General features: G+C 51.8%; 94 protein-coding genes, 5 tRNA genes, 1 other RNA gene, 1 riboswitch and 1 other annotated feature (1 of these 102 running past the window's edge). Of the genes, 94 read left to right on the top strand and 6 right to left on the bottom strand.

Annotation, left to right across the window (positions count from 1 at the left end; translation table 11 throughout):
* The 27 genes from ACI4OH_RS04380 to rpsI all read left to right on the top strand — a co-directional run.
* Positions 1 to 306: the final stretch of a peptidoglycan D,D-transpeptidase FtsI family protein gene (locus ACI4OH_RS04380; RefSeq protein ID WP_435721266.1), read on the top strand. Its footprint begins 1,089 nt before the window's first position; only the last 306 of its 1,395 coding nucleotides appear in the window; its start codon lies off the left edge, out of view; it ends in the stop codon at positions 304 to 306.
* Between the two features lie 38 nt (positions 307 to 344).
* Positions 345 to 2,123, top strand: a complete 1,779-nt coding sequence (pknB, locus tag ACI4OH_RS04375; protein WP_432646723.1) for a Stk1 family PASTA domain-containing Ser/Thr kinase — start codon at positions 345 to 347, stop codon at positions 2,121 to 2,123.
* Positions 2,124 to 2,174: 51 nt separating this feature from the next.
* Positions 2,175 to 3,071, top strand: a complete 897-nt coding sequence (rsgA, locus tag ACI4OH_RS04370; RefSeq protein ID WP_439784240.1) for a ribosome small subunit-dependent GTPase A — start codon at positions 2,175 to 2,177, stop codon at positions 3,069 to 3,071.
* Positions 3,068 to 3,712 (top strand): ribulose-phosphate 3-epimerase, encoded by a 645-nt coding sequence (rpe, locus tag ACI4OH_RS04365; RefSeq protein WP_432646721.1) that lies wholly within the window; start codon positions 3,068 to 3,070, stop codon positions 3,710 to 3,712. Before rsgA ends, rpe begins: the two co-directional genes overlap by 4 nt.
* 86 nt (positions 3,713 to 3,798) lie before the next feature.
* The gene (gene queC / locus ACI4OH_RS04360) at positions 3,799 to 4,482 is read left to right on the top strand and encodes a 7-cyano-7-deazaguanine synthase QueC (protein WP_432646720.1); all 684 of its coding nucleotides are present in this window, start codon (positions 3,799 to 3,801) and stop codon (positions 4,480 to 4,482) included.
* Complete coding sequence (gene folE2, locus ACI4OH_RS04355) at positions 4,482 to 5,267, top strand: GTP cyclohydrolase FolE2 (RefSeq protein ID WP_432646719.1); 786 nt, start codon at positions 4,482 to 4,484, stop codon at positions 5,265 to 5,267. The genes queC and folE2 overlap by 1 nt, the downstream gene beginning before the upstream one ends.
* Before the next feature lie 38 nt (positions 5,268 to 5,305).
* Complete coding sequence (locus tag ACI4OH_RS04350) at positions 5,306 to 6,292, top strand: lysylphosphatidylglycerol synthase transmembrane domain-containing protein (protein WP_432646718.1); 987 nt, start codon at positions 5,306 to 5,308, stop codon at positions 6,290 to 6,292.
* Between the two features lie 12 nt (positions 6,293 to 6,304).
* The gene (gene cbiD / locus ACI4OH_RS04345) at positions 6,305 to 7,411 is read left to right on the top strand and encodes a cobalt-precorrin-5B (C(1))-methyltransferase CbiD (RefSeq protein ID WP_432646717.1); all 1,107 of its coding nucleotides are present in this window, start codon (positions 6,305 to 6,307) and stop codon (positions 7,409 to 7,411) included.
* 19 nt (positions 7,412 to 7,430) lie between these two features.
* Positions 7,431 to 8,090: a precorrin-6y C5,15-methyltransferase (decarboxylating) subunit CbiE gene (gene cbiE / locus ACI4OH_RS04340; protein ID WP_432646716.1), complete on the top strand. Its 660-nt coding sequence runs from the start codon at positions 7,431 to 7,433 to the stop codon at positions 8,088 to 8,090.
* 14 nt (positions 8,091 to 8,104) lie between these two features.
* On the top strand, positions 8,105 to 8,683 hold the full coding sequence (gene cbiT / locus ACI4OH_RS04335) for a precorrin-6Y C5,15-methyltransferase (decarboxylating) subunit CbiT (protein ID WP_432646715.1): 579 nt from the start codon (positions 8,105 to 8,107) through the stop codon (positions 8,681 to 8,683).
* A gap of 4 nt (positions 8,684 to 8,687) precedes the next feature.
* Positions 8,688 to 9,443, top strand: coding sequence for a precorrin-4 C(11)-methyltransferase (cobM, locus tag ACI4OH_RS04330; RefSeq protein WP_432646714.1), 756 nt, complete (start codon positions 8,688 to 8,690; stop codon positions 9,441 to 9,443).
* Entirely contained in the window at positions 9,440 to 10,510 is a 1,071-nt protein-coding gene (locus ACI4OH_RS04325) for a cobalt-precorrin 5A hydrolase (RefSeq protein ID WP_432646713.1), read from the top strand. The genes cobM and ACI4OH_RS04325 overlap by 4 nt, the downstream gene beginning before the upstream one ends.
* Complete coding sequence (cobJ, locus tag ACI4OH_RS04320; protein ID WP_435721267.1) at positions 10,483 to 11,247, top strand: precorrin-3B C(17)-methyltransferase; 765 nt, start codon at positions 10,483 to 10,485, stop codon at positions 11,245 to 11,247. Before ACI4OH_RS04325 ends, cobJ begins: the two co-directional genes overlap by 28 nt.
* A complete protein-coding gene (gene cobK / locus ACI4OH_RS04315; protein ID WP_432646711.1) occupies positions 11,244 to 12,008 on the top strand; it encodes a precorrin-6A reductase in 765 nt (254 codons plus the stop codon). The genes cobJ and cobK overlap by 4 nt, the downstream gene beginning before the upstream one ends.
* Positions 12,008 to 12,643, top strand: a complete 636-nt coding sequence (locus tag ACI4OH_RS04310) for a precorrin-8X methylmutase (protein ID WP_432646710.1) — start codon at positions 12,008 to 12,010, stop codon at positions 12,641 to 12,643. The genes cobK and ACI4OH_RS04310 overlap by 1 nt, the downstream gene beginning before the upstream one ends.
* 160 nt (positions 12,644 to 12,803) lie before the next feature.
* Positions 12,804 to 13,424 (top strand): IS607 family transposase, encoded by a 621-nt coding sequence (locus tag ACI4OH_RS04305; RefSeq protein ID WP_439784239.1) that lies wholly within the window; start codon positions 12,804 to 12,806, stop codon positions 13,422 to 13,424.
* Positions 13,411 to 14,703 carry an RNA-guided endonuclease InsQ/TnpB family protein gene (locus ACI4OH_RS04300; protein WP_439784238.1) on the top strand — a complete coding sequence of 431 codons (1,293 nt, stop codon included), beginning with the start codon at positions 13,411 to 13,413 and terminating at the stop codon, positions 14,701 to 14,703. Before ACI4OH_RS04305 ends, ACI4OH_RS04300 begins: the two co-directional genes overlap by 14 nt.
* 218 nt (positions 14,704 to 14,921) lie before the next feature.
* Positions 14,922 to 16,283: a cobyrinic acid a,c-diamide synthase CobB gene (locus ACI4OH_RS04295; RefSeq protein WP_439784237.1), complete on the top strand. Its 1,362-nt coding sequence runs from the start codon at positions 14,922 to 14,924 to the stop codon at positions 16,281 to 16,283.
* Positions 16,271 to 16,816 (top strand): bifunctional adenosylcobinamide kinase/adenosylcobinamide-phosphate guanylyltransferase, encoded by a 546-nt coding sequence (gene cobU / locus ACI4OH_RS04290; RefSeq protein ID WP_439784236.1) that lies wholly within the window; start codon positions 16,271 to 16,273, stop codon positions 16,814 to 16,816. The genes ACI4OH_RS04295 and cobU overlap by 13 nt, the downstream gene beginning before the upstream one ends.
* Before the next feature lie 67 nt (positions 16,817 to 16,883).
* Positions 16,884 to 18,419, top strand: a complete 1,536-nt coding sequence (locus ACI4OH_RS04285; protein WP_439784247.1) for a cobyric acid synthase — start codon at positions 16,884 to 16,886, stop codon at positions 18,417 to 18,419.
* Positions 18,416 to 19,366, top strand: coding sequence for an adenosylcobinamide-phosphate synthase CbiB (gene cbiB, locus ACI4OH_RS04280; RefSeq protein WP_439784235.1), 951 nt, complete (start codon positions 18,416 to 18,418; stop codon positions 19,364 to 19,366). The genes ACI4OH_RS04285 and cbiB overlap by 4 nt, the downstream gene beginning before the upstream one ends.
* Positions 19,367 to 19,381: 15 nt before the next feature.
* On the top strand, positions 19,382 to 20,158 hold the full coding sequence (gene cobS / locus ACI4OH_RS04275) for an adenosylcobinamide-GDP ribazoletransferase (RefSeq protein WP_432648009.1): 777 nt from the start codon (positions 19,382 to 19,384) through the stop codon (positions 20,156 to 20,158).
* 5 nt (positions 20,159 to 20,163) lie between these two features.
* On the top strand, positions 20,164 to 21,075 hold the full coding sequence (locus ACI4OH_RS04270; protein ID WP_439784234.1) for a GHMP family kinase ATP-binding protein: 912 nt from the start codon (positions 20,164 to 20,166) through the stop codon (positions 21,073 to 21,075).
* Positions 21,035 to 22,132, top strand: coding sequence for a threonine-phosphate decarboxylase CobD (gene cobD, locus ACI4OH_RS04265; RefSeq protein ID WP_432648011.1), 1,098 nt, complete (start codon positions 21,035 to 21,037; stop codon positions 22,130 to 22,132). The genes ACI4OH_RS04270 and cobD overlap by 41 nt, the downstream gene beginning before the upstream one ends.
* Positions 22,133 to 22,157: 25 nt before the next feature.
* Positions 22,158 to 22,769, top strand: coding sequence for a histidine phosphatase family protein (locus ACI4OH_RS04260; protein WP_432648012.1), 612 nt, complete (start codon positions 22,158 to 22,160; stop codon positions 22,767 to 22,769).
* Between the two features lie 188 nt (positions 22,770 to 22,957).
* On the top strand, positions 22,958 to 23,398 hold the full coding sequence (gene rplM, locus ACI4OH_RS04255) for a 50S ribosomal protein L13 (RefSeq protein ID WP_432648013.1): 441 nt from the start codon (positions 22,958 to 22,960) through the stop codon (positions 23,396 to 23,398).
* Between the two features lie 24 nt (positions 23,399 to 23,422).
* Complete coding sequence (gene rpsI, locus ACI4OH_RS04250; protein WP_005838873.1) at positions 23,423 to 23,815, top strand: 30S ribosomal protein S9; 393 nt, start codon at positions 23,423 to 23,425, stop codon at positions 23,813 to 23,815.
* A gap of 115 nt (positions 23,816 to 23,930) precedes the next feature.
* On the opposite strand, the gene ACI4OH_RS04245 is transcribed toward rpsI, so the two are convergent.
* Entirely contained in the window at positions 23,931 to 24,137 is a 207-nt protein-coding gene (locus ACI4OH_RS04245) for a hypothetical protein (RefSeq protein ID WP_036377341.1), read from the bottom strand.
* Positions 24,138 to 24,356: 219 nt separating this feature from the next.
* On the opposite strand from ACI4OH_RS04245, the gene ACI4OH_RS04240 reads away from it, so the two are divergent.
* The 13 genes from ACI4OH_RS04240 (at position 24,357) to clpB (ending at position 37,896) form a co-directional block, all read left to right on the top strand.
* Positions 24,357 to 25,091, top strand: coding sequence for a Tat pathway signal sequence domain protein (locus ACI4OH_RS04240; RefSeq protein WP_435721272.1), 735 nt, complete (start codon positions 24,357 to 24,359; stop codon positions 25,089 to 25,091).
* An 82-nt stretch (positions 25,092 to 25,173) separates the two neighbouring features.
* Positions 25,174 to 25,441 (top strand) — a binding site (T-box leader).
* A gap of 72 nt (positions 25,442 to 25,513) precedes the next feature.
* Positions 25,514 to 26,146: a phosphoribosylanthranilate isomerase gene (locus ACI4OH_RS04235; RefSeq protein WP_432647040.1), complete on the top strand. Its 633-nt coding sequence runs from the start codon at positions 25,514 to 25,516 to the stop codon at positions 26,144 to 26,146.
* Positions 26,147 to 26,148: 2 nt separating this feature from the next.
* Positions 26,149 to 26,955 carry an indole-3-glycerol phosphate synthase TrpC gene (trpC, locus tag ACI4OH_RS04230; protein ID WP_432647041.1) on the top strand — a complete coding sequence of 269 codons (807 nt, stop codon included), beginning with the start codon at positions 26,149 to 26,151 and terminating at the stop codon, positions 26,953 to 26,955.
* Positions 26,956 to 26,991: 36 nt separating this feature from the next.
* Positions 26,992 to 28,179, top strand: a complete 1,188-nt coding sequence (gene trpB / locus ACI4OH_RS04225; protein ID WP_295715072.1) for a tryptophan synthase subunit beta — start codon at positions 26,992 to 26,994, stop codon at positions 28,177 to 28,179.
* Entirely contained in the window at positions 28,179 to 28,982 is an 804-nt protein-coding gene (gene trpA, locus ACI4OH_RS04220; protein WP_432647042.1) for a tryptophan synthase subunit alpha, read from the top strand. Before trpB ends, trpA begins: the two co-directional genes overlap by 1 nt.
* A gap of 35 nt (positions 28,983 to 29,017) precedes the next feature.
* Entirely contained in the window at positions 29,018 to 30,517 is a 1,500-nt protein-coding gene (gene trpE, locus ACI4OH_RS04215) for an anthranilate synthase component I (protein ID WP_432647043.1), read from the top strand.
* Positions 30,498 to 31,067, top strand: a complete 570-nt coding sequence (locus ACI4OH_RS04210; protein ID WP_439784233.1) for an anthranilate synthase component II — start codon at positions 30,498 to 30,500, stop codon at positions 31,065 to 31,067. The genes trpE and ACI4OH_RS04210 overlap by 20 nt, the downstream gene beginning before the upstream one ends.
* A 154-nt stretch (positions 31,068 to 31,221) precedes the next feature.
* A complete protein-coding gene (locus ACI4OH_RS04205) occupies positions 31,222 to 32,340 on the top strand; it encodes a hypothetical protein (RefSeq protein WP_435721276.1) in 1,119 nt (372 codons plus the stop codon).
* A 12-nt stretch (positions 32,341 to 32,352) separates the two neighbouring features.
* A riboswitch (TPP riboswitch) is annotated at positions 32,353 to 32,449 on the top strand.
* A gap of 75 nt (positions 32,450 to 32,524) precedes the next feature.
* A complete protein-coding gene (gene thiM, locus ACI4OH_RS04200) occupies positions 32,525 to 33,391 on the top strand; it encodes a hydroxyethylthiazole kinase (protein WP_439784232.1) in 867 nt (288 codons plus the stop codon).
* Positions 33,392 to 33,428: 37 nt separating this feature from the next.
* Positions 33,429 to 33,752, top strand: a complete 324-nt coding sequence (locus ACI4OH_RS04195) for an MTH1187 family thiamine-binding protein (RefSeq protein ID WP_432647047.1) — start codon at positions 33,429 to 33,431, stop codon at positions 33,750 to 33,752.
* Entirely contained in the window at positions 33,749 to 34,453 is a 705-nt protein-coding gene (locus ACI4OH_RS04190; RefSeq protein ID WP_435721278.1) for a thiamine phosphate synthase, read from the top strand. The genes ACI4OH_RS04195 and ACI4OH_RS04190 overlap by 4 nt, the downstream gene beginning before the upstream one ends.
* Positions 34,454 to 34,546: 93 nt before the next feature.
* Complete coding sequence (locus ACI4OH_RS04185) at positions 34,547 to 35,113, top strand: UbiX family flavin prenyltransferase (protein ID WP_432647049.1); 567 nt, start codon at positions 34,547 to 34,549, stop codon at positions 35,111 to 35,113.
* 182 nt (positions 35,114 to 35,295) lie between these two features.
* Positions 35,296 to 37,896, top strand: coding sequence for an ATP-dependent chaperone ClpB (gene clpB / locus ACI4OH_RS04180; protein WP_432647050.1), 2,601 nt, complete (start codon positions 35,296 to 35,298; stop codon positions 37,894 to 37,896).
* Between the two features lie 120 nt (positions 37,897 to 38,016).
* Here the strand turns inward: clpB and ACI4OH_RS04175 are convergent, their stop codons facing one another.
* A complete protein-coding gene (locus ACI4OH_RS04175; protein WP_435721279.1) occupies positions 38,017 to 38,862 on the bottom strand; it encodes a polysaccharide deacetylase family protein in 846 nt (281 codons plus the stop codon).
* A 235-nt stretch (positions 38,863 to 39,097) separates the two neighbouring features.
* On the opposite strand from ACI4OH_RS04175, the gene map reads away from it, so the two are divergent.
* The 17 genes from map (at position 39,098) to ACI4OH_RS04090 (ending at position 55,991) form a co-directional block, all read left to right on the top strand.
* Complete coding sequence (map, locus tag ACI4OH_RS04170) at positions 39,098 to 39,970, top strand: type I methionyl aminopeptidase (protein ID WP_295635516.1); 873 nt, start codon at positions 39,098 to 39,100, stop codon at positions 39,968 to 39,970.
* Positions 39,971 to 40,005: 35 nt separating this feature from the next.
* Entirely contained in the window at positions 40,006 to 41,331 is a 1,326-nt protein-coding gene (locus tag ACI4OH_RS04165) for a DEAD/DEAH box helicase (protein ID WP_439784231.1), read from the top strand.
* A 233-nt stretch (positions 41,332 to 41,564) separates the two neighbouring features.
* The gene (gene pfp / locus ACI4OH_RS04160; RefSeq protein ID WP_432647053.1) at positions 41,565 to 42,872 is read left to right on the top strand and encodes a diphosphate--fructose-6-phosphate 1-phosphotransferase; all 1,308 of its coding nucleotides are present in this window, start codon (positions 41,565 to 41,567) and stop codon (positions 42,870 to 42,872) included.
* A gap of 219 nt (positions 42,873 to 43,091) precedes the next feature.
* Positions 43,092 to 43,167: transfer RNA gene (locus ACI4OH_RS04155), tRNA-Met, on the top strand.
* Between the two features lie 47 nt (positions 43,168 to 43,214).
* Positions 43,215 to 43,290, top strand: a tRNA-Met gene (locus tag ACI4OH_RS04150).
* 10 nt (positions 43,291 to 43,300) lie between these two features.
* Positions 43,301 to 43,376, top strand: a tRNA-Thr gene (locus ACI4OH_RS04145).
* Between the two features lie 9 nt (positions 43,377 to 43,385).
* Positions 43,386 to 43,462: transfer RNA gene (locus ACI4OH_RS04140), tRNA-Met, on the top strand.
* Between the two features lie 182 nt (positions 43,463 to 43,644).
* On the top strand, positions 43,645 to 43,794 hold the full coding sequence (gene rpmG, locus ACI4OH_RS04135; protein ID WP_075431109.1) for a 50S ribosomal protein L33: 150 nt from the start codon (positions 43,645 to 43,647) through the stop codon (positions 43,792 to 43,794).
* Between the two features lie 32 nt (positions 43,795 to 43,826).
* Entirely contained in the window at positions 43,827 to 44,006 is a 180-nt protein-coding gene (gene secE / locus ACI4OH_RS04130; protein ID WP_432646933.1) for a preprotein translocase subunit SecE, read from the top strand.
* A gap of 16 nt (positions 44,007 to 44,022) precedes the next feature.
* The gene (nusG, locus tag ACI4OH_RS04125) at positions 44,023 to 44,577 is read left to right on the top strand and encodes a transcription termination/antitermination protein NusG (protein WP_432646932.1); all 555 of its coding nucleotides are present in this window, start codon (positions 44,023 to 44,025) and stop codon (positions 44,575 to 44,577) included.
* Positions 44,578 to 44,618: 41 nt separating this feature from the next.
* Entirely contained in the window at positions 44,619 to 45,044 is a 426-nt protein-coding gene (gene rplK, locus ACI4OH_RS04120; RefSeq protein ID WP_005839123.1) for a 50S ribosomal protein L11, read from the top strand.
* Positions 45,045 to 45,115: 71 nt separating this feature from the next.
* Positions 45,116 to 45,796 (top strand): 50S ribosomal protein L1, encoded by a 681-nt coding sequence (gene rplA / locus ACI4OH_RS04115; protein WP_295716132.1) that lies wholly within the window; start codon positions 45,116 to 45,118, stop codon positions 45,794 to 45,796.
* 201 nt (positions 45,797 to 45,997) lie between these two features.
* A complete protein-coding gene (gene rplJ, locus ACI4OH_RS04110; protein ID WP_295634379.1) occupies positions 45,998 to 46,537 on the top strand; it encodes a 50S ribosomal protein L10 in 540 nt (179 codons plus the stop codon).
* Positions 46,538 to 46,630: 93 nt separating this feature from the next.
* Positions 46,631 to 46,999, top strand: coding sequence for a 50S ribosomal protein L7/L12 (gene rplL, locus ACI4OH_RS04105; protein WP_432646931.1), 369 nt, complete (start codon positions 46,631 to 46,633; stop codon positions 46,997 to 46,999).
* Positions 47,000 to 47,268: 269 nt separating this feature from the next.
* The gene (rpoB, locus tag ACI4OH_RS04100; protein WP_439784246.1) at positions 47,269 to 50,991 is read left to right on the top strand and encodes a DNA-directed RNA polymerase subunit beta; all 3,723 of its coding nucleotides are present in this window, start codon (positions 47,269 to 47,271) and stop codon (positions 50,989 to 50,991) included.
* Positions 50,992 to 51,009: 18 nt separating this feature from the next.
* Complete coding sequence (rpoC, locus tag ACI4OH_RS04095) at positions 51,010 to 55,029, top strand: DNA-directed RNA polymerase subunit beta' (RefSeq protein WP_439784230.1); 4,020 nt, start codon at positions 51,010 to 51,012, stop codon at positions 55,027 to 55,029.
* A gap of 116 nt (positions 55,030 to 55,145) precedes the next feature.
* Complete coding sequence (locus ACI4OH_RS04090) at positions 55,146 to 55,991, top strand: P-loop NTPase (RefSeq protein ID WP_435721283.1); 846 nt, start codon at positions 55,146 to 55,148, stop codon at positions 55,989 to 55,991.
* Here ACI4OH_RS04090 and ACI4OH_RS04085 read toward each other — a convergent pair.
* Positions 55,952 to 56,824 carry a helix-turn-helix domain-containing protein gene (locus ACI4OH_RS04085; RefSeq protein ID WP_435721284.1) on the bottom strand — a complete coding sequence of 291 codons (873 nt, stop codon included), beginning with the start codon at positions 56,822 to 56,824 and terminating at the stop codon, positions 55,952 to 55,954. The two genes, ACI4OH_RS04090 and ACI4OH_RS04085, sit on opposite strands and share 40 nt — an antisense overlap.
* Before the next feature lie 172 nt (positions 56,825 to 56,996).
* Here ACI4OH_RS04085 and ACI4OH_RS04080 point away from each other — a divergent pair, with 172 nt between their 5' ends.
* The 9 genes from ACI4OH_RS04080 to ACI4OH_RS04040 all read left to right on the top strand — a co-directional run bounded on the left by ACI4OH_RS04080 (position 56,997) and on the right by ACI4OH_RS04040 (position 71,002).
* Positions 56,997 to 57,287 (top strand): diaminopimelate epimerase, encoded by a 291-nt coding sequence (locus ACI4OH_RS04080; protein WP_302609953.1) that lies wholly within the window; start codon positions 56,997 to 56,999, stop codon positions 57,285 to 57,287.
* Positions 57,288 to 57,463: 176 nt separating this feature from the next.
* The gene (gene htpG / locus ACI4OH_RS04075; RefSeq protein WP_295716142.1) at positions 57,464 to 59,422 is read left to right on the top strand and encodes a molecular chaperone HtpG; all 1,959 of its coding nucleotides are present in this window, start codon (positions 57,464 to 57,466) and stop codon (positions 59,420 to 59,422) included.
* Between the two features lie 317 nt (positions 59,423 to 59,739).
* Positions 59,740 to 60,345: a cytidylate kinase-like family protein gene (locus tag ACI4OH_RS04070; RefSeq protein ID WP_439784229.1), complete on the top strand. Its 606-nt coding sequence runs from the start codon at positions 59,740 to 59,742 to the stop codon at positions 60,343 to 60,345.
* Positions 60,346 to 60,384: 39 nt separating this feature from the next.
* Positions 60,385 to 61,797, top strand: a complete 1,413-nt coding sequence (locus ACI4OH_RS04065) for a glycoside-pentoside-hexuronide (GPH):cation symporter (RefSeq protein WP_439784228.1) — start codon at positions 60,385 to 60,387, stop codon at positions 61,795 to 61,797.
* Positions 61,798 to 61,989: 192 nt separating this feature from the next.
* Positions 61,990 to 65,142, top strand: a complete 3,153-nt coding sequence (gene lacZ / locus ACI4OH_RS04060) for a beta-galactosidase, LacZ type (RefSeq protein ID WP_439784227.1) — start codon at positions 61,990 to 61,992, stop codon at positions 65,140 to 65,142.
* Between the two features lie 20 nt (positions 65,143 to 65,162).
* Positions 65,163 to 67,412: an alpha-galactosidase gene (locus ACI4OH_RS04055; RefSeq protein ID WP_439784226.1), complete on the top strand. Its 2,250-nt coding sequence runs from the start codon at positions 65,163 to 65,165 to the stop codon at positions 67,410 to 67,412.
* Positions 67,413 to 67,570: 158 nt separating this feature from the next.
* Positions 67,571 to 68,446: a UTP--glucose-1-phosphate uridylyltransferase GalU gene (galU, locus tag ACI4OH_RS04050; protein WP_439784225.1), complete on the top strand. Its 876-nt coding sequence runs from the start codon at positions 67,571 to 67,573 to the stop codon at positions 68,444 to 68,446.
* A gap of 10 nt (positions 68,447 to 68,456) precedes the next feature.
* Entirely contained in the window at positions 68,457 to 69,695 is a 1,239-nt protein-coding gene (locus ACI4OH_RS04045; protein WP_439784224.1) for a DUF445 family protein, read from the top strand.
* Entirely contained in the window at positions 69,692 to 71,002 is a 1,311-nt protein-coding gene (locus ACI4OH_RS04040; RefSeq protein WP_439784223.1) for a DUF445 domain-containing protein, read from the top strand. Before ACI4OH_RS04045 ends, ACI4OH_RS04040 begins: the two co-directional genes overlap by 4 nt.
* Positions 71,003 to 71,100: 98 nt before the next feature.
* Here ACI4OH_RS04040 and mutY read toward each other — a convergent pair whose 3' ends face one another.
* Positions 71,101 to 72,198: an A/G-specific adenine glycosylase gene (mutY, locus tag ACI4OH_RS04035; RefSeq protein ID WP_439784222.1), complete on the bottom strand. Its 1,098-nt coding sequence runs from the start codon at positions 72,196 to 72,198 to the stop codon at positions 71,101 to 71,103.
* A gap of 415 nt (positions 72,199 to 72,613) precedes the next feature.
* On the opposite strand from mutY, the gene ilvN reads away from it, so the two are divergent.
* The 16 genes from ilvN (at position 72,614) to rfbB (ending at position 95,146) form a co-directional block, all read left to right on the top strand.
* Positions 72,614 to 73,144 carry an acetolactate synthase small subunit gene (gene ilvN / locus ACI4OH_RS04030; protein ID WP_439784221.1) on the top strand — a complete coding sequence of 177 codons (531 nt, stop codon included), beginning with the start codon at positions 72,614 to 72,616 and terminating at the stop codon, positions 73,142 to 73,144.
* Complete coding sequence (gene ilvC, locus ACI4OH_RS04025) at positions 73,125 to 74,141, top strand: ketol-acid reductoisomerase (RefSeq protein ID WP_295634082.1); 1,017 nt, start codon at positions 73,125 to 73,127, stop codon at positions 74,139 to 74,141. The genes ilvN and ilvC overlap by 20 nt, the downstream gene beginning before the upstream one ends.
* 122 nt (positions 74,142 to 74,263) lie before the next feature.
* A complete protein-coding gene (gene leuC, locus ACI4OH_RS04020; RefSeq protein ID WP_432648467.1) occupies positions 74,264 to 75,526 on the top strand; it encodes a 3-isopropylmalate dehydratase large subunit in 1,263 nt (420 codons plus the stop codon).
* Position 75,527: 1 nt separating this feature from the next.
* Complete coding sequence (locus tag ACI4OH_RS04015) at positions 75,528 to 76,019, top strand: 3-isopropylmalate dehydratase small subunit (RefSeq protein WP_295634077.1); 492 nt, start codon at positions 75,528 to 75,530, stop codon at positions 76,017 to 76,019.
* A gap of 123 nt (positions 76,020 to 76,142) precedes the next feature.
* On the top strand, positions 76,143 to 77,210 hold the full coding sequence (gene leuB / locus ACI4OH_RS04010; RefSeq protein WP_302489215.1) for a 3-isopropylmalate dehydrogenase: 1,068 nt from the start codon (positions 76,143 to 76,145) through the stop codon (positions 77,208 to 77,210).
* Positions 77,211 to 77,258: 48 nt separating this feature from the next.
* A complete protein-coding gene (gene ilvB, locus ACI4OH_RS04005) occupies positions 77,259 to 78,923 on the top strand; it encodes a biosynthetic-type acetolactate synthase large subunit (protein WP_295634070.1) in 1,665 nt (554 codons plus the stop codon).
* Positions 78,924 to 79,062: 139 nt separating this feature from the next.
* Positions 79,063 to 79,326 carry a type II toxin-antitoxin system RelB/DinJ family antitoxin gene (locus ACI4OH_RS04000; RefSeq protein ID WP_435721292.1) on the top strand — a complete coding sequence of 88 codons (264 nt, stop codon included), beginning with the start codon at positions 79,063 to 79,065 and terminating at the stop codon, positions 79,324 to 79,326.
* Positions 79,323 to 79,604, top strand: a complete 282-nt coding sequence (locus ACI4OH_RS03995; RefSeq protein ID WP_435721293.1) for a type II toxin-antitoxin system YafQ family toxin — start codon at positions 79,323 to 79,325, stop codon at positions 79,602 to 79,604. Before ACI4OH_RS04000 ends, ACI4OH_RS03995 begins: the two co-directional genes overlap by 4 nt.
* Before the next feature lie 490 nt (positions 79,605 to 80,094).
* Positions 80,095 to 82,203, top strand: a complete 2,109-nt coding sequence (locus tag ACI4OH_RS03990; RefSeq protein WP_435721294.1) for a hypothetical protein — start codon at positions 80,095 to 80,097, stop codon at positions 82,201 to 82,203.
* A 3-nt stretch (positions 82,204 to 82,206) separates the two neighbouring features.
* Positions 82,207 to 84,618 carry a phosphoadenosine phosphosulfate reductase domain-containing protein gene (locus tag ACI4OH_RS03985; RefSeq protein ID WP_435721295.1) on the top strand — a complete coding sequence of 804 codons (2,412 nt, stop codon included), beginning with the start codon at positions 82,207 to 82,209 and terminating at the stop codon, positions 84,616 to 84,618.
* Positions 84,619 to 84,632: 14 nt separating this feature from the next.
* Positions 84,633 to 88,856, top strand: coding sequence for a hypothetical protein (locus tag ACI4OH_RS03980; RefSeq protein ID WP_435721296.1), 4,224 nt, complete (start codon positions 84,633 to 84,635; stop codon positions 88,854 to 88,856).
* A 10-nt stretch (positions 88,857 to 88,866) separates the two neighbouring features.
* On the top strand, positions 88,867 to 91,167 hold the full coding sequence (gene pglZ / locus ACI4OH_RS03975) for a BREX-4 system phosphatase PglZ (RefSeq protein WP_435721297.1): 2,301 nt from the start codon (positions 88,867 to 88,869) through the stop codon (positions 91,165 to 91,167).
* Positions 91,168 to 91,178: 11 nt separating this feature from the next.
* The gene (gene brxL, locus ACI4OH_RS03970; protein ID WP_435721298.1) at positions 91,179 to 92,621 is read left to right on the top strand and encodes a BREX system Lon protease-like protein BrxL; all 1,443 of its coding nucleotides are present in this window, start codon (positions 91,179 to 91,181) and stop codon (positions 92,619 to 92,621) included.
* 3 nt (positions 92,622 to 92,624) lie between these two features.
* Entirely contained in the window at positions 92,625 to 92,822 is a 198-nt protein-coding gene (locus ACI4OH_RS03965) for a hypothetical protein (protein WP_435721299.1), read from the top strand.
* A 14-nt stretch (positions 92,823 to 92,836) separates the two neighbouring features.
* Complete coding sequence (locus ACI4OH_RS03960) at positions 92,837 to 93,952, top strand: cysteine desulfurase family protein (RefSeq protein WP_435721300.1); 1,116 nt, start codon at positions 92,837 to 92,839, stop codon at positions 93,950 to 93,952.
* Between the two features lie 150 nt (positions 93,953 to 94,102).
* Complete coding sequence (rfbB, locus tag ACI4OH_RS03955) at positions 94,103 to 95,146, top strand: dTDP-glucose 4,6-dehydratase (protein ID WP_295632835.1); 1,044 nt, start codon at positions 94,103 to 94,105, stop codon at positions 95,144 to 95,146.
* 66 nt (positions 95,147 to 95,212) lie between these two features.
* Here rfbB and ACI4OH_RS03950 read toward each other — a convergent pair whose 3' ends face one another.
* On the bottom strand, positions 95,213 to 95,500 hold the full coding sequence (locus ACI4OH_RS03950; RefSeq protein WP_295714963.1) for a hypothetical protein: 288 nt from the start codon (positions 95,498 to 95,500) through the stop codon (positions 95,213 to 95,215).
* 149 nt (positions 95,501 to 95,649) lie between these two features.
* Here ACI4OH_RS03950 and ACI4OH_RS03945 point away from each other — a divergent pair.
* The 12 genes from ACI4OH_RS03945 to ACI4OH_RS03890 all read left to right on the top strand — a co-directional run bounded on the left by ACI4OH_RS03945 (position 95,650) and on the right by ACI4OH_RS03890 (position 114,720).
* Positions 95,650 to 95,725: transfer RNA gene (locus ACI4OH_RS03945), tRNA-Ala, on the top strand.
* An 80-nt stretch (positions 95,726 to 95,805) separates the two neighbouring features.
* Positions 95,806 to 96,963, top strand: a complete 1,158-nt coding sequence (locus tag ACI4OH_RS03940) for an exonuclease SbcCD subunit D (protein WP_439784220.1) — start codon at positions 95,806 to 95,808, stop codon at positions 96,961 to 96,963.
* A complete protein-coding gene (locus tag ACI4OH_RS03935; RefSeq protein ID WP_439784219.1) occupies positions 96,960 to 100,031 on the top strand; it encodes an AAA family ATPase in 3,072 nt (1,023 codons plus the stop codon). The genes ACI4OH_RS03940 and ACI4OH_RS03935 overlap by 4 nt, the downstream gene beginning before the upstream one ends.
* Positions 100,032 to 100,073: 42 nt before the next feature.
* Positions 100,074 to 103,715, top strand: coding sequence for a helicase-exonuclease AddAB subunit AddB (addB, locus tag ACI4OH_RS03930; protein ID WP_439784218.1), 3,642 nt, complete (start codon positions 100,074 to 100,076; stop codon positions 103,713 to 103,715).
* The gene (gene addA / locus ACI4OH_RS03925; RefSeq protein ID WP_439784217.1) at positions 103,681 to 107,589 is read left to right on the top strand and encodes a helicase-exonuclease AddAB subunit AddA; all 3,909 of its coding nucleotides are present in this window, start codon (positions 103,681 to 103,683) and stop codon (positions 107,587 to 107,589) included. The genes addB and addA overlap by 35 nt, the downstream gene beginning before the upstream one ends.
* A gap of 103 nt (positions 107,590 to 107,692) precedes the next feature.
* Positions 107,693 to 108,029: a transfer-messenger RNA gene (gene ssrA / locus ACI4OH_RS03920) on the top strand.
* 177 nt (positions 108,030 to 108,206) lie between these two features.
* Positions 108,207 to 109,220 (top strand): cobalt transporter CbiM, encoded by a 1,014-nt coding sequence (gene cbiM / locus ACI4OH_RS03915; protein ID WP_435721307.1) that lies wholly within the window; start codon positions 108,207 to 108,209, stop codon positions 109,218 to 109,220.
* Positions 109,221 to 109,389: 169 nt separating this feature from the next.
* Positions 109,390 to 110,097, top strand: a complete 708-nt coding sequence (locus ACI4OH_RS03910; RefSeq protein WP_435721308.1) for an energy-coupling factor transporter transmembrane component T — start codon at positions 109,390 to 109,392, stop codon at positions 110,095 to 110,097.
* Positions 110,094 to 110,762, top strand: a complete 669-nt coding sequence (locus ACI4OH_RS03905) for an energy-coupling factor ABC transporter ATP-binding protein (RefSeq protein WP_435721309.1) — start codon at positions 110,094 to 110,096, stop codon at positions 110,760 to 110,762. Before ACI4OH_RS03910 ends, ACI4OH_RS03905 begins: the two co-directional genes overlap by 4 nt.
* Positions 110,763 to 110,903: 141 nt before the next feature.
* Positions 110,904 to 111,941, top strand: a complete 1,038-nt coding sequence (locus tag ACI4OH_RS03900) for a threonine aldolase family protein (protein WP_435721310.1) — start codon at positions 110,904 to 110,906, stop codon at positions 111,939 to 111,941.
* A 564-nt stretch (positions 111,942 to 112,505) separates the two neighbouring features.
* On the top strand, positions 112,506 to 113,873 hold the full coding sequence (locus ACI4OH_RS03895) for an MATE family efflux transporter (protein ID WP_435721311.1): 1,368 nt from the start codon (positions 112,506 to 112,508) through the stop codon (positions 113,871 to 113,873).
* Complete coding sequence (locus ACI4OH_RS03890; protein WP_435721312.1) at positions 113,863 to 114,720, top strand: MerR family transcriptional regulator; 858 nt, start codon at positions 113,863 to 113,865, stop codon at positions 114,718 to 114,720. Before ACI4OH_RS03895 ends, ACI4OH_RS03890 begins: the two co-directional genes overlap by 11 nt.
* On the opposite strand, the gene ACI4OH_RS03885 is transcribed toward ACI4OH_RS03890, so the two are convergent.
* Positions 114,687 to 115,073: a hypothetical protein gene (locus ACI4OH_RS03885; protein WP_435721313.1), complete on the bottom strand. Its 387-nt coding sequence runs from the start codon at positions 115,071 to 115,073 to the stop codon at positions 114,687 to 114,689. The two genes, ACI4OH_RS03890 and ACI4OH_RS03885, sit on opposite strands and share 34 nt — an antisense overlap.
* Between the last annotated feature and the right edge of the window lie 270 nt (positions 115,074 to 115,343).

Raw genomic sequence — 115,343 nt, 5'->3', positions numbered from 1 at the left:
GTGCACGAAGCGCAGCCAGCAAAATGGCTGACTGCGACGACGCCGGAGATGGCGGCAGTCATTGACAGCCTCATGGAAGATGTCGTGACAAAGGGCACTGGTACCGCTGCCAAGGTCAATGGTATCCGGGTGACGGGCAAGACCGGCACGGCAGAGAATGCTGCGGGCAAAGACCACGCGTGGTTCATTGGCTCGGCAGAGCTCTCAAAACGCAAGATTGTCTTTGCCATCATTGTGGAAAATGGCGGCGGCGGCGGTACAGAAGCTGCTCCGATTGCGAAAAATATCATTGAGAGTTTGATGTGATTGATTGGAATGGATAGTAGATAGTAGGGGGAACAGATATGATGCATCGTATCTTAGATCAGCGCTATGAATTGGAAGAGCTGATTGGCGGGGGCGGCATGGCCGATGTCTACAAGGCAAAGGACCGTCTGCTCAATCGGCCGGTGGCCGTCAAAATCCTGCATGAGCAGTTCAAGCAGGATAAAGAATTTATCGATAAGTTCCAGCGTGAAGCGCAGGCCGCAGCACGTCTTTCACATCCAAACATCGTCAATATTTATGATGTCGGTGTAGCAGATGGCGACCATTATATCGTCATGGAATATGTTCCAGGACGTACGCTTAAGGACCGCATTCGCCAGGAAGGCCATCTTTCCGTCAGCGAAGCTTTGCGCGTGGCACGTGAAATTGCAGAGGCTCTTGCGCATGCACATGCCAATAACCTCGTGCACTGCGATATCAAGCCGCACAACATCCTCATGATGGCAGACGGCCATGCCAAAGTTGCTGATTTTGGCATCGCAAGAGCCGTTACAGAGTCCACTATGACTTATAGCGGCAATGTCGTTGGCTCTGTTCATTATTTTTCGCCTGAGCAGGCAAAGGGCACTTTGATTACACCGAAGTCCGATGTTTATTCCCTGGGCGTTGTCCTTTATGAGATGCTCACGGGCAAACTGCCTTTTACGGGCGATAATCCTGTGAGCATCGCTGTCAAGCATCTGCAGGAAGAGCCTGTGCCGGTGCGCCAGCTCGATCCGTCGATTCCGCCTGTGGTAGAGGCGATTGTCTCAAAAGCCATGAGCAAGGACCCGGAGATGCGTCCGACGAGTGCCGAACTTGTGGAGGATATCCGTCAGGCAGAACGCATGCTGATGACGGGCAGCGCGGCTCCTGCCAATACCATGGGACCGCAGGACCCGGATGCGACGCAGGTCCTGCCGCGCGTTCAGCCGCATCAGCCCATTCCGCCGCGCCATCCTGTGCAGGAGAATGATTATGAAGATGGGGAACCAAAGAAGGAAAAATCCATCTTCAAGTCGAAAAAGTTTATAATAGGACTGCTGGTCGTTCTTTTTGCCGGCTTTTTTGTCGGGGCTTTCATGAGCTATGGCAAATTCTGGAGTACAGCAGAGGTCACGGTACCGGATGTCACGGGCAAGCAGATGACGCTGGCGCGTCAGATTCTCGAAGATAAGAAGCTGCGTGTCAACGTGGCTGAAACGTACAATGCTGATGTGCCGGCCGGACAAGTCGTTTCACAAAATCCGACGGCGGGCTCTAAAGTCAAGGAACAGCGCCTGGTTACAATCTATGTCAGCAAGGGCGGCGAAGAAATCGAGATGCCGGACCTTACGGGCATGTCAAAGGGAGATGCTGAGGCTCAGCTCAAAAAGATGGGCTTGAAACTGGGATCTGTCTATGAAAAATACTCCAATGAGGAAGCCGGCACAGTCATTCAGCAGGATCCAAAGGCTGGCACGAAAATCAGCCGCGGCCAGACCGTAGATATTACGGTAAGCAAGGGCAAGCAGAGTCATAAAGTCAGCGTGCCGGATGTGACGGGAAGTTCCCTGCAGGCCGCAAAAGCCACCCTGCAGAGCCGCGGACTTAAGGTCGGCAGTGTCTCGAAGCAGGAAAGCCGTCAGTCTGCCGGTACGGTCATCAGCCAGTCGCCGGCCAGCGGTGAAGTAGAAGAAGGAACCACCGTCAACCTGGTCATCGCAGAGCCGGCTAAGCAGCAGGTGCAGAAGCCGGATGCCAAGGAACCGGATAAGAATGCCGGCACGGCAGCAAAAACTCCATCGAAACAGACGGATACCAGTAAAGAGCGGTAAAGATTTGTATCACGCTGAGCTATGAGCGTGGTGGTAAAAACAGGAGGGGAAATGGTAGAAGGCCGCCTTATCAAGGCATACAACAGTTTTTTCTATGTCATGACAGCAAATGGGCTCATCAGCTGCAAGCTGCGGGGCAAATTCAAAAAATCGCGCCGCAGTACGGGCGTCGTGCCCGGAGACCGTGTAGCGATAGAGATACTGCCGGAGGGAACGGGGGTTATTGAAGAGATTCTGCCGCGTGAAAATCTTCTGCGGCGTCCCGCTGTTGCCAACCTTACTCAGGTGGTGCTGACTTTTGCCGCTGCACAGCCGGACCTTCATCCGCTGCTGCTGAACCGCTTTCTCGTGCTGGCCGAGTGGTCCGGCATTCCCAAGATCCTGATTTGTATCAACAAGATGGATTTGCAGGAGGGCCCATGGGAAACGTTCCTGTCGTCCTACGAGAAAATCGGTTATCCGGTTCTCCGTGTTTCGGCACGGACCGGTGAGGGGATTGCAGCGCTGCGGGAGCATTTGCGCGGCGAGATTTCTGTTTTTGCCGGTCCTTCAGGCGTCGGCAAGTCCTCCCTGCTCAATCAGGTGGATCCGTCTTTATCGCTTACGACGGGACATGTCAGCGAAAAAATTAAGCGCGGCCGCCATACAACGCGTGTGGCGGAGCTGCTTCCATATGCAGATGGCTATATCGTGGATACGCCGGGGTTCAGTGCAATGGAAATGACCGAGCTCGATGTAACGGAGCTGCCCTCGTACTTCCCCGAGTTCCGGCCGTATGCCGGTCAGTGCCGCTTTTTACCCTGCAGCCACAGCCATGAACCGGACTGCGCCGTCAAGCAGGCCGTAGAAGAAGGAAAAATAGATCGGGAACGCTACGATGCGTACCTGCAGATTCTCGAAGAAATCAAAGAAGCGCAAATGCTTGCCAGAAAGAAGGAATATAAATGATTAAGATTGCACCGTCCATCCTGTCCGCAGATTTTGCCCATTTGGCCGATGAGCTTAAGCGTGTTACGGACGCAGGCGCGGATTATATCCATATCGATGTCATGGATGGCACTTTTGTGCCGAATATCACCTTGGGCTCTCCTGTTGTCAAGAGTCTGCGCAAGACATCGGATGCCGTCTTTGATGTGCATCTCATGGTCGAGCATCCGGAAACGCAGATTGAGACCTTTGCTGAGGCTGGTGCGGATATCATCACCTTTCATGTGGAAGCGGCTAAACACAGCCACCGCATCGTACAGCAGATTAAGGCTGCCGGCTGTAAGGCAGGCATTGCCGTGAATCCGGGCACGAGCCTGGCTATGATTGAGGAACTCCTGCAGGACCTCGACATGGTTCTCATCATGACGGTCAATCCGGGCTATGGCGGACAGAAGTTCATCGCATCGCAGCTCGATAAGATTCATATGCTGCGCCATACGATTCAGGATATGGGCTTTGAATGCGATATTGAAGTCGATGGCGGCATTAACAAGGAGACGAGCAAACTCGTCCGTCAGGCCGGTGCCAATGTCCTCGTAGCAGGGTCCGCTGTTTACGGCGCATCGGATATCGCAGCTGCCATTCAGGCAATCCGCGGCTGAATGAGACCGCGGCCCGTCATGTGAGATTTATCAGGAAAATGAAATGCCGGAGACGATGGTCTCCGGTTTTTGAGGAGTAAGAAATCATGGAAAAAGCAGTCGTATTACTTTCAGGCGGTCTTGACAGCTGCACGTGCATGGCCGTGGCTAAGAGCAAAGGTTATGAAGTTTACCCAATCAGCTTCAACTATCATCAGCGCCACAGCATTGAACTCGAAGGAGCAAAAAAAATTGCTCAGTTTTATGGTGTCAAGAAGCATCTGATTATCGAGACGAATATGGAAGCCATCGGCGGTTCGGCACTGACGGATGAGAAGATTGAGGTGCCGGAAGGCGATGTCAACCGCACAACCGTGCCGCCGACATACGTGCCGGCGCGCAATTTGATTTTCCTTTCGTATGCCATGGGCTATGCGGAAGTCCTCGGTGCCACGCACGTTTATATCGGCGTCAACTCGGTCGATTATTCGGGCTATCCGGACTGCCGCCCGGAATTCATCCAGAAATTCCAGGCTCTTGCCGACTACGCGACGACGGCAACGGCTGTAAAAGGCCAGAAAATCACGATTGAGACGCCGCTGCAGGACCTTTCGAAGAAAGATATCGTGCTTTTAGGCACGAAACTCGGCGCACCATTCCAGTTTACGCACAGCTGCTATAAGGGCGGCGAGAAGGCCTGCGGCGTCTGCGACAGCTGCAAGCTGCGCCTGCGCGGTTTTGCTGAGGCCGGTGTTGAAGACCCGATTGCCTATGAGACGAGGGAACTTTGATGCAGGACGTACAGAATCAGACGGATGCGCGCGGCATTGCCATTCAGCGCGTCGGCATCAAGGATGCACATCTGCCGTTTCTCATCAAGACCAAGGATGGCGGCTTCCAACAGGTGCTGGCCCGCATCCTGTTCACGGTGGCTCTGCCCATGGAGTACAAGGGCACGCATATGAGCCGCTTTTTGGAAATTCTCATGCCATGGAGCCAGAAACCTCTGGCAGAGCCTGAGATGGAGGCCATGCTGGATGAGGCTTTGACGCGTCTTGATGCGCAGTCGGCAGAGGTAGAGCTTTCTTTTAAATACTTTATTGAGAAAAAAGCGCCGGCCAGCGGCCGCCGTTCGGTGCTGGATCTCGACTGCTGCTTCAAGGGCACAAAGAAGCGCGGTCAGAACATGGTTTTCGAACTCGGCGTTGATGTGCCGTTCACTTCGCTCTGTCCCTGCAGCAAAGAGATTTCTGCTTATGGTGCGCATAATCAGCGCTCTGTCTGCCGCACGAAAGTACGCTTTCATGAGGGCACGGAATGCATTTTCATCGAGGACCTGGCTGCCCTGATTGAACAGCAGGGATCTTCGCCTATCTATCCGCTGCTCAAACGCGAAGATGAAAAATATGTAACAGAAGCAGCCTATGATAATCCGAAATTCGTAGAGGATATTCTGCGCGATACGGTGCTTGCCCTGCGCGGCCTTCCTGGCATTGCCTGGTTCTCGATTGAATGCGAGAACTATGAGTCCATTCATAATCACAATGCGTTTGCAGCTCATGAGGAAACCGTCTGACAGACGCAAAAAACGAAGACAGGTGGAATGGAGTTTTCATGAATAAGTTTTACAAGCGATTTATCATATTGATTACCCTGGTCCTGGTGATTTCAGGAACCGTTATTTATACAACGGTGGATATCAATACGCTTAAAAATCTGACACAGTTCAAGACATGGTCAGTCGCTTTGGCTCTTTTTGCCGTGTCACTTGGTTTATTTTTTGACGGCAGCCGTCTCATGCATCTGGTCAAGATATCGGATGAAAAAATAACGCTTTATCAGGCCGTACAGGTCATATTTGGCAACTATTTCTTAGCACTCCTGACACCGGGAGCGACGGGCGGCGCTGTAGCGCAGCTCATGTTCCTTCGTCATGCCGGCGTGCCGACGGGCAAGGCGGCTGTGCTCGTCATTGTGCGTACTCTTCTTTCAATTTTGTTTCTCGTCCTCTGCATGCCGTTCATTTTTATGCATGACTCGGGCATCGTGCCGGGCATCTCGAATGATACGCTGATGGGCATTACGATTGCGGCTTTTGTGGGCATTATCGTCATCGTCGTGGGAGCAAGACGGGGTTATCTCGATTATCTCGTCATCCGCATTGCGAAGCATACGAAAAAAGAGCGCCGCTGCAAGATCATCGCTTTTTACCGCGATACGAAAAGCGCCATTGCCCTGCTGGCAGCCTCGCCGAAGTCCATGCTGCTCGTCTTTGTGGAGTCCGGCCTGAATCTGCTCTGCATTTATGCCATCGTGCCATGCCTTCTTTTGGGGCTGGGCGTCACGCATGCAGACTGGTACAGTGTCATGGGGCGCATGATTTTCCTCAACATGCTGCTCTACTTCACGCCGACACCGGGCGGTTCGGGCGTGGCGGAAGGCGGTTTTGTCCTGCTGTTCAGTGATACAGTTCCTGCCGGTACGGTCGGCATTGTCGCGGTCTGCTGGCGTCTCATTGCGGAGTACATTCCGTTCCTCATCGGCCTTTACTATACCTTGACGGTCTTTGGACGCGATTTCCTCAACCGTCAGCTGCGCTGAGGAGGTATAGGGATGCGAAATGGCTATACGACAGGTGCCTGTGCGGCGGCCGGCCTCAAGGCAGCGCTGCTTTTTGAGGCGGGGCGGCCTTGGCAGGAAGTCAAGATTACGGCCCTTGACGGCACGCTGCTGACGATTCCCGTAAAGGCGGTCAGCCGTCAGAATGGTGGTATTTGTGCAGAAGTCGTAAAATTTTCGGGAGATGACCCCGATATCACAAATGGCGTTTCTGTTTTCACGACCGTAAAGCATCAGGATGGAGTAGGAGAGATGGTGTTTCGTGCCGGCAGGGGCATTGGCGTGGTTACGAAGCCGGGGCTTTCCGTGCCCGTCGGCGAGCCATCCATCAATCCGGGGCCGCGCGAGCTTATGCGCAGGACTGCGAAGGAGCTCCTTGGCATAAGCGATGGCCTTGTCGTGACCATTTCCATTCCGGATGGTGTGGAGCTCGCGGAGAAAACACTGAATCCCGTGCTTGGTGTAAAAGGCGGAATTTCCGTTATCGGTACGACGGGGGTATTGCGGCCTATGTCGGAAGAAGGCTTTAAGAACTCTCTCGTGCCGCAGATGGATGTGGCCAAGGCTGCAGGTTTTCAGGAACTCATTTTTGTGCCGGGTAAAATTGGTGAGAACCTCGCGAAAAAATGGGGCCTGCCGTCAGGAGCTGTGGTGCAGACAAGCAATTTCATCGGCTTTATGCTGGAAAAAGCGGCAGAGCGGGAAATCCCCGCTGTTCTGCTTTTTGGGCATATCGGCAAACTGGTCAAGGTGGCAGCCGGTATTTTCTACACACATAACCGAATTGCCGACGCGCGGCTGGAGACAATTGCTGCTTATGCGGCGGCCGAAGGGCTTTCGCAGGAGGGAGTCAGAGAGATTCTGCAGAGCAATACCACGGAAGATGCGCTGACTGTACTGCAGAAGGCTCACCTTGAACAATCTGTATGCCGATGTTTAGCGGAGCGCGCCGGCCTGCGCGCGGAGCGCTATCTTTTCGGCAGGATGAAAGTCGGCGTGGTCATGGTGACCCTGCAGGGCAGGCTGCTCGGTCTCAATGAGACAGCCCGCAGGATTGGGCAGCATTACCACTGGCATTTGCCGCAGGATGCGCGGAATTGAGGAGAACAGGAGCAGACAAATGCATGAGATCATTGTGGCGGGCATAGGACCCGGGAATCCTGCGTATCTGCTGCCGGCTGCGGCTGAGGCCATTGCTGGTGCCAAGGTATTGGTGGGGGGCAGGCGTGCCTTGGCGCAGTATGCCCAAAATCCGGCTGCAGGCCAGAAAACTATGGCCGTCACGCGCGATATCGAGGCAGTCATGGGTTTTATCCGCGGGGAATGGCAGCGAAGCGATGTGGTCGTGATGGTTTCGGGAGACCCGGGATATTATTCCCTGCTCGATGCCCTGCGTCGTCATTTTCCTGCAGGATGCCTGCGCGTCATTCCGGGATTATCTGCCATGCAGCTTGCTTTTGCGCGGCTGGCTCTGCCCTGGCATGAGGCGCGTCTCCTGTCTTTTCATGGGCGCGTACCGAAAGAACAGGATTTAACGTATGAGCCGGGCTGTCTGGCCGGTATGCTGACAGACCGGAAATACACATCGAAGACGATACCGGCTGTGCTCATGGCGCATGGCTGGCCAAAAAAGACGCGCCTTTTCATCTGTGCGCGCCTTTCTTATGCGGATGAATCCATTGTGGAAACGACCCTTGGCGGGGCTGCGGCCCTGCCGGAAGTCGCAAACGGCATCCTCATTGTGATGGACGAAAAAGCAGAAAACGCTGAGCAGGGCTGACGAGGAGGAATATCATGCAGCTGGGCATTGAAGATGAAGCATTTATCCGCGGCAAAGTGCCGATGACCAAACAGGAAATCCGCATCCTGACGCTGGCAAAAGCCCGCATCGAGCCCCATGATATCATCTATGATATCGGGGCTGGGACAGGCTCTCTTTCGATTGAAGCGGCACGTCTGGCGCCGGAGGGCCATGTTTATGCACTGGAACGCAAAAAAGAGGCGGCCGTCCTGATTGAGGCCAATCGCCGTCATTTTGCTGTGCATAATCTCAGCATCATGGAGACAGAAGCACCGGAGGGCATGGAGGCCCTGCCGGATGCGGATGTCATCCTGATTGGCGGCAGCGGCGGCAAATTGGGCGCGGTGCTTGACTCCGTGTCTGTCAAACTGCGGCCGGGGGGACGTTTGGTGTTTAACTGCATTACGGTGCAGACTCTGTCAGAGTCCCTTGCGTACCTTCATGAGCACGAAGACCTTTACCGCTATGAAGCTGTTTCCGTGCAGGTAAACCGCCTGCGCCGCGTCGGTCCCTATGACATGGCACAGGCTCAGAATCTTATCTATATCATTACGTGCACAAAGGAGGCGTAGCTGCATGGTTCATATCGTTGGCGCAGGTCCCGGAGACCCGGAACTCATCACGGTCAAGGGGCAGCGTTATCTGCAAGAGGCCGATGTCGTCATCTACGCGGGCTCGCTGGTCAATCCTGTACTGCTCGATTATTGTAAAAAGGATGCTGCTGTCTATAATTCTGCGCATATGACGCTGGCTGAAGTCATTGAGGTCATCGTGGAAGCAGAAAAGGCCGGCAAAATGACCGTGCGCCTGCATACGGGCGACCCCGCCATCTATGGGGCCATTCAGGAACAGATGGATGCCTTTAAGAAACGCGGAATTGCCTACGATGTCGTGCCGGGCGTCAGCTCGTTTCTCGCCACGGCCGCAGCCCTGAAGCAGGAATACACGCTGCCGGGCATTTCGCAGACGGTCATCGTCACGCGTCAGGAGGGACGCACACCGGTGCCGGAACGCGAAAAACTGCACAGCCTCGCGGAGCATCAGGCTACGATGTGCATTTTTCTTTCGATTGCAATGCTCGATAAGGTCGTGGCAGAACTCCTGACCGGCGGTTATGCAAAGGATACGCCCATCGCCATCGTGCAGAAAGCTTCGTGGCCAGAGCAGAAAATCGTGCGCGGCACGCTCGCAGATATCTGTGCAAAAGTTGCAAAGGATCCGATTGACCGCACGGCGATGATTGTCGTCGGACAGTGCCTTGATGCTGTTTATGAGCCATCGCGTCTCTACGCACCGGAATTTTCGCATATGTTCCGAAAGGCCAGCAAATGAGAACGGCTGTATTTGCTTTGACGGCTCAGGGGACGCTGGCGGCCAGACGCGTCTGTCTGGCACTCGGCACAGAGGCAGACCTCTTTGTCAGCAAACGTCACCCGCTGGCCGGAGCTTCTTGTTTTGAAAAATTACAAACGGCTGTGGCCGAGAATTTTTCGCGTTATGAGGCGCTGGTTTTCATTATGGCAGCGGGCATTGTCGTGCGCACGCTGGCTCCGTACCTTAAGAGCAAGCTGGAAGACCCTGCCGTGCTCGTGCTCGATGAACGGACGGAATACGTCATCAGCCTGTTATCGGGGCATGTGGGCGGTGCCAATGACCTTGCGCGGCGGCTGGCTATGGCCCTTGATGCTGAAGCGGTCATCACGACGGCGACCGATGTGGAGGGAATTCCGGCACCGGACGCTCTTGCCGGCAGGCTGGGGCTTTTTCCCGAACCGCATGAGGAAATCCGTATCATCAACAGTGCCCTGCTCGAAGGAAGAATTCCTTCCTATTATATAGACCCTGCCTGCCCGCTGACTGCTTTTTATGAGCAGGAACTCAGAAGGCAGGGAATCCTCCCTGAGGATATTTCTTTGGCGGAGCAGCGGGAAGAGAATCTGCAGGTCATCATCAGCGGCGAGGAAAAGTGGCGAAGACGCACGGGCCGGCTTTTTCTGCGGCCGCTGCGGCTGATTGCCGGGCTCGGCTGCCGCAAAAATACCACGGCAGCAGAAATCCAAAAGGCACTGACAGAGGCTGTGCAGAGAATCGGTCTGCCTCTGCAGGCTGTGACGGCAATCGCTTCGACTGTTTTCAAGGAACGGGAGCAGGGCCTTCAGGAAACGGCTGCCAAGCTCGGCCTGCCGCTCCTTTTTTATGATAATGATGCGTTGAATACCATCATTTACCGCTATGGCTTACAGAAGTCTGCGTTTGTCCAAAAGACGATTGGCGTGGGCAATGTCTGTGAAGCGGCGGCTCTGGCCGCTGCAGGAAGCGGGCGTTTGGCGCTCGGCAAAACAAGATTTGAGAAAGTGACGGTGGCACTCGTATGGCAGAAAAAGCAAAAATCACGGTAGTCGGAATCGGTCCGGGCAGTCTCTTCGACATGACGCCGCGTGCGCGGGAAGCCATTGAGCATGCGGAAGTCGTCGCGGGGTACACGACGTATATACGCCTGATTGAGCCGCTTCTTGCAGGAAAAGAAGTCATCGGCACGGGCATGATGCAGGAAATCGACCGCTGCCGCATGGCCGTTGAGCATGCGGCTGCCGGCAAAGAAACAGTTGTCGTCTCAAGTGGCGATGCTGGCGTCTACGGCATGGCAGGGCTGGTCCTGGAGCTCATTTTGCAGCGGGAAAAAGCAGAACGTCCCATCTTTGGCGGTACGGTTGCCGGCGTTTCGGCGGTCAATGCGGCAGCGTCGGTCCTTGGAGCGCCGCTCATGCACGATTTTGCCGTTATCAGCCTGTCGGACCTCCTGACGCCATGGGACCTCATCAAGAGGCGCGCGGAAATGGCTGCCGCCGGCGATTTTGTCGTGGCACTCTACAATCCCAAAAGCAAAAAACGCGTACATCACATCGAGGAGATTCGCGAGATCATGCTCAAATACCGCAGTCCTGAGACGCCGGTCGGCATCGTGACGGCAGCAAGCCGTGTTGAAGAGCATAAGGTCATCTCGACGCTCGCGGATTTCACAAAAGAGGAAATCAATATGTTCTCGCTCGTCATCATCGGCAATTCGCAGACGTATGTCAAAGAAGGCTGGATGCTGACGCCGCGCGGTTACGGCAGAAAGGAAGCGGGGTTATGATTTTTGTCGCAGCCGGCACGCAGGACGGCAGGGAGCTCGTAAAAATCCTTTTAGATAAAGGATATGAAGTGACGGCTTCTGTCGTCAGTCATTACGGGGAGCAGCTCTTAGCCGCTTCAGCCGGCAAAAAACTTGTCATCAATGAAAAACCGCTCGATGAAGAAGCCCTTGAGACGTACCTCAGGGGACACGATATCCGCTGCTTTGTCGATGCGAGTCACCCCTATGCCGTGCAGGTCTCAAAAAATGCCATGGCTGCCTGCCATAGCTGCCATATCCCCTACCTCCGCTATGAACGCTCGCTTACGGAACTTACGTATGAAAAAATTCAAGTGGTGCATTCCTATGAAGAGGCCGCTTTGGCAGCGGCAGCCTGCGGGAAACATATATTTTTGACGACAGGCAGCCGCAATCTGCAGAAATTCACGGAAGCAAAAGTCCTGCAGGATGCCGTTCTGACGGCCCGTGTCCTGCCGACAGCTGAGGTCATCGGGCTTTGTGAAAAACTAGGCCTGCAGCCCAAGCAGATTGTCGCGCTGCAGGGACCTTTTTCAACAGCTCTCAATCGGGAGTTATTCTTGAAGTACAAGGCGGATGCCATTGTGACGAAGAACAGCGGCTCCATTGGCGGGACTGATACAAAGATTCTGGCAGCAGAGGAACTCGGCCTGCCCGTCATTGTCATCGACAGGCCGGTGCTTGCTTATGAACATCTCGTACACCGCTATGAGGATGTACTTTCATTTTTGGAGGGTTTGTGATGGATTTTATCAAACAGCCGATGGCAATCGAAAACCGCAGCATGGAGATCATCGCGCCGTATCTTGAGGGCCTGAATCTTTCGCCGGAAGAAACGAAGGTCTATGCGCGCATCATCCATGCTGCCGGCGATGTGGAATATGCGCCCATTATCCGCGTGGCGCATGATGCCGTGAAAAAGGGCATGGAGGCCCTTCAAAATGGCTGCGATATCTATACAGACGTCGAGATGGTCCGCACGGGCATCAATAAAAGAAAGCTCACATCCTTTGGCGGCACGGTGCACTGCCGCATTGCCAACCCTGAAATTGCGGCTGAGGCGAAAAAGCAGGGGGTTACGCGTTCGCTCATGGCCATGCGGAGTTTTGGCGAGGCCCTTACGGGCAGCATTGTGGCCATTGGCAATGCACCGACGGCCCTCTTCGAGGTTCTGCGTCTCATAAAAGAAGAAGGCGTGCGTCCTGCCTGCATTGTCGGCATCCCTGTCGGCTTCGTCGGGGCAGCGGATGCGAAAAAGGCATTGGCTGAAAACGGCATTGTCCCGTACATCACGGTCGAGGGCACGAAAGGTGGCAGCCCGATTGCAGCTGCAGCAGTCAATGCGATGATGTATCTCATTGATAACGACCGCGGCTGACCGTTTTGATAACATTTTTGAAAGTTCTTGTGTAAGATTTGCCAAATGCATTTGAGATGATTCAGGAGGAATTAAATGATTAATGAAAAAATAGAATAAAATAGATATTAATGCTATAATATTCATAGCAGGATAAGCTGAGAGATAGAAGGTGAATATTATGGCAGTGTACAAACCAAAGGAAATGGCGGAAAAATTAGGTGTAACCGTCCGAACCCTTCAGGAGTGGGACCGCAGGCAAAAACTTCCTGCTTATCGAACCCCGACAGGCAGACGTTATTATACGGAAGAGCAGTACCTCGATTACATTGGCGAATCGACTGCAAGTCATCGGAAAACAGTGGCTTATGTCCGTGTTTCTACACGCAGCCAAAAAGATGATCTGAAGAATCAAATCCATTTTATCCAAGCCTATGCCAATGGCAAAGGTGTTATTCTGGATGAGATTATTGAGGATTTCGGCAGCGGGCTGAACTATAAACGCAAGAAATGGCTGGATTTACTGGAAGCTGTGGAGCGCAATGAAGTCGGTACGATTTACATAACGTATAAGGACCGCTTCATCCGGTTTGGCTACGAATATTTTGAGCATTTTTGCCAAAATCACCAGACGCAGCTCATTGCTCTGAATGACAAAGAGAGTTCACCGACACAGGAGCTCGTGGATGATCTTGTTTCCATCATTCATGTTTTCTCTTGTCGATTGTATGGCCTTAGAAAGTATTCGACAAAGATCAAAGAAGATGAATCTTTGAAGGGTGAGAAAGATGAAAGCCATTAAGACGCAGATTGTCGAGCTCAGGCTCACAAGCGAAATGCGTGCGTATTTTGACAGTCTCTGCGACTATCGCCGGTACATCTGGAATCAGGCACTTGCCATTTGGCAGATGATGTATGACATTCGCAGCATCATGCTTCCCTCTGAGCTAAAGCAGAAGCTTCGGCAAAGCCATCAGGATAAAAGCATTGCCTTGACATCCGAAGAAAAGGAATTGCTTCGTGCCTATCCAGCACCATGCTGGCAGTCGGTCAAGAAAGAGCTGCTGGAAGATAAGGCCGATTGGGAAACGTACCGTTCAGCCCGTATTGTCGCCCTGACCTGTATGGATCTTGGCAAAGCATGGCAGAATTTCTTCGACAAGGCTCAGTCCGACTGGGGAAAACCGGCATTCAAGTCGAAAAAGGCGCCCCGTCAGGGATTCAAGAGTGACCGCATCAAGATTGTCGATGGCAAAATCCGTTTTGACAAGCCAAGGATGCTTCATCATTATTTGAAGGAACATCATCTCGGCTGGTGGCAGGATGTCACTGCTTCTGAAACGCTCAAGATGACGGAAGTGCAGACCTGTTCGTTCTTTAAGGAAAAGGGCAAGTACTACGCCGCCTTGACTTATCAGGAAGAGACAGAGCCGCTGCCCAAAACGGGAAAAGTCAACGCTGTCGATGTCAATGTCGCGCATTTTGACAGCCTGGAAGGCAGGGCAATCATTCTGCCCGACCGTCTGAACCGGCAATATGAGAAGATTGCCCATTATAGCCGTGTACTGGCGAAAAAGAGAGTCGTGAATGGCATGGTGAAGGGAACGCAAAGCAAGCGCTACGAGAAAGCGAGAACCAAGCTTCAGCACGCGTATGCCAAGGCCCGTAATATCCAGCATGATATTCTGTCAAAATACACGACACACCTCGTCAAAGCCTATGACGAAATTGCCATTGAAAACTTAAATGTCAAGGGCATGAAAATGGGTATCGCCTCAAAAGGCGTCCATCGGTCTCTGTTCGGCGAATTCAAACGGCAGATGCAGTACAAAGCAACATGGTATGACAGAAAACTGGTTCTTGCAGACCAGTCATATCCCTCTACGCAGCGCTGTGCGGCCTGCGGTCATGTAAAGACTGGCGAGGAAAGGATTACGCTGCATGGCAATCAGAAACACGGCACGCGTCATGATCAGTACATTTGCTACGAATGCGGCTACCAAAATAATCGCGATGCCAACGCCGTGCTGAATCTGCTGTATCTGCTCCGTCCTTCTTTGGTACAAACGTATATTCATTAACACAGAAATACAAATATTGGTGTGGGTTAGCGCCAATGAAATATCGTCAGAGTCAGTCCCTGCGATTCCCTCTTTAATTGAGATATCGGAATACTGATGTTGACGGCGATGAGTAAATCTGTAGAAGTTTGAGAAAGGAGAGGTATGTAACTCTCCTGCTAATATGGTTAAAATCAATATTAACTATATTCTTCTATGTTTTACATACCAGGTTTGTCATGCGCTATACGATTCCACGTCTGGTGATTGCGGCAACGCAGTCCGGTTCCGGTAAAACGACGATTGTAACGGGGCTTTTGTCAGCTCTGCGCGAGCAGGGGCTTGTCGTGCAGTCCTTTAAGGTCGGTCCTGATTACATTGACCCCGGCTATCACACGATGGCCAGCGGCCGTCCTGCCCATAATCTTGACAGCTGGCTCGTGCCGCGCGAAAATCTTTCGGGGCTTTTTGCTGCCGAATCGGAAGGCGCGGATATCGCCGTGATTGAAGGTGTCATGGGACTCTACGATGGCGGACGCGAGGGAATCAGTTCGACGGCGGAGATTGCCAAAATCCTGCAGGCTCCTGTCGTGCTCGTACTCGATGTCAAGTCGATGGGGGCTTCGGCGGCGGCGATTGCGAAGGGCTTCCGCGATTATGACCCTGAGGTCAATCTTGCCGGCGTCATTTTAAACCGCCTTGGCTCCGAGACGCATGAGGCGATGATCCGTCAGGCCATGAAGGAAATCGATATGCCGGTGCTCGGCGCCCTGCGGCGCGATGATTCCCTGCATATGCCCGAACGCCATTTAGGACTTTTGCCGGCTGCCGAAAATGAGCGTGAACAGCAGACGATTGATTCGATGGGAGCGGCTGTAGCGAAGTCCCTTGATATCGAAGCCATCCTGCACATTGCCTGCCTGACCGATGACATTGAAGTGCCGGAGCCTCTGGCAGCAGAACATGTGCAGAAAAAATGCCGTATTGGCATTGCGAAGGACGAGGCCTTTTCCTTTTACTATCCGGCCAGTCTCAAGGTCTTGGAGATGATGGGGGCAGAACTTGTGCCGTTCAGTCCGCTGTCCGATACGTCCCTGCCGGAGATGGACGGACTGCTCATCGGCGGCGGCTTCCCCGAGATGTTTGCCGAAAAACTGCAGGCAAATGAGGCGATGCGTGCGGCCATCAAGGAAGCTGCCGCAAAGGGCATGCCCATCTATGCCGAGTGCGGCGGCTATATGTACCTTTTGGAGTCCCTGAAAGATTTTGAGGGCAGGGAATTTGCGATGTGCGGTATCCTTCAGGGAACGGCCGATATGACGGAAAAACTGCAGATGGTCGGCTATGTCGAAGCCGAGATGCTGCAGGATACGGTCCTCGGTGCAAAGGGCACGACACTGCACGGCCATGAATTCCATTTTTCGATGGACGATGTGCAGGAGAAGCGCCCGTTTGCCTTTCGCAGGACGCGCAATGGTCAGGTCTATGAGGCCGGCGGCATGAAGGGCAATGTACTTGGCAGCTACCTTCATCTTCACTTTGCAGGCTGTCCTGAGGCAGCGCGTCATTTCGTGGAGGCCGCGTCGTCATGGGCAAAATGATCCTCGTGACGGGCGGCGCGCGCAGCGGCAAATCCGCTTTTGCGGAAAAAATCACGCTGCAGGCGGGGCTGCATCCTGCTTATATCGCCACAGCGGAAATCTGGGATGAAGAGATGAAGCACCGCGTGGCCCTGCACCAAAAACGCCGTTCTGCCGTCTGGCAGACCTATGAGGCACCGCAAAATGCAAAGCGGGCGATTGCCGACGCGGGAAAAGCGCACGATGCGATTCTCTTTGACTGCGTGACGATGTATTTGAGCAATCTGCTCTGCCGCCAGCAGGAACCTCTTGTAGAGGCAGAACTGGAGAACATGACGCGTGCGGAAATGGACCGTTTGCTTCAGGCGGTTAAAATGCTTCCGGAACAGGTTACGGTGGTTTTTGTGACCAACGAAGTCGGCGCGGGCATTGTGCCCGAAAACCGTCTGGCACGTTTTTATCGGGATTTGGCAGGCCTTGCCAATCAGCAGCTCGCCGCCGCATCTGATGAAGTTTACGCCGTGCTTTGCGGCATCCCGCTGCGCATAAAATAAAAGTTTGTTTCTATTATATAAGGTTAAGGCTTCAAGGTATTAAGGAGGGACTTCTTTGGAATCCATCATGCTCATGGGCACGAGTTCCCATGTCGGCAAGAGCATCCTGACAACGGCGCTCTGCCGCATCTTCCATCGTCAAGGCAGGCGTGTCGTACCGTTTAAGGCACAGAATATGGCGCTCAATTCGTATGTTACGAAAGAAGGCCTTGAGATGGGCAGGGCACAGGTCGCACAGGCAGAGGCCGCAGGTCTCGAGCCCATGGTGGATATGAATCCGGTCCTTTTGAAACCGACGGGCAATTCGCAGTCGCAGGTCATCCTCGAGGGCAGGCCCATTGGCAATATGAGTGCAAGAGAATATCATAAAGGCTATTCCTTAAAGGCTTTTGATGCGGTGAAAGCCGCTCTTAACCGTTTGCAGCGTGAATTTGGCACGCTGGTCGTCGAGGGGGCCGGCAGTCCGGCTGAAGTCAATTTGAAGTCACATGATATCGTCAATATGCGCGTGGCAAAATACCTGCAGGCTCCCGTACTGCTCATCGCGGATATCGACCGCGGCGGAGCCCTTGCCTCGTTGGTCGGCACGCTGGAACTTTTGGACGAGGATGAAAGGGCCCTCGTCAAGGGACTGGTCATCAATAAATTCCGCGGCGATGTCTCGCTTTTTACGCCGGCCATCGACTTTCTGGAAAAGAAGACGGGCAAGCCTGTCTTAGGCGTCGTGCCGTATATCGAAGAGATGGGCATTGACGATGAGGATTCCGTCTCGTTGGAGGAAAAGCACGAGCAGGAAAAGCCGGCGGCAGAAATTCACATCGCCGTCCTGCAGCTGCCGAAGCTCTCGAATTTTACGGATTTTGATGCGCTGGCAGCTGAACCGGATGTTGAAGTTCATTATGTCAGAACGGTAGAAGAGCTTGGCTCGCCGGACCTCATCATCCTGCCGGGCTCGAAGAATACGACAGAAGACCTCCTTTATCTGCAGGAGCACGGTCTTGCTGCAGCCATAAAAGAACGTACGGCGCAGGGAACGCCGCTTATCGGCATCTGCGGCGGCTATCAGATGCTCGGCGAAGAAATCGCTGACCCGCATCATACGGAGTCGGAGCATGATGCCGTAAAAGGACTGGGCTATCTGCCGATGAAGACGACGTTTGCCGAGACGAAGCATACGCGTCAGATTCAGGCAGAATGCCCCGGACTTGAATTTTTGGGCTGTACCCTGCTGGGGCGGAACATGGCAGGCTATGAAATCCACATGGGTGAGACGGAATTTCTCGCGCCTGTACGCCATCCGTTCTACATCACGCGGGAGGGAGGGCAAAAAGTCAGCCGCTGGGATGGGGCACTGAGTGACGACGGTCTTGTCTTTGGCACGTACATCCACGGCCTCTTTGACAATGATGCTTTCAGGCGCCAGCTCATCAACACGCTGCGCCTGCACAAGGGCCTGCGTCCCCTCAGGATACAGCGAAACCGCCGGCAGGAGAAGGAACGGGCCTATGAGCATCTGGCCGATGTTGTCGAAGCATCTCTCGATATGGAAAAACTCAGGGCAATCATGGCGGAGATGAGCAGGCAGAGGGAGGGAGACGCTTGAATATTGCAATTCTGGCTTTTGTCATCGATACCATCATCGGCGATCCGCACTCGAAGTTTCATCCGGTCGTCCTGATTGGGCGGCTGATTTCCTTTTTGGAACGCATCTACTATAATAAGGAAGATAGCGATAATAAAAAATTCTTTTGTGGGTCCATTCTCGTGCTGCTCGTGCTCTTCGTTACCTATGACGTGGCAGCGGGTATCATCCAGCTCGCCTATTTTATTCCTTGGGATTGGGGCGTTGAATTCGTCGAGGCATTGCTGCTGGCTTTTACGATTTCGCCAAAGAGTCTCGCGAAAGCCGGCCGCGGCATTTATGCGCTGCTCATTACAGGAGAAATCGATAAGGCTCGCAAAGCGGTCGGCTGGATTGTCGGCCGCGATACCGATAAACTGGACGAGGCGGAAATTGCCCGTGCGACGGTCGAGACGATTGCAGAAAACACGGTTGACGGCATTATCGCACCGCTTTTTTTCTTTGTGCTTGGCGGTGTGCCGCTCGCGTTTCTTTATCGGGCAGCCAATACGATGGATTCGATGCTTGGCTATAAGAACGAAAAATACTTGTATTTTGGCAGGGCCGCGGCGAAGCTCGATGATGTGCTCAATTACATCCCTGCGCGCATTACGGGCCTGCTTTTTGTGATTGCAGCTTCGCTGTTGGGATTTGATGCGAAAAATGCGCTGCAGATGATGCGCCGCGATGCCGATAAGCATCCGAGCCCCAACGGCGGTTATGCCGAAGCGACGATGGCGGGGGCCCTGCACATCCGCCTCGGCGGCATCAATTCGTATTTCGGGAAGAAGACGTTCCGCGCTTATATGGGCGAGGCCATCGAGGCCACGGCGCCCAAGCATATCATGGAAGCCATCCGCATGATGTATACGGCGACCGTGCTGTTCCTGATTTTTGCTTATGCGCTGCTGACCTGTATGGGATATTAAAGAGGAGAAGAGATTTTGCGTAGTTTTTTGACTGCCCTGCAGTTTTTGACCAGAATTCATCTCGTCAATCAGAAAGACCTGACCACAGAGGATTTTGGCCGCAGTACGAAGTTTTTTCCTTTGGTTGGTGTGGTACTGGGAGCAATCTATCTTTTGGCGGCCTTGCTGCTGTTTGCCTTGTTCGGTCTTTCCGGTTATTTTCCCAAGGCTGTTTTAGTGCTGCTGCCCATCTTATTGACGGGAGGGCTGCACTGCGATGGCTTTATGGATACCATAGATGGGCTGTTTTCAGGCCGCAGCCGTGAACGCATGCTGACAATCATGAAGGACAGCCGCACGGGCTCATTTGGCGTTGTGGCGTTCGGCGTTATCCTGCTCATGGATTGGGCACTCCTGCTCGATTTGCCCGTGCCGGTGCTGCTCATCGCCGTCTTTGTCATGCCTATTATCGGCCGCATGGCCATGCTCTTTGCCGTGGCATATTTTCCTTATGCACGGCCTGAGGGCATGGGCAGGGCCTTTGCTGAAATGGCTGACAGGAAGGCCGTTGTTATCGGTTTCGCAGCTACGCTGCTGTTTACGGCTCCATGGGGCCTTGCGGCTTTGGCAGCCATGCTGGGCGGCCTTCTCTGGGCGTTTTTTTTCGGGCGTTATGCATGTAAAAAGCTTGGCGGTCTCACGGGCGATGTCTACGGCGCCGTCGAAATGACAACGGAGACAGCCGTACTCGTGATTTTTTATCTCTTTGCGTTTCTGCCATTTGACCGCAGTGCCTGTTTCTTATGGATGTGAGGAAAATGGATTTTTGCGTCAGGGTGCCGGGCTCCTGCGGGGAACTCCTGCAGGGCTGGCAGTATGGTGAGCCTTTTTTGGTGACCTGCCCCATTGCACGTTATACGACCGTTTCTGTATCTTCTGCTTTTCAGGAGAGAAGAGGGCTGGGCCCTAAGGCAGAAAGAGCCCTGCAGTTGACGCTGGCTGCGCTGGGCCGCCGCCATTTCCCGTATGGGCTGCAGCTTCAGTCAGAGCTTCCTCCGGGCAAGGGCATGGCATCATCGAGTGCGGATATTGCCGCTGTGGCAGCAGCGGTCTCATTTGCCTTGCGAAGGTCCCTGACCGTACGGCAAATTTTGTCTTTGGCTGTGCAGATTGAGCCGACCGATGCTGTCTTTTTGAGGGATATCGTCCGTCTCAATCAGGTAACTGGCCGGATTTTGGCAGTTTATCGGGATTTGCCCTATCTGCGGCTGAGCATTTTTGATACGGGCGGCACCGTAGATACGGAGGCCTGCTACCACACAGCAGCACTGCAGAAACGGAACAGGGACTGGAGACCGTATCTTTTAAAAATGCGGCAGGGGGAACGGGAGATGGCTGCAGCAGCCGCGCAGAGCGCTGTCTGGCAGGATGAAGTCCTGCCGAAGCCCTGTCTGCGTTCCTTTTTGAAAAAGGCTCGTTCTTTGGGAGCTCTTGGCCTTACAGCCGCGCACAGCGGTACGGTGCTCGGTGTGCTGTGGCCAAGTTATATGGAGAAAAGCGCAATCGCAGCGGCGGCTGCGGCTCTGCAGAGGTCATTTCCTGAGCTCACGCATCTCGGGCTCACGGCAATGCGTCCCGGCGGTATTGAAATATTTATAGAAGCGAATGAGGAGAAGAAGGAGGATAAGGATGGACGCAGGTCATTTCGTGCATGGCGGCAATATTTATGAATCATCGGCAGATGGGCAGCCATGGCTCGATTTTTCTGCGAATATCAATCCCTTGGGCATGTCGCCCAGAGGGCGTGAGGCGATGCTCCGGCATCTTGACGATGTCATCCATTATCCGGACCCTGAGATGCGGGAACTGCGCGCAGCATTATCTTCCCGCTACCGGCTGCCGGCTGAGAATTTTCTCTGCGGCAACGGCGCAGCAGAGCTTTTTTATCTGTATTTTTTCACGATGCGGCCGAAACGCATCCTGCTGCCTGTGCCTTCGTTCAGCGAATACGAGCGGGCGGCAAGGGCTGCGGGTGCAGAGGTTCTTTATTTCTATCTTGAGGAAAACGAGCAGTTTCAGCCCAACCTGAAAAAAATTCTGCAGGAAGCAAGACGCCAAAAGGCAGACTGTGTGATTCTCGGCAATCCCAACAATCCGACGGGAAATCTCCTGCTCAAGAAAGACATGCTGTCTTTGGCAAGGGGACTGGCTAAATTCGACTGTCAGCTGCTCATCGATGAATCCTTCCTCGACTTCTGCAGGGAGGAATCGCTCTACACCCTGCGCCGGGAAGCTGCGAAACATAAAAATATCCTGCTCGTGCGTTCTCTGACGAAATTCTTCGCCATTCCGGGACTGCGCCTTGGCTTTGCCTTGGGAAATGAGGAGCTGCTTTTAAAAATGGAGCAGGCTAAGGATGTCTGGAATGTCAATCTTCTTGCACAGGCTGCCGGTGCCGCTTCCCTGCATGACAGGAAGTATCAAAAAACGACAAAGGAGTTCATCGCGGAGGAAAAGAATTATCTGGCCGGCAGTCTCTGGGCGTCCGGTCAGGTCAAAGTCTATAGGCCGAGTGTCAATTTCCTGTTCGTCCGCCTCAAATGGGCAAGGTATACCGATGAGCTCATTGACTTTTTGCGGCAAAATCATATCCTGATACGCGACTGCCGTCATTATCCGGGTCTCGAGAAGGGCTTCTTGCGGCTTGCTGTGCGTACGCGTGAGGAAAATGACCGGCTTTTCTCTGTCTGGCAGTCATTTTTTGCTGCCAAAGAAAATACCATATAAGAAGACTTAGGGGGTCTTAATGAATATGACAAAATTGATTTTGATCCGTCATGGCCAGACGGAATGGAATGTGCTCGGCCGCTATCAGGGGCAGACGGATGTTGCCCTTTCGCCGCTCGGCATTGAGCAGGCGGAAAAACTTGCCGCGCATTTTCCTGTCGATAAAGTTGAAGCCGTCTACGCAAGCGACCTCAAAAGGGCGATGAAGACGGCGGGATGTGTAGCAGAGCGCTTTGGCCTTGCCGTGCATCCCTGCAAAGAACTGCGTGAGCTCAATTTTGGCGATTGGGAAGGCCTGACCTACGATGAGATTGTTGCCAAATGGCCGGATGCCCTGCAGAATTTCTTCCAGCATCCGGATATTTTAAAAATTCCGCATGGCGAGAGTTTTCCGGAGCTTCGCGCGCGGGCTGTCGCCTGTATCGATAAAATCGTGGCCGCACATCCCGATGAAACAGTAGCTGTTGTCGCACACGGCGCCATCCTGCGCACCATCCTGACGGCAGCCCTGCACATGGACCTCAAGTATGTCTGGACCATCCGCCAATTCAACACTGCTGTTAATATCGTCACCTATACAGAAAGCGGCACAACTGTCGAACTCATCAATGGCACGGGGCATCTTCAGGAGCACTGAGGTATGCACAGGGACTTGTGGATTATTTTTCTTTTTCCTCGAAAAATCCCTTGACTTTCGCGCCGCTTTTCTTTAGAATAATTCTATGTGATGTCATGGACGAGCGTTTCCATTAGCCCCGGAAGCCTGTTTCAATACATCATGAACTTGGAAAATTGATACTGAAAAAACTCTAGGGGGGAAATCGCATGAAGACAACGTTTATGGCAAATGCATCCAATATCGAACGCAAATGGTACGTTGTAGACGCTGAAGGCCAGACTGTCGGCCGCCTCGCAGCTGAAGTCGCAAAAGTTCTTCGCGGTAAAAATAAACCGACCTTTACTCCGCACGTTGATACGGGTGATTACGTCATCGTCATCAATGCAGCAAAAGTAAAATTCACGGGTAAGAAACTTACGGATAAGACGTATTTCCGTCATTCCGGTTACCAGGGCGGCACGACGTTCACGGCCGCTGGCCATATGCTGGAGCGCTTCCCGGAGCGCGTTCTCGAGCATGCAATCAAAGGCATGCTGCCGAAGAACCGTCTCGGCGCTCAGATGTACCGCAAGCTCAGCGTTTACGCTGGCCCGGAGCATCCGCATGCAGCTCAGAAGCCGGAAAAGCTTGAGCTGAACATCCGCTAATCTGGAAAGGGAGGAACATAACACATGGCAGAAGTCATCTACTACGGCACTGGCCGCAGAAAATCGTCCGTTGCCCGTGTTCGTCTGGTTCCAGGCGAGGGCAAAGTCACGATCAATGGTCGCGACATGGAAGAGTATTTTGGTCTCAAGACTCTCGAACTCATCGTTCGTCAGCCGCTGAACCTCACGGAAACGGTTGATAAGTACGATGTTATCGCTAACGTTGCCGGCGGCGGCGTTACGGGTCAGGCTGGCGCAATCCGCCACGGCATCACCCGTGCACTCATGGAAATGAATGCTGAGCTCCGTCCGGCTCTGAAAAAAGCTGGCTTTGTTACGCGTGACCCGCGTGAGAAAGAGCGCCGTAAATACGGTCTCAAGAAAGCCCGCAAGGCTTCCCAGTTCTCGAAGCGTTAATCGTATATACGAGAATACTATCCGCAGATTTTATCTGCGGATTTTTCTTTTGCCTTCTTTGGTTTTGAGCACAAAAAATCCGGCAGGATGAATTTCCTGCCGGATTTTTTATACCTTATTTTTTGAGTGCTGCCTTGAGCGTTTCCGTCATGGCTTTCTGCACGATGCGAAGGACATCCTCTACAACTGCGTTGTACATGTCACCGCCATCGACGACACCACGGCCATTTTCCGTGAGGAAGAACTTCTTCGGGGGCTCATTCTCCTTATAAGCTTCGTTGAGCTTGTCCTGAACGAGTTTTTCGATTTCCTGTTCCGTCATCATAGTCACCTCTCTCCCATAATAACCTGCATTTATTATTATACGACATTCTGTACCTTTTTTCCTTGTTTTTTTGAAATAAACTTCAGGAATATTTTCCGGGGCAAAATTCAATCGATTTCTAATTCCTTGCTAAAGCCAACTTAAATTGCAGCCGTTAGACTATAGCCATAAGATGAACAAGAAGATAATGAGCTGAATAGAAAGGCGATGGATTATATGAAGATCACACAGCGTAAGATGATTGCCGGCATTGTGGCCGGCCTCGTGTTGACGGCGGGCGGCTTTGGCGTGCTTTCGGCACAGTCACAGTCCCAGGATGGTGCACAGCACCGCATGTTTGCCAAGGGGGAGCGTCCTGACGGACAGATGCCGCAGATGGATGCTTCGGAGGCAGCTAAGCATATCGCTGAGACGTTCGGCGTTGACGAGAGTCAGGTCAAGAACGCCATCGAGAACAAGAAGGATTTCCGCGATATCGGTCAGGCCGCTATGATTGCCAAGGTCAGCGGCAAATCCTTTGACGAAGTCATGGCCCTCAAGACGGATGACAAGAACTGGCGTGACATTGGTGAGTCTCTTGGTGTGACACGCGAAAAAGTCAAAGAAGTCCGTCAGTCAATGACGGCACAGCATCTGAGCCAGGATGGCGATATCGATGAGAGCAAAGCCCTGAGTCTGCTTAAGAAAGGCTATGAGCCGCGTGACATCGACTGCGCAGCAGCCTTGGCCAAGGCTTCGGGCAAAGATATCCAGTCGGTGCTCGACCGTAAGAAAATCAACAACCGCTGGGGCGATGTGGCGAAGGAACTCGGCGTCGATGCCAATGTTCTGCAGAAGAAATTCCATGGCCACGGCCCGGAGGGACATGGCCCGCAGGGCGGTCCTGAAGGCGGCATGATGGGCGGCCCGATGATGGATGCGCCGGAAGATGGCAGCAGCGCGGCCAATTGATAAATAAAAAATTGCTGCAGGGACTTGACATCCTGCCGGAAGGCGAGTAATATAATAGCCATCAACAAGTTAACAAAGTTACACTAAATCATCGAACAGGAAATAGTAGCCAAGCCACTATCTCTACAGCGAGCCGCCGGTTGGTGCAAGGTGCGGCGTGATATGCTTTGTGAATGGTCCTGCGAGAGCCCACCGAAATCGAAGAGAAAAAGAGTAGGCTGGGACGGCTGCCTCCGTTACAAGGCTACGGTATCGGCTCAATGTGGAGTCCCGTACCGGAAATGAGGAATGGCTTATTCTGTATTGGCCGTTTGAAACGGGTGGCACCGCGAAGAATTTTCGCCCCGCTGAGTATTATGCTCAGCGGGGTTTTTTGATTGTCATTTTATAGGTATGGACAAAAGACTGTGAGGGATGGAAAGATGCTCAAAGCAAAATTATGTGGGATGAAGACATTGGCGGCAGCTGAGGCAGCGGAACAGGCTGGCGCAGATTTTATCGGCTTCATCTTCTGGCGTCACAGTCACCGCTTCATCGAGCCCCGCGAGGCAGCGAACATCAGTCAGGCCCTGCAGAAGGTCAAAAAAGTCGGCGTCTTCGTCGATGCGGACCCTGCGGTGGTCAATGCGATTGCTGCGCGGTGTCAGCTCGATTTTGTCCAGCTGCATGGCCATGAGGATGCCGGTTATGCCAGAGAGATTCGGCGGCCGGTCATCAAAGCCTACCGCTACGGCGATGGTTTTTCCGCTGACGCTGCGAACGCCTTCCCTGCAGACATGATTCTCGTCGATGCTTACCGGCCGGGGGAGGCCGGCGGCACGGGAACCTCGTTCAACTGGCAGAAGGCACAGCAGGAAATCGCGGCGGTTAAAAAGCCGGTACTGATTGCCGGAGGCATCAGTGAGGCCAATGTCGGCGAGGTAGAGCAGACTTTTCATCCGTTTGCCGTCGATGTCTCGGGCAGCCTCGAGGTCCACAAAGAAAAGTCGGCCGCGCGCATCGCCTCATTCATGGCGAAGGTGCATGAAATCAATGAACACAGCAGGAGGAATTGAAATTGCGGGATATTTTAGCAGAGATTGTCGAAAAGAAAAAAGATATCGTGGCCGAAGCCAAAAAAGAGCTGCCGCTCGACGAAGTCAAGCGCCGGCTCGTCTGCGGGAATTTCGAGATGTCAGCACGGTTCCGCCGTCAGCCGTGGAACCTCATCGCGGAATGCAAGCTTCAAAGTCCTGCCAAGGGCCGGCTTTGCCGCAATCATTCCGTCGTCGAGCTCGCCCATATCTACGAGGACAACGGCGCGAGCATGCTGTCCGTGCATACGGACCCGCATTTCCTCGGCTGCAATGAGGATTTCCGCAAGGTGCGCAGCGAGGTCAAGCTGCCGCTTCTGCGCAAGGATTTCGTCATCGATGAGTATCAGATTTATGAGGCAAGACTCTTAGGCGCCAACGCCGTGCTGCTGATTGCGAGAATCCTGACGCCGGAGACACTCAAAAAATTCCTCTACACGGCCTGGTCGTTAGGCATGGATGCCCTCATTGAGGTGCATGACCGCCGCGACATGGAAGCGGCCCTCGCGACGCCGGCGGAGTTCATCGGCATCAACAACCGCAATCTCGTCTCGTTCACGACCTCGATTGAACAGACATTAGAGCTTTTGCCTTATGCCGATAAGAACCGCACCCTCATCAGTGAAAGCGGCATCTTCACGGCAGAGGATGCGAGGAAGCTTCACGAAGCCGGCTGCGACGGCATCCTCGTCGGCGAGGGGCTCGTAAGGGCTGAGGATGTTGGCCTCCAGACGCGTCTCCTGATTGAGTCTGGCATGCCTCAGCAGGAACATGCAGGAGAGATTGCCTGAATTAAGCAAGTTTTTAGATAGAAAGGAAGAAATCACATGAACACGAAGGGCAGATTTGGTAAATTTGGCGGACAGTACGTACCGGAAATCGTCATGCCGGCACTCAATGAATTGGAAGAAGCCTATAAGAAATATAAAGATGACCCGGATTTCCAGAATGAATTCAAGACGTACCTGCGCGAATATGCAGGCCGTCCGACCAATCTTTATTATGCCGATAAACTCACAAAATACTACGGCCGCGCGAAGATTTACCTCAAGCGCGAGGACCTGCTGCACACGGGCGCGCATAAAATCAACAATGCTCTTGGTCAGGCGCTGCTTGCTAAGCGCATGGGCAAGAAACGCATCGTCGCCGAGACGGGCGCCGGCCAGCATGGCGTCGCTTCGGCCACGGTTGCCGCACTCTTCGGCATGGAATGCCATGTGTTCATGGGGGCTCTCGATGTCGAGCGCCAGAAACTCAACGTGTTCCGCATGAAGCTCCTCGGTGCCAAGGTCATTCCGGTTTCCTCGGGTACAGGCACTTTGAAGGACGCGACGAGTGAGGCCATCCGCTACTGGGCGACGAATATCACGGACACGCATTACATCATCGGTTCGGCCGTCGGCCCGCACCCGTATCCGACGATTGTCCGCGACTTCCAGAAGGTCATCGGGGAAGAAATCCGCGAACAGGCCATCGCGAAAATCGGCAAACTGCCGGATTACCTCTTAGCCTGCGTCGGCGGCGGCAGCAACGCCATCGGCACGTTCTACGATTTCCGCAATGACCCGTCCGTGAAGAAATTCGGCGTTGAGGCAGGCGGCCGCGGCGAAGCGCCGACGGACAATGCCAAGACTTTGTCGGGCGCCGGCGAGCCGGGCATCCTGCACGGCGCATTCAGCTATCTGCTGCAGGACCCCGACGGTCAGGTCGTCGAAGCCTATTCCATTTCGGCCGGCCTTGACTATCCGGGTGTCGGACCGGAACATTCCTATTATAAAGACAAGGGCATCGTCAAATACGTTTCGGTCACGGACCAGGAAGCCCTCGATGCGTTCCAGAGACTCTCGAAAGTCGAGGGCATCATTCCAGCGATGGAGAGCTCGCATGCACTGGCGTATCTCGATAAGCTGATGCCGCAGACGCAGCCGGACGAAGCCGTCGTCGTCACGCTCTCGGGCCGCGGTGATAAGGACGTACAGATGGTAGCAAAAGTACTTGGGGAGGATATTGAGTGATGAGCACGCGTTTAGATAAAAAAATGGCTGAACTCAAGGCAGCCGGTAAAAAAGGAATCTTCATTTATATTACGGCCGGTGCGCCCGACGTCGAAACGACCTTAAAGGCCGTCCGCGAAGCTGAAAAGGCCGGTGCTGATGTCATCGAGCTCGGCCTGCCGTTCTCGGACCCGATGGCCGACGGCCCCGTCATCCAGACAGCTTCGGTCGTGGCCCTCAAAAACGGCATGACGCTCAAAAAAGAGCTCGAGATCGTGCGTGAAATCCGTAAATTCTCCGATATTCCGCTGATTGGCATGGGCTATATCAACAATATGTATCATTACGGCTTTGAGCGTTTTGTCACGGACTTCAAAGAAGCGGGCATGGACGGCGTCATTGTGCCGGATGTGCCGCATGAAGAATCCGGCGACATGCGCAAAATCTGCGCGGCGCACGATTTCCATCTGGCTGAATTCATCACGCCGGGCACGACGGAAGCACGCATGGCCGAGACGTGCAAGGGCGCGACGGGCTTTATTTACTGTGTTTCCAACAACGGCGTCACGGGCGTCAAGAAAATCGATTACAGCACGATTGGCAGGGTCTGCGAAAAAGCGCGCAAATTCACGGATACGCCGCTGGCTGTTGGTTTTGGCATTGGTTCGCCGGAAGCTGCAGTGGATGCGGCAGCTCACAGCGATGCGGTCATTGTCGGCAGTGCCGTGGTAAAACGCCTGCTCGATGGCAAATTCGACGATGCTATGCAGCTGATTCACGCCATGCGCACGGCTCTTGATGAAAAATATGGCAAGCATGCCTGATGCGGCTGAAAAATAACAGGAAGAAGGAGAGTATCATGGAAATCAAGCCGTCGCGGGAAGACTTCCGCAAGCTGGCCGCGGAGACGAATCTCATCGCTGTGGCAAAAGAAATCAATATGGACCTCGATACGCCGGTTTCCGTCTATTATAAATTAGTCGGGGAAAAGAAGGGCTTTATTCTGGAATCGGTCGATACGACACATCAGCAGTTTGGCCGTTTTTCCTTCATTGGTGCTGAGCCCTTTGCTCGTCTGCAGGTCTTCAAAGATAAGCTGATGATCAATGAGAACGGTCTGATGAAATGCATCATGGGCGAGCCGGTCAAGTCCATCAAGCAGTACATGCAGGGCTTCAAGCCCGCTGTCGAGGATGCCTCGCTGCCACTCGCAAACGGCGGCATGGTTGGCTACCTCAATTACGATATCGTCGCAACATTTGACCGTGTGCGCGGCATGGAGCTTGGGGATGAAGAACTTTTAGGGCAGTTCATGATCTGCCGTGTATTTGTGGTCTACGATGCCCTGCACAACAATGCGCGCCTCATTTGTCTGGCCGATACGAAGGGACGCGATGCTGATGAAGCCTATGATGCGGTCTGTGAAAAGATAGAAGAAGTTGAGGCAAAGCTCGCAGCGCCGCTCGCACCGCAGGCAGCGCCGAAAACGAAGCCGAGAGAGAAAATCGATTTTCTCAAGAAATTTGGCAGGGCACCGCAGGATTTTCTTGATGCCATTCATAAAGCCAAGGATTACATCTTTGCCGGTGATATTTTTCAGGTTGTACCCTCACGCCAGTTCCGTGAAAAAATCACGAAGCCGTGCTTCCACTTCTACCGCCGGCTGCGTCAGGTCAATCCGTCACCGTACATGTTTTATTTCAATTTCGGCCCTGTTAAGCTCGTCGGTGCATCGCCGGAGATGCTCGTCAAGGTCGCAGGCGACAGCGTCTACACGTACCCGATTGCCGGCACGCGGCGCCGCGGCAAAGATGCGGCCGAAGATGCAGCCCTCAAAAAAGACCTGCAGGGCGATACGAAGGAATGTGCGGAGCATTCGATGCTCGTCGACCTCGCGCGCAATGATATCGGCCGCATCAGCGAGCCGGGCAGCGTGCGCGTGACGAAGCTTCGCGAAGTCGAGTATTTCAGCCATGTCATGCACATGGTTTCCGAGGTCGTCGGCAAGCTCAAGAAGGGTTATACGCCGATGGATGTTCTCCGTGCGACATTCCCAGCCGGCACCGTCAGCGGCGCGCCCAAACTGCGTGCGATGGAAATCATCCATGAACTCGAGCCCGTCAAGCGCAATTCGTATTCGGGCACAGTAGGTTATATGGATTTCTGCGGCAATATGGATATGTGCATTACGCTGCGCACGATGCGCATTGAGAACGATGATACTGCTGTCATCCAGTCCGGTGCCGGCATTGTCGCCGATTCCGTGCCGGAGAAAGAATATCAGGAAATCCTGCAGAAGTCGAAAGCCCTGTTTGAAGTTGTGGAGGAGGTCGAAAACGATGTTGTTGCTTTTAGATAATTACGATTCCTTCACCTATAATGTCTACCAGCTGCTCGCAGAGCTCGGTGCTGAAGTCGAGGTCATCCGCAACGATAAGACGACCGTCGCAGAGATTGCAGCCAAAAACTACGAGGGCATCGTGATTTCACCGGGCCCCGGCGTGCCGAAGGATGCGGGCATCAGCGAAGATGTCATCCGTGAGCTTGGCGGCAAAGTGCCGATTCTCGGCATCTGTCTTGGGCATCAGGCCATCGGCGAGGTATTCGGCGGCAAGGTCGTGCGGGCCGGCGAGATCATTCACGGCAAAATTTCGCCCATTCGCCATAACGGCAAAGGCCTTTACGAGGGACTGCCGCAGGGCATCGAAGTCGGCCGCTATCATTCGCTGATCATTGACCGCGCGAGCCTGCCGGACTGTCTCGAAGTCACGAGTGAACTGGAAAATGGCACCATCATGGGCGTGCGCCATAAGGAAAAGGATATCGAGGGCATCCAGTTCCATCCAGAATCCATTCTGACGCCAACGGGCAAAATCATGATGCAGAATTTCCTGAACCATTTAGCCTGAGACATTCTTCCCGTTCATAAAAATAAAGAAATAAAGGAAATCCTTCTTTCGGGAAGGATTTTTCTATTTTTTTAGAGAATATCATACAGTATCAAAATCAAAGCAGTGCCGCAGATGGTTCTGCGGGCTGCAGGGAATAGAGGAGTGAGATATCATGCAATTCGCAATGGGGAAGAAAAAAGCAATTATGACCGCTCTGTGCAGTATGGCATTTCTTATTGCGCCTTACGGCATGACGCCGGCAGGGGCTGCGCCGGCTGTGACAGCTGGGAAAACCCAAATCACAGCGGCAGCACCCGAAAACGCTGTATCGGCTTCGGATGTGAAAGAGGCAGGTAAGCCGGATACGGCAGCATCTGCAGCAGATGAGGCGGCAGAAGTAAAGACGTCTGAAGGAAAAGAGGCACAGGAAGAAAAAGAAACAAAGACAGAAGAGAAAGATAAGGCCGGCAGCAAGCCAGCTGCTGTTTTGCCGGCGGCGAAAGCTTCTCTTGACGATGCTTTTGACCATCTGTCGGAAGTGAAGAACGGGACTTATGATATGGACCTTGCCACATCGGCTCCGGCGGGCAGTGCCAACATGGCCAGCCATATTACCTTTGTGTCCGAGCCGTATACGCGCGCCAAGGGCAGCATGAATATCACCTTTATCCTGCCGGGGGCGCCGGCTTTTGAGCGTGAGATTTCCTATTATATCCGCGAGACGGAGAAAGCCACTGCTTTTTATTGCAAGCTCGGGCATGGCGAATGGGAAAAATCCATTACGCCGCGCAAGGCAAATGATAAGAAGGTCAACGATTTCTGGTCTGCAGCCTTTACGAATGGCTTTATGGACCTCGCTAAGGATGTGCAGTTTGGCGTCAAAGACGGCAGCTGCCAGACTTATCTGGTGACGGTCGACGGCAAGGCCTTTGGCAAACTGCTGCAGGAGCAGCTGCTGCCCATGAGCAAGGATGAGAATATGAAGAAGACGACGGAGGAAATCTGCCGCAGTCTGCCGGACTTCACTTATACGGTCACGATTGATACCGAAAAGAACCTGCTGACCGATGTTCATGCCAATCTGACCGAGCCCATCCGCAAGGCTGCTTCTATCATCGTCAAACGGCGCGATATGCCGCGTTCGGAACGCGATAAGATGCTGAAGGAAATCCGTGAGAGCACGGTTGACCTGCATCTGCAGGGCAGGGACTTCAATGCCCTGGAGGATGTGCAAGTTCCAGCCGAGATTCTGGCCAATGCCAAGGCAACTGAACTGCCGCTGGCGGGCTGATGCGAAAAATAAAATACTTTGCGGGGGAACCTTGTGTTGAGAAGGCAAAAGCCTGACCCTTAGAACCTGTTGTGTTAATACCAGCGTAGGGAGCAAATTGAGATGCTTAAGAAGGCCCGCCAACAGGCGGGCTTTTTGTCATGATGATGAAAAATATAAAGATTGTTTTCAGGAGGCGTTTGGATTGAAGCAGAGAGAAGAAATAGACGAAAAGAAAATGAAAGAGACAATGGAATCGATTCGGGGAAAAATCAGGGAGACCGTACAGCGTACCAAGGAAGACTGTCCGCTCGTGCCGTCTGTCACGAACACGGTGACCATCAATCTCGTAGCCAATGCCCAGCTCGCGGCCGGAGGTTCGGCCGCCATGGTCTATCTGCCGGATGAAGGGGAGGGCATGGCAGCAGCTGGCTCTGCGTTTTACATCAATATGGGCACGTTGATGCCATTTTATGCCGAAACACTGCCGCGCACGGCAAGAGCTCTGCGCGCGCATAAGAAGCCGTGGGTTCTCGACCCTGTGGGCATTGGCATCGGCAGCCTCAGAGAGGGCCTTTTGCAGTGTTTCCGCGCCCTGCCGCCTGCCATTGTGCGCGGCAATGCCTCGGAAATCATCGCTCTCGCAAATCTTTGGGGCCTCGTAGAGAACCTGCAGAAAGCCGGCGTGCGCGGCGTCGATGCGACGGACAGCGTCAAATCGGCGCGGCCGGCGGCGGAAGCACTGGCATCGTTCATTCATGGGGCAGTGGCGGTTTCCGGTGAGCAGGACCTTGTGACGGACGGGCAGACGACTGTCATGAGTGAAGGCGGCTCGGAGTTCTTCACGAAAATCACGGGAGCGGGCTGCTCCTTAGGCGGTGTTGCCGCTGTTTATGCAGCCGAAGCATCGCCGTTCATCGCGGCGCTGACAGCTGTGCAGGCATATAATCTCGCAGGCCGCAGGGCAGAAGAGCAGGCAGCCGGCCCAGGCACTTTTGAAAAATACTTCCTCGATGCGCTTTATCAGGCGAAACCCGAGGAGATTGCGGGAAATCCGTTTCATATGGTTTGAGACGGGAAGACTATTATAATAGGAAAGAAGGATCTTCATGAATACATTGATTGCCGTGGCCATTGCGCCCTGCGGCACAGGCGAAGAAATGTCTGCTTATGTCGGCGAAGTCGTGCGCGTCATCCGCGAGTCGGGACTTTCGAACCGCACGAATTCGATGTTTACGGAAATCGAGGGCGAATGGGACGAGGTCATGGACGTCGTCAAACGCGCGACGATGGTCCTCGCGGATAAGGGCATCCGCACGGAAGTCGTGCTCAAGGCCGATATCCGGCCGGGCTATACCGACATGATGCATGGCAAGCTCGAGCGTCTGGAAAAGAAAATTAAAGAAGAAAATAAAGAGGATGAAGCAAAATGAATATGCGTGAAAAACTCGATATCTCGGCCTATTTTGTCGTGGGGCCTGAGAATACACTGGGACGTCCTGTCAAGGATGTCATACGGGCGGCGGTGGAAAATGGCTTTACCTGCCTGCAGATCCGTTCAAAAGTAGCTTCGGCCCGGGAGCTTATCGCTCTTTGCGGCGAAGCTGCCGCGGTCTTGAAGGACTTGGGCAGGGAGAAGGAAGTGGTCCTCCTCGTCGATGACCGCCTTGACGTCGTGCTCGCCGCACGCGACGCAGGCATCAAGGTTGACGGCATTCACGTCGGCCAGAGTGACATCCCTGTTTCAGTCTGCCGCAAACTGCTTGGCCCGGACTCTGTTGTCGGACTTTCAGCGCGCACGCATGAACTTCTCGATTATGTCCGTCATGCCGATACGAAAGACATTGACTATTTTGGCGCAGGCCCCTTGCATGAGACGCCGACAAAGAAAGACTGCGGCCGCGACCTTGACGGCCATATCATCACGCGCAGCTTCGAAGAACTCACAAAACTGCATGAAATCAGCCCTGTGCCGGTCGTCGTCGGCGGCGGTGTCAAAGCCAAAGACCTGCCGGAGCTCAAGAAAACCGGTGTGGATGGCTTTTTCGTCGTCAGCGCCGTGACAGGTGCAAAGGACCCCGCAGCCGCGGCAAAAGAGCTTGTCTCCGTCTGGCAGAAGTCGCCTCGGGCCTGAGACGTTTTTGCCCCTTCTTTCTTCCGTGTATCTATGGTAAAATAGAGGCAGATACAGGAAGATACGAAGCGATAGAAGAAGGGAGGCGCGTTTATGCGTCTGATTGTCGGCATAACAGGGGCGAGCGGCGTCATCATGGGGTATGCGCTTTTAAAGGCGCTGCATGAGCTGCCCGAAGTGGAGACACATCTTGTCATCACGAAGGGGGCGGCCGTGACTTTTCCTTATGAAACGGACGTCAGTCTCGAGGAAATCAGGGCACTTGCCGATGTTGTGCACGACAACGCGAATCTGGCAGCGTCAATCTCGAGCGGCTCTTATGAGACGGACGGCATGATCATCATTCCCTGCAGCATGAAGACGGTGGCCGGTATTGTCAGCGGTTACACGGACGATCTTTTGCTGAGGGCGGCGGATGTCTGCCTCAAGGAAGGCCGGAAAGTCGTCATCGTGCCGCGCGAGATGCCAATGAGCCGCATCCATCTGCGCAATATCAAGGAAGCAGCCGATTACGGCTGCGTCGTTGTGCCGCCCGTCTTGACTTTTTACAATGGTGCGGACACCGTTGAGAAGCAGATTCAGCATATCATCGGCAAGATTCTGCTACAATTCCATATCCGTTATCGTGATTTTGTCCCCTGGCAGGGGGATGAGGCCTGAGTCTTAGGAGATTCGGGCCTTTTTCTTGTTTGAGGAGGCGGCCAGAAAAAATTTTTTAAAATAAAGTCAAAAAGTCAGAAAAAGTATTTGACTTTTTGACTTTAATGGTTATAATAGGAAATAGAAACGGAAAAGTTTCAGAATACACAACGAAATTAAGAGCGATTATGGAGGATAAGATTATGGGACAAGAAAAATATACAGCGAAGACGCTGGCGGCCCTGCAATCCGCTCAGCAGATCGCAGCAATGAAATACCATCAGGAAATCACGTCGGCCCATGTGCTTTTAGCCTTGGCCAAGGAACCTGAGGGGCTGCTCGCCACGATTTTTGAAGAATGCCAGACGGATATGCCGATGCTCAAGGCAAGACTTGAACAGGAACTCGCGAAAATCCCGAGCGTCAAAGGCACGGACCGTCTCGGCATGGGGATGGATATGGTCCGCGTACTCGGCCGTGCCGAGGAATACGCCAAATCCATGAAAGATGATTATGTTTCGACAGAGCATCTGCTTTTGGCCCTTGTCACGGATGGCAGCTCTGAAGTGCAGGACATCTGCCGTCAGTTCCATCTGACGAAGTCGGCCATTCAGGCATCCATTCGCAAGAACCGCAAGCAGAATGTCACAACGGATAATCCGGAAGAAGGTTATAAATCCCTTGAGAAATTTGGCCGCGATTTGACGGCAGCTGCACGTGCCGGCAAACTCGACCCGGTCATTGGCCGTGATGAGGAAATCCGCCGTACGATTGAGATTCTTTCCCGCCGTACGAAGAACAATCCGGTGCTCATCGGCGAACCTGGTGTCGGCAAGACGGCCATTGTCGAAGGCCTTGCCCGCCGCATCGTGGCTGGCGATGTGCCGGAATCCCTGAAAAATAAGACGTTGTTCTCTCTTGACATGGGTTCCCTGATTGCCGGCGCGAAATACCGCGGCGAATTCGAGGAACGCTTGAAGAGCGTCCTCAACGAGATTGCGAAATCCGATGGCCAGATTCTGCTGTTCATCGATGAACTGCATACGGTCGTCGGTGCCGGTGCTACGGAAGGTGCCATGGATGCCGGCAACCTCCTGAAACCGATGCTGGCCCGCGGCGAGCTGCGCTGCATTGGTGCCACGACGCTCAATGAGTACCGCAAATACATCGAGAAGGATACAGCCCTTGAACGCCGCTTCCAGCCGGTCATGGTCGGTGAGCCGAGTGTCGAGGATACGATTTCCATCCTGCGCGGCCTGAAGGAGCGCTATGAAGTTCATCATGGCGTGCGCATCCGCGATGCCGCACTCGTGGCAGCTGCTACCCTTTCGGACCGCTACATTTCCGACCGCTTCCTGCCGGATAAGGCCATCGACCTCGTCGATGAGGCCGCCGCAAAGCTGCGCACCGAGATTGAATCGATGCCGCAGCCGCTCGATGAAATCCGCCGCAAAATCATGCAGCTCGAGATTGAAGAGCAGGCACTGAAGAAGGAAACGGATGAAGCTTCGCAGGAGAAGCTCAAGAAGATCACGAAGGAAAAAGAGAAACTCCAGAAAGAGGAGAATGAGCTCAAGACACAGTGGGAGACGGAAAAGAACGCCATCCTGCGCGTCCGTGCCATCAAGAAAGAGATTGACGGCGTGAACAGCGAGATGGAAGCGGCCGAACGCGCGTATGACCTCAACCGCATGTCCGAACTCAAATACGGCAAACTGCCGGAGCTGCAGAAGAAACTCAAGGAAGAGGAAGCCATCATCGCGGCGAAATCCAAGGACAGCCGCCTCTTGAAAGAGGAAGTCGGCGAAGAGGATATCGCACAGGTCGTCAGCCGCTGGACGGGCATTCCGGTCACCAAGATGCTGACGGGCGAACGCGAGAAACTGTTGCACCTTGAAGATGTGCTGCATGCGCGTGTCGTCGGACAGGACGAAGCCGTCAAGGCTGTCAGCGAAGCTATCCTGCGTGCCCGTGCCGGCATCAAGGACCCGAACCGTCCGATTGGTTCGTTCATCTTCCTCGGCCCGACGGGCGTCGGCAAGACCGAGCTCGCCAAGACCCTCGCAGAAGCTCTCTTTGATGATGAACGCAGCATGATCCGCATTGATATGTCGGAGTACATGGAGAAACACAGCGTCTCGCGTCTCATCGGTGCGCCTCCGGGCTATGTCGGCTACGATGAAGGCGGTCAGCTCACGGAAGCTGTACGCCGCCGTCCGTACAGCGTCATCCTGCTCGATGAAATCGAGAAGGCCCACCGCGACGTCTTCAACGTCCTCCTGCAGATTCTCGACGATGGCCGCCTGACCGATGGCAAGGGCCGTGTGGTCAACTTCAAGAACACGGTCATCATCATGACGTCGAACCTCGGCTCGCATGAAATCCTTAACAAGAGCTACGAAGAGGCCAAAGGCGCGGTCAAGGAAATCCTCAAGGATTACTTCCGTCCGGAATTCCTGAACCGTGTTGATGACATCATCGTCTTCAAGGCTCTGAAGAAGGAACAGGTCAAGAATATTGCGGCCATCATGCTCAAGAGCCTCAGCGACCGCCTTGAGAAACAGATCAAGATTTCGCTGAAATGGACGGATGAAGCCCTTACGGCACTTGCTGACAAGGGCTTTGACCCGAACTTCGGCGCAAGACCGCTGCGCCGCTTGCTTACGCACACGGTTGAGACCTCGCTTTCGAAGGAAATTATCCGCGGCGATGTACGCGAAGGCGATGTTGTCGAAATCGGCTATAACGGCAGCGAGTTTACCTTCACGACCATGCCGAGGGTTAAAAAAGACGACGAAGAATAATTTTCCCCAATCATAATTTAGACATTGCTTTTACTGCCTGACCCCCTCAGACAGAAAAATCCCCGGGAACCGCAAGGCTCTCGGGGATTTTGTTTTGTGGCGGATATATGCCGTATGGAATTATGGTGCCGGTACAAATTTTGCGAGGATCGTATGGCCGTTCTTGACGAGGCTGCGGCTCAAGGCATCGAGCGGCGCAAAGATTGGCGCGTATTCGAGGCGCAGCTGGAAACGGCGGAACTGGTGGGAATTGCAGCCAAAAATTGGCACGCGGTCGAGCATGTAGGGATTCTCGGATGCGGAGGCAAGGCCGTAATGGACGGTGAACGCTGCGCGGTAGCCGGCTTCCTTCGTCATGCGCAAAAGCTCCTCGTCATAGGAGCCGCACGGATAGGCGATGAAATTGATGGGCTTATTCAGGCGCCATTCGAGCGCTTTCTTGGAATCCGCGAGCTGGTGCATGACCTGGTCATCAGGGAGTTTGTCGAGTTCCGGATGCGACAGCGTGTGGCTCTCGAAATCAATGATGCCGCTCTGCTGCATCTCGTCAACCTGCGCCCAGGTCATGTAGTTCGGATACGTGCCGATGAAATCGGAAATCAGGAAAATCGTACCTTTGAGACCGTATTTCTCAAGGATCGGATAAGCATTCTTGTAATTATCGACATAGCCGTCATCGAAGGTCAGGATGACAGGTTTGGAAGGCAGCGGCGTGCCGTTTTCAAAAGCATCCATCATTTCTTCGGGCGTGATCGTATGATAGCCGTTGTCGACGAGGTATTTCATCTGCTGGTCGAATTCGTCTGTGTGAACAGTCAGGGAATTTTCGTCGCGGTCGTTGATTTGGTGATAGTTGAGTACAGGGACGGTGCCTGCTGCCGCGTGCATGCGGTACGCACAGACGCCAAATACTACTAAGATGAGGAGGAACAGGAGAAGCAGGATTCGTTTGATCCAGGTAATCATCAGGACACATCCTTTTCTTGCACAATAGTGGTTCGGGCTAAGCAGGCTGAAAGGAGCCTGTTTTTACATATACAGCTAAGTATATAACAAGCAGAAAACGAGGTCAAGGAAGGAGATTGAGAAAGAAAGGGTTTTACAAATCCTCAAATCGTCTTATAATGATATAGGTGTGTTATGCTTAGGAAATGGCGGCGATAAGCCGTTCATTCTATAGAATAAAGGAGTATACAGTCGTATGACGAGAAATGATTTGTGCTGGTGTGGCAGCGGCAAGAAGTACAAGAAGTGCCACGAAGATTTTGATGAACGCATCTCGGAGATGAAATTTGACATTTTCCGCGGTCAGGTGCGTCCGCCAAAAAATATCATCAATAATGAAAAGGATATCGCAGGGGTGCGTGCGGCCGGTGTCATCAATGACGGCGCCCTCGACCTCATGACCGAAATGGTCCGTCCCGGCATTGATACGGCAACGCTCGACCAGGCAGCTGCAGATTACATCCGTGAGCGCGGCGGCATTCCGGCCTGCCTCAATTATGAAGGCTTCCCGAAGAATGTCTGCATCTCGATTAACGAGGTCGTCTGCCACGGCATTCCGTCGAAGAAGACCATTCTCAAAGAAGGGGATATCGTCAACATCGATATCACGACGATTCTCAACGGCTATTACGCTGATGCTTCGCGCATGTACATCGTTGGCAAGACGACGCCGGAAGCCGAAAAGCTCGTGCGCGTCGCCCGTGAATGCATGGAACTTGGCATCGAGGCCATCCGTCCGTGGCATTTCCTTGGTGATATCGGCGCAGCCTGTGAAGCACATGCACATGAAAACGGCTATTCCGTTGTCACGGACCTCGGCGGCCATGGTGTCGGCAAGGATTTCCACCTTGAGCCGTTTGTGCCGCACGTCGGTGAGAAAGATACGGGCATGCTGCTCGTACCGGGTATGATCCTGACGGTTGAGCCGATGATCAATGAAGGTACGTACAAGGTCGTCGTCGACCGCGGGGACGGCTGGACGGTCCGCACGAAGGACGGCAAGCTCTCAGCTCAGTGGGAGAAGACGGTCCTCATTACGGAGACGGGTACGGAAGTACTCTCTTCCTGATGCAGATGATGATAAAGACAGGAAAAGGATAAATTATGACAACATTTCAGGACCTCGGTATCCGCGATGCCCTTTGTGCTGCCCTGCGCGGCCATGGCATCAAGGAAGCTACGCCGGTACAGGAAAAAGCCATTCCGGTTGTGCGCGCAGGACATGACTGCATCGTTCAGGCGCAGACTGGCACGGGCAAGACGCTGGCCTTTCTGCTGCCCATCATGGAGAAGATCAAACAGCAGGCAGAAGTCACGCAGGCTCTTGTCATCACGCCGACGCGCGAGCTGGCTATTCAGATTGCAAAAGTCGCGCAGACACTCGGTGCTGCTGTCGATGTTTCCTCGCTCGTCATCTTTGGCGGGCAGGATATCGAGCGTCAGAAACAGAAGCTTCGCCGCCATCCACAGCTCATCATCGGCACGCCGGGCAGGCTCCTCGACCATCTGCGCCGCCAGACCATCGACCTTTCGCAGGTCAACAAGGTTGTACTCGATGAAGCCGATGAGATGATGCGCCTTGGTTTCATTGAAGACGTGGAAACACTTCTTCAGGCGACAGCTGCCGACCGTCAGCTCATGCTGTTTTCGGCCACGATGCCGGCGCGCATCAAGGCACTTGCCACGCGTTATATGCAGAAGCCGCAGAATATTGAAGTCAAATCAGAGCATGTGACGCTCGATGCCATTGAGCAGGTCATCATCGATACGACGGAAGAGACGAAGATTGACAAGCTCTGCGAGCTTATCAATCAGGAGCAGCCGTATCTGGCGATGGTTTTCTGCCATACGAAACAGCGTGCCCACATGGTCACGATGGCTCTTGCGGCACGCGGATATCTCGTTGATGAACTCCACGGCGACCTTTCCCAGGTCCAGCGCACGCTGGTCCTCAAGCGTTTTCGCAAGGCGGAACTGCAGATCCTCTGCGCGACGGATATCGCGGCGCGCGGCCTCGACATCGAGGGCGTGACGCATGTCTTCAACTACGATATCCCGCACGATGCGGAAAGTTACATTCACCGCATTGGCCGCACGGGCCGCGCAGGTGAAAAGGGCAAAGCCATCACCTTTGTCAACGCGCGTCAGTACGATCTTTTACGCCGCATCGAGGGCGGCATCAAGGACCGCATCCGCAAGCAGCGCTCGGAACGCGGACGCCGCCACAAGGAGAAGCAGGAGAAAATTTTAAAGGAAATCCGCGAGAAGTGTGAGGAGAAAAAGGCCAAGCGCAAACCGCTCTCCAAATATGCCAACCGCAAGGGGGCATCGCATAAAGGACGCAACGACCGCAGCCGCCGCCAGAAAACGCATGGCACAAAGACGAATTTTGGTCATCGCGGCAGAAACGGCTTTTCCGGCAGGAAATAAGCGGAATCTATTTTATAGAAGAAAGATTCCCGTCTTTAGCAAAGGACGGGGATCTTTTTTATTTTTTGCAAATAATTGTCAAAAATTTGTAAAAACAATAGAATTCAAGCAGGAATTTGCCGGAAAAGGACGAATAGATGTACTGTAATCAAAATTGAAATCCATATTGGCATCGTGAAATCATCATGACTTGCTTGGATTATCGTACTCTATTGTACTAAGGAGGAATTTCCATGATCGGCATTAAGAAAGTTATCGCAATCGTCTGTGGCGGCGGTCCGGCTCCTGGCATCAACAGTGTCATTTCCGGCATCACGAATGAAGCGACGCGCCATGGCTGGGATGTGCTCGGCATTTATGATGGCTTTTCGAGACTCGCGCGCGGCGAGAAAAATTACGTCCGCCTTGAGCCGAAAGACATCAGCCATATCCATATGGCGGGCGGCTGCATCCTGAAGATGAGCCGTTTCAACCCGACAAAGAAGGAATCGGACCTGCGCACGGTCGTGGAAACCCTGACGGAGCTCGGCGTCACGCACCTCGTAACCATTGGCGGTGATGATACGGCCTACAGCTCGGCAGCTGTTTCCGAAGAAGCGCGTAAGATGGGCCGCACCATCAACGTCGTGCATGTGCCGAAGACCATCGACAACGACTTGCCGCTGCCTGAGGGCATTCCAACTTTCGGCTTTGAGACGGCCCGTGCCTTTGCAACGACAGAGATTGAGAATCTCATGGAAGATGCGCGCACGACGAACAACCGCTGGTACTTCACGATTGCCATGGGCCGTACGGCAGGCCACTTAGCCCTTGGCATGGGCCGCAGTGCCGGTGCTGCCATCACAATCATCCCAGAAGAATTCCCGCAGGAGAAAATTCCTCTGCAGCAGCTCGTCGATATCCTCACGGGTTCCATCGTCAAACGCTACCTGACGGGCAAGAATTACGGCGTGGCCGTCATCGCCGAGGGCGTCATCGAGAAAATCATTCCAGAAGACTTCAAAAAGCTTGGTGAGGTCGTCACGGATGAACACGGCCATATCCGCTACAGTGAGCTCGACTTTGGCGAAATCCTCAAACAGGCCGTTCTTGCCGAGACGAAGAAAATCGGTATTAAGCTCTCCATCATCGATAAGGAAATCGGCTATGAGCTGCGCTGCACGGCGCCGATTCCGTACGATATCGACTACGCGCGTTCGCTCGGCTATGCAGCTGTCCGCTTCCTCATGAGCGGCGACAGCGGTGCTCTCATTTCCATCCAAAACAACGAAGCCGTGCCGATGCGCTTTGAGGACATCAAGGACCCGGCAACGGGCAAGACGCGTGTGCGCAAGGTCAACATCAAGTCCGTACAGTACCGCATTGCCCGCGGTTCGATGATGCGTATGGAGAAAGAGGATATTGAAGACCCGGGGCTTGCCAATGCCTTTCGCATGACGCCGGAAGAGTTCAAGGCACGCTATGCATATCTCTTCGATGAACATGCCAAAGCACCGGAAGAGCCAAAGGCCGATGCAGCCAAAGGCGATAAGAAAGCCTGATACAGGAGTTAGGACACTCTCGTGCAGAGAATATAAAAAATAAATAAGAAGAAAAGCCGGACGTAAAATTTTTGCGCCCGGCTTTTTTATGCCCGGCAGCCGTTTTGGCCATAAATTCTGCGAAACAGGAAAAAAATAAAAAATTCCTGTTGACATCTCTCTAATAAGGCTCTATAATAATATCTTGTCAGCCGGAAGTAATACGGCGATGCAAAACATCGCGGGATGGAGCAGTCGGTAGCTCGTCGGGCTCATAACCCGAAGGTCACAGGTTCAAGTCCTGTTCCCGCAACCAATTTGATAATCCGCATATTTATATAGAAGACAGTTTATCTGTTTTATCGCGGGGTGGAGCAGTCGGTAGCTCGTCGGGCTCATAACCCGAAGGTCACAGGTTCAAGTCCTGTCCCCGCAACCAAGAATAGATTGCTGATATAGCTCAGTCGGTAGAGCGTATCCTTGGTAAGGATAAGGTCACCAGTTCAATCCTGGTTATCAGCTCCATTCATACATGGCGGCATAGCTCAGTTGGCTAGAGCATGCGGTTCATACCCGCAGTGTCCGGAGTTCAAATCTCTGTGCCGCCACCAAATCATCAAATAACCCCTGATGCAGGGGTTTTATTTATGTCATAGGGCAGAGCGGCAGGACGTGAAAAAAGATTTTTCTTTTGTCAAGGATTTTTTATTGACAGCGCCCGCTGATTGTGCTAAATTGTATTAGTGACATTATGAAAAAGTCAACTTTCGCAACGTAAGGGGTGTAATAAAGGATGCGCAACAATATCACGTTGGAGTGCACGGAGTGCCACAGCCGCAACTACCGCACGAACAAGAATAAGAAGAACAACCCGGATCGTCTGGAGTTCAATAAGTACTGCAAGTTCTGCAAGAAGCACACGCTGCATAAGGAAACGAAGTAAGGACACGTTGTCAGTACGAACGGGGATGTGAAGTGATTGTGAAGAAGTTCCTGGGCGAAGTAGTCGCAGAGATGAAAAAAGTATCCTGGTCCACTAAGAAGGAGCTCGTCAATTATACCATTGTCGTCGGCATCGCAGTCGCAGTGGTCTGCGCCTTGATCTGGATTTGCGATACGATCTTCGCGAGATTGTTCCACATCATTTTAAGGTAAGCTGGGTGAGATAAGCATGGCAGATAAAGACGAGATGGACCTCAAGAAGGATAATCCTGGCAGAGCCTGGTATGTAATCCATACGTATTCGGGCTATGAGAACAAGGTAAAGGCTAATCTTGAACGCCTGATCCACACGGCCAACATGGGCGACATGATCTTCAATGTGGTTGTACCGGTTGAGGATGAGGTCGAGATCAAAGACGGCAAGAAGAAAGTCGTTCCGAGAAAGGTCTTCCCTGGATATGTGCTCGTCGACATGATTGTCGATGAACATTCCTGGTACGTTGTGCGCAACACCACCGGTGTTACCGGTTTCGTCGGCTCTGAGAAGCATCCGATACCGCTTACCGATGCTGAGGCAAAACGTATTCTGAAATCCATGGGCGAAGAAGAACAGCATAAACCCGAGCTCGATGTCGCAGTCGGGGATGTCGTTCGCATCAATTCCGGTGTCTTCGAAAACTACACGGGCACGGTTTCCGAAATCGATGAGGAAAAAGCGCGCCTGAAGGTCATCGTCGAAGAGACGCCGATTGATCTTGGTTTCGATCAGGTCGAAAAGCTTTGAGCGGAACCACCAAGTATCATTTTTAGGAGGTGAAAATAACAATGGCTAAGAAAGTTTCTAAAATCGTAAAGCTTCAGGTTATGGCTGGCAAAGCTAATCCGGCTCCTCCGGTAGGTCCTGCACTGGGCCAGGCTGGTGTCAACATCATGGGCTTTTGTAAGGAATTCAACGAGAGAACCAAAGCACAGGCTGGTCTGACGATTCCAGTTGTCATCACGGTTTTTGAGGATAGATCCTTCACGTTCATCACGAAGACTCCGCCGGCTGCTGTCCTTCTGAAGAAGGCTGCTGGTCTTGAAAAGGCTTCTGGTGAGCCGAACAAGAACAAGGTCGCAAAGCTGCCGCGTGCAAAGGCACAGGAAATCGCTGAGAGCAAGATGAAAGATCTGAACGCTGGCGATATCGAGGCTGCTACCCGCATGATCGAGGGTACGGCTCGCAGCATGGGTATCGAGATCGTCGACTAATCCCGACTGTCTCAATCCTTCCTCCCGTGGGAGGCAATACCGTTACAACCACAAAAAGGAGAAACAACAAAATGGCTAAAGCTGGTAAGAAATATCAGGAAGCTGCCAAACTCGTAGAGGCTGGCAAGCTTTACACGGCCGCTGAAGCAATGGAACTCGTCAAGAAGACGGCTACGAAGAAGTTCGATGAGACGATCGAACTGCACGTCCGTCTCGGCGTTGATCCGAAGTATGCTGATCAGCAGGTCCGCGGCGCTATGGTCCTGCCGCATGGCACGGGCAAATCCAAGCGCGTCCTCGTCTTTGCAAAAGGCGAGAAAGTCAAGGAGGCAGAAGCTGCAGGTGCAGACTTCGTTGGCTCCGATGAAATCGTCCAGAAGATCCAGGGTGGCTGGCTCGACTTCGATGTCGCTGTCGCTACGCCGGATATGATGGGTACGGTTGGTCGTCTCGGTAAGATCCTCGGCCCTCGTGGCCTCATGCCGAACCCGAAACTCGGTACGGTAACGATGGATCTCACGAAGGCAATCAGCGAGATTAAAGCAGGTAAAGTCGAATACCGCACCGATAAAGCCGGCAATGTTCATTGCCCGATCGGCAAGGCATCGTTCGACGCTGAGAAGCTTCAGCAGAACTTCCAGGCCCTGATTGATACACTGATCCGCGTAAAACCGGCTGCTGCAAAGGGACAGTACATCCGCTCCGTTACGGTAAGCGCAACGATGGGCCCTGGCATCCCAGTCCAGTTCTAATTTAAGGGTCAGACGAGACTCCGGTCTCCAATCGCATATCGAAGGCTGTAGACAGCAGGTTTGATATTTCATCATCTAACGACGAATTATGTCGCCTGCCGAGGCCGGAGTCACCTAACTTTGAAAATTGTGACCTCCGGCGGACAGCCGGAGGTTTTTTGAATCTGTTTTAAAATCTAAAATGACAGGAGGTGTAATAGAATGGGTGTTACTTCCGCAAAACAGGCTGTCGTAGCTCAGCTCAAGGAGCAGCTCGAGTCCGCTAAGGGCGTCGTTCTTACGAGCTACAAAGGCCTTACGGTTGCACAGGATACGGAACTCCGCCGTGAGCTCCGCGAAGCCGGTGTTTCCTATCACGTTGTAAAGAACACGATGCTCCGCATCGCCGCCAAAGAGGCTGGTATCGAGGGCATCGAAGAGCACCTCGAAGGCACGACGGCTTTCGCATTCTCCAAGGAGGATGCCGTTGCTCCGGCAAAAGTTATCTGCGGCTTCATCAAGAAGAACAAGCTTGAGGATGCTGAGGTACTGACGGTTAAAGTCGGTATGGTTGAAGGCAAAGTCATCGGCGTTGACGAAGTCAAGGCTCTGGCAGCTCTGCCGTCCCGCGAGGAACTCATTGCCAAACTGCTTGGCAGCATGAACGCGCCGATCTCGAATACGGTCAACGTTCTGCAGGGCGTTATCCGCAATGCGGTTTATGTGCTTGACGCAATCCGCGCGCAGAAAGAGTCCGCTTAATTCCATTCAGCAGCAAAAAGCTGCCTGAGGTTTTAAGAAATAAAATAAGAAGAATTCAAATCGAAAATAACAAAACATTGGAGGAAAAATCAAATGACTAAAGAAGAAATCATGGAAGCCATTGAAAACATGACTGTCCTCGAGCTGTCCGAGCTCGTAAAGGCTATGGAAGACAAGTTCGGCGTAAGCGCTGCTGCTCCGGTTGCAGTTGCTGCTGCTGGCGCTGGCGCTGGTGCTGCTGCTGAAGAGAAGACGGAATTCACGGTCGTTCTCTCCGCTATCGGCGACAAGAAGATCAACGTTATCAAGGCTGTCCGTGAAGCTACGGGCCTCGGCCTGAAGGAAGCTAAGGCTCTCGTTGATGGCGCTCCGGCTCCGGTCAAAGAGAACATTGCCAAGGCTGACGCTGAAGCTCTCAAGGCTAAGCTCGAAGAGGCTGGCGCTACGGTTGAGCTGAAGTAATTTCAGTTTTGCTGATACAGGAACCGTCCTTAGGGACGGTTCTTTTTTTGATACTTTACTTGACAGGTGTGAAAACCTATGGTATAGTGTTAAACTACAGGAAATTGAATAGGGATAACTATGTGTCAGCGGAAAGGAACGGAAGCAAGGTGCAAAAATATAAGCAAACCTTGTTTTTTTCTTGTTTTATGATTCCGCGTCTATTTGTGTTGTTTCCCTATCTTTCAAAAAACATTCTAGTAAAATCAGGCTAAGGGGTGAAGGATTTAATGTTTAATCCTGTGCCGGTGGGCAAACGAACCAGGTATAGCTATGCCAGAATCAAAGAGGTCATGGAAATGCCGCATCTGCTGGACATCCAGCGGAACAGTTACAAGTGGTTCCTCGATAAAGGACTGCAGGAAATCTTCCGTGATATCTCACCAATTCAGGATTTCTCCGGAAATCTTGTCTTGTCCTTCGAGAGCTTCTCGCTCGGCGAGCCAAAATATGACCTCGACGAGTGCAAAGAGCGCGATGTGACGCTGGCAGCACCTCTTCGGGTAAATGTCCGCCTTATCAATCGCGAGACAGGTGAAATCAAGGAGCAGGAAGTATTCATGGGCGATTTTCCGCTCATGACGGATACGGGTACGTTCATCATCAATGGTGCAGAACGTGTCATTGTCAGCCAGCTCGTTCGTTCTCCAGGTGCCTATTACGGCGAGGAGATCGACCCGACGGGCAAGCATCTCTACAATGCAACGGTCATTCCAAACCGCGGTGCCTGGATCGAGCTCGAGACGGATGCCAATGACGTCATTTCCGTCCGCATCGACCGCACGCGCAAGATGCCGGTGACGTATTTCATCCGTGCACTCGGTTTTGATACTGATGAGAAAATCCTTGAACTCTTTGGTGACGACCCGCGCATGCTCAATACGATTGAGCGCGATGGCGAAGAAGTCAAGTCGCAGGGCAAGGCCGTTATCGAGATTTACAAGCGCCTGCGTCCGGGCGAGCCGGCCAATGAGGACAATGCTACGCAGCTCCTCAATTCGCTGTTCTTTGACCCGAAACGCTACGACCTCGCTACGGTCGGCCGCTATAAACTCACGAAGAAACTCGGCTGGAAGCGCCGCATTCTCGGCAAGGTTCTCGCTGAGCCAATTGTCGACCACAAAACGGGCGAGATTGTCATTCCGCAGGGCGAAACCGTTACGGAAGACATGCTCGATGCCGTGGACGTTGAGCGCGAGAAGCAGCTCTTTGGCGAAGGCAAGCTCATTACGCTGTACCTCTTAAAGAAAGACGGCACGAAAGTCCGCCTGCTCTGCTCGCCAACGCTTGATATCCATGACCGCACGATCACGAAAAACGATATCATGGCGTCCATCAGCTATCTTTTGAACCTCATGGATGGCTTCGGTTCGACGGATGATATCGACCACCTCGGCAACCGCCGTGTACGCGCCGTCGGCGAACTCCTGCAGAATCAGTTCCGCATCGGCCTTTCGCGCATGGAGCGCGTGGTCCGCGAGCGCATGACGATTCAGGATGTCGATGTCATTACGCCGCAGGCACTCATCAACATTCGTCCGGTCGTCGCAGCGGTTAAGGAATTCTTCGGTTCCTCCCAGCTCTCGCAGTTCATGGACCAGCACAACCCGCTGTCTGAACTTACGCATAAACGCCGTCTGTCGGCCCTTGGCCCTGGCGGTCTTTCCCGTGAGCGCGCAGGCTTCGAAGTCCGCGATGTTCACAACTCCCATTACGGCCGCATGTGCCCGGTTGAGTCCCCAGAAGGCCCGAACATCGGTCTTATCGGTTCGCTCGCCACGTACGCGCGCGTCAACCAGTTCGGTTTTATGGAAACGCCGTACCGCCGCGTCGATAAAGAAAATCACCGCGTGACGGATGAAGTCCGTTATCTGACGGCTGATGAAGAGGATGAGCTCGTCATCGCCCAGGCCAATGAGCCGCTCGATGACAACGAATGGTTTGTCAATGAGCGCGTCACGGCACGTTATAATGAAGAAACGGGTCTGCATGCACGCGAAACGGTTGACTACATGGACGTCAGCCCGCGTCAGGTCTTCTCGATTGCCACGACGATGATCCCATTCCTCGAAAACGATGATGCGAACCGTGCTCTGATGGGTGCAAACATGCAGCGTCAGGCTGTTCCTTTGCTGCGCACGCAGGCTCCGCTCGTCGGTACGGGCATGGAGTACAAGGCAGCCTGCGACTCCGGCGTCATGGTTCTCGCCAAGCATGCCGGTGTTGTCGAGGAAGTCACGGCAGATTACATCAATGTCCGCACGAAAGATGGCGAACTTGACCACTATAAACTGCAGAAATTCCTGCGTTCCAACCAGGGCACCTGCATCAATCAGGTCCCGATTGTCTATAAAGGCGACGAAGTAGAGGAGAAGCAGCCGATTGCTGACGGTCCTGCTACAGACCACGGCGAGCTCGCTCTCGGCTACAATATCATCGTTGCCTACATGCCTTGGGAAGGCTACAACTACGAGGATGCTGTCCTCCTGTCCGAGAACCTTGTCAAGCGTGATATCTACACGTCCATCCATATCGAGGAATACGAATGCGATGCCCGTGATACGAAGCTCGGACCTGAGGAAATCACGCGCGACATTCCGAATGTTGCCGAAGATGCCCTGAAGGACCTCGATGAAGAAGGCATCATCTCGATTGGTGCCGATGTACGTCCTGGCGATATCCTCGTCGGCAAGGTCACGCCGAAAGGCGAGACGGAGCTGACGGCCGAGGAGCGCCTGCTGCGCGCTATCTTTGGCGAGAAGGCCCGCGAAGTCCGCGACACGTCGCTGCGCGTGCCGCATGGCGAGCAGGGCAAGATTGTCGACGTCAAGATCTTCAGCCGCGAGAACAACGATGAGCTGCCGCCGGGCGTCAACCGCCTCGTGCGCGTCTACATCGCTCAGAAGCGTAAGATTTCCGTCGGTGATAAGATGGCAGGCCGTCACGGCAACAAGGGTGTCGTTTCGCGCATTATGCGCCAGGAAGACATGCCGTTCCTGCCGGATGGCACGCCGGTCGATATTGTTCTGAATCCTCTGGGTGTCCCGTCCCGTATGAATATCGGACAGATCCTCGAGGCGCACCTCGGCCGTGCCGTCCTTGAAATCGGCAAACAGATTAAGGAGCACAATCCGACGATTGAGCAGCGCCTGCGTGACCTCGGCTACGATGTCGACCGCCTCGGCATGCCGAAACCGGATGTTGCAGGTCTCCATATCGCTACGCCGGTCTTCGATGGCGCGAGCGACGAAGAAGTATTCGGCACGATCAAGGCTGCCGGCCTGCCGCTCGACGGCAAGACGGTTCTTTACGACGGCCGCACGGGTGAACCGTTCGAGAACCGCGTCATGGTCGGCTGCACGTACTTCCTTAAACTGCATCACCTCGTCGATGATAAAATTCATGCCCGTTCCACGGGCCCGTACTCCCTCGTCACGCAGCAGCCGCTCGGTGGTAAAGCACAGTTCGGCGGCCAGCGCTTCGGCGAAATGGAGGTTTGGGCTCTCGAGGCTTACGGTGCTGCCTACACGCTGCAGGAAATCCTCACGGTCAAGTCCGATGATGTCGTCGGCCGTGTCAAGGCATACGAAGCAATCGTCAAAGGTGAGAATATCCCTGAACCGGGTGTTCCGGAATCCTTCAAGGTCCTCATCAAAGAGCTCCAGTCCATTGGTCTTGATATCAAGGTCCTCAATGAGGATGCCAAGGAAATCACGATCCAGGATGACGATGACGATGATGAGAACATCAACGAAAAGGCAAAGAATCTCGACCTCGATGTAGCAGGTGTTGACCCGTCGAAGGGCGAGGATGCCGCTGCCAAGGCCGATGCCGCTGACCATTACGACGAAGGTGCTCCGTCCGACGATGAGAAGCCGGATGACATCATTGCCGATATCGGCAGCCTCGGTTCGATCGTAGATCCGTCCGAAGATGGAAAAGATGAGAAATAAGAAGGGAGTGTCATCTCTTTGCTGGATGTAAATAATTTTGATTCGATGCGCATCGGGCTTGCTTCGCCGGAGAAAATCCGGGAGTGGTCCTACGGCGAAGTCAAGAAGCCGGAGACCATCAACTACCGCACGCTCAAGCCAGAGCGTGACGGCCTGTTCTGCGAGCGCATTTTCGGACCGACGCGTGACTGGGAATGTCACTGCGGCAAGTACAAGCGCATCCGTTATAAGGGCATCATCTGCGACCGCTGCGGCGTCGAGGTGACGCGGGCGAAAGTCCGCCGTGAGCGCATGGGCCATATCGAGCTCGCTGCTCCGGTCTCCCATATCTGGTATTTCAAAGGCATCCCGAGCCGCATGGGCCTGATTCTTGACATCTCGCCGCGTGCCCTCGAAAAAGTCCTTTACTTTGCCTACTATATTGTCCTTGACCCGGGCGAGACGGACCTCACGAAGAAGAGCCTGCTCTCCGAGAAGGACTACCATGAAGCACTTGAGAAATATGGCAATACGTTCCGCGTCGGCATGGGCGCCGAGGCCATCAAAGAGCTCCTTGAAGAGCTCGACCTCGACCGCATGAGCGAAGTCCTGCGCAAGGAAGTCCGCACGGCTTCCGGCCAGAAGAAAGTCCGTGCCATCCGCCGTCTCGAAGTCGTCGAGGCCTTCCGCAAATCCGGCAACAAGCCGTCGTGGATGATTCTCGACGTTGTGCCGGTCATCCCGCCAGACCTGCGCCCGATGGTACAGCTCGACGGCGGCCGTTTTGCAACGTCCGACCTCAATGACCTCTACCGCCGCGTCATCAACCGCAACAACCGCCTCAAGCGCCTTCTCGACCTCGGTGCGCCGGACATCATCGTGCGCAACGAGAAACGCATGCTGCAGGAAGCTGTCGATGCCCTGATTGATAACGGCCGCCGCGGCCGTCCGGTCACGGGCCCGGGCAACCGTCCGCTGAAATCCCTTTCCGACATGCTGAAGGGCAAACAGGGCCGTTTCCGTCAGAACCTGCTCGGCAAGCGCGTTGACTATTCCGGCCGTTCCGTTATCGTTGTCGGTCCGGAACTCAAGCTGCATCAGTGCGGCCTGCCGAAAGTCATGGCTCTCGAGCTCTTCAAGCCGTTTGTCATGAAGAAGCTCGTTGCTTCGGGTGCTGCCCACAATATCAAGAGCGCGAAGCGCATGGTAGAACGCGCACGCCCAGAAGTCTGGGATGTCCTCGAAGACGTCATCAAGGAGCATCCGGTTCTCTTGAACCGTGCCCCGACGCTGCACCGCCTCGGCATTCAGGCTTTCGAGCCGGTCCTCACTGAGGGCCATGCCCTGAAGCTTCATCCGCTGGCCTGCACGGCTTACAACGCCGACTTCGATGGTGACCAGATGGCTATCCATCTGCCGCTGTCGGCTGAGGCACAGGCTGAGGCCCGCATCCTCATGCTCGCAGCCAACCACATCCTCGCACCGAAAGACGGCAAACCAATCATCGTACCGACACAGGATATGGTGCTCGGTTCCTACTACCTGACGATTCTCAGGCCGGGTGCTAAGGGCGAGGGCATGGTCGTCACGGGCATTGCTGAGGCACTGCTCGCTTATCAGCAGCATGACCTCGAACTGCAGGCATCCCTGCAGTGCCGCATGAAGACGCCGGACGGCGAAACTTCGCTCGTCAAGACGAGCCTCGGCCGCATGATCTTCAACGAGATCCTGCCGCCGGAACTCCGTTACTTCCATAAGGAGGACGATGGCTCGTGGGGCCTCGGCATCCTCATGAAGAAAAAGCAGCTCGGTGCACTCGTTGCCAACTGCTACAACCACTTTGGCGCTACGAAGACGGCAGAAGTCATCGATAACGTCAAGAACCTCGGTTACCATTACGCCTGCATCGCCGGCATGTCCATCGCTATTTCCGATGTCATCGTGCCGCCGCAGAAGGAAACCATCATCAACGATACGCAGAAAGTCGTCAATAAGGTCGAGCGTCAGTATGACCGCGGTCTTATCACGGAAGACGAGCGTTATCATAAGGTCGTTGCTCTGTGGTCGAAAGCCACGGACGATGTCGCTGATGCCATGATGGACAACATGGACGCCTTCAACCCAATCTTCATGATGGCTGACTCCGGTGCCCGCGGTAATAAACAGCAGATGCGTCAGCTCGCCGGCATGCGCGGCCTTATGGCTGACCCGTCCGGTAAGATCATCGACCTGCCAATCACGGCCAACTTCCGTGAAGGCCTCTCGGTATCCGATTACTTCATTTCTTCGCATGGCGCCCGCAAAGGTCTTGCTGATACGGCACTGCGTACGGCTGACTCGGGTTACCTCACACGCCGTCTCGTCGACGTCGCTCAGGATGTCATTGTCCGCGAAGAGGACTGCGATGTCTCGACGCTGAACCTCGTTCAGGACCGCGCACGTCTCGTTCCTTCGACGTTCGATGCTCTTGAGCTCCTCAACGACAGCCTCATGGGCCGTCTGCTCGGCGCTGATGTCATGGATCCGGAGACGAAGGAAGTTCTGTTCCCGAAAGACACGATTCTCGATGAGGAGAAACTCACGACAATCGGTGAGAAGAACGTTCATGAAATCATGGTACGCGGCTCTTCGCTGGCTTCGGAGGCATCGCTTTCCAACGCGATGATTACGGAAGTCATCACTCTCGGCGAGCCGGACGACAAAGAGCGTGAAAAGACGCGCCAGGCTATCTTCCAGGAGATGAACGGCAAGGAAATCACGCATGATGTTGTCAATCCGGATGGCACGGTTGTCCTCGAAGCTGGCACGAAGCTTACGCAGGATGACATCCAGAAGGCCCTTGACAGCGATGCCAAGGAAATCCACATCCGCAACAACAACGTCCGCGGCATTGAAGTCGAAGCCATCAAGGAAGGCGACGGCATCATCGAATCGCTCGCAGAGCGTATCGTCGGCCGTTTCCTCGCTGAAGACATCGATGATCCGGAGACGGGCGAGCGCATTGCTTCCATCAACGATATGGTGGATGAAGACCTCGCAAAACGCATCGAGAAGGTACGCGACCGCGTATCCATCCGCAGCGTCCTGACCTGCAAATCGCAGTTCGGTGTCTGCGTCAAGTGCTATGGCCGTGACCTTGCCAACCAGGCTGAGGTTGAAATCGGCGAGGCTGTCGGTACGATTGCCGCACAGTCCATCGGCGAGCCGGGCACGCAGCTCACCATGCGTACGTTCCACTCCGGCGGTGTTGCCGGTGACGATATCACCCAGGGTCTTCCGCGTGTCGAAGAACTGTTCGAAGCACGCAAACCGAAGCATCATGCCATCATCGCTGAGATCGAAGGCGATGCCGAAGTCGAAGATACGGGCAAGGGCATGCGCAAAGTCACCATCCGTCCGTCGGAAGGTCAGCCGCGCGAATATGCTATCCCGTACGGTGCACGCATGCACGTCAAGCAGGGGATGCACCTCGTCCCTGGCGACAAGCTTACCGAAGGCTCGGTCAACCCGCATGACATCCTGCGCGTCTGCGGTCTGCAGGCTACGCAGCGCTACCTCGTGTACGAAGTACAGAAGGTATACAAATCTCAGGGTGTTGAAATCAACGATAAACACATCGAAGTCATGGTCCGTCAGATGCTTCACAAGGTGAAGATCGAGGAATCCGGCAGCACGGATTTCCTGCCGGGCGAGTACATCGATATCAACGCTTTCGAGGGTGCCAACACGAAGGCTATCGAGGAAGGCGGCGAGCCGGCTGTGGCTAAGCCAATCCTGCTCGGTATCACGAAGGCTTCCCTCGCTACGGATTCCTTCCTGTCGGCTGCATCGTTCCAGGAAACGACTCGTGTCCTGACGGATGCTGCCATCAAGGGCAAGGTAGATCCGCTCATCGGCCTCAAAGAGAATGTCATCATCGGCAAACTCATTCCGGCTGGTACGGGCATGAGCCGTTACCGCAACCTCAAGGTCATCGATAACGACCCGAAACCGGCGGAGGAAGCTCCGGCTGCTGAAGACAGCACGGAAGAGACTCCGGCAGATACGGCAAATGCCTGAGCTGCATCTCTGATAAATGCATAAAAAGAAAACCTTCCCCGCCTGCGGGGAGGGTTTTTGCATTATAGGCAAAACTATGCAAAACCATAGCTTCATATAGTTTGGAGGATATAAATATGGCAGAAACTTGTAATCACGACTGTGGTTCCTGCGGCACGACCTGCGGGCAGGACACGCGCAAGAAGGATTTCCACGAAGCGCCGAATGAACTCAGCACCATCCGTCACGTCATCGCCGTCGTCAGCGGCAAAGGCGGTGTGGGTAAATCCCTCGTCACTGGCCTCATGGCCGTGGCTATGAGCCGCAAGGGCAAGCATACGGGCATCCTCGATGCCGATATCACGGGCCCGTCCATCCCGAAGATGTTCGGCACGAAGGGCGAGGTGCGCGGCAGTCAGGCCGGTGCTTATCCGGTGCGCACGGCCGGCGGCATCGACGTTGTCAGCATGAATCTGCTGCTCGAGAATTCGACGGACCCTGTCGTCTGGCGCGGTCCAATCATCAGCGGCGTCGTCAAGCAGTTCTGGCACGATTTCATCTGGGAAGACATCGACTACATGTTTGTCGACATGCCGCCGGGAACGGGCGATGTGCCTTTGACGGTCATGCAGTCCATCAAGCTCGATGGCATCATCATCGTCACAAGCCCGCAGGAACTCGTTTCCATGATTGTAGAGAAGGCTGTCAAGATGGCTGAGGGCATGAAAGTGCCTATTCTCGGTCTCGTCGAGAACATGAGCTACTTTGAATGCCCGGACTGCGGCAAGCGCCACGAGATTTTCGGCAAGAGCCATATCGAGGAAATCGCGAAATCCTACGGTCTCGATGTGCTCGCCCGCATCCCGATTGAGCCGCAGCTTGCAGCCGAATGCGATGCCGGTCAGATTGAGTCGGTCAAGGATACGCATATGCAGGATGCTGTTCAGAAGCTGCTCGACCGTGAATCTGCCGCGGATAAATGATGTGCGCGCCATTCCTTTGGTGAACAGTGGAAAAGACCATGGAAGGCCCGCGAAAATGTCGAGTAATCCTGAAAACCTGCTTCACGGCTGATGTCAGTGACGGTCTTTTTCGTACGCAGCAGGTCGCGGGCATAGAGCAGGCGCTTGCTGCGTATGTAGGCGTGCAGGCTGTAGCCTGTATCGGCTTTGAACTTCTTCATGAGATAATAGCGGCTGAGGAAAACCTTGCCCGCGAGTGTCTCGATGGAGAGGTCTTCTGACAGGTGTTCATTGATGTACGTGAGGACCTGCTGGATTTTCTCATCATAAGAAACACTGCCGAGCGTCTCAAGCTCATGGTCTTCGATGCTGCGGTTCAGCAGAATCAAAAATTCAATAAAGAGAATCTCTGTGTACAGCCCATTGGCGAAACCTTCGCCATGGGCTGTTTTTTCGAGCTTGTCCATGTGAAACAGCAGGTCATGGCTGCGGTTCGGCAGCTGATGCATGACGCTGCCTTCTGCTTTGGCCGTGCGAAAGCATTGGGCGAGGTCTGCCTGCTTACACCAGCGCTGCAAAAATTCCGGCGCGACGTAAATGACGATGCGCTCGTAAGGGGCTTTGTCATCAAGGAAGACGGGCCGGTGAATCTCGCCGGCCGAAACGAAGATGATGTCGTTTGGCTGCAGATGGTAGAGTTTGCCTTCAATGATGTAATCGACATGGCCGCCGAGGAACAGGATGACCTTGTGGAAATCGTGGTAATGGAACGGTATGGGGCGCAGCTGCCTGTCGCGCAGATGAAAGACGCGGAAATTGCTGATGAGGTAGCCTTTTTTCGGATAATTCTTCATGATTTTCCCTCCTTGCTCTATCATAGAACACTTTTTGCAATATATAAAGCATATTTTGTGATTTTATTGCAAATACGTGCCTGCTATAATAGAGACATCGTAAGAAAGCAGAGAAGAAAGGGTGACCGGTATGATGATCGTTCGGATCTATAAAGCAAATGGGAAAGAATATATGGTAATGGATGGTACAACGGGCTTCATGCCGGGCGCAGGAGCAATCCGCCTGCTCACGCACCGCCGCTATGGCGTTGGTGCCGACCGCGTGCTCGTCTTCACGGGCAGCGAGGAAATCCCGTCCTTCAAGGCCTTTACGCCTGAAGGCGAGGAAGAAGAGATGCAGGCCGCGGATTATGCCGTGCTGGCAAAGGTCAAAGAGGATTTTGAGGTCCATCTGACCAACCATTTTGTCGGCAGGATGCGTCTTGCCGATGCACAGGAGCACAGAGCTGCTGCCGCCTGCTGAAACATATGACGATGCAGAGAGAGAAAACCTGCCAGTGGGCAGGTTCTTTTTTTATATATTCTTTGACTTTTTGTTGTTTATGGTGTATATTATTATCTGTACGTTAGCACTCGAAGATGATGAGTGCTAACATCAGAACGATAACAATACATTTCATATAAGAAAGGCAGATTCACATGGCAAAAGAGAAACATGAATTCCAAGCGGAGACAAAGCAGCTTCTCGATTTGATGATTCATTCCATTTATACGAATCATGAGATTTTCCTGCGCGAGCTCATCTCCAACGCTTCGGATGCAATCGACAAGGCTCATTTTGAGAGCCTGACGAACCGCGCTATCCTCGAAGGGGACGAGTCCTTTGAGATTTTCCTGACGCCGGACAAGGAGAACCACACGCTGACGATTGCCGATAACGGCATTGGCATGACGCGCGATGAACTCATCGAGAACATCGGCACCATCGCTAAATCCGGCACGAAGGCCTTCCTCGAACAGCTCAAGAAGGCCAAAGAGGAGAACAAAGACCTCACGGACAAGGAAATGATCGGTCAGTTCGGTGTCGGCTTCTATTCGGCGTTCATGGTCGCGGAGAAAGTCACGATTGTGACGCGCAAGGCCGGCGAGAAACAGGCCTGGAAGTGGGAGTCGAATGCTGATGGCTCTTACACGATTGAAGAGGCTGAGCGCGATAAACGCGGTACGGCCATCACGCTGACGCTCAAGAAGGAGTTCTATGGCAAGGATGCTGAGCAGGACTTCACGGACAATTATGAGCTTGAACGCCTCGTCAAGAAGTACAGCGACTACGTCCGCTACCCAATCAAGATGGACTTTGAGTTTGAGGAAACGCCGAAGGACAAGGACGGCAAGGAAATCGAGGGTGCTGACAAGATCAAGAAAGTCGAGACGCGCACGCTCAACTCCATGCAGCCGCTCTGGACGAAGAACAAGTCGGACATCAAGAAGGAAGAGTACAACGAGTTCTTCAAGCATCAGTTCCATGAGTGGGAGGACCCGATGGAAGTCTTCCATACGAAGGCCGAAGGTACGGTCGAGTACACGGCGCTCTTGGCCATCCCGGCCCATGCCCCGTACAACCTCTATCAGACGGACTACGAGCCGGGCCTGCAGCTCTATAGCCGCCATGTCTTCATCATGGATAAGTGCAAGGATTTGCTGCCGGACTATCTGCGCTTCATGAAGGGCCTTGTCGATTCGCCGGACCTCTCGCTCAACATCTCGCGTGAACTTCTGCAGCAGAGCCGTGAACTTAAGCTGATTGGCCGCGCCCTTGAGAAGAACATCCTGAAGACACTCGCGCGCAAGCTCAAGAATGACCGCGAATGGTACGAGAAGTTCTGGAATGAGTACGGCAAATCCCTGAAAATCGGTGTCTATAACAGCATCTACAGCGGTTCGTCGGATACGGTGGACAAGCTCAAGGACCTGCTGCTTTTCATGAGCTCGAAGGAAGACAAGCTCGTCACGCTCAAGGAATATGTCGAGCGCATGCCGGAGAGCCAGAAGAAGATTTACTATGCAACGGCCAAGGATAAAGAGACCATCGAGCACCTGCCGCAGATGGAGACGCTGCGCGATAAGGGCATTGAGGTCCTGTATCTCCTCGACCCTGTGGATGAGTTCGCCATCGAGACGATTCATCAGTATGAGGAGAAGCCGTTCCATTCCATCAGCCGCGGCGACCTTGGCCTCGACGATGCCGAGAGCCAGGAAGTCAAGAAGGAAACCGAGGAAATCCAGAAGGACAACAGCGACCTCATGAAGGACATCAAAGCAGCCCTCGGCGATAAGGTAGAGGATGTCAAGGTTTCCTCACGCCTCAAATCGAGTGCTGTCTGCCTTGTAGCTGACGAAGCCGGCCCGTCGCTCTCGATGGAGCAGACGTTCTCGCAGATGAAGAATCCGCTGTTCAAGGCAAAACGCATCCTCGAAATCAACCCGCATCATGAGCTGTTCAGCCGTCTCAAGGAGCTGCACGAAGCGGGCAAGGACAGCCAGGAGTTCAAAGATTACTGCGACCTTCTCTACACGCAGGCTCTGCTGATTGAGGGCATTCTGCCGGAGAATCCGGTCGATTTTGCCAATAAAGTAGCGAAACTGATGGCCAAATAAGATAAGTTGGATAAATGAACAGAGATATAGAGAATACGTTTACTCTATATCTCTGTTTTTTTTACGATTCTATGATATTTGTCACTACAATTTAGAAAACATAAAAAAAATAAAAAATCCTAGAAATGGTCTTGCTTTTTATTATTCAATAGCGTATAATACAGAATGTAAGCAAAAGAAAACGTTTGCTACTACCTAAGTAAATGACAACAAGGCATAACCGAGAACTTATCATTACCATTTTCTTCCAGCTGCCGTCGTTGTCTTTTAAGGCAGATAAAACGAAAACGTTTACACTTTGAAAGGGGAAATCGAAAATGAAAGAGAATCTCGTCATCACGATCAGCCGTCAGTATGGTGCGGGTGGCCGTGAGCTCGCGGGCATTCTGGCCAAGAAGCTGAATGTCAAGCTCTACGACCGTCAGCTTGTCCATCTGGCCGCAGCCAAGCTCGGCATCCATGACCTCAGTGAGGATGAACTCCTCGAGATGGAGAACACGGTAAAGCCGCTCTCGCTGAGCTTCATCCCGTTCCATTCGTTCGGTACGCACATGGGCGAATCGAGTCAGGGCATGTTCATGAGCGAGTCGGCTGTCATCCGCAAAATCGCAGAAGATGGTTCGTGCATCTTCCTCGGCCGCTGCGCAGACTATGCTCTTCGCAACAACGACAACCATTTCGACATCTTCGTCTGCGCTGACGACGAATACCGCGAGCAGCGCGGCAAGACGGTTTACGAAGGCAAGAGCCTCAAAGAGCTCAATCAGGAGAACGCAAAGCGTGCCCGTTACTACAACTATTACACGGGCCAGACTTGGGGTGACGGCGCGAACTACGACCTCGTCGTCAACACGGGCAAGGGCGCTTCGCTCGATGCAATCGCCGATGGCATCATCGCCTACATCAACACCGTCAAGGCTTGATAACGAATAGGGGATAAATTTTTTGGGGAGGCATTCATAATGAATAGCAAATTACTGCAGCGCATCTGCTACGCGTGCGGCACGTTTGGTCATGACGTATTCTACGCCATGATCGGTACTTATTTCATGATCTTCGTCACGAGTAACCTGTTCCATTCGGACAGCCCGAGTCATGATGCTTACATGATCGGCATCGTTACGACGATCATCCTCGTACTCCGTATCTTGGAGCTGTTCGTCGATCCGTTCATCGGCAACCTCATCGATAAGACGAAAACCCGTTGGGGCCGTTTTAAACCATGGGTCATCGTTGGCGCCTTCGTTGCAGCCATCACGCTGGCACTGCTGTTCACGGACTTTGGCGGCCTGACGGTCACGAACCCGACGCTGTACCTCATCCTGTTCGCCATCGTTTACTTCATCATGGATATCTTCTACAGCGCTAAGGATGTCGCTATCTGGTCCATGATTCCGGCTCTTTCCTTTGATTCCCATGAACGTGATATCACGGCTACGATTGCCCGTATCGGTTCCGTTTTCGGTGCCAACCTCGTCACGGTCATCGTCATGCCGATTGTCCTCTACTTCTCGTTGAACCAGAACGGCGGTGCTGGTGATCCGACTGGCTGGTTCGCATTCGCCTGCATCGGCGGCGGTATCGCAACGCTCGGTGCTATCATCCTCGGCCTTGGCACGCATGAGCAGGACAGTGCTCTTCGTGAGAACAAGACGGAGACTTCCGCAAAAGACGTATTCAAAGTCCTGACGCAGAACGACCAGCTCATGTGGACGGCTATCGCATACCTCGTTTATGGTATCGGCATCAACGTCGTCAACAACTTCAACCTCTATTACTTCATCTATGTCATCGGCGATGCTACGAAATTCTCTATCCTCGGTGTCATCAACACGGTCATCGGCCTGATCGCTGTTGCCCTGTTCCCAGCTCTCACGTCGAAATTCAGCCGCCGCAAACTCTTCTTCGCATCTGTTGGCATCATGCTCGTAGCGCTCATCATTTACGCGCTGTCCGGCACGAATGTCACGATGGCTCTTATCGGTGCAGGCCTCTTCGCTCTGCCGCAGCCGCTTGTCTTCCTCGTTGTCCTCATGACGATCACCGACTCCGTCGAGTATGGCCAGCTCAAGATTGGTCACCGCGATGAAGCTGTCTGCCTCTGCGTACGTCCTCTCGTTGATAAATTCGCAGGTGCTGTTTCGAGCGGCATCATCGGCCTCGTTGCCGTTTGGGTTGGCATGACGGGCGGTGCTTCCGCTGCCGACATCACGCCGGATGCCCTGTTCCACTTCCAGCTCGTCATGTTCGCCGGCCCGATCATCCTCTTGATCCTCTCGACGTTCATCTATCGTGCAAAAGTTACGCTGACTGAAGCAGAACATGCACGCATCGTCCGCGAGCTTGAAGAGAAATGGGAACAGCTCAGCAAGTAATCATACAAAATCTACAAAATCCCATATACGGCCAAATATGAGTCCATCATTCATTTGACCAGTAAGAGGCCGTTGTACCTGAAATGATACAGCGGCCTTTTTTTATGCCCTTTACGAGGAAAAACCTCAAGAAGAGTCGAATACAATATAATATAGAATAGAAGCAGTATAAGGATATAGGGAGGAATTTTGATGTTCACCGTCGATCGTTTAGCAGATCCATCGTTCTTTGCCGAGAACCGCCTGCCGGCTCACAGCGACCATATCGCCTATGCCGATGCTCTCGAGCTCGCCAACGGCGTTTCGTCGCTGCGCCGCAGCCTCAATGGACTCTGGTATTTCCATTATGCGCGCAATCTTGCGGCCCGTCCGCAGGGCTTCGAGCAGCCGGATTATGATGTGAGCAGTTGGGAGACCATCCGCGTGCCGGCGCATTGGCAGATGGAGGGACACGGCGTGCCGCAGTACACGAATCAGGTTTATCCGTGGGACGGCCATGAAGTCGTTCATCCGGGCGAGGTACCCAAGCGCGATAATCCAGTCGGTTCGTATGTCAAGGATTTCATTCTGCCGGATGGCTGGGAAAATGCATTCCTTTCCCTGCAGGGCGTGGAGACGGCTGTGGCTGTTTACCTCAATGGCAAATACGTTGGCTACAGCGAGGATTCGTTTACGCCGTCTGATTTTGACCTCACGCCATACCTCAAAGAGGGTACGAACCGTCTTGCTCTCCAGGTTTTCCGCTTCAGCTCGGGCAGCTGGCTCGAAGATCAGGATTTCTGGCGATTCTCGGGCATTTTCCGCGAAGTGCTGCTCTATACGAAGCCGGCCATCCACATCGAGGATCTGCGCGTCACGGCTGAGCCAATCCGCGACTACAAAGATGGCAGACTGCACCTCGATATGAAGTGGAACAATCCTGCCGCTCACAAAGTCCGCATTGAGCTTTTCGATGCGACGTTCCATGAGGACTGCTACCTTTCGGAACTGCAGGAAGTAGAAGGCCTGACCTCTTCCTTTGAAGCGGAAATCAATGATATCGAGCTCTGGAGTGCAGAACATCCGAATCTCTACCGCGCGATTATCACGGTGGAGGATGAAGAGGGGCATCTGCAGGAGGTCATTCAGCAGAACATTGGCTTCCGCAAATTCTGCATGGAAGACGGCCTGATGAAGCTCAATGGCAAGCGCATTGTCTTCAAGGGCACGAACCGCCACGAATTCGACTGCTACCGTGGCCGCGCCATTGACCCTGCCGAGATCGAGCAGGATATCATTGTCATGAAGCAGCACAATATCAACGCGCTGCGCTGCTCGCATTATCCGAATTCGAGCTTTATCTATGACCTCTGCGACCGCTATGGCCTCTATGTCATCGATGAGACGAACCTCGAAACCCATGGTACGTGGATGCGCAATGGCAAACGCGATATTATCGATGAGACGCTGCCGAATGACCACGAGGAATGGCAGGATATCATCCTTGACCGCGCAAAATCCATGTTTGAGCGCGACAAGAATCACACGGCCATCCTCATCTGGTCCTGCGGCAATGAATCCTGCGGCGGCAAGGACCTCTATGTGATGAGCGAATACTTCCGTCAGGCCGATCCGACGCGTCTCGTTCACTACGAAAATATTTTCTGGGACCGCCGCTACAATGGTACGAGCGACATGGAAAGCCAGATGTATCCGCCTGTTGCCGATATCAAGAAATTCCTCTCGGAGCACCGCGATAAGCCGTTTATCTGCTGCGAATACACGCACGCCATGGGCAACAGCATTGGCGGCATGCACAAATACACGGACCTCACGGACGAAGAGCCCCTGTATCAGGGCGGTTTTATCTGGGATTTCGTCGACCAGGCTATTTGGCATAAAGACCGCTACGGCAAGGATGCCTATGCGTACGGCGGCGACTTTGGCGACCGTCCGAATGACGGCAATTTCAGCGGCGACGGCATCGTCTTTGCCGACCGCAGCCTGACGACGAAGATGCAGGAAGTCAAGTTCAACTATCAGAATTTCACGCTGGACGTCGAACCTGAGAAAGTGACCATCCACAATAAGAGCCTCTTCACGAATGCCTCGGAGTATGAGCTCTATCTGACGGTCGAACTCGATGGCGAGAAAGTCTGGGAGGATCACCGCTATACGCCGGATATCGAGCCGGGCAAAGAGGGCGAAATCGAGCTCGACATTCTGCCGCTGACGGGTGCCGGCGAGGAGACGGTCACGGCATCGCTGCGCCTGAAAGAGGATACGCTTTGGGCAAAGCAGGGCTTTGAAGTGGCCTTTGGACAGGGAACGTGGCAGATTGACGAAGTTGAAGTGCCAGGGACGCAGAAAGTCGTTGAGGCAGCGGAACTTCGCAATGATACGCATGCCTTCCATTATAAGCCGAATATGCCGCTTGAGACGCGTCCGGAAAAACCGCTGCACATCGTCCATGGCGATATCAACCTCGGCGTGCGCGGTGTGGGCTTTGAACTCATGTTCTCGAGTGCCTTTGGCAATCTGACTTCCTATAAATACAACGGCGTCGAGCTCCTTGAAGAAGCCCCGAAGCCCTCGTTCTGGCGTGCACCAGTCGATAACGACTACGGCAGCCGCCGCGACTTCGCCGTTGCCCAGTGGAAGCTTGCGAGCCTTTACCGCCGCTGCATCAAGAAGGAAATGCAGGATGAAGATGGCAATTGGCAGGAGTTTGACTGGTTCGGACAGCTCGGGCAGAGGGAATACGATGCTTCCTTTGTCAAACTTCGCTTCACGTATGAACTGGCAACGCAGCCTGCTTCTCTCTGCAGCATGACGTATACGGTCACGCGCGATGGCTCCGTCAAAGTCGAGCTCGACTACGACAAGGTGGAAAGCCTGCCGGAAATTCCGGATTTTGCAATGCTCTTCACGCTCTCTGCTGATTACGATCAGGTCCGTTTCTACGGCTTTGGTCCGCTTGACAATTATGCCGACCGTCAGCGCGGTGCAAAACTCGGCATCTACGAGACAACGACGAAAGACGAAGTCGAGCCGTATCTGCTGCCTCAGGAGACGGGCAATCACTGCGGTGTGCGCTGGATCGAGGCCGTCGACAAGCGCGGCCGCGGCCTGCGCCTTTCGATGGACGAAGCCCCATTTGAGGCCTCGGCTCTGCCGTATTCGGCACATGAGCTCGAAAATGCCCGCCATGCCTATGACCTGCCGGAAATCCATCATACGTATCTGCGCGCTTCGCTTGCTCAGTGCGGCGTCGGCGGTGACAATACGTGGGGTGCACCGGTGCTGCCGGAGTACACGGTCAAGAATGAGACGAAGCATTTCTCCTTCTATATTAAAGCTATCTAATATAATAGAAAGGAACATACATGATTCAGTTTGATGAAAAGACAGGCGTTTTTCACCTGAGCAATGGCAGCATCAGCTATGTGCTGCAGGTCGTGCGCGGACGCTATCTGATGCATCGCTATTTTGGCAGAAAACTGCGCGCCTTCCGCGACAGCCGGCCGTTTCAGGAAATTGACCGCGGATTTTCGCCGCAGCCGGCCGCTTATGAAAATGAGCGCACGTTCTCGCTGGACGTTCTGCCGCAGGAATATCCCGCTTACGGGCATACGGATTTTCGCATTCCGGCTTACGAGGTGCGCCTTGCCAACGGCACGACAACAAACGAATTGTTTTATCAGGGCTATGAAACAGCGAAAGGCAAACCGGCTCTGCAGGGACTGCCGGCTTCCTATGCGGCAGAAGACGAAGCGGAAACGCTGACAATTCATTTGGAAGATACAAAAGGCAGGCTCGCTGTCGATCTGCTCTACACGATTTTTGCCGATGCCGATGTCATTGCACGCAGCGCCGTTATCAAAAACAGCGGCAAAGAAGCGCTTGAACTGCTGAACGCAGCGAGCTTCGCACTGGATTTGCCGGATCACGACTACGACCGGCTGAATCTCTGGGGCGGCCATGCCGCCGAGCGCCAGATGGAGCGCGTCCCCCTCATGCACGGCATCGAGGAGACGGCAAGCCGCCGCGGTGCAAGCTCGCATCAGGCCTCGCCGTTTCTCGCGCTGCTGCGCAAAAATGCCGGTGAAGCAAGCGGCGAAGTCCTTGGCTTCAGCCTCATCTGGAGCGGTGAATTCTCGCTGAAGACCGAAGTCGAGCAGTTCGGCTCGACGCGTGTCGTCGGCGGCATCAACCCGTTTGAATTCCGCTGGCACTTAGAGCCTGAGGAATCTTTCCAGACACCGGAGGCACTGCTTGTCTACAGCGACAAGGGCCTGAACGGCATGAGCCAGTCGTTCCACGAGGTCGTGCGCCATCACATCGTGCGCGGCAAATTCCGCGATGCTGTGCGCCCAATCCTTGTCAATAACTGGGAAGCGACGTACTTCGACTTTGATGATGCGAAGATGGACAATCTCGCAGAATGCGCGAAAGACCTCGGCCTCGAGCTCATGGTGCTCGATGACGGCTGGTTCGGCAAACGCGAAGATGACAATACATCCCTTGGCGACTGGGCTGTCAACACGGAGAAGCTCAAAGGAGGGCTCACGGGCGTTGCCGAGAGTGCCCATAAGCGCGGTTTGAAATTCGGCCTGTGGTTTGAGCCCGAGATGGTTTCCGTGGATTCCGACCTCTACCGCGCGCATCCCGACTGGGCCCTGAAGGCTCCGGACTATCCGTATACGTTCGGCCGCCATCAGCTCGTGCTCGACCTCTCGCGCGCAGATGTCCGCGATTATATTGTAGATTCCGTCTGCAGGATTCTCGACTCTTCGCCGATTGACTACGTCAAGTGGGATTTCAACCGCCATCTGACGGACGCCTTCTCGGCGAAACTGCCGCCGGAGCGTCAGGGCGAGGTGCGCACGCGCTTTGTCCTCGGTCTTTACGATGTACTCGAGCGCATTACACAGACGCATCCCGATGTTCTTTTTGAGAGCTGTTCGGGCGGCGGCGGACGCTTCGATGCCGGCATGCTCTACTACATGCCGCAGACGTGGACGAGCGATGATACGGATGCCATCTGCCGCCTCACGATTCAGAGCGGCACGAGCCTCGTCTTCCCGCCAATCACGATGGGCGCTCATGTTTCCGTCACGCCGAACCATCAGGTCGGCCGCGTGACGCCGATGCAGACGCGCGCCTTTGCCGCCATGATGGGCTGCTATGGCTACGAAATGGACATCACGCGCATGAGCGAGGAAGAGAAAGCCGAAGTCCGCAGCCATGTCGAGCTGTACAAAAAGATTCGCCCGACGATGCAGCTCGGCCGTTTCTACCGTCTGCTGACGCCATTTACGGGCAAGGGCAATGAGACGGCATGGGAATTTGTCAGCCAAGACGGCAGTGAAATCGTACTCGTCTATTTCAAGACGCTGGCGACCCCTGCTGCTGAGCTCCATACGTTGAAGCTGCAGGCCCTCGCGCCGGATGCTCTTTATGAAGTCAGCAAGTATCTGCCGGCAAAAGGCCTGTCGCATGACGGCGCCGGCAGCAAGGCCCTGAGCCTTGAGGGCAAATCCTTCTACGGTGACGAGCTCATGTACAGCGGCATCGAAGTGCCGAAAATCGACACGGATTTTGCCGCTTATATGTGGATTTTCCATAAAAAATAAAAATTAACCATATGTTAACGAAAAGGAATGCCAAAACACAGCGATGTGGGGGCATTCCTTTTTTTTAGTAGCAGGAGAACGGTTTCTTCGTGTATAATAATATAGTATGACTCTGGCAGAGGGGAACTGCCAAATTCAAGATGTTAGGGGAATATATCATGCAAAAAATCAGAAAAGCGGTCATTCCGGCAGCGGGCTACGGCACGCGCTTTTTGCCTGCGACGAAGGCTACACCAAAGGAAATGCTGCCGATCGTCGACAAACCGACCATTCAGTACATCGTCGAGGAGGCCCTGCAGAGCGGCATTGAGGAAATCCTCATCGTCAGCGGCCATGGCAAGCGCGCCATCGAAGACCATTTTGATTCGGCGCCGACGCTTGAGGCAGAACTCAAGAAAAAGGGCAAGCTCGACCTCTTGAAGATGGTGCAGGACACGGCGAATATCCGCATCCACTATATCCGTCAGCGCTACATGCGCGGCCTTGGCGACGCGATTCTCTGTGCAAAAGCGTTCATGGGGGATGAGCCTTTTGCCGTACTCTTAGGTGATGATGTTGTCTACAGTCCGGAAAAACCGGCACTGAAGCAGCTCATCGATATCTACAATCAGACGGGCGGTTCCGTACTCGGCTGTCAGGTCGTGCCCGATGAGAAAGTCTCGTCGTATGGCATTGTCGCCGGCGACAAGACGGACAATCCGCGCCTCATGCGCGTGCGCGACATGATTGAGAAGCCTTCGTTAGAAGAAGCGCCGAGCCGCATGGCTGTGCTCGGCCGCTACATCATCCGTCCGGAAATTTTTGGCATTCTTGAGCATACGGCACCCGGCAAGGGCGGCGAGATCCAGCTCACGGATGCATTGAAGGAATTGGCGCGTCAGCAGCCAGTCTATGCCTATGACTTTGAGGGCAAACGCTACGACCTTGGCGACAAGCTCGGCTTCCTCAAGGCGACGGTGGAATTTGCCCTGCGCCGCAAGGACCTTGGCGGTCCGTTCAGGAAATATCTCAAGGATCTCGTCGCCGGAATCTGAGGTGTGAAGGTTGCAGAAGAAAAATAAGGCAAATCTGGCGCTCGGCATCAGCGCGGCCGGTTTTCTCGGCACGTTTGCTGCGGGCGGCTCCAGTTTTGCCATGGGTCTCTTTCATCACGGCTTCTTGGCAGCGACCATCGGCGGTCTGGCCGACTGGTTTGCTGTCACGGCACTTTTCAGGAAGCCTCTGGGCATTTCGTACCGCACGGACGTTTTGCGCCGCAACCGCGGACGCATCATGGACGCCATCGTGACATTTGCCAGTGAGGACCTCCTGAGTACGGAAAACATCATGCGTGTCATCCGCGAGCAGGACACGGCGGGGCTGCTCGTCGACTATCTCGAGCATCGCGGCGGCCGCGAAGGCGTCATCGATGTCGTCGATGCCGTCGTCCTGAAAATCGTCAATGACCTCGACAGCGAGAGCATCGCGAAAGAACTTGCCCCAGCTGTGCGCGAGGGCCTCAAGGAGCTGGCTCTGGAGAATATTCTGTTGGAGCTTGTGCGCATGCTCGGCGAGGAACGCCATACGAAGCGCATCCTGCACAGCACATTGAGCATCGGCGAACAGGTGCTGATGTCACCGGCCATGCAGCAGGTCCTGCTCGACAACATCAAGACGCTGCGCGAAGAATATGAAGGCGAGTCGGCCGGACGCGCGTTTGTGCTGTCGGCCCTCGGCCTGGATGACAAGGAAATCCTGCGCATTTTCAACGAAAAGGCACAAAAAGGGCTGGAGGACCTCCTGAGCGAGCAGACGGAAAGCTACGGAAAGCTCAAGGCGGGCTTTGAGAGCATGCTGCTCTCATTCAGCCGCGATGAATCCCTGCGCCACGTGCTGGCCGAATGGAAGGAAAGATGGCTGTCGCAGGCCGACATCGAAGGCCTGCTGGCCCGCTGGCTCGATGAGAACCTCAAGGGAGAGAACCCGTTCTGGCTGCCGCATCTCCACGATTTCATCGAGAAGCGCATCGATACCTTCGTGTCTTCGAAGCCATGGCAGCATCGCTTTGACAAATTCATGAAGGACTTTCTCGAAAGTGAACTGGAAAAACACCATGAACTTATCCCAGGGCTCATCCGTGAGCGTCTGGCAGAGTTCAGCGATGATGCTCTGGTGGAATTTGTCGAGGATAAGGTTCAGGACGACCTGCAGATGATTCGCATCAACGGTTCGATTGTCGGCTCTCTCGTCGGCATGGGCCTCTATGTGCTTGTCTGGGCCGCAGAAAGGGTGTGGGGCATATGAGCAAAAGTACTTGGAATAAGGCGGACCGCGTGCTCTTTCTCGCCTTCATCGTTTTCCTCTGTGCCCTTTTCCTACATCTGCATATGAAAGATTCTGTCATCGTCTCTGGCTTTTTATTCTGCGCGGAGGCAGCTCTCGTCGGCGGCATCGCGGACTGGTTCGCTGTGACGGCGCTGTTCAGGAAACCTTTGGGCTTCCCGTATCACACGGCCATCCTGCCGCGGCGCCGTCAATCCTTTATCAAGGCCTCGGTAACGATGGTGCAGAAAGAGTTCTTTTCACGGCGCAAAGTGTTCCGCCATCTCGAACGCCTGCATTTGATGCCGATGCTCATGCAGTGGCTCAGTGAAAAGGATACGCGCGAGAAAGTCTCGCATCAGCTCTATCACTATGCCCGCGGCTTTTTGCTGCGCAAGGACAGCGAGAAAAAGGCCATGGAGATTGCGGCGGAACTGCGCCGCCGCCTGCAGACTATGGAGCCGGAGGAGATTTTTGCCAGCATCGGCACCTGGCTGCAGCAGAGCGGCCGCGACAAGGACTTTCTGGCCAAGCTGTCGGCCTACCTCTGCGTACAGGCGGAAAGGCCGGAGACGGCCAAGGCCATCGAAGAGATGCTGGAACGCTACGAAAAGGAAAAAGCCAAGAGTACACTGGCCCTGTTCCTGACCGGTCTGGCCGAGGCCATGGACCTTGTCAATCTTGAGGATGCCGCCAAAATCATGCAGAAGCAGCTCGTGTCCATGCTCAAAGAGCTCGGCACGCGGGATTCGCATCTGCAGCAGGAAATGCTGGCCTTGTTCTACGAAAAAGCGGCGGTGCTCAATGCGGAGCCGGAATTTCACCAGCTCGTGCATGAGCTGCGCGACAGCCTCGTGGCAGAACTGCCCATCGAGGAGGCCGTGGCAAGGGCCGCGGCTCATATGCGCGCGCATTTTGACGCCGATGCGGCCCGCAAGGTCGATGCCGTCGAAGAGCATCTGCCCGTGCTGCGCAGCCGTCTGGCTGACATCATCGAAGAAGAATACGACCGCGGCCTGCATCTGCTGCAGGAAGATGATGAACTCCGCCATACGGTCGGTCACTTCCTCTATGACCTCATCGCGCGTTCGGCACTTCATGCGCAGACGCTTGTCGGCGTCGTCGTGGAAAGCGTGCTGTCGCGTCTGACGGACGAACAGCTCAATCATCTCGTCTACGATAAAGTCGAGCCCGACCTGCTGTGGATCCGCATGAATGGTTCCATCGTCGGTGCCGGCATCGGCTTTGTCCTCTTCTGTATCCTGCAGTTCTTTCAGCTCAATGGCTGAACCTCATGGACCTATGAATATGATATAAAAAGACTCTGTCACAGCGCGTGGCAGAGTCTTTTTTGCTGTATATTTTGCTGTATATCATAAATGAAGGTTCAAATATGTTCGAGAAAATACTGGAAAGCCGAGGGAATGCTGTAAATGTCGGCCAGTTCCTGCGGCGAGGCCCAGACGAGTTCATCTGTGTGTTCCGCGACAGATGCATCTGCTGTTTCCTCAAGGAAAATCCGGAAGGCCTGCATCTGCCATTCGACATGTGAGAAGATATGTTTGGCATCAGGCAGTTTCTGGATGCGAATCGGTGTCAAACCATGGGCTTTGAGTTTTTCGGTGACTTCCTCTGCGGACAGATGGCCGCTGACATTCGGGAATTCCCAGAGTCCCGCGAGCAGGCCTTGGGCGGGGCGTTTGTGCAGGGCGATGTTTTTTCCCTGACGCAGCACGAGGACGGTGAGTTTTTCCACGCGGCGTTTTTTCTTGATGATTTTGATGGGAAGTTCCTGCTCGCAGCCTGCATCGTGGGCAAGGCAGAGCCGGGCGAGCGGGCAGCTCTCGCAGTGCGGTGTGCCATGGGGCAGGCAGACGGTCGCACCGAGGTCCATGAACGCCTGATTGAGGGCTCCGGCCTCATGCCCTTCGGGATAATGCGGGGCAAGGGCGGCTTCTGCGGCGCGCTTCGTCGTATCTTTGGCGATATCCTCGCGGCAGGCAAGTACGCGCATCACGACGCGCAGGATATTGCCATCGACCGCGGGCAGCGGCAGACCGAAGGCGATGGAGCCAATGGCACTGGCCGTATAGCGGCCAATGCCCGGCAGGGCGAGAAGCTTTGGGAAATCTGCAGGCATCTGCCCGTCATACTGCGCCGTGATTTCGATGGCTGCTTTTTTGAGATTGCGCGCGCGGCTGTAGTAGCCAAGTCCCTGCCAGAGCTTCATGAGGAGTTCGTCATCGCAGGCAGCCAGAGCCTTGATGTCCGGCAGGGCTTCAAGAAAGCGGTGATAGTAGGGGATGACTGCCGAAGCACGTGTTTGCTGCAGCATGATTTCCGAAAGCCACGTGTGATACGGCGTCACTTCCTCGCGCCACGGCAGCGCGCGCTCCGTTTCCTGCGCGTGATACCAGCGCAGCAGCGGCTCCGTGATTTCCGCGAGAATCTCCGGATGCGGCAAAGTGCAGGTCGTTTTCTTCATATAAATATATGATCCTTTCCATTGATTTTTTCGATAATTTGGCTCCTGCGGCAAATATTTCCGCAGGGGCTTTTTGGCAGTATCTCCATTATAGCATATGTCATATGTGGATACAGTATATAAGAGTGGACAAAAATTCTTTTGCAAATCATGCGGAGTGACGAAATCCCGACAGACTCTTGTGCCAATGGACAAGAATCCAATATGAACAATAGGCAACCGGTTCGATGTCTATTGTAAACGGAGTAATGACACAATTTTTTCGAGAAAATCTAAAAAAAGTTACAAAAACATGTTGACAAAATCTGTACATAGAGTAATAATGTATACATGTTTACAGCGTTACACATTGAAAGCGCAAGACATCCATGATATAATGATTGTGCTGTAACACTTCTGGGAGGAGATGAAAACCATGGAACACGTTTTATCGGTCTTTGTCGAAAACCAGACTGGTGTTCTTGTCCGCGTTGTAAGCATGTTTTCCAGACGCGAGTTCAACATCGACAGTTTGTCGGTGGGCGTTACGGAAACACCGGATTTTTCGCGCATCACGATTGTCGTGCACGGGGATGAGAATCTCATCGAGCAGATGATCAAGCAACTCGAAAAAATGCCGATTGTCCGTGCCGTACAGCGGCTGGATGCAAAAAATGCTGTGTGCCGCGGGATGACACTAATAAAGGTCAAGGCGGATGACAACAACCGCCTCGATATCCTGAAGATGGCAGAGCTTTTCAGGGCTCATGTCGTTGACGTCGAATCGACGACACTCGTCTTCGAGATTACGGGCAGCGATGACAAGGTCACGGCTTTCCTCAGACTCGTAAAGCCTTACGGGATTGCCGAAGTCATACGCACCGGCCTGATAGCATTGGAACGCGGTGAGCATACCATCTATGAACATTGTGAGGAGAGAGAGTATTATGGCAAAAACTTACTATGAGCAGGATGCAAACTGGGATGTACTGAATGGCAAAACGATCGCCATCATCGGTTATGGCAGCCAGGGCCATGCCCATGCACTGAACCTGAAGGACAGCGGTGCAAACGTCATCGTTGGTCTGTATGAAGGCTCCAAATCCAAGAAAGTTGCTGAGGAACACGGCCTGAAGGTTTACACGGTCGCTGAGGCTGTTAAACAGGCTGATATCACGATGTTCCTGATTCCGGATGAGAAGCAGGCTGATGTCTACAAGAAAGAAATTGCCCCGAACCTCAAACCGGGCAGTGCTCTCGCCTTTGCACATGGCTTCAACATCCATTACCAGCAGATCGTTCCGCCGGCTGATGTCGATGTCTTCATGGTTGCTCCGAAAGGCCCGGGCCATCTCGTTCGCCGCACGTTCACGGAAGGTTCCGGCGTTCCGGCAGTATTTGCTATCTATCAGGATGCTACGGGCAAATGCCGCGACATCACGCTGGCATACACGAAGGGCCTCGGCGCTCTGCGTTCCGGCGCTCTTGAGACGACGTTCCGTGATGAGACGGAAGAAGATCTGTTCGGCGAGCAGGCTGTCCTCTGCGGCGGCGTTTGCCAACTGATGCAGACGGGCTTCGAAGTCCTCGTTGAGGCAGGTTATCCGCCAGAGATGGCATACTTCGAGTGCTTCCATGAGATGAAGCTCATCATTGACCTCTGCTACGAAGGCGGCTTCACGAAGATGCGTCAGTCCTGCTCCGATACGGCTGAGTATGGCGATTACATGGTTGGCCCGCGCATCATCACGGAAGACACGAAGAAAGAAATGAAGAAAGTCCTCAAAGAGATCCAGGACGGCACGTTTGCCCGCAACTGGCTGCTTGAGAACAAGGCTGCTGGCCGCGTAAACTTCCTCATGGAGCGCCGTCTCCATGCAGAGCATCCGATCGAGAAGGTCGGCAAGGAACTGCGCGCTATGATGCCGTGGCTCAAAGACGGTGCAGATCTCTCCAAAGACTGATTTTATACCGTTCAATTGAACAGGAAATAAACGCTTCCCCGGCGAATTATACGTCGGGGAAGTTTTTTCCAATAACTGAGTATGCTGAAGAAGCATACATATAAATATTAGGAGGGCATACTATGGGTATGACTATGAGCGAGAAAATCCTCGCGAAACACGCCGGCCTCGATTCCGTGAAAGCCGGACAGCTCGTGACCTGCAATCTCGATATGGTACTCGCCAACGATATCACGGCGCCGCCGTCCATCAAGAAATTTGAGGAAATCGGCCGCCCCGTCTTTGACCGCACGAAAATTGCACTCGTACCGGACCATTTCCAGCCGGCCAAGGACATCAAGTCGGCAGAACTGGCCAAGGCCGTACGCGACTTTGCACATAAATACGACATTGTCAATTACTTCGAGCAGGGCCGCGTTGGCATCGAGCACGTCATTCTGCCGGAGAAGGGCATTGTCGCTCCGGGCATGCTGACGATTGGCGCGGACTCCCATACGTGCACGTATGGTGCAGTCAACGGATTTGCCACGGGCGTAGGCTCGACGGACCTCGGTGCTGCCATGGCCACGGGCAAGGCCTGGTTCAAAGTACCGGAGGCCATCAAGGTCTATCTGACGGGCGAGAAGCCAGCCGATATCAACGGCAAAGATGTCATCCTGACGCTCATCGGCATGATCGGCGTCGACGGTGCTCTCTATAAATCCCTCGAATTTGCCGGCTCGGGCGTCAAGGCCCTGACGATGACGGACCGTCTGACCATCTCGAACATGGCCATTGAAGCGGGCGGCAAGGCTGGTATTTTCCCGTTCGACGAAATCACGAAGGCTTATGTCGACGGCCGCGTCAAGAAGCCGTATGAGCCGGTCGCTGCCGACGATGACGCCGAGTACTGCCGCACGGTCGAAATCAACCTCTCCGAGCTCAAGCCGGTCGTCGCTTTCCCGCATCTGCCGGGCAACACGAAGCGCGTCGAAGATATCAAAGAGCCGATTGCCATCGACCAGGTCATCATCGGTTCGTGCACGAACGGCCGTCTTGAAGACATGGAGATTGCAGCCAATATCCTCGATGGCCATAAAGTCGCTGACCGCGTGCGCTGCATCGTCATCCCGGGCAGCCCTGCCATTTACAAAGAATCGATGAAACGCGGCTATATCGATGTATTCATCGATGCCGGCTGTGCTGTCTCGACGCCGACCTGCGGCCCGTGCCTCGGCGGCTACATGGGCATCCTCGCCGCTGGTGAAAAATGCGTTTCGACGACGAACCGCAACTTCCGCGGCCGCATGGGCCATGTCGACAGTGAAGTTTACCTCGCCGGCCCGCATGTCGCTGCCGCGAGTGCAATCCTTGGACGCATCGCTACACCGGAGGAGGTAAAGTAACATGAAACACGAAGGTAAAGTATGGCGCTACGGCGATAACATCGACACGGATGTCATTATTCCGGCACGCTACCTCAATACATTTGACCCGAAAGAACTTGCTACGCACTGCATGGTCGATATCGACGAGAGTTTTGCCAAAAACGTCAAAGAAGGCGACATCATGGTCGGCGGCCGCAACTTCGGCTGCGGCTCCTCGCGCGAACATGCACCGGTGGCCATCAAAGCTTCGGGCATCCCTGTAGTCATTGCCGCGAGCTTCGCGCGCATTTTCTACCGCAACGGCATCAACATCGGCCTGCCGCTGCTCGAAATCGGCGATGAAGTCGAGAAAATCAAGGCCGGCGACAAACTGCGCGTGGATACGGCAACGGGTGTCATCGAAGATTTGACGACGGGCGATGTGTTCCACGCACATCCGCTGCCGGGCTTCGTTCAGGATATCGCCAAAGCCGGCGGCCTGATTAACTACATCAAGAGCCAGCAGGCTTAAAGACTGCGCCGGGAATGCTCTGTTTCCTTCTATATATAATAGAAGGAAAGGGCATTCCTTTCGCGTATCGTATTGGCAGAAAGATAACGGCAAACAAAAAGGCAAAAAAAAGAAGGTAGCAATATGGCATATAAAATTACAGTCATCCCGGGCGATGGCATCGGTAAAGAAATCACGGATTCAGCAGTAGAGGTCCTCAAGAAAGCCGATGAAAAGTTCGGCCTTGGCCTTTCCTATACGTACAAAGACGCCGGCGGCACGGCCTATGACAAATTCGGCACGCCGCTGCCGGAAGACACGATTGAAGCCTGCAAAGCTTCGGACGGCGTCCTGTTCGGTGCGGTCGGCGGCGACAAATGGGACAATGTCGACCCAGCCCTGCGCCCAGAAAAGGCCATTCTCGGCCTGCGCAAGAACCTCGGCCTTTACGCCAACCTGCGTCCAGTAAAAGTCGCGGATGCCCTCGTCGAGTATTCCCCGCTCAAGCCGGAACTCGTCAAAGGCGTTGACCTCGTCATCGTGCGTGAGCTCATCGGCGGCATCTACTTCGGTGATAAATGCGAATCCGAGCAGCACAACGGTGCTGAGCGTGCCTGGGACCTCGAGAACTACTCCGTTCCAGAAGTCGAGCGCATTTCGAAGCTCGCTTTCGAGACGGCCCGTCTGCGCCGCGGCAAAGTGACGTCCGTCGACAAGGCCAACGTCCTTGCTACGTCGCGTCTCTGGCGCCGTACGGTCGCAAAAGTCGCCGAAAACTACAAAGACGTCGAGCTCAACAACCTCTACGTCGACAACTGCTCCATGCAGCTCGCCATTCATCCGACGCAGTTCGATGTCATCGTGACGGGCAATCTGTTTGGCGATATCCTTTCCGACGAAGCTGCCGTCATCGGCGGTTCCATCGGCATGATGCCGTCGGCTTCCATCGGCACGAGCACGAGCCTTTATGAGCCGATTCACGGCAGTGCCCCGGACATCGCGGGCAAAGGCATCGCCAACCCGATGGGCACGATTCTTTCCGCTGCGATGCTGCTGCGTTACTCCCTGCATGAGGAAGAAGCAGCCAAGGCCATCGAAGCAGCTGTCGATAAGGCGCTTGCCGACGGCTACCGCACGCCGGACCTTTGGAAGGAAGGTTTCAAGAAGGCCAATACCGAAGAAATCACGAAAGTCATCTGCGAACGCCTTTGACTTTTGTCTGCCGCATCATGATTTTTGCAGTGACAGAGGGGGAATTCGATGAAAGGAGCAAAGGCCGTGGCGCTCTGCCTCAAAGAACAGGGCGTGGATACGGTTTTCGGTTATCCGGGCGGCATGATCCTGCCGCTTTACGATGCTTTTTATGAGAACCCCGATATTCGGGAAATTCTCGTGACCCATGAACAAAATGCCGCACATGCCGCTGACGGCTATGCACGCGTTTCGGGCAAAGTCGGTGTCTGCATCGCGACATCAGGACCGGGCGCGACCAATCTCGTCACGGGTCTCGCCACGGCTTTCATGGATTCGATTCCGGTCGTGGCCATCACGGGGCAGGTCGATACGTCCATGATGGGTCGGGATTCTTTTCAGGAAACAGATATCCTCGACGTGACCATGCCGATCACAAAACACAATTTCAAGGTCAAGGACCCGAAGAAACTCGTGCCGACCGTGCGCAAGGCCTTTGCGCTTGCGCGCCACGGCAGACCCGGCCCTGTGCTCATCGATGTGCCGCGCGATATTTTCCTCGCGGATGTCGACTACGAGCCGGAGCCTCTGCCAGAAGAAAAGCACGGCCAGCCCGACGCCGACTTTCTGATTTGTGCAGCGGAAGCAGCCGACGAAATCGTCAAGGCGAAAAAACCAGTCGTCATTGTCGGCGGCGGTGTTATCTCGGCCGGCGCGACGAAAGAAGTCATCGCCTTCATCGAGAAATATCATCTGCCGGTCGTCCATACGCTCATGGGCCTTGGCGCCATCCCGCGCTCCCATCCGCAGTCCCTGGGCTTTGCCGGCATGCACGGCGAGAAAGCCGCAAATCACGCGATTGGTGCGGCTGACCTCGTCATCGCCATCGGCAGCCGTTTCGCCGACCGCCAGACGGGCAATCTCGACAAGTACACGCAGAACACGAAGTTCATCCACATCGACATCGACCCTGCCGAAATCGATAAGAACGTCGCCAACTGCCTTGGCCTTGCCGGCAATATGAAAGTCATTTTGTCCCTCCTGATGAAGCACGATGCAAGCTCGGGCCTGACGGACTGGTGGACGCAGATTGACAAATGGCGTGAGGCCTATGCCTATGATTATCACCAGAACCGACTGACCGTGCCTTGGGCGATGCATCAGGTCAGGCTGCAGACGCAGGGCAAAAAATACGCCTATGCGACTGACGTCGGCCAGCACCAGATGTGGGCGGCCCTGCATCTCGCCATTGAGGAGCCGCGCACGTGGCTGACCTCGGGCGGCCTCGGCACGATGGGCTTCGGCCTGCCCGCGGCCATGGGCGCGCAGCTCTACTACGGCAAAGACCGCCGCCTCATCCACGTGGCCGGCGACGGCGGCATCAAGATGACGGGCAACGAGTTCTACACGATTGCAAGGCTCAAGCTGCCCATCATCTCGCTCATTGTCAACAACCGGAGCCTCGGCATGATTCGCCAGCTCCAGAAAGTCATGTACAAAGAGCGTTACATCGCCTGCGAGCTCGACTACCCGATGGATTATGTCAAGTACGCCGAGAGCTTCGGCATCAAAGCCGAGTCCGTCTCGACACAGGATGAATTTGCCGAGGCCTTCAAGAACGCCCTCGACGACAAAGACCATCCGCGCGTCATCATCCTCAACGTCTGGCGCAGCTTCGTCGAACCCATGACCAAGGGCGGGGCCCGCATTGATGAGTTTGTTGAGTTTAAGTAAAATGGCATAAAGAAAAGGATTGTGCATTGTGGCTGCTGCCATACTGCACAATCCCTTTTTTATAGAGAGATACTTACTATAGTATTACATTGTAATGATAAAATCATCGTGATATAATATAAATAAAGGAGATGATTTTATGGCCACAGCACTGTTACAGGTCCGTATAGACGAAGCAACAAAAAAGCGTGTAGATAAGAAATTAAAACGCATGGGGATGACTGCCAGTGGTGCAGTGAACCTTCTTTTTCATCAGATTGATATTCAAGACCGTATTCCGTTTGAGATTGTCGGAGATAAAAGAGAATCGCTGAAAGACAGCATCGAGAATATAGAAGCTGGCGTTGGACTAAGCAAAAAATATAAAGATACACAGGAACTTTATAAGGATTTAGGGATATGAAACTGACTATCCGATTTTACCGCCAATTTAAACGCGATATAAAGCTAGCCAAGAAACGTCATCTGGATATGGAGCTCTTGAAAACGGTTATCGATACTTTGAGCGAAGGAAAGAAGCTGGATGAAAGCTACAGGGATCATCCACTGCGTGGCAAGTATGTAGGATACCGAGAATGTCATATTCTTCCCGACTGGCTACTAATATACAAAGTAGTAGAAAAAGAACTTATTTTGGTTCTTGCCAGAACAGGAACACATCAGGATCTTTTTGATGAGTAGTATAACTGCCGCCTTCGGGCGGCTTTTTTGTATGGAAATAAAAAAGCCATCAAGTCGGCTTTTTCTTAGACAAGTTAATGATCGCATCGATGATGGCTTTTGATTTTTCGTCCAGATGGGGGTTGTTGATGAGCTGTGCAGGCGTTTGTTGGTGATGTGTTCCGCGAGTTTGATGGTATTTATTTGCTTGGTCATTGAATTTGTGCAATTGCTTTTACACAAAGAATTTTACACTTTCATTAATAATATAGAGAAATTAGCAGGATTTCCGGACGCAGCATAGAATTTTTAAATAGGTTATTAGTTTTGGGGGACCTAGATAAGAGAAAAGAAAGAGACATTACCAGCGCAGTGGAGATTATTGTTTAGCTCAATGAGGATGATATATTTAAAACATTTGTTCTTAAGAGAGCATGAAGAAAATGTTTTCATGACATTGGATATATATGCAATATCGAACGCCGTCTGATAGGGAAGGGAGAATCGTGTTGTGAATAGAATACCCTGGGATATGCAAGAAGCAGCTGTCCTATTAGACGGTCTGATAAAAGTCAGGGAAGGCAAAATAAAGCGTGCCGATGCTATTACAGATATTTCTAAGCAACTCCGAAATCGGGCAAAGAAGAAGTATGGTACTATTGACGATAAATTTCGGAATGAAAATGGTATAACTTTACAAATGGCACGCCTTGAATATGGGTTTACAAATGGACAATCAGGAATGGGACCTACATCTAAATGGCAAAATGCTATTATCAAGGTCTTTAAAGATGATAATAAAGCTTATAAAAAACTATTGGATGGAGTAAGTAATATAACTAACATGGAAAAAAATCAAAATATGAATTTTTTTGATTGGCTTGACAAATATAAAAATGTTGATGAAAAAATAAAAAGAAAAAATATCTGGATAGATATTAATGCTATTTTGAAACGGAATAGTAAGTTATCTACTAACATTTGGTCTGTTGATGATATTTTTTTTATTGATAAACTTATAAATCAGATAGAAAATAAAAAAATTATTCATTCTGAAACATTACAGGTACAAGCGCTTCAATGTTTGCAATTAATCCGAGAATACCATACTGAAGAAAATGAAATACAGGATACATTTTCAAAAGAAAAATTCCAACATAATATGAATGATAATGAAGATGTTAACATAGATGTTATTGACAAATTTAAGGAAGTATTAGGTGAATATTTTATCAAAGGCTTCAGAGTCCATTCGCTAATTGACATAAAAAAATTCCGAAAATATTACCAGGGAAAATTCAAAGTAGCAATCAATGATTCTAATGAGCAGATAGAAAAGGATATAGACAAGTGCGGATTTGAATATAGAGGAAAAATATATATACCAGATAAAGTCTTAAGTGAAGAGTTACGAAAACAACTCTTTACTTATATAGAAAATAGTTTTAAAAATGGTGCAAAAATAATTTACTTTAAGGCTTTATTTGAACAATTTTATGAGAAATTTCTTGACTCATATATCAATGATGCTGATATGTTAAGGGAATATATTACCTTTTATAACGATAGTAAATATATAATAGAAAATAACTACTTTTATAAAAGTGATTCCCAGATGGGAAATACTTCTATGGATCTTATCGAAGTAGAAGAAATACGTTCTTGTTTGAAGAATCATGTTCTACCAATGAAAATTAAAGAGATCCATAAAGAGCTTCCACATATTACGGAAAAACAAATCAGAAATATTTTAGGACGATATCATGAATTTGCTAGAAATAAAAAATGTGAATATTTCCATGCAGATTGTTTTGATGTCTCAGAGGAAGATTTGGAAAATATCACTGTACTGATATATTCTGAAATAAAAAAACATGAATTTATTACTGGAAATGAGTTATATGATATGATCAGCAATAAATATCCATATATTTATGAACAAAATTCTGTGTATTCTCCTCTTGGATGGCGAAATGCGTTGTGGTATAAACTTGGTGATAAATTCTCTTTTAATAGTAATATCATCAGCGACAAATATAAAGATCTCGCCATGAAAGATGTTTTTTTATATTATGCGCAAAAAAGAAAGAATTTTACTTTACAAGATATTCAACAATTTGCTGATAGTATTGGATCTACGACAATTTATTTTGAAAGCCTATATCAGAAAAGTGCAAGGATAAGTGAAGATAGATTTGTTCAAAAAGATGATCTTATTTTCAATGTGAGTGAAACAGACAAGGTACTCAGTAAATTTTGTACAGGTGATTATATTCCGATTGCTGAAATTAGCAATTATGGAATTCTACCAGATGCATCTTACCCGTGGAATACATATTTATTAGAAACCTACATAGCTTTTTATAGTAAGAAGTATTATTTATTACATACAGGCTATAACCAGTATATGGTTCTTGGTTCTATGGTTGATAAATCAAGTGATATAAAAGATTTTTCGATGCTCATTACAAGAGTAATTGCTGATGCCAAGGTTCCTTTGGAAAAAGAGGCAGCTCTTTCTTATCTTTGTGATAAAGGATATATTGGCCGCCGATCATACCGTGGTATTGAGAAAATCTTGATTAATGCTCGCACTATACGAAATAGAAAGGAAAAGTAAAATATGTACTCATACGAATGGGATCCTGAAACAGGAGGAATCCTATTAAATAGTTCACCGCTTAGTTTTAGTAAAGAACCAAGACCTGTTTATTATAAAGAACTTGATATACTTGGTTTTGATAAATACTGGAACTACAAAAAGGATGATTCTTATCCGTATATGTGGGCTGAGTCGAATACGTATATATATCGTGGACGAAAAGTTGCTAAAACGAAGGGCGGCTCTTTTTATACTGCGCCAGAATTAATTTTGCTTGAAGATCCAGAGCCTGACGGAAATCCATTACAATTTGTGGATGTCCCTACTATGGTGGAAAAAAACCGTGAAATAATTGAGACGCTTTCACAGAACACAATAAAAAAGATTTATAATACTTATATAGAATATAGCAATAAAATAGATGTATTCTATGTTGCTTTTAGTGGTGGAAAAGATAGTATTGTAGTTCTTGATCTTGTGCAACGAGCATTGCCACATAACCAATTTAAGGTTCTATTTGGAGATACAGGAATGGAATTTCCTGATACTTACGAGGAACTAAAAAAAATAAAAGAAGAATGCAAAAAAAAGAATATAGAGTTCATAAAAGCAGCATCAACTATGAATGTAGACCGAAGCTGGCATACATTTGGTCCGCCAGCAGTAACTATACGTTGGTGCTGTAGCGTACATAAATCAACACCGCAAATTCTTAAGCTTAGAGAGTATACAGGTATTCCAAATTTTAAAGGTATGGCATTTACAGGAGTACGCGGTGATGAAAGTATCTCAAGAAGTGAATATGATGAGATTAGCTATGGAAAGAAAATAAGAGGTCAGTATAGTTTCCATCCTATTCTTGAATGGAATTCTGCAGAATTGTTTATATATATATACCAAGAAAATCTTATCGTTAATGAAGCGTATAAAAAAGGAAATTCTAGAGTAGGATGCCTTGTTTGCCCTATGTCTTCTGGAAAGCACGAATATATGAAGGCACAGTGTTATAAAGATGATGTGGATTGTTTATTAAAAAAAATAAAAGAAACGAGTGGAAAAACATCTTTTACATCACAAGAGATGGATAAGTTTATTGATAATGGTTTATGGAAATCAAGAAAAACTGGAAGAGAATTGAATCTAGGATGCGATAAACACATTATAGATGTAAAAAATGGAAAAACAATTATTTCGGTAAAACAACTTAGTAATGAATGGAAAGAATGGGCCAAGACAATAGGAGAGTTTATTCAACTTTCCGAACAAGATTATTCAATTAACTTCAGTAAGAAAAATTATAAAATACACCTTGAAGATAATGATGATAACACAGTTATTACTTTTCCTGATTGCGGAACGAGTAAAGATGATATAAAGTTTATTTCCTTATTTAGAAGTGTCATTATAAAAACTATATATTGTGTAGATTGTGATGTATGTGTTGCTAATTGTCCCTATGATTATATAAGTATGAAAAACGGACTCGTAATTGATGATAGGTGTGTTCATTGTCATCAGTGCCATGATATTTACGAACATTGTCTGAGATATAACTCTATAAGAAATAAAATTGGGGGAGAAAAAATGGTAAAAGGGCTAGATAGATACTTTAGTTTTGGCATCAGAAAGGAATGGATAGATTTTTATTTTCAAGATAAAGGATCTGATGAATTTTGGAACTCTGATGGTCACGGACATGTTGCAAATAAGAAAAAAGATGCCTTCTTGAATTTTATTAAAGATGCTGGTCTTGTTAGCTATAATCGTTTAGATGGTGATAATAAATATACAAAAAATAAACCTAATAAATTTGCGAAAGTACTATTTTCTATTGGAAGCGATTCGGAAATAACTTGGGGGCTTATGCTCAGTAATCTGGCTTATACACCAGAATTTAAGTGGTTTATAAAAAATATACCTTTCCATGAGAGTGTTACTCCAGAACGACTTAAGTATATGCTGGAAGATGTTATGAGTAATGACACAAAAGGATTAGGCAAAAGAAATATATCAGATGCCTTCAAAATATTACTTATAAAAACGCCTTTTGGAGAAGCTATTGGACTCGGAAAGTGTGACTACAAAAAAAAGGTAAATTCTTCTGGAAATGAAACTATAACATTGAATAATTTTTATCGTGATAAATGGTATAATCCGGACATAAAGGTTATACTATATTCACTTTATAAATTTGCAGAGTCGTGCGGTGATTATTATCAGTTTTCACTTTCGAGATTAATGGACTTTAGCATAGATGGTGACGGTATTAGCCCTGCCGAAATTTTCGGATTAGAAAAAGATACGATGAAAAAAATATTAATGGGACTGAGTATAAATTATCCTGATTTTATAATGACGCAATTTACTTTAGATCTAGATTCAATAACATTAAATGCGCAAAAGACATCTATGGATGTTTTGGAATTATTTTAAGGGGAGTTTTACATATGGATACGTATCGCCATTATTTTGATATTGACCCAGATTATTTTCCAGCTGTAAATGAAAAGGTAATAAATGATAATCCGGACATGTGGGAAAAATTCTTTCCACATGAATCATTTGTTAGATTATTGAAAACCACAGTAAGTGTTTTAGATAGAAGACAGAAGTTATCCATCTGGGTTGAAGGTGCTTACGGTACTGGTAAATCTCATGCTGTCCTGACATTAAAGAAACTTTTGGATGTAAATGAACAAAAAATGCAGGATTATTTTCAAAAATATAATCTAGATAATGATCTTCTTAATAATTTTAAACGCATAAAAAATGATGGACAAATTTTGACAGTTCATCGTTATGGTTCTTCTGATATACATGGTGATAATGATCTTGTTTTTGCCGTTCAAGAGAGCATAGAAGAGGCCTTCAGAAAATCTGGTATAGAAAATAAAGGTCGTGAATCATTAAAGGAAGCTATTATTCGCTATCTATCTGATTCTGAGAATAAACAAAGTCTTGAGATCTTTATAAAAGGTAGTTATTCAACTCTTTTTGGCGGGGATGATGTAGATACTATCATAGAAAAATTGAAAACGTATCATGGTGCAGCTTTGCATACTCTCATGGAAAAGATATTTAAGCTATCTCACGAGAAACAGATACGGGCATTTTCTATGACCGTAGATGACCTTATTAATTGGATTATAGAAACGATACATGTAAATAACTTAAAATCAATCGTATTTATGTGGGATGAATTCACTGAGTACTTTTATAATAATACCAGAAATCTTACTGGCTTTCAAAAACTTCTAGAGTTGAGTGAAACGGAGCCATTTTATTTTATTCTTGTGACACATATTAGTTCTAGTCTCTTCCATGAGGGAGATAAGGATTATAAAAAATTAAACGATCGTTTTGTAAATCCGCATAGTCAGATATCCTTACCTGAGAACATTGCTTTTCAATTAATGGGAAGTGCAATGGAGAAAAATTCCGACTCCGTAGTTAGGAATGAATGGAATGATATTGTAGAGGAACTTGCTAATCGTACAAATGAATCTAGAAAAACCGTGGGCAAGGAAGCCGGAATTAAAGAGCAGGAGATGCTGGACATACTGCCTATTCATCCTTATACCGCATTATTGCTAAAAAATATTTCATCTACATTTGATTCCAATCAGAGAAGTATGTTTGATTTTATAAAAAATGATCGTGGTGATGACATTAAGGGATTTCAATGGTTTATCGATAATTACGGACCTTATGGTGGCCCAGATAATACAGATAATCCTCTTCTTACTGTTGATATGCTGTGGGACTTCTTTTATGAAAAAGGTAAAGAGAGCCTTGCACGTGATGTTAGAACGACTCTTGATTATTATAGTCGTGTTCAAAGGCGTGGCCTTGATACAGATGAGAAACGAGTGTTGAAGACAATATTATTATTGCAAGCAATCTCGCAGCATGTGGCAGATTCGGTAGAGATGTTTATCCCGAATGAAAAAAATTTGGATCTTGCTTTTGAAGGATCCGACATCGAGAACGATGTATTACGTATTGCAAAAAAACTAGATAGGGATAAGATCATTTTTCAAAATAAATTAGGTGTAAATAACTTTCAGTATAATGCTTATATTAACGAAGCTAGTGATGAGGAATTAGAGAAATTCAAAAAAAATATTGATGATAAATCTACATATTCTTTGATTACTGAACACTTAAATGATAATACAACTGTACTAGATGCATTAGCATTTGCTGATGGCGCTTTAAAACTTCGTTATAATTTAAAGTATGTTTCATCGAGGGAATTTGATAGCACTATCAGGAAGTTGCGGAATATTGATGAAGAGGAAGGAAATAAGATTCCTGCAGTTGTCTGTTTCGCAAAAAATGATGAAGAAGCAATTCTTGTGGAGAAAAAAATACAAGAGGCTCTGCATGATGGCAGCTATCATTTAGTATTCATCGATGCCACGACGACTCCATTTGGTCAGGATGGATATGACCAGTATCGAGAAGATATGGCTCAATCGCTGTACCAGACCGGTAAAGATAATGTATTAAGTGAGCAGTACTCTAGAAATGCCAAAGAGGCTTTAAAAAAATGGAAAGAACGAATTTTTAACGGTGATGTTATCGTTTATACGCAAAAAAACACTGCTGGTGAACGAGCTACTTCAAGGGATTTATTTGAAGAGATTCTTAAGAAGATTGACCGGGAGAAATTTCCTAGATGTCTTGAAGGTGAGTACAATGTACTGCCTACGATGTACAAGTCAACAAATTTAAAGCAGGCTGTACAATGTGGTGTTGAGAGAAAAACGAAGGGAGCATTTACTTCTGGTAATCCTAAGACTAAATTGGAGACTGCCTTAAAAGAAGCATGGGATGATCCCGTATATTGGAAAACGCATCCTAATATTTTGATTTCTAAAATAAAGACTGCTGTTGATCAGGGAATTCAAGATGAATTTAGGAATTCAGGTAGAATTTCAATCAGAACTATTTGGGACATATTGGAAGCTTCTCCTTATGGATTTATGCCATGCAATCTTTCCGCGTTTATTCTGGGGTTTGTCCTTAAGGAATATACAAATGGAGAATATTCATGGAGTGACGGACTAACTAATGATGAGCTTACACTAGATAAATTGAAAGAAATGGTAGACGAAGTAATTCATCTCCAAATCACATCAAATCCTAAATATAAGGATAAGTATATTGTTACCTTAACTCCGGAAGAAAGAGCCTTTAACGAAAATAGTGCTATGGTATTCGGTGTTTCTAAGAATTTATGTACATCATCTGAGCAGACCAGAGGTGTTGTTCGTAATAAGATGAAGGAATTTCCCTTCCCACTTTGGACCTTAAAAGAGATTACTTCAGAAATAGGGCTTGAGACAAAATCCAATGTATTGGATGAAATGATTGATTGTTATTGTGGAATTGCTAATAGTGGAAATGTTGGCAGTTTGAAAACAGAAAATGATATTGTTAATCAAATAGGAAAGTTATACTTGGATAATCCTAGTGCGACAAATGATTTGAAAACACTTTTTTCAGAGGATAACTGTATCGAAGGAATGAAACATTATCTTAGTAGGTTTGAAGGAGGAATATTGCCAAGGCTTTCTGATGAGATTGAAGATAAGGGGCAGTATATTAATGCTGTAAGAGAGAAATTTGATGCTGATGCTGCAAACTGGGTTTGGAATAAAGATACAGCTAATCAAAAGATTCGTGAAACAATTATAGAATATCAAATTATCGCAGAGAGCAATAAGATATTGCCTAAGGCAACATCATTTACAGAAACAATCAAGGAATGGTGCGATAAATGCAATCGCCTGCATATGTCTTATACAGCAGCTAAAGATAAATATGGCAGCATTTCGGATTTCATGAAGATGCTTTATGAGATAGAGAGAACAGGAAGCCTTTCTGGGGAAGAAAAAAAGAAAAAATTCCTTTCTCTTTTGCAAGTAAATGGTTCCGGATTTAAACAATATTATGAACATCAAGAGGACCTTTTTGAAGTAGTATGTGAATTTTATCTTGATGGATTTGATGATGATGAAATAAAAGAAATTTATAAAAAGATACCAGCGGCAGGTACTTTTGTGATGGATAAGGCTGCTTATTTAGGTCTGGTAGATAATACTTCAAAAAAATATCGTAATTCTTTAGGATATGAACAACTTAAGAATTTCTGGCAGGATAAGATACAGTCATCTCTTACTCCGCAGGAATGGTCTAATAGGCATAAAATGCCTATTTTATGCCTCGTCCCGGATAATGAAGTGACACAGGCAAAACAAGCTTTTGACGTTCTTAATAAAGCTCATCCAGATGAGGCTTCTGTAACAAAGGCTAAAGAATATCTAGAAAAGGCCACCTTTTATTCGAAGATGGATGATAATGACATGCTTGATAAGATATTTGCCAGATCTATAATCAAAGATTATTCCGTAATTTTGACAGATATAAATGATGTCAAAGAATATCTTAGCAGAACTTTAAGTGATGATCCCTACGATTGGTTTGGTTTACCTAGCGTTGAAAAAAAGATAAAGCAAATGGCGGAAGCAAAGTATAATCAAAGTGGAGTGAATAAGGCATTAGAAAAAATTGATAAGATGGATGCAGATGACGTACGTCGTTACTTAAAAGAGCTGATTCAGGATAATATGACAGTGGGAATAGAGATTATCAAGGATAACTGAGGTGACAGTTATGAACATCACTGAATGTAAAGGAAGAATTAAGAAGTTTTTAGAAAAGAATGATGTAGAATCACCGTTGATAGTAGATGTTCAAAATCAGAATGATCTCAAGGAACTAATCCGAGAGTTTTGCGTTAAGTCTGGGAGTCATGTATCTGCAGCACATTACTGTAAAGAGGATGAGTATCCGCGTATCGAAAATATCATTAATGATATCCAGAATAGAGAATGTGACTATTTTTTTCTTACAGGATTGACTTCATTCTTAAGACTTGTTGGAGAGCACGAACTGACAGATGTATTACGCGCAATTGTTAGCTTAACTACAACTAGTCATGTGGTTATTATTAGCTATCAGTGTAAGCGGTTCTTGAATTTTGGTGATCCTCGTATTAGTCGAAGAATATTAATATTAGATGGAGATATAGCAAAGATTCCCCATATATATTTTGTTTCACCTAAATTGCCAATTCCTCAAGAAGTAATGTCAAAGAAAGGGATTGAAAAATTAGCAGATGTAATTGAATATGAAGAAAATGACGATATTTATCTAGTAACAAGAATTGAAAAAAATACATTTCAGAATGCCCTTTATAATATTACCGAGATTCAAAGTGCATATGATATCCTCTGTCTTAAAGATATAAAAACACGAGAATTAAATAAGGAAATGGGAACAGAGAAGCAATGGCAGTATGCACTTTCGTTATTTGATTCTAGCTGGGATGATCTTATTGATGCTGAGTTTGGTGATCATAGAAAGCTCGATATCTATATTGCTGGACTATCTTGTAAGTCAGACGAGTATCGTTGGCTGTATTATATAGGAATAAAATTATACGGAGCAAAGGGGAATTGGTGTTTAAATGATGCAGCAATCCATTCTAACAGTTTGGAGGAGATGAAACGAAACATCTACATCGGAATTCTTTCGAGATCGCATAAGGAGAATGATTTTTGGGAATGCTATACAAGCAGAAAAGAAATCATCTGCCAAATGGAAGATCACTCGGCTGAAATTGTATCTTTTCGTAATCTCGCTCGTGCAAAAGGACAAGATGAGATCTATTACCTCACGGATGTTACGCAATGTGAAAAAGAAGAGATATTTTACGTTCTTGATCGATATGGAGCTCAGATAGGTCGTGCTAAGCTGGTTGATATCTTGGCGAAGATATATCCAGACCTTTGTTCATATTTAAGACCATATGAGTATAAAGACAAATTGTTAACTGAGTACTTTGATGAATATAATTATCAAAAAGTGATCAATAAGCTTTTTCCTGAATTCTATGAGAAGGTACTTGATCAAGCGGAAAAACGTGACTATAATGCTCTTCTTCCCCCCAGGTCCTCGAAAATTGAAGAAATATCAAAGGAAAATGCGTTACTCTATTTCGTAGATGCTATGGGAGTAGAATATCTAAGTTACATAAAGTCTCTATGTAATAATCTGAAGCTGCATGTAGACATTACTGTCTGTCGTTGCGAGCTTCCGTCGATAACAAGTGTCAATAAGGAATTTTTGAATGGTTGGTCGCCAGAACAAATTATATCTATTAAAGATATTGATGATATCAAACATCATGGGAAGGATGACTTCGATTATTACAGAAAATCCAAATTGCCAATTCATCTTATAAAGGAACTTGAAATAATCAAAGGTATTTTAAAAAATATTCAGGAAAAGCTTCGGAATGGGCGGGATGAGGCAGTAATCATCTCTGACCATGGAGCCAGTCGTCTGGTTGTTCTCTATGACCATGAAAATATTTGGGAAATGGGGAATAATGGTGAACATTCAGGAAGATGCTGCAAGAAGAACGTTGTTGATAAGCAGCCAGCGTATGCAGTAGATGCTGGGGATTTCTGGTCATTAGCCAATTATGATCGTTTTAAACATGGAAGGAAAGCAAATGTCGAGGCTCATGGGGGCGCAACATTAGAAGAGGTCTGCGTGCCAATCATAAGAATTAGATCCACAGATAAAATAATTGAAGCCTATATTATGTCTGCTGAATCGGATTCTTTAGGAGATATTCATGAGGTTCCAGAGATAAGAGTAAGCTACCGTAAGAAAGCTGAAATTAAACTGTATTTGACAGTGGAATGTCGTGATGTTTCTATTGTGATAAATGAAAAAAATTATAAGGCTATTCCGCTTGGTAATGGCTATTATAGTGTAAAAATGCCAGATTTGAAGAAAAAAGGACAATACTATGTAGATATCTTTTCCGGCGACAATAAAATAGCAAATCATTTACCACTCCTTATTAAGCGGGAGGGTCAACAAGAAAATGATTTGCTGTAGGAGGATCTAATATGGAAGATAAACTACGTGAATGTTTTGAAGATATGGTGGTTTATAAGGATCTAAAGAAAAGTAATTTCTTTTCCTCTCTTGGATTACCTTCTTTTTTACGAGATTGGGTTTTGAAAAAATTTGAAGATGATGATGGAAATTATGATATTGAAGAAGTAACCAATTTCATAAAAACTTATCTGCCAAAAAAAGAAGAGTGGCTTAGTATAAAGAATCGTATTGCATATGAGAATGAACGTGTAAAAATTCTTACAAAGATAAGCGTGGATATCGATATAAAGACAGGAGAAATATCATTTTCACTTCCTAATTTTGGTGTGACAAATAAAGAAACTATCATAGAGCCATCCGTTTGGGAGCAGTATAAAAATGAATTAACTAGAGGACAAGAAACTTGGGGGGTAATCGAACTAGGATATCGTTTCCCAGATGATACTGTAAGACCTAAGATAACGGGTAAAATTAAGATGACTGGCTTTACTAATTTTTATCCGTATATAGCCGAATTAGATTACTATAAAGATGTTCGTGAAGAATTTTCTATTGGAGAATGGATTGATATTCTTCTAGGTGCAATCGATTATAATGCTGAGGGATATAAGGACGAGAATGAGAAATTAGCAATGCTGACTCGTCTGTTGCCTTTTTTAGAGAAGCGACTAAATCTTCTTGAGCTTGCACCAAAGGGAACAGGAAAATCGTACGTTTTTGGAAATTTGAGCAAGTATGGAACTTTGACCGATGGCGGTAAAATTACTCGTGCCAAAATGTTTTATGATACGAGCAGACATAAACCGGGCTTTATTGTAGGGACTGATTACGTTGCTATCGATGAGGTCAAACTGGTAACATTTAACGATGTCAATGAAATGCGTTCCATTATGCAAGGATATATGGAGCGTGGACGTTTCAATATAGGGGGATATGAAGGCGAATCGTCTGCTGGTGTCGTACTTTTAGGCAATATCGATATAAACAACATGGACGAATATAAAAGTATGTTTAATGAACTTCCTTCTCTGTTCCAAGAGAGTGCACTTGTAGACAGAATTCATGGCTTTATTAAAGGTTGGGACATTCCTAAAATGAGCGATGATCTAAAAGTTTCAGGATGGGCTTTAAATACTGAATACTTTTGTACTATTATGCATATGCTGCGTGATGATGTAAGCTATCGCGCTATTGTTGATGAGATAGTTAAGGTTTCAGACAATGCATATGTGAGACATACCGAAGCCGTTAAACGTATTGCGACTGCATATTTAAAGTTACTTTTCCCGAATGTAAGGTCTGCTGATGATGTGGATGTACACCAATTCAATCGCTACTGTTTAAGACCTGCAATTCGTATGCGAAAGAATATATGGCGGCAATTATCTATTCTTGATTCGGAATATAAGAATGATGATAAATTAATGCCAGATTTTACAGTAAGAGGTTAATTTATGAAATACGAATGTATTGCTTGTGGGAAAAAAGGGCTTGATAAAGATACCATTGGCATCAATAAAAAGTTACTAGGTAGGGATATAACAAATTATTATTGCATGGACTGTCTAGCAGACTATCTGGGATGCACAGTTGATGATTTACTTGATAAAATAGAAGAATTTAAAGACGAGGGATGTACTCTTTTTGATTAGGAGATGGTTGTTTCATGATTTATGCAGATAATGCTGCTACTACTAGATTAAGCGAGAACGCTTTTGCTGCCATGAAGCCCTATCTCCTTGAACAATATGGAAATGCATCTCAACCATATTCTTTTTCTCGACCAATCAAAAAGGCGTTGAAGCATGCCCGTGAAACTATCGCGGAGTGTATAGGCGCTTTGCCAGAAGAAATATTTTTTACTTCTGGCGGTACAGAGAGTGATAACTGGGTAATCAAATCTTCCTTATTTCTCCCATCAACAAAAAATCAAATCATTACTTCTCAAATAGAACATCATGCGATTTTAAATTCGTGTGACACAGTTCAAAAACTCGGTATAGATGTAAAATATCTGCCAGTTGATCATCAAGGCGTGATAAATCCTGCTGTTTTGAGAGATAGCATATCTGAAAATACGGGCATAGTGTCAATCATGTATGCAAACAATGAAATTGGTACAATTGAACTAATAAGAGAATTATCTAAAATTGCTCACGAGAACGGTGCGCTTTTTCATACGGATGCTGTTCAGGCTGTCGGACATGTTCCCATTGATGTCAGGAAATTAGATATTGATCTTCTGTCGGCTTCCTCACATAAGTTCAATGGCCCGAAGGGGATAGGATTTTTGTACATGAAGAAGGGCGTTCGTATTCATCAATATGCGGATGGTGGCTCACAGGAAAACGGAAACCGAGCTGGAACCGAAAATGTAGCATCGATTGTTGGTATGGCAGAAGCTCTCAAGGAAAATACCTCGAGGATGGATGAGCAAAAAAAGAGACTCCTTAATTTGGAAGATACCTTGATTCAAACACTTCTGTCAGAGAATCTAGACTTTATTCGTAATGGTGCGGAAGATCACTTACCAGGGAATGTAAATATTTCTTTTCGCAATGCAGATGGGGAAATGCTTTTGCACCGTCTTGACCTGATGGGAATTTGCATCTCTACAGGATCGGCATGTGATTCAGTTAATACGCAGATTTCGCATGTACTGCAGGCAATCAATGCCCCTGAAGAATACGCAAAAGGAACTATTAGAATAACATTTGGTGTAGACAATACTCCTTTTGATGCGGTAAAGATAGCAAAGTCTATAGGGAAGATTTTGTCTTAACGTAACCAGAAGAGCTACATACTTGTGTCATAATTTGTAATGTGAAAAAGGTTTTTGTGTCGTGTGATATACTATTGTATAATATATAGGTAGAAAAGAATACGGCGCAGAGGCTTTTTTTGCGGCCGTTTAGACATAGGGGGAATTTGTATGAATATTATTGTGACCGGCGGTGCCGGGTTTATTGGTTCGAATTTTATTTACTATATGCTCAAGAAGCATCCGTCCGACCGCATTATCTGCGTGGACAAGCTGACGTATGCGGGTAATCTCGAGACGCTTGAGGGCGCGATGGAGAAAAAGAACTTCAAGTTCATCCGTGCGGATATCGCGGACCGCAAGGCGATTTACCGCATTTTTGAGCAGGAGAAGCCGGATGTCGTCGTGAATTTCGCAGCGGAGTCGCATGTCGACCGCTCCATTGAGAATCCGGAGATTTTCCTGCAGACGAATATCATCGGCACGAGCGTGCTGCTTGATGCCTGCCGCAAGTACGGCATCGACCGCTATCATCAGGTTTCGACGGATGAAGTCTACGGCGACCTGCCGCTTGACCGTCCGGACCTGTTCTTTACGGAAGAGACGAACCTCAAGACGTCGAGCCCGTATTCGGCTTCGAAGGCCGGCGCTGACCTGCTCGTCATGGCTTACCACCGCACGTACAAGCTGCCGACGACGATTTCGCGCTGCTCGAACAACTACGGTCCGTACCATTTCCCGGAGAAGCTCATCCCATTGATGATTATCAACGCGCTGTCCGACAAGAAGCTGCCGGTCTACGGCGACGGCAAGAATGTCCGCGACTGGCTTTATGTCGAGGATCACTGCCGTGCCATCGACCTCATCCTGCAGAAGGGCCGTGTCGGCGAGGTTTACAACATCGGCGGCCACAATGAACGCGCCAATATCGATGTCGTCAAGACCATCCTCAAGGAACTCGGCAAGAGCGAGGACCTGATTGAGCACGTCACGGACCGCAAGGGCCATGACCGCCGCTACGCCATCGACCCGACGAAGATTCACAACGAACTCGGCTGGGAGCCGGAGACGAAGTTCGAAGACGGCATCAAGAAGACGATTCAATGGTATCTTGAGCACCGCGACTGGTGGATGGGCATCATCAGCGGCGATTACCAGACGTATTATGAGCGCATGTACGACAAGCGCGCCATTCTTGAGTACGCAAAAATCTGATTTGCTCTGGGCATACCATGGGCATAAAAAAGAGGTCATCACGGGATGGCCTCTTTTTTATGGTAGTTAAAGATTTTTGTGCATGACGTATTTGTCCGTTGCCGTGTCGAGCATTTCCTGCCAAGAGGAGAATTTTGTCGACTTTCTGACCCATGCATCCATTTTTTCCTCGGGCAGGGCTTCGAAGTCTTTCTGACTCTCGATTTTCAGATGACTGCCCTGCAGAAATTTCTCAAAGGTGCGGAAGCGCGTGTATTTGCGCATGAATGAGGTATTGAAGACATCGTCAAAGTCGACGAGCTCCGGCATGGTCTGATGGGGCAGCTGGTAAAAACCGGTGATTTTTATGGACATGGAGAACCTTCTTTCCTTTTTTTGCGATAACATAAATGCTTCTTTTATTTTAGCAGAAAATTTGTCGGGAAAAAAGTCGGAAGAGGGGTTGACAGAACGGCTGACTTTCCCGTATAATAATATCTGTCGTTAGCGGTTGTGCTAAAGACGGGGGCATAGCTCAGCTGGGAGAGCGCTTGCATGGCATGCAAGAGGTCAGGAGTTCGATCCTCCTTGTCTCCACCATATCGAATGCACAGAGTCAGAAGGTACACTTCTGGCTCTTTTTTGTATATCGGGTATTTGGTATCTCCAAGGGAGGGATTGTGTTGCGCTTTATTCATACGGCTGACTGGCATCTCGGGCGCTATTTTCATGGGCTGCATTTGACGGCGGACCAGCGTGCCATCATCATGGAGCAGCTTCTGCCGCTCGTAAAAGACGAAAAGGGCGAGGCGGTCATCATTGCGGGGGATATTTACGACCGCGGCGTGCCGCCCGTCGAGGCTGTCGACCTCTTTGATGAATTCCTTCGCAAAATGGCTGAGGCCAAAGTCAAGGTTTTCTACATTGCGGGCAATCACGACAGCGAGGCGCGGCTGAATTTTGGCGGGCGTCTCATGCGCGAGGCGGGGATTTTCGTGCGCGGGCGGCTTGATGCGCAGATGAAGCCCTTCATCATCGAGGATGAGTTCGGGCCGCTCGCGGTCATGCTCTATCCTTATATGGAGCCGGCGGCGGTCCGCGCGGTCTTTGGCCTGACGGAGACGATGGACTTTGAGCGGGCGCATGAATTTGTACTGGCAGCGAGCCGCAAAAATATCCCTGAGGGCATGCGTAAACTGGCCGTGGCTCATGCCTTCCTCGCGGGCGGACTGAGCTCTGACTCGGAGCGGCCGCTCGCGGTCGGCGGTTCGGCCAATGTCAGTCCGGCGCTGTTTCGGGACTTTTCGTATACGGCACTGGGGCATCTCCACAATCCGCAGCGGGCGGGGGCCGACCATATCCGCTACAGCGGCTCTTTGATGAAGTATTCGTTTGACGAGGCGGAGCAGAAAAAAGGCGTGCTGGTCGTCGACATTGATGGTGAGGGCAAAGCCTCATCGAAATTCGTGCCGCTCGTGCCGCCGCATGATATTCGGCGCATCCGAGCCCCGTTTGCCGCGATTGAGCAGGACAGGGAGAAATATCCAGCTTCGGAGGATTACATCGAAGTCGAACTCACGGATACGGGCATCATCCTTGACGTGTTCAATAAACTCAAGGCGATATACCCGAACCTCATGCACGTGCTCTATCCGAACCTGCAGCATGAGGGTACGATGCGTGAGCAGAACGGTCAGGCTGTCCTGAAACTCACGGAGGAAACGCTCTTTGCCCATTATTATGAAGATATGACCGGAGAAAAGCTCGACGAAGGGCAGCAGGAGCTTGTGCACGGCTGCCTGCAGGAGATTTACAGGGAAGCGAGGGATGCGAAGTGAAGCCGGAAAAACTCACCATGTGTGCCTTTGGGCCGTATAAGAAGAAAATCAGCCTCGACTTTTCCGTGCTCGACTCGCAGCCGTTTTTCCTGATTCACGGTGCGACGGGCGCGGGCAAGACGAGTATTTTTGACGCCATCTGCTACGCGCTTTACGGCGAGGCCGCGACGGAGGCGCGCACGCCTAGGATGCTCCGGAACCGCGAGGCCGGTCCTGCAGACGATACGTATGTCGACCTGACTTTCCGCGTGCGCGAGGAAAAATGGCACATCAGGAGAAGTCCTGAGTACCAGCGCAAGGCCAAGCGCGGCGAAGGACTCGTGCGCCAGAAGCCCGAGGTCCTCTTAGAAAGGCTCGAAGACGGCAAAGTCACCGAAAGCTGGACGAAGGATGGCGAAGTTCATGCGCGCATTGTGCGGCTTTTGGGCTTTGAATGCAAGCAGTTCCGTCAGGTCGTGCTGCTGCCGCAGGGGGAGTTCCGCCGTTTTCTCATGGCCGACACGAGCGCGCGCAAGGAAATTATGAAGGTCCTCTTTAATACGGAAATTTACCAGAAGCTTGAGGAAAAGCTGAAGGCGAAGGCCGCAGAAATAGGCAAAGCGTATGACGGCATTGCAGAAAAGCAGAGAATTTACCTCGCCGAGGCCGGTGCTAAGGATGAAGCGGAATTTCAGGCCCTGCTTGCCGTGCAGGAGAAGCAGTCTGGGGCACTGGCAGAAAAAACCAAGGCCCTGCAGCTCATCAAGGAAGACTGCGAGAAAAAGAGGGACGCTGCGCGCGAGGTCATGACGAAGTTCCAGCAGGCGGAAACGGCGGCTGCCGAGGTGCAGAAGTGGGAAAAAACGGTGCCTGAGGATGAAGTGCTGCGGGGAACACTCGACAAGGCCGACAGGGCGGCAGGCCTCTTGGACTTTGCGGGGCAGCTTCGTAATGTCGAGCAGGATGTAAGAAAACGCGGGCATGAGCTTGAAAATCTCAAACAGCAGGGGCAAAAACTTGCCGCAGAGCATGCGGCGGCTGAGAAACTCTTTGAAAAGGTGCAGGCTGGCAAAGAGGCACATGCAGCGGAAAAGGAAGCCCTTGTCGTCCTGCGGGGACTGCTGACTGTTGCACGGGAGCTGGAAACGGCGCAGAAAGACGCCGCGATGAAGCAGGCAAGGAGCGAAGCCCTGCAGAAGGAGTCGCTGGCAGGCAAGGAGAAGCTGGCAGAAGTGGAAAAACTGTTGCAGGCAGGACAGAAACAGGCCGAAACACTCCGCACGCAGGCTTTGACGCTGGCGTCCCTGCAACTTGCGCATAAAAATCTCTTGGACGAGCAGGAAAAGTTTGCCGTTTTGGCACGTAACGAGCGTACTTTTAAGGAAGCGAAGGCAGCTCACGAACAGGCGGAAAAGGCCGCGCAGGAAGTCGGGGAAAAATGGCAGACGGCCCGCGCTGAGCTCGACCATCTGCGCGAACTTGCGAAAGAAGCCCGCGCCGTGCTGCTTGCCGAAAATCTAAAAGAGGGCGAGCCCTGCCCTGTCTGCGGCTCGGAGCATCATCCAAGGCTTGCCGAGGCCGTATCTGAGGTCGTCACGGATGCGATGCTTGAGGAAAAGGAAAAGTCAGTCGGCAAGCTGGAAAAGTCGTATCAGTCGGCTGCAGCCCAGGTGCAGGAAAAGGCAGCCCTGCTCGCTGCGGCAAAGGCTAAGGCTGAAGAAGTCAAAAAACAGCTCGGCGACAAAAGTCAGCAGGAACTCGGCGAAGAACTCCGGAAGAATGGGCAGGAGCTGCAGGCAGCAGAGCAGGCCGGCAGAGAACATGCGGCCCTGATGAAGAAAATCGCGGAGCTGCAGGAAAAGCAGTCCGACTTGCAGGCGAAGTCAGAACAAATGGAAAAAGCGGCTGGCGCAGGTGCGGCCGAGGCCGCGGCGGCCAGAGCGCTGGTCGAAGATAAAAAGGCGCAGCTTGCAGGCAGGGAACTTCCTGCCGAACCCAAGGAACTGGAACGCCAGTGGCAGCAGCGCGAAACGGCATGGCAGGACGAGGAAAAAAAGGCCGTCGGGGCAGAAAAAAACTACCATGAACTCGATACGCGCTATCATGCGGCGCAGTCGGCGTGGCTGACGAAGCGCGAGGAACTTTTGCGCAGTCAGGAGCAGGCAAAGACTCTGCAGGATAATTTTGCCAAACGGCTGACTCAGGCGGGCTTTGACGGGCAACCGGCGTACGCAGAGGCCCTGCAGGGCAGCTGGCGCGAGGAAAAGTACCGCGAACAGGTGCGGCGGGATCTTCTTGCGCACGAACAGGCCCTGCATACGGCGAGGACGAACCTTGCCAAAAGTCAGGCCGCCATCGAGAATCTGGAGAAGCCGGACCTTGCGGCGGCAGAATCTGCGGCAAGTGCGGCCCAGCAGGCATGGCAGGGGGCCCTGCGCGAGTCGTCGGCAGCCGAAACGGTGCTGGCTTCGTGGCAGAAACGGGCCGTGGCCCTGCAGAAACTTCGCGAGAAGAGCGGGGAGCTCACGGACGCCTATGCGCGCATCACGAGTCTTTCGGAGCTTGCGAGCGGCAAGACGGGCAGCAAAGTGTCATTCCAGACGTATGTGCTGCATTCGCTTCTTGGCGATGTCATGGAAATGGCGAATCAGAGACTCCTGATTATGAGCCGCGGCCAGTATGAGCTGCATGCTGGCGAACGCCTGCGCGCGAATCAGCAGGGCGGGCTCGACATGGAAATTTTCGACAATTATTCGGGGTATCCGCGCCCTTTGGCGACGCTTTCGGGCGGCGAGTCGTTTTTGGCATCCCTGGCACTCGCGCTTGGCCTTGCCGATGTCGTGCAGGCCTGTGCGGGCGGCGTGCGTCTCGATACGATGTTCATCGATGAAGGCTTTGGCACGCTCGACAGCGAGACACTCGATGTGGCTCTCAAGGCCCTGTTCGAACTGCAGAAGAGCGGCCGCCTCATCGGCATTATCTCGCATGTCGAGGAGCTCCGGAGCCGCATTCCGGCAAGGCTCGAAGTCACGAAGACAAAGAGCGGCGGCAGTACGGCCCATTTTGAGCTCGGCACGGCGGAGAGCTGAGGCAGCCTGTATTATAATAGAAGGAAGTTGAGGAAGAGATAAATGACAGCAGAACTCGATTTCATCATCGGCAGGGCCGGCACGGGCAAGACGCACGCGTGCCTTGAGGCCATGCGCGCACACCTTGCCGAAAATCCCATGGGACCGGCGCTCATCCTGCTCCTGCCCGAGCACATGACGTTCAAGGTCGAGCGCGAACTCGCCGCGAGCATCCCGCAGGGCAGGGGCTTTTTGCGCGGCTATGTCTTCGGTTTTCGCCGTTTTGCGCGCCATGTGCTCTTAGAGACCGGCCATATGAAGGTGCCGCGCATCAGCGAAGTCGGACGAAGGCTGCTGCTGCGCAAGATTTTGACGAAGCACCAGAAGGAGAAGGATTTGCAGGTTTTTGCGCGCGCTGTGCGCCAGCGCGGCTTCACGGAGAGTTTGTCGGACGCGATCAAGGAGTTTAAGAGCTACCGTCTGACGACGGACGTGCTGCGCGAAGCGGCAGAGGAACTTTCCGCGGGCACAGGCAATGAGCGCCTCGCAGGCAAACTGCAGGAAATGGCACTTCTGACCGATGAATTTGGCGCGGAGATGCAGGGCAAGGCCAACGATGCCGAGGATATGATGCAGAAACTCGCCGAAGCCCTGCCCGAAGCGGCCATCATGAAGGGCGCGGAAGTCTGGCTTGACGGCTTCATCTTTTTCAATCCGCAGGAAATGGCCGTGCTGAAGGCCCTGCTGCAGTCGGCGGCCAAGGTCCATATCACGCTGCCGATGACGGGATTTCTGCGTCCGGACGGCAAAGTTTCGCTCGACTCGCCGGAAAATCTGCAGGAGACCGCGCTTTTCAACCGGCCGTACCGCACCATGCAGGCCATCTGTCAGATGATGCGCGAGGAACTCGGCTGCACGCGGCCCATTCCGGTTCATCTGCTTTCCGGCCAGCACCGTTTTGCGGAAGATACCATCATGCCCGCGCTCGAACAGGAGCTTTTCCGCTACGGCGGCAGGGCACATGAGGGCAGCGGCGGCGTGCAGCTCGTCGAGGCCGCGAACCGGCGCCTTGAAGTCGAGAACGCCGCGGCCGATATTTTGCGGCTCGTGCGCGATGAGGGCTGGCATTACCGCGAAATCGGCATCCTCGTGCGCGATGCCGAGAGTTACGACGACCTCGTCAGGCTCGTCTTCGCCGACTACGGCATTCCGTTCTTCGAAGATGCCAAGAGGCCGAGCATTCATCACCCCTTAGCCGAGCTCATGCGTTCGGCCATTGAGGTCGCCGCGAAGGATTGGCGCTATGAGACGGTCTTCCGCTGTCTGCGCACGGGCTTTTTCCCGCCGGTCCGCGAGGATGTCGACAAACTCGAGAACTACGTGCTCGAATTCGGCATCCGCGGGCGCAAACGCTGGCAGCAGGAAGAGCCGTGGGACTGGCACCGCCGTTATTCACTCGATGAGGATGGCGAGACGGTCGATGAGGACACGGCCTCGACGCTCGCGCTCATCGACGGCCTGCGCCGTCAGTCGGTCGCGGCCCTAACATCTCTTGAAAAAAATCTGCAGCAGGCGAAAGATGTCAGGGGCTATACGACGGCACTTTACAATTTTCTCGTGGAGCTCGAGGTGCCGGCCAAGTTGCAGGAATGGGCCGAACTGGCCGAAAAAGAGGGGCGTCTTGCCGATGCGGCGGAGCACCGGCAGCTCTGGGATGACAGCATGGCCCTCTTTGACCAGCTCGTCGAGGTCAGCGGCGATGAAGAGATGAGCCTTGCGGACTTTGAGGCCATTCTGAGCGACGGCCTCGATGCCCTGCAGATTTCGCTGATCCCGCCGGGGCTCGACTATGTGACGCTCGCGCCGTTTGACCAGAACAGCCTCGATAATCTGCGCGCCATCTATATTTTAGGCGCGGATGCCGACACGATGCCGCGCCGCGTGCGCGAACAGGGAATTTTTTCCGATGCCGACCGTCTGCACATCGCGGAGACCTTGGCTGCCTGTCAGAAAGAGGGCGGCGAGGCCCATACGATTTCGCGCGGCGGTCATGAGCGGAGTTTTGGCGAAAAATTCCTGCTCTACCGCGGCTTTAACGAGGCCCATGAGTATCTCTGGCTCTCGTATGCCCTGGCCGATGCCGAGGGCAACGGCCTGCAGCCGTCACCTCTTTTTAAGAAAATCCGCGCGCTCTATCCTGAGGTGCCGTTCCTTTCGATTCCTTTGGAGACCGTGCAGCGCGATGACGATCTTTTGCTCGCGGCCCCGCGGCCGGCTCTTTCGGGTCTTGCCAATGCTCTGCGCGCGGAGCGCGAACAGGGGACGATGCAGCCCTGCTGGCGCGATGTCTACAACTGGGCGCGTGGACAGGAAAAATGGCAGCGGCCCCTGCGCATGGCTCTCGCGGGCATTTTTGCCAAGGCCGGCGAAGGGAAGCTGCCGAAGGAAATTGCCGAGCAGATTTTCACGAAGGGCACGATTCTGCGCGGCAGCGTGACGCAGTTCGAGAAGTTCCGGCAGTGTCCGTTTGCGCATTTTGCGGCCTATGGGCTGAAACTGCAGGAACGCCGCGAGTATCAGTTCCGCTCGATGGACCTCGGCCAGCTCCTGCACGCCGTGCTCAAGGAATACGGCGGCATCGTCAAAAAGGATTATGCGAACCGCTGGCAGGATGTGCCGGAGGAAAAACGCACTGCCCTCTGCGAAGAACTCGTCAATACGCTTGCCCCGCGCCTGCAGAGTGAAATCCTCCTGAGCCGCGACAATTACCGCCATTTGAAGAAACGCATCGAAAGGACTGCACAGCAGGCCGTCAATCATCTCTCGGCATGGGCTGCTGTGTCGGAATTTCAGCCGGCGTTTTTTGAAGAAGCCTTTGGGCATCCCGATGATGCGGTGCATTTAAAGCCGCTGCAGCTTGAGGATGGCTATGCGCTGTCATTTAAGGGGAAGATTGACCGCCTTGACCTGCACGAGCATGCCCCGTATTATCTGATTCTCGATTACAAGACGGGTCATGTCGCCATCAATCTCTTTGAAGTTTACTACGGCCTGCGGCTGCAGCTGCTCGTCTACATGCTCGTGGGCAGGGAGCTGCTGCGTGAAAAAGGGGAAAAACGCCTGCCGGCGGGCATCCTCTATGCATTTTTGCAGAATCCTCTGCTGCAGACGCGCAAAAAATACACGCAGGCGGAGCTTGAAAAGCGCGTCAATGCGGAACTGCGCATGCCGGGCTGGGTGCTTGCCGACCTCGACGTGGCCAAGGCCATCGATGCGAGCTTCTCGCACATCAAACCAGGGCTCAGTCAGGTCCGCGACGAGAAGAAAAAGGCGGTGCTCGGCCCCGACGGCGAGCCCGTCATGGACTTTGACGCCAACAGCCGCAAACGCGGCTACATCAGGAGCCCTGAAGAATTCGAGCTCATGCTTGCCTATGTCGATTACATCCTGAAGGATACGGGCAGGGCCATCCTCTCGGGCGATATCAGCGCGAGCCCGTACCGCCTGAAGGACAATAAACAGCAAAATGCCTGCACCTACTGCGAGTACCGCGATGTCTGCGGCTTTGACCCTAGCCTCGATGGCTTTGACTACCGCGATATCGGGCCCGAGGACGACAGCGTGCTCGAAGAAAAGATGGCAAAGTGCACGGGGAAGGAGGATTTACTGGATGAAATACACAAAGGACCAGCAGAAGGCAATTGAGACAAGGCATAAGAACATCCTCGTGGCGGCAGCTGCGGGCTCTGGCAAGACGCGCGTGCTTGTCGACCGCATCATCGCGCAGCTTCTCGCGCGTGAGTGCAGCGTCGATGAAATGCTCGTCGTGACCTTCACGAATGCCGCGGCCGCCGAGATGCGCGAACGCATCGACAAGGCCCTGCAGCAAAAACTCGTCGAAGCCGAGGACAGGGAGACCATTGACTGGCTCGAACGCCAGCTCGTGCTGCTTTCCGGCGCTTCCATCTGCACGTTTCATGCGTTTTGTCAGCGTGTCATCCGGCAGAACATCGAGGCCCTTGACGTCGACCCGCAGTTCCGTCTTGCAAGCGACCAGGAAATGGTGCTTCTGCGCCGCGATGTGCTCGAGGAACTTCTCGAAGACTCGTATAAAATGCCGGAAGATGAAGAAGAAAAAAAGGCATGGCAGGATTTTCTCGAGTTTGCCGATGATTACGGCGACGACCACGGCGACGAGGGCGTCTATGACGCGGTGCTGAAGCTCTACAATTTCTGCCAGAGCCAGCCTTTCCCAGAGGACTGGCTGCGCGCACAGCAGGAGCGTTTTGCTTATATTAAGGAAGGAAACGGCTTCTGGCAGACGCCGTGGACGGATACCATCGTCGAAGCCCTCGGTCAGGAAATCGAGCGCAGCATCCGCCGGTATGAAGAGACCTGCGCCCTTGTCCGCATCAATCCCGATGAATCCGAGGCTGGGGCTGAGGCGAAAAAGTCGCAGGCCCTGATGGCCGCCTGGCAGCCTTATGTCGAATACCTGCAGTCGTGCATCGAAAAAATGGAGGATGTACAGGCCGCTTACCGCACGGCCGTGCTCGAAAAAAAGGCGGGCGGCTGGGATGCGCTTGCGGCTGTCGCGAAAAAATGGCGTCAGCCCGTGCTGCGCGGCAAAATCTACAATGATCTGCGCGACAATTTCCCGGAAGTCAGGCAGGCCTTTGAAAAGAGCCGCGATGAGGCCAAGAAAATCTTCACGGACGCGCGCGATAAATACCTCGCGGAGTCCGAGAAAGAAGTCATGGCAGGTCTTTTGGCATGCGGCGCGACCGTGCGGCGTTATACGAATCTGACCCTGCGCTTCATCAAGGCCCTGCAGGCCGCGAAAAAAGAGCGCAATATTCTCGATTTCAACGACCTCGAGCATTTTGCTCTGGCTGTGCTCTGCGCCGACCCCAAGAAACTGGCCGCAGCGAAGGAAGAAGATTTTCAGGGCGAATCGGGCGAAGCCCTGCGCACGGAGGCCGCGCGTGACCTGCGCGAGAAATATGCGGTCATCATGGTCGACGAATATCAGGACACAAATGGCGTGCAGGAGGCCATACTAAATCTCATTGCGCGCGAGGACAACCGCTTTACCGTTGGCGATGTCAAACAGAGCATCTACCGATTTCGCCTCGCGGACCCGTATCTCTTTCAGCAGAAGTACGATACGTATCCTGAAAATCCAGGTGAGGATGACAAAAATCAGCTGATTACGATGAAGCAGAATTTCCGCAGCCGCGCCGAGGTGCTCGCCCCGATTAACTTCATCTTCGACCAGGTCATGCACCGTGGGCCGATGGAAATCGAGTACGACGAGAAGAGTCGGCTCTATCCGGGGGCCGACTATCCGGAACACGCGCAGAGCCTCAAGGGACCGATGGAAATCGATATTATACTGCGCGGCGGCGAAGATGAAATTTCGTCGGCGGGCACTCAACCGAGCCAACAGAATCAACAGAACCGGCAGAATCAGGAGGATGAGGCCGAGGAACTTGAGGGCTTTGAACTTGAGGCGCAGCATATTGCGGACCGCATTGCAGGGCTGATGGAGTCGGGATGTAAAGTCTTCGATAAGGACGCGGGCGGCTATCGTCCTTTGGCTTACCGCGATATTGCGATTCTCTTGCGCGCGGTCAAGGGCAAGGCGAATACCCTGCTCGAAAGTCTGCGCAAAAACAGCGTGCCTGCTTACGCCGATGTCGATGGCGGCTATTTCGAGGCCAATGAAGTCCGGCTCGTGCTGGCTCTTTTAAAAGTCATCGACAATGCGCGGCAGGAGATTCCGCTCGCGGCCGTGCTCGTCTCGCCGATTGGCGGCTTTTCGATGGAGGAGCTCGCGCGCCTGCGCATGTCCGTGCCCGACGAAGACCTTTACGGCGCTCTTTTGCGCAGCCATTCGCCGGAGACGCCGCTGCCGAAGGACTTAGCCGACAGGGCCGCCGATTTTTCGGCCGCACTCAACAGCTGGCGCAGCTACGCCGTGAGCCACAGCGTGCCTGAACTCATCTGGAAACTCTACAGGGAGACGGGATATTACGATTATGTCGGCGGCCTCAGGGGCGGGCTTCTGCGTCAGGCCAACCTGCGCATGCTTGCCGACCGCGCGGCCGAGTACGAGAAGACGAATTACCGCGGCCTATTCCGCTTCCTGCGTTTTCTTGAGGATCTCAAGAAACGCGACACGGACCTTTCCGTTGCGCGTACACTCGGTGCCAGCGAGGATGTTGTGCGCATCATGAGCATCCATAAGAGCAAGGGGCTGGAATTCCCCGTGGTCATCGTCGCCGATATCGCGAAGGGATTCAATGTGCGCGACGCACAGGGCGTTTTCCTGCTGCACAAGGAACTCGGCATTGGGCCGCGCCTTGTCGAGCGTTCGGCCGCCGGCCGTCAGATGTATACGACGATGCCGTATCAGGCCATTGCCGCGCGCATCACGGCGGAGACAAAGGCCGAGGAAATGCGCGTGCTCTACGTCGCTATGACGCGTGCCCGCGAAAAACTCATCCTGACGGGCACAATCCCTGCCGCGCACTGGGAGAAAATGGCCGCGCGCTATTGCCGCGGCCTTGACGAACAGGACCTTGCGCTGCCCGATGAGGAAATCCGTCAGGCAGGCAGCTATCTCGACTGGATTGCGCCGGCCGTTGCGCGTCATACGGATGGCAAAATCATCCGGCAGGCCGCAGACCGCGACTTCGGCACGATGCTTGACAATGTGGAGCCCGATGCTCATTTTGCTGTACAGCTCCTGCAGGGAAATCGCATTCAGCCGCATGAACAGGAAGAAAATCTCGACGACCCCATCCTCATCGCCGTGCGCGGCCATCAGCCGCTGCCGGCTTCTGCTGAAAAAGAACTCGTCGAAAAGCGGCTGAACTGGCATTATGAAGGCGAGGAGCTCACGGGCATTACGGCTAAGATGACCGTTTCCGAAATCAAACAGCGTTTTGCCGAGGAAATCCGCAAGGAAGAGCCGGCTTCCGTGCCTCTCGTCAAGACAGAAGAAAATCTCGTCTGGCGCCGGCCGCAGTTTTTGCAGCAGAAGGGCCGTTTGTCACCGTCTGAGCGCGGTACACTCATGCACAGCATCATGCAGAACCTCAATCTGCAGGGCGATTTGTCGCCCGATGGCCTCAGGGCGCAGGTATCTTATATGGAAGCAAAAGGCCTGATTGCCGCAGGTCATGAAAGTGCCGTAAACTACCGCAGCATCGAAAGATTCTGTGCATCTCCGCTGGGAAAACGCCTGCGCGGGGCGAAAAGCATCTGGCGCGAACTGCCTTTCAGCCGCATGATCCCGGTCGGCGAAGTCAGCAGGGCCTATGCGGAAAGTCACGAAGAAATCTTCATCCAGGGCGTCATTGACGTGCTGTTTGAAGAACACGACGGCAGCCTCGTCCTGCTCGACTACAAGACCGACCGCGACACGACGCCAGACAAAGTCCGCCGCCACTATGCCAAGCAGATTGAGCTCTACCGCGAAGCCGTCGAGAGCGTCCTCAAGAGAAAAGTCAAAGAAAGCATCCTCTTTATGCTGCAGGATGGCACCATTGTCACGATTGGCCCCGAATGCTGAAAATCAGGATGGGCCATCTATTGACGAATTGACTTTTCTGTATTATAATATCCTTTACAAAAGGTTGCAGAACCCTGCAATCGCCTTTTACAATTTACCTTAGGGGGATGTAAAGGTTTCGACGGGGTATTGAAGCCACGAAGTTCGCAGGCCAATGGTCATGAAAGCCTAAAGCTTGACCGCTAAATTCAACTGACGAAGCTGAATACGCTTACGCTGCCTGAGCCTAGCTCAGATAGCCCCTCTGGAAGTACGAACCGTCAGCCAACCCGGAGGCTTTAAATAAAGACGGCAGTTTCCTGTTTTGTAAAAACAGGTGGTGGAGAACTCTGAATCCCAGAGTTTCGCTCCTATGATGCCCGCATTCTCGGGCTACTGCGATAATGCTTTGTGATGTGGATGTATTTCGGACAGGAGTTCGATTCTCCTCATCTCCACCATGATGTGGACTGTCGCCGGCCGGTGCTCGGAGCACGGCTGGGGACAGATGATATAAAAAGTCGGAGTTTTTATGACTTCGACTTTTTTTCTTGCCATTTTATCCCCCTGGGAGGCTTACATAAAAGAACATCTTCCCTTACAATATAGAATATGAATTCTATTTATGGGAGGTTCTTATGCACATTCCAGAAAACTACCTGAGCCCCTCAACCTGTGCAGTGATGGGCGCGGTCATGGTCCCTGTCTGGCTCATGGCCGTTTCGAAGGTGCGCCGTCATGTGCCGCAGGATAAACTGCCGCTTTTAGGCATTGCGGCAGCCCTGTCGTTCCTCAGCATGATGTTCAACATCCCGCTGCCGGGCGGCACGACGGGGCATGCGGTAGGCGGCACGCTGATTGCTATCTTGTTCGGGCCTTATGCGGCGTGTCTTTCCGTCAGCATCGCTCTGCTCATTCAGGCCCTGTTTTTCGGCGACGGCGGCATTCTCGCCTTTGGGGCGAACTGTTTCAATATGGCCTTGGTCCTGCCGTTTACGGGCTACGGTGTCTACCGTTTCCTGCGCGGACATTTAAAATCGCGTTCCGGCGAGTATATCGCGGCGGGGGCCGGCGCTTATGCAGGCATCAATGCTGCGGCTTTTGTGGCTGCCGTGGAATTTGGCATTCAGCCGCTGCTGTTCACGGATGCTGCCGGACAGGCTCTTTACTGCCCGTATCCGTTCTGGATTTCCATTCCGGCCATGATGATCGGCCATCTGACGCTCTTCGGCCTTGCGGAAGTCGTCTTCACGACGGCGGTGCTCGCGTATCTGCGTAAGACCTCGCCGGACCTCTTTGGCTCTGTGCGCATGAAGACGAACCGCGCACTTTACGGCCTGATTGCCGCACTTATCGTCTGCACGCCGCTCGGCCTGCTCGCTGCGGGTACGGCCTGGGGAGAATGGGACCCGGAGGAGCTTGCGGGACAGGATTTCCTCGGCAGTGTCCTCGGCTATACGCCGGCCGGCATGGAGCAGGGCTTCTCATTTGACGCGCTGTTCCCAGACTACGCGGTTGCGGGACTGCCCGATGCGTTTGGCTACATTTTGTCGGCTCTCATCGGCACCGCCCTGCTCGTCATCATCTTCAAGATGGCGGCGCCGCTCTTTGCCTCGCATACGGATTACGGCGACTCGCTTTCGAACCGTTGAGGCCGTAATTATGAGGCTGTAATTCCTATATATAATAGAAAGATTTTGTTGATTTTTGAGGTGTTTCTTCATGAAGGATTTGCCGGCTTGGGCAAAACGGGAAGAATCATATAGACCTGACAAGGACCGGGATGCATTCATTTCCCGGTCTCTTTTGCGTATCATGGGAATGCTGAAAGTGCTGCGCGCACAGGCCGGCAGGCGCCATCACGGTCAGGCCGGACTTTATTTCGTGCTGCTCGTGCTTTTCCTGCTCGCCGTGGTTACGGCAAGGACTTCGGCCTTCCTCTGGACGGCTTTGGGCGGCGAACTCCTGCTGCTGGCCTTTTTGCCGGCAAAACTTTTGCGGCAGGATATCATGGGGGCTCTGGCGGCCGCTGTTTTCTGTCTGCTGCTCATCCTGCCGGCCCTGCTCTTTTGGGGGAGCGGACCTGTCCTGCTGCTGCCGTTTAAGACATTTCTCTGCGTGACGGCGTTGAATCTTCTGCAGCAGCATTTTTCATGGCACGAGCTCACGGCGGCCCTGCGGCGCTTTCATCTGCCGCCCGAAGTCATCTTCATTCTCGATACGACCCTGCGCTACCTCGTGCTGCTTGGCGATCAGGCCTCGCTGCTTTTGACAGCGCTGAAGCTCCGGTCCGTCGGACACAACCGCAAAAAGCACAAGGCCATGGCCGGCATCATGGGCATCGTCATGCAGCGTTCGCAGAGACTGTCCATCGAGATGGCTGAGGCCATGCGCTGCCGCTGTTTTACGGGCGAATACCCGCTGCTGCAGGCAAAAAAGAGCAGCAGTTCCATCGGTTCCCTGCTGCCGCCTGTCATCCTGCTTCTTGTTTACGGCTTTCTTTATCTGCGTTTGGAGGGCTTTTTGTGATTGCGTTAGAAGATGTCTGCTGTGCGTTTGACCATGAACCGGTCCTGCGCCATATCAGCTTTACGATAAAAAAAGGCGAGACCGTGCTTTTAACGGGACCGAATGGCTCGGGCAAGACCACGCTGCTGCGGCTCTTAAACGGCCTCGTCTTCCCGGAAATCGGCATGTATACGTTTGAAGGGACGCGCATTACGCCGGCGAAGATGCGCGAGCACCGCTACTCAAAGTACTTTCATCAGCGCATCGGCTATGTCTGGCAGAATCCCGATGCCCAGCTCTTCTGCGCAAGTGTCGAAGAAGAATTGGCCTTCGGTCCCCTGCAGATGGGGCTGCCGGAAGAGGAGGTGCGTCAGCGCGTCGAAGATGCTTTGGCGTATTTTTCGCTGACGAAACTTCGCGATAAAGCCCCGTATTATCTTTCGGGCGGCGAGAAGAAACGCACGGCCCTCGCGTCAATTTTCACGATGAACCCATCCGTCTGGACGCTCGATGAGCCAGAAAATTTTCTTGATGCCGAGAGTCAGCAGTGGCTTGCCGAGTTTCTGCAGTCCCTGAAGGAAGCGGGCAAGACCATCATCGTGACCTCGCATCATCCGGATATCACGGGCCGCCTTGCCGACCGCGAACTTCGCCTGACCTCCGACCACAATCTCGCGGCTGACTGACAAAAGACAGCGGGATGGCCGTAAAATTTACGGCTTACGGCTGTGACGAGTTGTTTGTCATCGCATAATAACAGCGTATCACATACAAGCGGCATTTTTTATCGCTATGATACTTGGAATACAGGGAGGATGTAGTTTTTTATGAGTAAAGAGCGGATTTCTTTTGCGTCGGATTACCTCGAAGGGGCACATCCGTCTATATTGAAGAGACTTTTTGATACGAATATGATGCAGACGGCAGGCTACGGCTTTGATGAATTTTCCGAGTCGGCCCGCGCAAAAATTCGTCAGGCCTGCGAAGCTCCTGAGGCTGACATTTTCTTCCTCGTCGGCGGCACGCAGACGAATGCGACGGTCATCGATGCCATCCTGCGTTTGACGGAAGGCGTTATCGCGGCTGATACGGGCCATGTCAGCCTGCACGAAGCAGGGGCCATTGAATTTGGCGGCCATAAGGTCCTGCCGATTCCTCATCAAAATGGCAAACTCACGTCTGCAGGCATCGATGCTTATGTCAAGGGCTTTTACGCTGACGGCAACCATGACCACATGGTCGCGCCGGGCATGGTCTACCTCTCGCAGCCGACGGAATACGGCACGCTTTACTCCCTCAAAGAGCTCACGGCCATCAGCAAAGTCTGCCGTGAGCATCATCTGCCTTTGTACCTTGACGGTGCACGCCTTGCCTATGCACTGGCCTGCAGAGAAAATGACGTGACTTTGGCGGATATTGCGAGACTCTGCGATGCCTTCTACATCGGCGGTACGAAATGCGGCGCTCTCTTCGGCGAGGCCGTCGTCTTCCCGAAGCACGGCTTCGTGCCGCATTTCTTTACGATTACAAAACAGCACGGCGCACTCCTCGCCAAAGGCCGCATCGCCGGCATTCAGTTTGACACGATGTTTACGGATGGCCTTTACGAAAAAATCGGCCGGACAGCCATCGAAGCCGCCGACAAAATCCGCGGTGTCCTGCGCGAAAAGGGCTATCAATTTGCCATGGAGAACCCGACGAACCAGATTTTCATCGTGCTGACAAAAGAAAAATGCGCGGAGCTTGCTAAGGAAGTCGAGCTTGGCTTCTGGGAGAACGTCGATGAAGGGCATTGCGTTATGAGGATTGCGACGAGCTGGGCGACGACCGAAGAGCACGTAGATAAATTATTGGAGATGCTTTGAGTTCGGTGCAATGAGGCGTCCATGCTATACCTATCCAACGTTCCGCGCAGCAGGCTGAAGCTTCACTTATGGATAGGTATAGCACGGACTTAGATTCTGCAGCAAAAGCGTATCACTCGATAAGCGAGATCATGCGGAAGATGTGCTATCGATGAAGTGACTACGGTAAAAGCGATACTTTGCTGCCGCCGTTAAGGAGAAGAAGTTAGAGCATGGGAGGAAAGGGGTAAGCAGAAGCGGAGCGTTTGACTGCCTGCGTGAAGAACGGATTTTTTGACAGCCAGAACCCTTGCGAAAGAGCGTCGTTCAAACGAAGTGCGTTTAGCTCTTTCGTAAGGATGCATTAGAAGTCAAAAAATCCGTTTAGCAGGCAGTCACCGCGGAGTGCTGCTTGCCCCTTTCCGGCGTAACGAGGCGGCGAGGATGGATGCCTGACGTTCCGCGCAGCAGGCTGAAGCTCCACTTACAGACATCCATCCTCGCCTTAAATTATGTGTACATAGGAGAATCCCCCTTGACTCTATAATCATTGTAGTGTTTACTATAAGGTCAGGAGGGATTTTTTTGACTAGGAATTTAACGACAGGCAGTGTCTTCAAGAACATCATCTTTTTCTCGCTGCCGTATTTTCTTTCGTATTTTCTGCAGACGCTCTACGGCATGGCCGATCTCTTTATCATCGGGCAGTTCGAGGGAGCGGCGAGCATCACGGCGGTTTCGATTGGCAGTCAGGTCATGCACATGCTGACGGTCATGATTGTCGGACTGGCCATGGGCACGACGGTCACAATTGCGCAGTCCGTGGGTGCGGAGGACAAGGAGTGCATCAAAAAGGCCGTCGGCACGACGACGGTCCTGTTTTTTGGTGTTTCCCTCGTGCTGGCCGTGCTCTTTATCCTGCTGCGCAGCCGCATTGTCGCCGTCATGGCGACGCCAGCGGAGGCGGTCACGGGGACAGAAGTATATCTTTTGATTTGCTTCTTAGGCATTCCGCTGATCACGGCCTACAACATCATCGCCTCGATTTTTCGTGGCCTCGGCGATGCGAAGAGTCCGATGTATTTTGTCGCCGTGGCCTGCATAGCCAATATCGTGCTCGATTATATCTTCATGGGCGCGCTCGCCATGGGGCCTGCCGGTGCGGCACTCGGCACGGTGCTTTCGCAGGCCCTGAGCGTCGTGCTGGCGCTGCTGTTTATCCAAAGCGGCAGGGCGGGCATTCGCGTGACGCGGGCGGATTTTCGGCCGGACTTCGCTGTTTTGCGGCGCATTCTGCGCATCGGCGTGCCCGTTTCGCTGCAGGACGGCTTTATCCAGATTGCCTTCCTCGTCATCACGGTCATCGCGAATATGCGCGGCCTGACGGATGCGGCGGCCGTCGGCATTGTGGAAAAAATTATCAGCTTCATTTTCCTCGTGCCTTCGTCGATGCTCTCGACGGTCTCGGCACTCGGCGCGCAGAATATCGGCGCAAAAAAATACGGCCGTGCGCAGCAGACTCTGTGGTATGCTCTGGGCATGACCGTAAGTTTTGGCATCATCGTCGCCGTGATCACGCAGTATGCGGCATATGATATGGTCGCGCTGTTTACCTACGATACGGCGGTCGTCGCATCTGGCGAGGCCTATCTGCAGGGCTATATCTTTGACTGCATCTTCGCGGGCGTGCATTTCTGCTTCAGCGGTTATTTCTGTGCCTGCGGCCGTTCGGAGATCTCGTTCCTGCACAATGTTGTCTCGATTGTCACGGCGCGCATCCCTTTTGTTTATCTGACTTCCATCTGGTATCCGATGACGCTTTTCCCGATGGGCCTTGCCACGGCAACGGGGTCGCTCGTGTCCGTCATCATCTGCGTCAGCGCGTTCCTGATTCTGCGGCGTCACGGCAATCCGGCCTTTATTGGCGAGGGGAGTGGGATACGTGAATTCTAACGATAGAAAAGGTTTGTTTCGTATCGGCGAGGTGGCCAAATTATTTCATCTCAGTATCAGCAGTCTGCGCCATTATGAGGATATCGATTTGCTGCGGCCGGCGTACATCGACAAGGCGACGGGGTACCGTTATTATGGCCTGCAGCAGTTTGAAATGCTCAATACCATACGCTACCTGCGTGCCCTTGACATGAAACTGCCGGATATCCGTGATTTTCTGCAGCATAAGGATGTCGGCCATATCTGTGAGCTCCTAATGGAACAGCGTCAAACGGTGCAGAAAAAAATTGCCGAGCTCACGCGCATTGAGCGTAAACTCGACAATCGTCTTTGCCAGCTGCAGGCTGCCATGTCAGCAGAATATGATGTCGTTCACATCGAGCGGCAGCCTGCACGGCGTATGGTTTGGCTGCAGCATGATCTTAAACATCCGCAGTCACATGATTTTGAAGAGCCCATCCGGCAAATGGAAGGCCGGCAGCAGGAAGCACTGGCCTTCCTCGGCAAGGTTGGCATCAGCATGAGTGTGGAAAACATGAAGGCGAGAAACTTTTCAGCTTACGACGGCATGTTTTTGCTGCTGGATGCAGAAGACCATTATGAAGGCAAGGCACTGGAGCTGCCGGCTGGTGACTATGCGGTCTTGATTTTTCGCGGCAGCCACAGCGAGGCGGGCGGCCGTTACCAGAGTCTTCTTTCCTATATAAAAGCAAAAAATCTGCAGATTGCAGGTCCCTCAGAGGAAATTACCCTGATTGATCAGGGCTTTACGAGCAATGCCGCAGATTTTGTTACGGAAATCCGCATTCCGGTTCAGGCAGCGGATACGGCGGCAGCGCGCGGATAGAGACGCGCGACGCTGTGTTTGTGCTCGTTGTAATAATAGATGGGATGAGCCGGATATTTTGCATGCAGGACCTCAAAGATGGCCTGCGGCTTCATGTTCGTGAAGAACGGCAGGGAGCCGAAGATGAGGTTTTTGCCGATGACGTGGAAGCCGGCTCTTGGCTTATCGCGCAGGGTGTCGATATTTTCCTGCGGATGGTCGGTGAGATAATGGTCAATACAGCCCATATGCTCCTCGGCGGTGTAGACTTCATCGCCTAAGATGACACCGGCCTTATCGCGTGTGCAGACATCGAGCTCTTGGATATGGAACACTTCCTTGAGCGGACGAAAAACGAGTTTTTCCTGTTCCATGATAATGCATCTCTTTTCTTTTTATTCGCCTCTATTATAGTCTTAAAAAGACAAAAAGACAAGAGTGGACGGATGAACTTGACAAAGCACGGCTGTCTTTGCTATGATAGTTCACGGTTTGTAACGTCTAAAACTCGGGCAGGGTGCCTGAGAGGTGGATTTTTCTGACAGCATCTGCATAATGCTGTCATTTTCGCCACGCAGTTTCTTGCTGCGTGGCTTTTATTTTGCCTGTAAATCGGAGATGTATCGGGGAGTGATTTTTTTGCA

The organism is Mitsuokella apri (assembly GCF_051886055.1).
In the GTDB taxonomy this organism is placed as follows: domain Bacteria; phylum Bacillota; class Negativicutes; order Selenomonadales; family Selenomonadaceae; genus Mitsuokella.
This window is presented reverse-complemented; position numbering and strand designations above follow the sequence as displayed.

Excerpts from the sequence above, each read along its gene's own strand:
- pknB (WP_432646723.1), top strand. The coding sequence starts at position 345 with ATGATGCATCGTATCTTAGATCAGCGCTATGAATTGGAAGAGCTGATT.
- rsgA (WP_439784240.1), top strand. The coding sequence starts at position 2,175 with ATGGTAGAAGGCCGCCTTATCAAGGCATACAACAGTTTTTTCTATGTC.
- rpe (WP_432646721.1), top strand. The coding sequence starts at position 3,068 with ATGATTAAGATTGCACCGTCCATCCTGTCCGCAGATTTTGCCCATTTG.
- queC (WP_432646720.1), top strand. The coding sequence starts at position 3,799 with ATGGAAAAAGCAGTCGTATTACTTTCAGGCGGTCTTGACAGCTGCACG.
- folE2 (WP_432646719.1), top strand. The coding sequence starts at position 4,482 with ATGCAGGACGTACAGAATCAGACGGATGCGCGCGGCATTGCCATTCAG.
- ACI4OH_RS04350 (WP_432646718.1), top strand. The coding sequence starts at position 5,306 with ATGAATAAGTTTTACAAGCGATTTATCATATTGATTACCCTGGTCCTG.
- cbiD (WP_432646717.1), top strand. The coding sequence starts at position 6,305 with ATGCGAAATGGCTATACGACAGGTGCCTGTGCGGCGGCCGGCCTCAAG.
- cbiE (WP_432646716.1), top strand. The coding sequence starts at position 7,431 with ATGCATGAGATCATTGTGGCGGGCATAGGACCCGGGAATCCTGCGTAT.
- cbiT (WP_432646715.1), top strand. The coding sequence starts at position 8,105 with ATGCAGCTGGGCATTGAAGATGAAGCATTTATCCGCGGCAAAGTGCCG.
- cobM (WP_432646714.1), top strand. The coding sequence starts at position 8,688 with ATGGTTCATATCGTTGGCGCAGGTCCCGGAGACCCGGAACTCATCACG.
- ACI4OH_RS04325 (WP_432646713.1), top strand. The coding sequence starts at position 9,440 with ATGAGAACGGCTGTATTTGCTTTGACGGCTCAGGGGACGCTGGCGGCC.
- cobJ (WP_435721267.1), top strand. The coding sequence starts at position 10,483 with ATGGCAGAAAAAGCAAAAATCACGGTAGTCGGAATCGGTCCGGGCAGT.
- cobK (WP_432646711.1), top strand. The coding sequence starts at position 11,244 with ATGATTTTTGTCGCAGCCGGCACGCAGGACGGCAGGGAGCTCGTAAAA.
- ACI4OH_RS04310 (WP_432646710.1), top strand. The coding sequence starts at position 12,008 with ATGGATTTTATCAAACAGCCGATGGCAATCGAAAACCGCAGCATGGAG.
- ACI4OH_RS04305 (WP_439784239.1), top strand. The coding sequence starts at position 12,804 with ATGGCAGTGTACAAACCAAAGGAAATGGCGGAAAAATTAGGTGTAACC.
- ACI4OH_RS04300 (WP_439784238.1), top strand. The coding sequence starts at position 13,411 with ATGAAAGCCATTAAGACGCAGATTGTCGAGCTCAGGCTCACAAGCGAA.
- ACI4OH_RS04295 (WP_439784237.1), top strand. The coding sequence starts at position 14,922 with ATGCGCTATACGATTCCACGTCTGGTGATTGCGGCAACGCAGTCCGGT.
- cobU (WP_439784236.1), top strand. The coding sequence starts at position 16,271 with ATGGGCAAAATGATCCTCGTGACGGGCGGCGCGCGCAGCGGCAAATCC.
- ACI4OH_RS04285 (WP_439784247.1), top strand. The coding sequence starts at position 16,884 with ATGCTCATGGGCACGAGTTCCCATGTCGGCAAGAGCATCCTGACAACG.
- ACI4OH_RS04270 (WP_439784234.1), top strand. The coding sequence starts at position 20,164 with ATGGATTTTTGCGTCAGGGTGCCGGGCTCCTGCGGGGAACTCCTGCAG.
- cobD (WP_432648011.1), top strand. The coding sequence starts at position 21,035 with ATGGACGCAGGTCATTTCGTGCATGGCGGCAATATTTATGAATCATCG.
- ACI4OH_RS04260 (WP_432648012.1), top strand. The coding sequence starts at position 22,158 with ATGACAAAATTGATTTTGATCCGTCATGGCCAGACGGAATGGAATGTG.
- rplM (WP_432648013.1), top strand. The coding sequence starts at position 22,958 with ATGAAGACAACGTTTATGGCAAATGCATCCAATATCGAACGCAAATGG.
- rpsI (WP_005838873.1), top strand. The coding sequence starts at position 23,423 with ATGGCAGAAGTCATCTACTACGGCACTGGCCGCAGAAAATCGTCCGTT.
- ACI4OH_RS04245 (WP_036377341.1), bottom strand. The coding sequence starts at position 24,137 with ATGACGGAACAGGAAATCGAAAAACTCGTTCAGGACAAGCTCAACGAA.
- ACI4OH_RS04240 (WP_435721272.1), top strand. The coding sequence starts at position 24,357 with ATGAAGATCACACAGCGTAAGATGATTGCCGGCATTGTGGCCGGCCTC.
- ACI4OH_RS04235 (WP_432647040.1), top strand. The coding sequence starts at position 25,514 with ATGCTCAAAGCAAAATTATGTGGGATGAAGACATTGGCGGCAGCTGAG.
- trpB (WP_295715072.1), top strand. The coding sequence starts at position 26,992 with ATGAACACGAAGGGCAGATTTGGTAAATTTGGCGGACAGTACGTACCG.
- trpA (WP_432647042.1), top strand. The coding sequence starts at position 28,179 with ATGAGCACGCGTTTAGATAAAAAAATGGCTGAACTCAAGGCAGCCGGT.
- trpE (WP_432647043.1), top strand. The coding sequence starts at position 29,018 with ATGGAAATCAAGCCGTCGCGGGAAGACTTCCGCAAGCTGGCCGCGGAG.
- ACI4OH_RS04210 (WP_439784233.1), top strand. The coding sequence starts at position 30,498 with ATGTTGTTGCTTTTAGATAATTACGATTCCTTCACCTATAATGTCTAC.
- ACI4OH_RS04205 (WP_435721276.1), top strand. The coding sequence starts at position 31,222 with ATGCAATTCGCAATGGGGAAGAAAAAAGCAATTATGACCGCTCTGTGC.
- ACI4OH_RS04195 (WP_432647047.1), top strand. The coding sequence starts at position 33,429 with ATGAATACATTGATTGCCGTGGCCATTGCGCCCTGCGGCACAGGCGAA.
- ACI4OH_RS04190 (WP_435721278.1), top strand. The coding sequence starts at position 33,749 with ATGAATATGCGTGAAAAACTCGATATCTCGGCCTATTTTGTCGTGGGG.
- ACI4OH_RS04185 (WP_432647049.1), top strand. The coding sequence starts at position 34,547 with ATGCGTCTGATTGTCGGCATAACAGGGGCGAGCGGCGTCATCATGGGG.
- clpB (WP_432647050.1), top strand. The coding sequence starts at position 35,296 with ATGGGACAAGAAAAATATACAGCGAAGACGCTGGCGGCCCTGCAATCC.
- ACI4OH_RS04175 (WP_435721279.1), bottom strand. The coding sequence starts at position 38,862 with ATGATTACCTGGATCAAACGAATCCTGCTTCTCCTGTTCCTCCTCATC.
- map (WP_295635516.1), top strand. The coding sequence starts at position 39,098 with ATGACGAGAAATGATTTGTGCTGGTGTGGCAGCGGCAAGAAGTACAAG.
- ACI4OH_RS04165 (WP_439784231.1), top strand. The coding sequence starts at position 40,006 with ATGACAACATTTCAGGACCTCGGTATCCGCGATGCCCTTTGTGCTGCC.
- pfp (WP_432647053.1), top strand. The coding sequence starts at position 41,565 with ATGATCGGCATTAAGAAAGTTATCGCAATCGTCTGTGGCGGCGGTCCG.
- rpmG (WP_075431109.1), top strand. The coding sequence starts at position 43,645 with ATGCGCAACAATATCACGTTGGAGTGCACGGAGTGCCACAGCCGCAAC.
- nusG (WP_432646932.1), top strand. The coding sequence starts at position 44,023 with ATGGCAGATAAAGACGAGATGGACCTCAAGAAGGATAATCCTGGCAGA.
- rplK (WP_005839123.1), top strand. The coding sequence starts at position 44,619 with ATGGCTAAGAAAGTTTCTAAAATCGTAAAGCTTCAGGTTATGGCTGGC.
- rplA (WP_295716132.1), top strand. The coding sequence starts at position 45,116 with ATGGCTAAAGCTGGTAAGAAATATCAGGAAGCTGCCAAACTCGTAGAG.
- rplJ (WP_295634379.1), top strand. The coding sequence starts at position 45,998 with ATGGGTGTTACTTCCGCAAAACAGGCTGTCGTAGCTCAGCTCAAGGAG.
- rplL (WP_432646931.1), top strand. The coding sequence starts at position 46,631 with ATGACTAAAGAAGAAATCATGGAAGCCATTGAAAACATGACTGTCCTC.
- rpoB (WP_439784246.1), top strand. The coding sequence starts at position 47,269 with ATGTTTAATCCTGTGCCGGTGGGCAAACGAACCAGGTATAGCTATGCC.
- ACI4OH_RS04090 (WP_435721283.1), top strand. The coding sequence starts at position 55,146 with ATGGCAGAAACTTGTAATCACGACTGTGGTTCCTGCGGCACGACCTGC.
- ACI4OH_RS04085 (WP_435721284.1), bottom strand. The coding sequence starts at position 56,824 with ATGAAGAATTATCCGAAAAAAGGCTACCTCATCAGCAATTTCCGCGTC.
- ACI4OH_RS04080 (WP_302609953.1), top strand. The coding sequence starts at position 56,997 with ATGGTAATGGATGGTACAACGGGCTTCATGCCGGGCGCAGGAGCAATC.
- htpG (WP_295716142.1), top strand. The coding sequence starts at position 57,464 with ATGGCAAAAGAGAAACATGAATTCCAAGCGGAGACAAAGCAGCTTCTC.
- ACI4OH_RS04070 (WP_439784229.1), top strand. The coding sequence starts at position 59,740 with ATGAAAGAGAATCTCGTCATCACGATCAGCCGTCAGTATGGTGCGGGT.
- ACI4OH_RS04065 (WP_439784228.1), top strand. The coding sequence starts at position 60,385 with ATGAATAGCAAATTACTGCAGCGCATCTGCTACGCGTGCGGCACGTTT.
- lacZ (WP_439784227.1), top strand. The coding sequence starts at position 61,990 with ATGTTCACCGTCGATCGTTTAGCAGATCCATCGTTCTTTGCCGAGAAC.
- ACI4OH_RS04055 (WP_439784226.1), top strand. The coding sequence starts at position 65,163 with ATGATTCAGTTTGATGAAAAGACAGGCGTTTTTCACCTGAGCAATGGC.
- galU (WP_439784225.1), top strand. The coding sequence starts at position 67,571 with ATGCAAAAAATCAGAAAAGCGGTCATTCCGGCAGCGGGCTACGGCACG.
- ACI4OH_RS04040 (WP_439784223.1), top strand. The coding sequence starts at position 69,692 with ATGAGCAAAAGTACTTGGAATAAGGCGGACCGCGTGCTCTTTCTCGCC.
- mutY (WP_439784222.1), bottom strand. The coding sequence starts at position 72,198 with ATGAAGAAAACGACCTGCACTTTGCCGCATCCGGAGATTCTCGCGGAA.
- ilvN (WP_439784221.1), top strand. The coding sequence starts at position 72,614 with ATGGAACACGTTTTATCGGTCTTTGTCGAAAACCAGACTGGTGTTCTT.
- ilvC (WP_295634082.1), top strand. The coding sequence starts at position 73,125 with ATGGCAAAAACTTACTATGAGCAGGATGCAAACTGGGATGTACTGAAT.
- leuC (WP_432648467.1), top strand. The coding sequence starts at position 74,264 with ATGGGTATGACTATGAGCGAGAAAATCCTCGCGAAACACGCCGGCCTC.
- ACI4OH_RS04015 (WP_295634077.1), top strand. The coding sequence starts at position 75,528 with ATGAAACACGAAGGTAAAGTATGGCGCTACGGCGATAACATCGACACG.
- leuB (WP_302489215.1), top strand. The coding sequence starts at position 76,143 with ATGGCATATAAAATTACAGTCATCCCGGGCGATGGCATCGGTAAAGAA.
- ilvB (WP_295634070.1), top strand. The coding sequence starts at position 77,259 with ATGAAAGGAGCAAAGGCCGTGGCGCTCTGCCTCAAAGAACAGGGCGTG.
- ACI4OH_RS04000 (WP_435721292.1), top strand. The coding sequence starts at position 79,063 with ATGGCCACAGCACTGTTACAGGTCCGTATAGACGAAGCAACAAAAAAG.
- ACI4OH_RS03995 (WP_435721293.1), top strand. The coding sequence starts at position 79,323 with ATGAAACTGACTATCCGATTTTACCGCCAATTTAAACGCGATATAAAG.
- ACI4OH_RS03985 (WP_435721295.1), top strand. The coding sequence starts at position 82,207 with ATGTACTCATACGAATGGGATCCTGAAACAGGAGGAATCCTATTAAAT.
- ACI4OH_RS03980 (WP_435721296.1), top strand. The coding sequence starts at position 84,633 with ATGGATACGTATCGCCATTATTTTGATATTGACCCAGATTATTTTCCA.
- pglZ (WP_435721297.1), top strand. The coding sequence starts at position 88,867 with ATGAACATCACTGAATGTAAAGGAAGAATTAAGAAGTTTTTAGAAAAG.
- brxL (WP_435721298.1), top strand. The coding sequence starts at position 91,179 with ATGGAAGATAAACTACGTGAATGTTTTGAAGATATGGTGGTTTATAAG.
- ACI4OH_RS03965 (WP_435721299.1), top strand. The coding sequence starts at position 92,625 with ATGAAATACGAATGTATTGCTTGTGGGAAAAAAGGGCTTGATAAAGAT.
- ACI4OH_RS03960 (WP_435721300.1), top strand. The coding sequence starts at position 92,837 with ATGATTTATGCAGATAATGCTGCTACTACTAGATTAAGCGAGAACGCT.
- rfbB (WP_295632835.1), top strand. The coding sequence starts at position 94,103 with ATGAATATTATTGTGACCGGCGGTGCCGGGTTTATTGGTTCGAATTTT.
- ACI4OH_RS03950 (WP_295714963.1), bottom strand. The coding sequence starts at position 95,500 with ATGTCCATAAAAATCACCGGTTTTTACCAGCTGCCCCATCAGACCATG.
- addB (WP_439784218.1), top strand. The coding sequence starts at position 100,074 with ATGACAGCAGAACTCGATTTCATCATCGGCAGGGCCGGCACGGGCAAG.
- addA (WP_439784217.1), top strand. The coding sequence starts at position 103,681 with ATGAAATACACAAAGGACCAGCAGAAGGCAATTGAGACAAGGCATAAG.
- cbiM (WP_435721307.1), top strand. The coding sequence starts at position 108,207 with ATGCACATTCCAGAAAACTACCTGAGCCCCTCAACCTGTGCAGTGATG.
- ACI4OH_RS03910 (WP_435721308.1), top strand. The coding sequence starts at position 109,390 with ATGCTGAAAGTGCTGCGCGCACAGGCCGGCAGGCGCCATCACGGTCAG.
- ACI4OH_RS03900 (WP_435721310.1), top strand. The coding sequence starts at position 110,904 with ATGAGTAAAGAGCGGATTTCTTTTGCGTCGGATTACCTCGAAGGGGCA.
- ACI4OH_RS03885 (WP_435721313.1), bottom strand. The coding sequence starts at position 115,073 with ATGGAACAGGAAAAACTCGTTTTTCGTCCGCTCAAGGAAGTGTTCCAT.